This is a genomic window from Citrobacter sp. JGM124 (assembly GCF_018257795.1).
In the GTDB taxonomy this organism is placed as follows: Bacteria; Pseudomonadota; Gammaproteobacteria; order Enterobacterales; family Enterobacteriaceae; genus JGM124.
In genome coordinates this window covers 1-115,343 of sequence record NZ_JAERJD010000008.1, presented here as the reverse complement: position 1 = coordinate 115,343, position 115,343 = coordinate 1, and the positions used below count along the sequence as shown (strand labels likewise).

Here is a 115,343-nt window from a genome sequence, read left to right as displayed (position 1 = left end):
CAGTCCCACCCACTTTGCTACGTAAAGCGGCAAGTGTGGCTAAAATAGCTGTTGGATGGTGGGCAAAATCATCATATACGGCAACCTGATATGCTTCACCACGTAATTCCAGGCGACGCCGGGCATTAATAAACTGGCCGAGTACCGTTGCAGCTGCCGAAGGAGTGATCCCCACATGGCGCGCTGCAGCAATAGCCATCAGGCCATTATGCATGTTGTGCTCACCAACCAATTGCCAGTTAACTTCCCCCACCGCTTCCCCATCAAGGAAGACACGCCATGAGGATGCATCAGTAGTCAGTTTTTCAGCTCGCCAGTGGCCTTGCTCTTCCCCTACCAGCTCTTGCTCACTCCAGCAGCCCATCGCCAATGTCTGCTTAAGGTTATTGTCACTTTCAGGCCAAATAATGCGGCCTGAGCCAGGAACAATACGGACCAAATGGTGGAACTGTTTTTGTACTGCTTTTAGATCATCAAAGATATCAGCATGGTCAAACTCAAGATTATTGAGGATCAGTGTGCGTGGGCAGTAGTGAACAAATTTTGAGCGCTTATCGAAAAATGCGCAGTCATACTCATCCGCTTCGATAACAAAAAAATCACTCTCACCTAAACGTGCCGAAACGGAAAAATTGCCAGGAACACCACCAATAATGAAACCAGGCTGATAACCACAAGCCTCAAGTATCCAGGCAACCATCCCTGCCGTCGTTGTTTTACCATGCGTCCCTGCAACGGCAAGCACCCAACGGTCACGCAGGACGAAATCGTGCAACCACTGGGGGCCAGACATAAAGGGAATGTTTTGTTCTAACACGGCTTCAACACAGGGATTACCGCGCGTCATCACATTACCGATTATGACTAAATCAGGTTTAGGAGCGAGTTGAGCTGCATCGTAACCCTCTACCAGAGTGATCCCTTGTTTTTCAAGCAAGGTGCTCATCGGCGGGTAAACATTAGCATCAGAACCCGTCACCTCATGACCGAGTGAACGGGCCAGTAACGCCAGTCCCCCCATAAACGTGCCACAAATCCCTAAGATATGAATGTGCATAAAAAAACCTTTTCTCAATTTGGTGTATATTCTAACCGCATGGTTGGGTGGTAAGAAACGCATTTCTGGAGATTAGTTGTTTTGCTGACGCGATTAACCCAAGCATAATGTTTTTAAATTTTGTTAAGATTGTTTTATATGAATTAACCAACATCCCTATCCAGGAAAAAAGACATGAAAACGTTAGGTGAATTTATTGTCGAAAAGCAGAATGAGTTTCCACATGCTACCGGTGAACTTACTGCTTTACTGTCGGCAATAAAACTGGGTGCCAAAATAATCCACCGGGATATTAACAAAGCCGGTCTGGTTGATATTTTGGGTGCCAGTGGAGCTGAAAACATTCAGGGTGAAGAGCAACAAAAACTGGACTTGTTTGCTAATGAAAAACTTAAGGCCGCACTGAAAGCGCGCGGAATCGTCGCCGGCATTGCTTCCGAAGAAGAAGATGATTTTGTTGCCTTTGACGGCTGTGAAAACGCAAAATATGTGGTGTTAATGGACCCACTGGACGGTTCTTCTAACATCGATGTAAACGTTTCCGTCGGGACTATCTTCTCCATCTATCGCCGTATTTCCCCTGTCGGGGCACCAGTAACCAAAGATGACTTCCTACAGCCTGGTAACAAACAGGTTGCTGCAGGTTATGTGGTATATGGTTCCTCAACCATGCTGGTGTACACCACCGGCTGTGGGGTGCATGCCTTTACTTATGATCCTTCCCTGGGCGTTTTCTGTTTGTGTCAGGAGCGCATGCGTTTCCCTGCCCAAGGGAATACGTATTCTATCAATGAAGGTAACTATATTAAGTTTCCGGTAGGCGTGAAAAAGTACATCAAATATTGCCAGGAAGAAGATGCAGCAACTCTGCGCCCTTATACTTCCCGGTATATTGGCTCCCTGGTCGCTGACTTCCACCGTAATCTGCTGAAAGGCGGGATCTATCTTTATCCAAGTACTGCCAGTCACCCACAGGGTAAGCTGCGCTTGCTATATGAAGGCAATCCAATGGCATTTCTGGCAGAGCAAGCCGGTGGCAAGGCCAGCGATGGTAAAGAGCGTATTCTGGATATCATTCCGACTGAACTTCATCAACGCCGCTCATTTTTTGTTGGTACGCAGCAAATGGTCGAGGATGTTGAACGCTTTATTCGTACCTATCCAGACGCATAATGCTTAAAAAAGGGTGGCCCTGAATAGCCACCCTCAGCTTGCCAATCAAGAAGGAAGAATGTTTCTTTTCCTTCTTTATCGCCTTTAACAGCGAAACGAGGCTATCGCCGTTACCAGTTGCTGTGATTGTTCTTCCAAAGAGCGGGTTGCTGCCGCTGACTCTTCAACCATGGCGGCGTTTTGCTGTGCCGCTTCATCCATTTGGCTTACCGCAATACTGACCTGTTCAATACCACTACTTTGTTCATGAGAGGCCAGGGAGATTTCCCGTACCAGCTTAGTCATACGCATGATCTCTTCAGCGATGTTATCCATCGTTTCGCCTGCTTTATTGGCAAGCTGATGCCCTTCATCCACATGAGTTTGGGAGCGAGTGATCAAGGTACGAATTTCTTTCGCTGCATCGGCACTGCGACTCGCCAGCGTACGAACTTCACTGGCAACCACGGCAAATCCCCGACCTTGCTCCCCGGCCCTTGCCGCTTCAATCGAAGCATTCAGTGCCAGAATGTTAGTCTGGAAGGCGATACTGTCAATAACCCCTAAAATATCAGCAATGCTCTCGGAACTGGCAGAGATATCACGCATTTTTTCAATAACATAACATACCATTTCGCTGCCTTTATCGGCAGTATCTGATACGACATTGGCCATGCTATGCGCCTGTTCCGCATTACTCGCATTTTGTCGTACTGTGGCTGTGATTTGTTCCATGCTGGCGGCAGTCTGCTCAAGAGATGAGGCTGTCGACTCCGTACGACTTGATAAATTTTGATTACCTAATGCCAGTTCATGACTCCCAATATCAATCTGTGCGGTAGCATCACGAACCCGACGAATAGAATCCACCAGCGAATCACGCATCCGAGTAATGGCTCCCGTAAGACGACCAAATTCATTATTTCCGGCCGCTGGTAAGCATTGCGTCAAATCGCCATGTGCCACAAACTCGAGCTGACTGATCGCATTATTGAGTGGTTTAAGCAGCAAATGCCCCAGTGCCAGCCAGCCAAGAAAAATCACCAGAACCGCAATGGCAGCGGCAAAAATAATGAGCCCCAGAACAATATTCTTCTGCCACTGGATCGCTGCGACTTCATGGCTACCACGTTCTTCTCCCCAACGCAGGAAAGTTTGTACCGCATCATCAAACTTTTTACCCCGTGGCGTCAGATGGTTTTCCAGTACATCGTAATAGCCATCAACATCCCGTTTTTCCAGGGCACTGAGCATAGGTTCAATACCCTCTGCCATATAAGTATGATAATCCTGAACCAAACTGGTGAGCAGCTGCTGGCCTGTTTCATTTCCTTTTTCTGATTCGTCCTGGATAGACTCAGTCATTTCCTGACGCGCATGCATAATGCCAAGATCGATATTTTTTACTGAATTTTTTGCATCATCCAGTAAGCCGATTTCCATCTGACGTACCGCTTGCCCGGCCTCATTACGTGCACGGAGTAAAGAAATATACCCTTCGTTAAGTCTTGCCATCTGTCCATTTTGCAACTGATTCATTCGCTCGAGGGAAGCGGAACTATGTTGCAAGGCATAAATACCTAAGCAGCTAACAACCAACAGCAGCAGGGCCATCACAGCTAACAGCGAAAGCAACCCGGTGCGAATAGACAAATTCTTCAACATGCTGAGATCCTGAGCTCACAATAGCTAATATAAGACGTTGAATGATTATCGGCACCCAAAGAATAATATTTAGACAACTTGCTTTCTTTACACCGCTAACCTTTTGTTAAAAAAAGGTTAATATTAATTAAATATATCTAAGTCAGAAAGATAATCGCTGCGGTGCTCCCTTTTTCATAAAACAGCAGATAAAAGAGCAAAAGACATTTAAGTCCAGTTGGCTATAATAGCCGACACGTGAAATAGAGCTGATTAAAGGAAACAAACATGAGCTTACTCAATGTTCCTGCTGGCAAAGACCTGCCGGAAGATATCTATGTTGTTATTGAAATCCCTGCCAATGCTGATCCGATCAAATACGAAGTAGACAAAGACAGTGGCGCGCTGTTTGTTGACCGTTTTATGTCCAGTGCCATGTTCTATCCTTGCAACTATGGTTATATCAACCATACCCTGTCTCTGGATGGTGATCCGGTAGATGTCCTGGTTCCAACTCCATACCCATTAGAGCCAGGTAGTGTTATCCGCTGCCGTCCAGTTGGTGTTCTGAAAATGACTGATGAGTCAGGTGAAGATGCTAAACTGGTTGCAGTCCCTCATAGCAAACTGAGCAAAGAGTACGATCACATCAATGATGTGAACGATCTACCTGAGTTGCTGAAAGCACAGATCACTCACTTCTTCGAGCATTATAAAGATCTCGAAAAAGGCAAATGGGTTAAAGTTGATGGCTGGGATAATGCTGAAGCTGCTAAAGCTGAAATTATCGCTTCTTTCGAGCGTGCCGCTAAAAAATAATGCATACCGTATAAAAACAAACACCGCCATTGGCGGTGTTTAAGGTGGCTAACAAGGGAGGAAAACACGGTTTTCCTCCCTTGTCGTTTTATTTTTAACTGCACGCGACTATGCTGCACTCACGCCCAGCGTAACCACATCACTCCTTGTCCCTATCAAGCCAGTTACCACTCTCTATTTTGGTAAGCCCTTCAATCGGGCGCTGATAGACGTACATCCATGCACTTCCGTAAGGCGTTTGAATCAACTGGCGCTTGTATTCTCCGCCCTGAGTGCGAAGCGCATCCAGCTCCGCCAATGTTGATGCGTCAATTCGGTAGACTTCCCCTATAACGCTGCCATCACCGGGTACAGCACCAGGGTAATGCCCAAGGCTGTATAATACCAGGTTATCTTCCGTATGTGCGCCCATCCATTGAGCATTAGTCATCCAATGGCTGTTGCCTTGCTTGCGTCGTAAACTACCGTAGACAAATATTCGCATTGCTAAAACTCAAACTGATAGAGCAGATCTAGCGCCTGATCAATACCAGACACCGCTTCCAGATATAACTTAGGCATTAAGCGATAGCGCAAGGTTAACGTCGCTAAAGAATCAAAAATACCTACGCCATACTTCACCTGTAGACCCGGCAGTACATAGCCACTGACCACCACCTGAGAAGAGTCACCTACCCCTGCGGTATCCAGCGTCAGATTACTGACACCGAATGTCTCACCGATTTTACCCACAATTTGACCACTTTGTGCAACCCCCAGCCCCACTAACATCGAGGTCATCACATCTCCATCACCGCCAGAGCTATTTAAGCCCTGTCCACGTAACAGATATGAGAGGACCTCTTGTTGTGACATTACCGGGTCTGAGAAGATTTCCACTTTCGGTTCAGGGGCAAGTCCCATAACCCGTACACCGGCAATAACATTATTCTCGGTTGCATCCGGGTTACGAATCGCTTCTATATTAACATAGGGCTGTTCTGGCGGGCCGGAGAATAATAACTCACCTTTACGCACCATAAGATCCTGCCCATAGGCACTGAAACGCCCCTGAGGGATCTGTATCTGCCCATTCAGGCCGAGACCTTGTTTGTCCTGTGTAACAGCAAGCTTCCCGGTTAAGCTCGCCTTTAATCCAAAAGCATCTAACTTGACATTATTACCAATATTAATCATCAGATTACTATTGACAGGAATCGATGTCGACTTGGGTGCTATGGGTTGCTGATTTTCATTTAACATCACCAGATCACTGGAAACACCTACCGCGCTTTCTGGTAGAGAATGAACGGTAATACGCGCCCAGGGAATATCAACACTGCCATTCAGGGTAAATGCACTCGGGGTTGCAATGAACTCCACATCCGGCGAAACATCCAGTCGTGCCATGGGTGGAACAGTGATACGAACTTTATCCCCTTTCGCAGCAATGCGCGCATACCAGTTATCAATACGAGCCCAGTCAGCCTCACCATTCAGGACAATCTGCCCTTGTCGGGTACGCAATGTGCCCTGCAGCAGCGAACTCATGCCATTAAACTGAACAGCAACCTGGCTCGGTTGCATTTCAAAAGGCATAAAGTTACCCGCAATATTCAGGCTGTTTAACTGCAACTGCCCAAATAGCTGAGGTTGCTGAAGGTTCCCTCCCAGACGCAAATCTGCATTGAGTATGCCTTGTGCTTTTTCACCTCGGGTAAAAATGGCATTGATAATATCCAGTGAGATGCCCCGAATATTGACATTCCCCCCCAGGTTACGTTTGCCCTGAGGATCACTGATTTTTACTTGCCCATCAAACTGTCCATTCTTTGCCAGCCGGATTAACCAGCCAGCCTGTGCCAGGTTATTTTTCAGATCCGCATTAATGTTTAAGGTATCAAAAGCCACAGGAAGTGACTGTCCATTAACATTTTGTACAACTTTAACCCCCTGTCCAGTAAGCGTCACCGCCCCCTCAGGCAGGTGACCGCTTTCACTATCCCAGCTTGCATTGACCTTGCCAGTAAACCGACCGCTGGCCTGTGTTTCTGGTGGCATAAAGGGTTTGAGCATGGACAAGTCAAAACGGTTAAGATTGATGGCGGCATGACCTTTTTTACCCACCTCAATCGTTTCCGGTATACAAAGCTCGGCATCAGGATTAACCCAGCAATGGGGGCCAATATCCACTTGTTGTGTCTGATTACTGAAATCAAGCGCCATGGCCCGATTCAGGTTCCAGGGACCAACAGGCGTCTCAAAATGCGTGTCACTGAGCTTGCCCGTCCAGCGTTCTTGCTGCCTGTCAAAATCACCTGCCAGCGTCAGCCGGCCGGAAAAAGGATCACCTTGCACACGTAGCTGTAGCTGATGACTCTTCTCATCACCGTTGATACCCAGAGTAACCTGCGAGAATTTAATATCTGGCAACGCAATCCGTTCCATTCGCAAGTCCAGCTTGCCACCTATCACATCATGGGATGTGATATCCCCTTTCAGCCCAATGCGGGCAACGGAGAATGTCTGGAAACGAAGGTTACTGCCATTGATATCCGCCAACAATTGTGGTGCATCCACCTTGCCGCGAATGTTGATCATGCCTTTAATCATCCCACCCAGCCCGGGCAACACATTATCCAGACCGGGGGCATTGATAACCGTATCCAGGTTTAACGTTTCCTGGCCAAACTCCCCTTTGACATCAATCAGGTTACGGCCCAACTGTAAGTGCAGCCCTGGAATATTCCACTGCATATAGTTATTGCCACGAACCTGTCCCTGAACGTTAACTTTATTTTCTTTAACGTTGCCCACAATTTTCAGCTCGGGAATATCAACCTGCCAGCTTCCTCCATAAAGGCTGCCGCTAGTTTTCACATTACCGTCAAGTTTTGCTGGCCATTCAGGGAATTGTTTCCCTGTATTGATACCTGTAAGCTTCAGATCTGCACGCCAGCTAATAGCCTTAGCCCAGTCAAGGATACCCGTCAGTTCGGTATTTCCCTGTAAAGCGGCAAGACGTAACTTATCAATATTAAATTGTTCCAGGTTGCCCTGGCCATCAAGAAACAGAGTCGCAGGGGGTAACGACTCACCTTTCAGGTCACTTTTTAATGACAGCTTGTAGTTGCTTATTTTACCGTTAAAACGGAATTTGAAATCATTCGCCTGATAGGCTTTGTCTCCACTCAATGGCCAGTATAACTGCTGACTGTCAATGGCAAGATTGAGAGGTAATCCCACCTCTGCCAACTGAGTTTGTGCTTTCAGCCGCGCATCAACCGGCCCGGATAGTGCCAGATCAATATCCAGTGTTTCGCGCAGAGCCCCACTCACCTGTAGCTTAACTTGTTCCCCACTGACAGGTGCCATATTTAACGTACTTGCTAATTGCAGGCTGACCGGCCAGTTGTCTTCAAGTCTGGCACTACCCCTGGCGTCAATTTTCCCTTGTGAGGAATCGACCGCCAGGGTATCGAGCTTGATATCACCATTAATACTGCTGGCTTTGAGCAACAATGAGTGAACCGTCAGGTCCGTGTCCCCCTTTAAGTGCAGCTCACTGGCAACAAATTTCTGGATATCCAAGTTAACGGGCAAATGGACATTCGCCACTGCGGGCAAAATGGGTTCAGCAAACAGCTTGTTAAGCGTTTCACCTAAAGGGGGGGCTTCCCCTGCAGGCTGTTTTTCTTCTACGGGGTCGGGTTCTTTAGTAACGGTTTTGGGCAGTACGATCTGCAGCCCTTGCAACTGAGTAGGTAGCAGGGTCAGGTCAATATTCTGCCATTGTAACCCGGATGAAAAATCAGTCACTGCGACAGAAGTACCATCAATACTGACATGAATATTTTGCAGCCCGACATGGCTGAGAGTCAGTGGATAGGGTGTTGAAAGATTCAGTGGCCCAGTATCTTCTTTTTGCACGGGTGCTGAAGGTGGCATTTTGCTGGTATCAATAATGACGTCAACATTAGCCAGTGAAAAATTATTCACACACAGGCTACTGTGTAACAGGCAGCCTGGATCGAGAGCAAGATGCAGAGTACCTGCTTTAACATCCACTCCCGGTTGTTGGTAACTGACATCTGTTAAGGTCAGGTCACGCCATCCACCTTCAACACTGGTGATGTTTAATCCCGGGACCCAACGATTGGCGGCATTAAATAATATGTGCAAACCCGGAGTCGTCGCGACCAGGAACCCTGATATCGCCACAAAGACTAAACAGACTGTCAATACCGCGAGGCTTATCTTTTTCCAGCGACTCATAGCTCAGGCCCCAAACCAATGTAAAACTGTAAACCATGCTCATTTTTATCTGCAACTGGCACCGCAAAATCTAACTTAATTGGACCGACCGGCGATTGCCAGCGGACGCCAACGCCAGCCCCTGTCTTGAAATCATCTTTCGTGAAATCGTTCACTGCTTCACCACTGTCAACAAACACCGCCCCCCACCATTTCCCGGTGACGTTATATTGATATTCCAGTGATCCCGTGACCATTCTTGATGCACCAGTCAGCTTCCCATTACTGTCACGGGGTGAAATTGATTTGTACTTATACCCACGAATACTGCGATCGCCACCGGCAAAAAAACGCAGATCTGGTGGGACACGGTTAAAGTCACCGGTCTCTATCCAGCCGATATTGCCACGTACCACAAAGCGATTTTTCTCTTTCAGGGTACGTATCCAGACGTTCTGTGCCTGGAAAATACCGAAGTCAACATCAGAGCCCCAGGTGGTATTTGAGACATCGATAGAATAACGTTGTGAGTCCCCCCACACAGGCATCAGGCCCCCACGAGAACGGGTACGACTGAGATTAACCCCCGGATAAAGCAACATGGTGGTATTGGTAATATCAGCCTGAGTAAAGTGGTCAAGGCTCCAGCGCAGGTTAATGTTACGCTGCCAGCCACTGGATAAATCCCAGTAACGGGAAAGCACTGCGGTGGTGGAATCGGAGCGGGTATCATTCAAATCTGTTCGTTTAAAGCCGCCCTGCGCCAGGTAATACTGCTCGATTGGATTTTTCAGAAGTGGAATTTTATAGCTAAAATCCAGCGTTTGTTCCGGGGCAGATACCGTCGTGCTGACGCTCAGGCTTTGACCGTATTCATTCACCCATGGCTTTTTCCATGAGGCTTTAAGGCGTGGCCCGACGTCAGTAGCATACCCCCCGCCGAGCTCGACTGAGTTCTGCGTTCGTGGTGTGACAACCCCCTCCATCGGCAGCACTTTCGTTTCCCGGGATTTATTAAATTCCGGGGCAACCACAACCGAGTTGAACCAGCCCGTTGCAGATAAACGCCGATTCAGTTCTGCTAATGAACTCGCCTGGTAAGGGTCCCCCTCTTTGAAAGGGACCAGGCTTTGCAGGTAATCATCACGAATTTGTGAACCTTCAAAGGTCACTTTACCAAAACGGTAGCGTGGCCCACTATCAAAGTCGATATCCCAGAATGCCTGATGCTTTGCCAGTGAGACGCCAAGCTGACTTTTTAGAAACTCACTGTCGAAATAGCCATCTCTCATGGCCAGGCTACTGAGCTGACTTTTAAAGCTGTCATACTCGCCCTGATTAAGCACAGTACCAATTTTTGGCTGTTGTTTGAGTAATTCAAGGTACTGTTCGTCAGTGCGTGCGCCGCCGCGTAATACCACATCGGTGCCGCCAATGCGTATCGGTTCCCCAGGGGAAACATCAGCCAGCAAAACCTGGCGGCCTTTACCTACTGGTGGTGGCTGCAGGGTGAAGTTAATGGTGGGCTCAAAATATCCCAGCGCTTTCAGACCTTCACGAATTGCATCATCTACGCGAGCCTGAAACCGTAAATCCGGGGTCACTTCATCACTTTGAATCGTAGAAAGTTGAGCCCTTACGTTTTTTTGTAGTTCGCCACTCAGCCCTTCAACCTGTAATCGAATATTTGCTGCAGTTGCCCAGGCACTCATCATGCAGAGACTGGTAATACATAATATGCGGATTGCTGGCACATTTTCTCCTGAATATCTTTTTCCCCTGGACGGAAACATTCATGCTATTGGGTAGACTAATCACCCCATAGCATAGACGTTAAAAATAGCGTACTCGCCTCAACATTTCTTATATAGTCTTAGTATCCGGGTGTATCGTCAGCCATTATTCTCATTATGGCAACCCTACATGACGCATTCCATAACAGTGGAGACACAGATCGATGCCTTTGTTTGAAAAAACGCAATCCATTCCACAGGGGGATGCCCTTCCTGGTCGGAATATTCCCATGCCCGTTGCCCCAATTCATGCTGTAAACGGCCATTCTATGACAAATGTACCAGATAACATGGAAATTGCTCTTTTTGGGATGGGATGTTTCTGGGGAGTAGAGCGCTTATTCTGGGAGACGCCTGGAGTTTACAGCACCGCAGCGGGCTATTCTGGCGGTTATACGCCTAATCCAGGCTATCGGGAAGTCTGCACTGGGCAGACGGGTCATGCGGAAGTCGTCAGGGTAGTTTATGATCCCAACGTAGTGAGCTTTGATAAACTGCTGCAAATATTCTGGGAAAATCATGACCCAGCACAGGGTATGCGTCAGGGCGGAGATATCGGGACACAATATCGTTCCGCCATCTATCCACTCACCCCGGAGCAGGATACTCAGGCACGTACCAGCCTTGAACGTTTCCAGGCGGCGATGAACGCATCTGGTGATACCCGGCAGGTCACCACTGAAATTACGCCTGCCAGTACGTTTTACTATGCAGAAGACGATCATCAGCAGTATTTATACAAAAATCCTGACGGCTATTGTGGCCTGGGTGGTATTGGTGTTTGCCTGCCCCCCGCGCGCTAGCACTTGGTATTAGCGTTACGGCAACAGTCTATGCACGCTGTTGCCGTCGTCATGACCAGTCAGTAGTGCCCAGCCTGAATACCGCTGCCCAGCATGTGGTCATACACATCACTGCGGCGATCTTTAAGTACCTGGTTAAAATCATTCCAACAGCGATGACGACGTGCATCGGCCAGATTTAACTCTGCCAGTAGGGTTTGTGGATCGTCGGCACTGGCGGGGCCCGATACCGGCCAGCCGGTATAACTCACCACCACGCTTTGACCAATAAAAGGCTGTCCACGCTCAGTTCCCACCCGGTTTGCCGCTGCCACAAATACGGAATTGCTGTGTGCCGCCGCCATTAGCAGAATATTAGCCATCGCTTCCCGTTTTGGGTCTTGCCCCGGGATAGGCACCCAATTGGTAGGAATACAAATAATTTCAGCCCCCTGTAAAGCGGCCAGGCGGAAGCTTTCCGGGAACCAGGAGTCATAGCAGATATGGCATCCCAGCGTTCCAATAGCCGTTTTAAAAACAGGGAATCCCAAGTTACCTGGGGTGAAAAATAATCCTTCATCCCCCCATAGGTGCACTTTACGATAGCGGCCTATGAAGCCTTCTGGCCCCAAAATCACCGCGCTATTGTACAAATCGTGCCCTTCTCGCTCGGTGATCCCTGCCACCAGATAAATCCCCAGGCGCTGTGCACAAGCAAGCCAGGCTTGGGTGCTTGTCCCTTCAGGGATTTCCTCAGCCAACTCCCAGGCTTCAGCGCGATCGGCAAAGACATAACCACTATTGCAAAGCTCGGGCAAGACCATGAGTGTTGCCCCCTGTGCCGCGGCCTGTTCAATTAATTGAATACTGGTAGCAACATTCTGTTTTACTGCACTAAAAACAGGCTCCATTTGAATGCAGGCAACCACCACAGGTGCTTCGGGATGAGCTAATATCATGAAATGACCTCCTCATGAGTTGTCAAAATAAATCGCTATCGGGCCGTTAACCAATTCAGCATATTGATCAGCAACTGCTTGTATCCCGGCCAGTCAATGAAACTTTGGGGCAACCAGTGTGGGCTAATGTCCGATGTCCAGACCAGGGTTCGCCCTTTTTGATACCGTCCTGTCACCAGAAGCGGGTACCCGCCCTGCTCGGCTGGTAACCTGGCGAGTACTGTGGCCCCTTCTTTCACGATCACTTCATTTGCGCCCAGCAAATAGGGCCATGGGCCGGTGATTCCATCCAGAATGGGATGACTTGACTGCCCGGCAACAATCTGTGGATGAAAACCTTCGGGAACTTCGATGCGATCATCAAAAGGCAGGCAATGTACGGGTAAGGCTTGCTCCACCGCGGTGCGGTGCCAGCGAGCCTTACCATCAATACCCTGGAAACTAAAATAGCCACCGAACATTGCCAAAGCTCCGCCTTCAGCAGTCCAGTCACGTAGAACGTTCAGGCGGTTAGGCACTGTTTTGCTGTGTAACCAGACATCCGGGTGCAGCAATAGTGTATTAGCGCCAATATCGGACAATAATATGACGTCATACTCGTTAAGGTCCTCTTTGGTAAAGGGAAGATCTTCCGCTGCCTGATGTGCTGGCAAATGCGTCAATACAAAATCACTCCCCTCCAATGCTGCAATCATCGCCTTAGCGCCAGAATGAAAGGTTACGCTCCCAAACTGATCAAACCCTTTGTAATGAGTCGCAGAACTTACCCAAGTTTCTCCCACTAATAACACTTTCTTTTTCGTCATGATAACGCCCCCTCCTTCAATGGATCATTTTAGTGCAGTAATGCACCATTTTTTCGCATAAGCATTCGTTATAATTGAACCGGTTCATTTATGATTATTTGATAATTTTGTTTTATAAATCAATATATAATTTTTTATAAAATATAATTGACATCAAACATTGAACCGATTCAATATAAAATCATCTGCATGATTATTCAACAACCAACACCAGGGGAAATAACATGAAAAAAATCATTTTATTGAGTGGTATCGCCTTAATGGCAGCCAATATGATTGCAGGCAGTGTCCCTGCAATGGCTGCCCAGAACCCACCTTTGACCAAGGTGACATTCATACAAGAGTGGCCTGTGGCGGATGGTTTTTGGATCCCCTGGATACTGGGTAAAGAAAAGGGTTTTTATGCTCAAGAAGGGATTGATTTAGATATCGTTGCACCGCCCACGGTAGCCGATACCATGAAATTCCTGGGAACCGGCCGCGCAGATGTCGCCTTTACCACACCGATGGACATTATTTTTGCCAAAGAACAAGGTGCCCCCGTCACTGCAATCGGCCGTTACAGTAAGGGGAATAACTGGGGGATTTTCAGTAACGAAGGTAAGCCCTATACCGTGGCAGAACTCAAGGGCAAAACAATAGGTATCTACAATGATGCCTGGACCAAGGCCCAATTGGCAATGATGCTACAAAGTGAAGGCCTGACACTGAATGATGTGAATATGGTGACGGCCGCCGATGATACCGTTCCGTTATTACTGCAAAAACGCGTGGATGCCATTACCGGCATCACCACTGCTGAAGGTACAGAAATGGTCACCATGGGCAAACAGAAGCCCGAGTTTTTATCTGCGGTAGCACATGGTGTGCCTGACATTCCTATCCTGATGTTCGCCGGTAATCAATCCTGGCTGGAAAAGAACCCACAACTGGCTAAAGCGTTCCTGCGCGCCACACAAAAAAGTATCGCTTATGCCGTTGAGCATCCAGATGAAGGAATTCAAGCCTTCTCTGATGCTTACAGCAAAGCCTATGACCCGGTTTATATCACTCAGCAATGGCAAGACACTATCCCGTTGCTCTCCCCGGTTGATAATCAGTCATTAAAACTGGATATCGACAACTGGAACGCCCTGCTGAATGCGGTAAGTGCACAGAATATGGTGAAAAACACACTACCTGCCGATCAATATTTTACTAATCAGTATCAGCCTTAAGAGAGGTCAGGCCTATGTCTCACTCCATCGCACTGCGCCCGGCGTGGTCCTATCGCCCGGGGCCTGATATTGCACCACATGCCCCTGCTGGTTTGTACCAGGTACAAACATTGGCAAAAAACGCAGCCGAAGCCGGGCTGGCTGCGGCCATGACAGGGATAAGTGAAATCGCCATTGAAACCGTTGTGCACGATTATTTGCTTCAAAATGGGGCTGCAGGCCTGTGGACGATTACCACCGTTGGGCTCGGGAAAAATGCACACACCTGCTTCCCCACTCATGGGCCAGGCAAATTCATCGCGGCAGCCCAGGATGTGTTGATTATTGATGTGCACCCCATCACTCCAGAGGGCTTCTGGGGGGACTGTACACGCAGCAAGGTGCTGGGCCACTACCCTGAGGCAGATCAAGCACTCGCGGATTTACAGCAGATTCATCAACAGACACTTGCCTATTGTCGGCCAGGCATTACCGCCAGTGAACTGTTTAAGTTTTGCCATAACTTACTGGTGCAACAAGGCTTTACTTTGCTGGACCTGCTGGGAAATATCGGCCATTCCCTCACCGCTGGTGAGGCTTACACTCATGGTTTCATCGATGCCAATAATCATACCCCCATGTGGGGAGCATGGGCGATAGAGCCTTTTGCTCAGCGTGGCGGAATAGCGGTAAAAGTTGAAGATTTGGTGTGGTTCGGTCGTGAACAATGCACAGTGCTGTAGTGATCATTCACCGTTATAACCGCTGCCATTATAGAAATGAATAAGGATACGCCATGTCTGTTCCTAAGCTTGCGATTCAAAAAGTTAGCAAAAATTTTGGGGCAATGACGGCCCTTGCCGCTACTGATTTGACCGTCGCCAGAGGTGAATTCATCTGTATTGTCGGCCCTTCGGGTTGTGGCAAAAGTACCCTGTTTAATTTAATTTCCGGTGTGTTATCCCCTGACAGTGGTCAGATACTGATAGATGGACACGACGTTACCGGAAAAAGTGGTCATGTGGGGTATATGTTGCAGAAAGATCTACTCCTCCCCTGGATGACCGTTATCGACAACATCGTATTAGGCGCTCGTTTAAGGGGTAGCGTGAGCCATGCACAGCGTAAAGAAGGAGCGGTATTGGCAGAACGATATGGGCTGGGCGAATTTATCGATCACTATCCGGCCTCCTTATCCGGGGGAATGCGTCAGCGCGTCGCGCTCATGCGAACACTGGCGATGAAACCCGATGTAATGTTACTGGATGAACCTTTTGGTGCTCTGGATTCACAGACCCGTTTATCCATGCAGCAGTGGCTGTTGACGGTCTGGGCCGAGCAGCAGAGCACCGTTATTTTTGTCACTCATGATATTGATGAAGCTATTTATCTGGCTGACCGAGTCGTGGTCATGTCTCCCAGGCCTGGACGTGTCCAACAGATCTTACCTGTTGATCTCCCGCGTCCCAGGCTGTTGTCGAGCCTGACCAGCAGCAGCTTTACCCTTTTAAAACGCCAAATTCTGGATCTGATTTATAACGATCATGCTGCTCAGGAGTCACCGATAAATGGATAAAAATAGAAAACTAATGCTGTCGATTGGCGGCCCAATTCTGGCATTCTTGCTCGTACTGGCTATCTGGGATCTGGCGGTACGTATTTATCAAATCCCACCCTATGTGTTGCCCTCACCAGAAATGACCTGGCAACATATATTATCTGACTGGCCAGTACTCTGGCTGGGCTTTCAAAGCACTTTCATCACATTTTTAATGGGGTTTGTGCTTGGTGCCGGAGCAGGATTCACTTTTGCCGTGCTGATGGATTCCACTCCCCTTACACGTAGCGTGTTATACCCCATTCTGATTGCCAGCCAGGCCGTGCCCGTCATCGCTATCTCGGCAGCCTTAACGATTTGGCTTGGTTTTGGTTTGGCCCCCAAACTGGTGATTGTCGCCCTGGTGGTATTTTTCCCGGTGGTCGTCAATGTTCTGGATGGTTTGAGTGCCGTGGATCGTGACATGCTTAACCTGGTTAAATCGATGGGGGGCTCCCGCTTGAGTATCTTCCGTTATGTGAAATTGCCCGCGACCTATACACCTCTGTTTTCAGCCCTTAAACTGTCCGCCACCTTCAGTGTCACAGGGGCAGTTATTGGAGAGTGGACCGCATCCACTAGCGGGGGTTTAGGTGCTTATTTACTGCAGGCCAACTCTCGCCTTAATACCGCAGGTACCTTTTCTGCGATAGGCCTGCTGGCAGTGTTGGGAGTAGTCAGTTTTCTGTTAGTCATTTTATTTGAGTACGTTATCACGCCCTGGCGTTCATCAGCGAAAGCACGTCGATGGTCGAGATATCGCGCCTCACATTAATAAATAATAGGGATATCAAACATGGTTGATGGCGTTACCAGAAGTGCGGCAATACGCCGCCCGACCATCCGTGATGTGGCTCAACTTGCCAAAGTCTCTGTGGGAACGGTGAGTGCTGTTATCAATAACAGTGGTCGCCCGGTTGCAGAGAATACCCGTGATCACGTATTACGCTGTATTGCCGAGTTAAACTTTGAACCAAACAGTGCCGCCAGGGGATTAAAGCATCAACGTTTATCTTCCGTGGGTTTTATTGTCCCCGATTTGAGTAACGCTTTTTTTGTGGATATCGCCGAAGGTATCCATAGTGTACTTGACCAAGTGGATTGCTTACTCGTTCTCTGCCTTACCGGGTCAGATATGCAACGAGAAGAATACTATGCCAAAGTACTGCGGACCCAGCGGCTGAATGGCGTTATCTACCTTTCGGGTAGCGGCTTACCAAGTCAGTCACTGCTGGCTCTCGCGCAGAAAGGATCTGTCGTGTTTGTCGATGAGTGTTTACCTGGGGTGGATATCCCCTTTGTCAGTTCACAAAATCTAATTGGCGCTCGTTCTCTGGCACAATATATTCTTGCCCAAAATCATCGCAAGCTGGCTATTGTGAGTGGCCCCCAAGGATTGTGGACCAGTGAACAGCGTCAGGCGGGTTTCCGGGAGGCCTTTATTGGTGCCAATATTGAACCTGATGCCGTGCCATTGGTACGGGGTGATTACACCGAAGCATCCGGACGGCAAGCTGCGGATTATCTGACCTCATTACCTAAAGATGAACGTCCAACAGCAGTACTGTGTGCCAATGACTTGATGGCGATTGGTTTTATTCACCGCTGTCAGGAGCTCAACATAAACGTACCAAAGGAAATAAGCGTCAGCGGCTTTGACGATATCCCCGAAGCTCGACTGTTACAACCGCAGCTGACCACGGTACGTCAGCCGGGGAGAGAAATGGGACGCGCGGCGGCAGCCTTATTACTCCAGCATATTGGTGCCCGCAGCCAGCCCGTTGAACAGCGAGATTTTGCTACTGAACTCTGTATCCGACAATCGGTTAGCCCACTATCACTCTGACTGAGAGAGATTTGTATGCCATCACAATCCCCGTGCGTTACACTGACCCAGCAACTACTGAGCTTTAATACGATAAATCCACCAGGTAACGAAACAGCCTGCATGGACTTTCTGGCGAATTGGTTAAAGCAGCAGGGCTTTGTGGTCAGGCAAATAGAATTTAGTGAACAACGCAGTAATCTGATAGCCCATTTACCGGGGGAAAAACCGGGTCTCCCGTTAGCGTTTACCGGGCATATAGATACGGTGCCATTAGGGAATCAGCCATGGCAGTACGATCCCTTTGGTAGTCAGACGATTGATGACCGTCTTTATGGACGAGGTAGTAGCGATATGAAGGCCGCAATTGCCGCCTTTATATTGGCCTGTGTGGCTTGCAAGACGATGATCCGCACGCAAAGCAGTGGCATCGTGCTGATACTCACGGGCGGCGAGGAGACGGGATGTGATGGCGTTCGCGCCCTGCTTGGCGGTTCAGAACTCCCTCAAGTTGCTGCTTTGATTGTGGGCGAGCCAACAGCCAATTACCCAGTGATTGGCCACAAAGGGGCACTCTGGTTACGGGCCACCACCCAAGGAAAAACCGCCCATGGGGCCATGCCAGAACTGGGCATTAATGCTATCTATTTAGCCAGTGATGCCATTAATAAAATTCGTCATTTTAGCGTCGGAGAGGCGCACCCGCTGATGAAACACCCGACCTTAAATGTCGGGTGCATTCAAGGAGGGCTTAATATTAACTCCGTCCCCGATCATACCCATTTTGATGTGGATATTCGCACAGCACCTAATCTTGAGCATAAACGTATTCGCCAGCGCCTGGCTGAAGAGCTGGGCAATGATGTGAGCCTCGAAACGCTGATAGACTTGCCCGCAGTATTAACCAGTAACCAACATCCCTGGATCCAGCAGGTCATGGCCCGCTGCCAGCGATTACACCAGGAACCTCTGCAGCCCCGAATTGTCCCCTACTTTACCGATGCTTCATTACTGCTGGCAGCTATCGGCCACCCTCCTTGCATTATTCTCGGCCCAGGTGAACCAAGCCAGGCACACCAAACCGATGAATATTGCCATATCAGTAAGCTGGTCGATGCCCAACAGCTGTACCAGACGTTAATTGAAGACTGGGCGAATAATGAGGCGGCGGCAGATAATCATTAAACACGTGCCTGACATGGCGAATGCTTTCATGCAATAACGGAGATACTGAAATAATGGACTGGAGAAAAAAACATCGTCGATGACCTCTGGCGGCCTGTCAAAACTTTAGGCTATACTACCAGCGCTACAATTATCGTTTTGATATCACTCGTTGTTGTTCGATATCTTTTCACCTGTCCGTTATAAATTACCCTCCAGAGGATCTGACCACAACAGTCAGATAAATTATGTTAAACAGTATTTTGATAATACTTATTCTTATTGCTATCAGTGCCTTTTTCTCCGTTTCAGAGATTTCTCTCGCGGCATCCCGCAAAATAAAACTTAAACTCCTGGCTGATGAAGGCAATATCAATGCCATGCATGTGCTTAAAATTCAGGAAACACCAGGAACCTTTTTCACCGTAGTACAGATTGGCCTGAACGCCGTGGCGATTCTGGGCGGTATTATTGGTGACGCGGCTTTTTCACCTGCATTCCAAGTACTGCTTGAGCGTTTCTTGTCCCCTGAGCTGTCAGAACAACTCAGTTTTATTTTATCCTTCACTGTAGTGACCAGTCTTTTTATCCTGTTTGCCGACCTGACCCCAAAACGCATTGCAATGATTGCACCTGAAGCTATTGCCCTTCGTATCATCAATCCAATGCGTTTCTGTCTGTACATATTTAAACCGTTGGTTTGGGTTTTCAATGGGCTGGCAAATTCGATATTTCGTCTTTTCAAACTCCCTATGGTCAGAAAAGACGATATCACTTCGGATGATATTTACGCCGTGGTGGAAGCAGGTGCGTTGGCGGGTGTACTCCGTAAACAAGAGCATGAACTCATCGAAAATGTATTTGAACTAGAATCACGCACGGTGCCTTCATCAATGACATCACGTGAAAACGTAATCTGGTTTGATTTACATGCTGATGAGCAGAGCCTGAAAGCCACTATTTCTGAACACTCCCATTCAAAGTTTTTAGTCTGTAATGGTGATATCGACCATATCGTTGGCTATGTTGATTCTAAAGACTTACTGAACCGTGTACTGGGCAATCAAAGTATGGCGCTTAACAGCGGGGTACAGCTGCGTAATGCCCTGATTGTGCCTGACACACTGACACTCTCTGAAGCCCTTGAAAGCTTTAAAAGTGCGGGTGAGGATTTTGCCGTCATTATGAATGAGTACGCTTTAGTGGTCGGGATCATCACACTAAACGATGTTATGACCACACTGATGGGGGATTTAGTCGGCCAGGGGATGGAAGAGCAGATTGTTGCCCGTGATGAACACTCATGGCTTATTGAAGGTGGTACCCCCATCGAGGATGTGATGCGCGTACTGGATATCGATGAATTCCCGCAATCCGGTAACTATGAAACCATTGGCGGGTTCATGATGTTTATGCTGCGGAAAATACCAAAGCGTACTGATTCCGTACTACTTGCAGGCTATAAGTTTGAAGTTGTTGATATTGATAACTACCGCATTGACCAGCTACTGGTCACGCGTATTGATACTAAAATGCCCTCGATAACTCCCAAGATCCCAGACCTGCCTGCCAGTCAGGAATAATTGCTGTCAAAGATGATAAAACATCACCTTTTTATTCAGTAATCTGAAGAGAAACGGCCCGTAACGGGCCGTTGAACCAGAGGAAAATCATGCCTTCCTCTTTTCCGCAATTTGTTTATATCGCCTCAGCCTGCATTCTCGTCACCTGACGGTTAACTTCAGACATCACTGAAAAGTGCTGCTTATCCTTGATCCTTGGGGTAAGGATTTTCCCTTTATCAAATTCAAATGCTCCGACGTCCTTGATATACAACCGTCCACGAAACAGGATCTTCACGTACTTAGCCACCTGGAGGGGATTGTAGCGTTGGAAAATTTTCATTTTTCTTTCTCTCCTGCAATAGTGTCGTCTCCGCGATACCACACTTGGTCCAACGAAATGAGACGAAAAATTTGATGCGTAAGAACTATAGTTCAGAAACAAATCTGCATCGAGTATGTATAAGTTTTTTTACTTAACGATGACAAAAAGTAAAAACTCATCACAACGAAACACCGTGTAAAAAATGCGGGTTTATTACGGAATAAGCGTTGTAATACCGAACAAACGGCTCCGAGAAAAGAGCGTTGGATCATTAGAGTGCTGCAACTGCCATCAAGTTCAGTCACCCATGTAAGGAATAAAGCAGACGTAAAGGAAGGGGAATACACTGGGATAAGGGACGCAGCAGACAGCAAGCCTGCTGCGCTGGTGAATCAGTAAACTGTTACGCGAAAGCCTGGATTGAGGAAGGACTCTCGGGGGGTATAATCGAGTACCCGACCTTCCCAGTCATGCACTTGAGCACCAGCAGCCACTGCGACCGCATGGCCTGCAGCCGTATCCCAGATATTCGTAGGCCCAAAACGGGGATAAAGCTGGGCTTGCCCATCAGCAACCAGGCAAAACTTAAGTGAGGAACCAACCGCCGTGGTATGGTGCTCACCCAACTGCTGCAAGTATTCTTTCAGTTCACCGTCACTATGAGAGCGGCTCACAACCACAGCGGGTGGATAAGCATTAGCTGTCTGAATCGCGTAACGAAGCCCATCCATTTCCTTCCAGGCTTTACCTTCAGCAGCTGCATACATGATATCCAGTACCGGGGCATAAACTACACCAAGTACAGCCGCCCCCTTATCGATGAGGGCAATATTAACGGTAAACTCACCGTTACGGTTGAGGAATTCTTTTGTGCCGTCCAGAGGATCAACCAACCAATAGCGTTGCCAGTGTTGTCGGGTAGCCCAGTCCTGTGGATCTTCTTCTGACAAGACCGGAATATCTGGCGTCAGGGCTTGTAAGCCTTTCACGATGATGCCATGGGCAGCAATATCCGCTGCGGTAACAGGGGTATCATCCGATTTTTTAACGGATTCAAGGGGTAACTTCCCTTCATAGACCTGCATAATTGCAGCGCCTGCTTCCCGCGCCAGTTGGCAAATTTTATCCAGCATTTTCCACCTCAAGTCATGTCCCAGTACTACATATCGAAAAAATTGTCTTATTTATAATCTATTGTGTTGTAATCCATGCTTAATAAGCAACATCTGGATGAACAACAACACTGACGTTTTTCAGTCATTCAACCGAACTAAGTCTGCCTCACTCAACCCGGTCATGTGCATAACAGATGCACCATCAATCCCATGTTTCAACATTGCCCGGGCGACATCCAGCTTGCCTTCCAGCTTCCCTCTCTGGATGCCACTCTGTTCCCCTAACGCAATACCTTTTTTTATTCCATTTTGCTCAAGCTGTTGTGCAATTGTCATCAGTTCTTCCTTATGTTGTGGTATCCGTAGTGCCAGCTCGCGAATAAAGGCTTCGGCATCCGCGGTGTCACCGGCCAAAACAATGTAATTGATCAATGCTACCACTTGGGTTGAAGCCAGGTGCCCGGCCAGCAGTAATGTCGCCAGCCGATCTATCAGTACTGCCAGATTACGCTGGCGAATATGCTTCTGCAACAGCGTTAAAGCCGCCATACTGCGATGGAGCATAATATCGTCATCGGGAATAACAGTGATATCCACGAGAGGAAAATCACTGCTATAAAGCCTTTTCGCCAGTTCCGGATCAGAAAACTCTTGTAGCCAGTTTGTCGAATAGGGGTAAGGTGTCCGCTTACCAGTATAAAATAAAACAGGAATAACGAGCGGTAGTTGCCGATGCCCCGCATCGAGATGGCTCTGCATGGCGGCCACAGCGTAACGTACCATACGAAAAGCCATATGCTTATCAGGACTGGACTGATGCTCAATCAGCACATGGATATAACCCTCCCCCCCATTCGTCGTTTTCATACTGTAGAGCACATCGCTGAAATACTGCCGCAGGCTCTCTTCAACAAAAGAACCATTCAGTAGCGTTAAGGTCGTAAAATCACAGATGGCGCAGAGTTCCGCTGGCAGGTGAAGCTCCATAAAATCACGGGCTATCTCAGGTAGCTTCAGGAACTGCCGGAAAGTGGCATCATGTGGTGTCGGTACACGGTTTTTTGGTTTCATCTATCCCGGCTCTAAAACGAACCTTCGCAGGATATGACGGTAGCACCGACGATAGATATCAATAAACCTGACAACTTCCCGCCCTCACCATCGCCCCTTTTTTAAGGGGCGCGGCACGAAGGATCAAACTCGCCGGGTGATTTTGGCGACCAGGATGGCACAAATCATCATAACCACCGCAGCCAGGAAGGTCAGCTGCATTCCTGCAGCAATAGAGGAGCCACTGGCCTGAGCAAATTCAGACGTTCCTGCACCATAAGAAAAGAGTGCCCCCATTCCGGATGCACCAATAATCAAACCGATGTTACGTGAAAGGTTCAGTAATCCAGATACCGTACCTTGCTGGTTCTTCGGTACATCCGTTAAGGTCGTGGTATTATTGGCGGCCTGAAATAACTGGTAGCCGGGAGTCAGAACCACAATCGCCAGTATATAGCCGGTAACCCCTGCCATATTGGGAAGGAAAGCGAACAGACAGGCACCCAGGGTTAACAGAATCAGCCCGGACAGCATCACCGGCGCACTTCCCCAGGTATCAACCAACCGACCAGAAGGCACTCCACTGACAATGGAAATAACGGGCCCTATCGCCATGATCATACCCACCAGGGCGGCTGGCAGCATCAGGCCCAGACTCAGAAAGTAAGGCCCAACCAATAGCGTGGTCATCATGATGGCGAACACTAACAAATTCAGAACAAGGCTCGGTATCAGTCGTTTGTTCAGTACCGACCATAAACTGGCAGCAGCAACTCGATTTTTCCCATAACCACCTGGTAATGTTACAACAGCAAAGATAAAGGCAATACCTGCCAACAGGCACTGCAGTACAAAGAGACTTCGCCACCCCGTCAGTTCAATCAGTACGCCTCCAAGAGAAGGACCAAGTGCCATACCTAACGCAGAAACTGTGCCGAGTAACCCCATCGCTCGTCCAATACGATCAGGCCCTGCGGTTTGACGAGCCAGAGCCATCGAGAGCGTCATTAGAAATGCGGCACCAACCCCCTGAAGTGTGCGAGCACCCACTAACAACCACAGATTTGTAGCCACACCACAAAGCAGCGAAGACAGACCAAAAATAATAAGCCCAATGATCAACATCGGTTTTAACCCATGACGGTCACCTGACCGCCCTGCAACCACCACCGTAATAGTCAATGCGGCCAAATAGGCAACCACAACAGCCTGGACTTGAACAAAAGGGGCTGAAAAGACGCTACCTAATGTGGGTAACGCAATATTGGCAATACTGGTTCCAAGCGAAGCCAGTAACATGGATAACGCCAGTGTGGTTGTGATCCCCGCCTGCCCTGTTGCTGCTGATGGTAATTCAGACTGCTGCATTCTGTTTCTCTCTTGCCTGAAGTGGAGGTGGAGCGCATGATACGAGTTAAAGTCAACTTCAGGTCAAGTATGAAATTTCTCGATATTGGTGAAGTCACTGCCCAAACGGGCGTGAAACCTTCCGCTCTCCGCTATTATGAAAAGGTGGGACTGATCTCCTCAAGTTCACGCCTCGGCCTACGACGGCAGTTTCCACAAGAAGTACTGTTGCAGATTAAACTTATCATGATGGGAAAGTCAGCAGGTTTCTCACTGGAAGAAATAGCCAGTATGTTTTCTGACAGGGGAACACCAGAACTACCCCGGGTAATGTTGCATCAAAAAGCGGATCAGATAGACCAGCAAATCCACAAGCTGATAGCCCTGCGTGATACTTTACGACACGTGGCAGACTGCCCGGCATCTTCCCATATGGAGTGCCCTACTTTTATACGTCTGGTTGAAATGGCAGGAAAAAACCACCTTAAACAGCAGCGAAAAAAAGCCGAATAACCACAGGTATAAAAAACCATCAGACATTTTACTGGCTGCGGGAAGCCTCAACCCGTGGCAAGTTGATCTCTATCCAGTCTGCTAACGCTTCAACTTTTTCTGCTATCTCAACGCCTAATGGCGTTAAGGTATATTCAACGTGCGGGGGGACCACTGGATAGGCGTGACGCACAACAAAACCATCTGCTTCTAGCCACTGTAGCGTTTGGGCCAGCATTTTTTCACTGACCCCACCCATCTTGCGTCTTAACTCACTAAAACGATGAGTCCCCCGTTGTAAGGCTATCAAAATTAACACCCCCCAACGGCTAGTAACGTGTTTCAAAACATCCCGAGAGGGGCAACGAGCTGAGAATAAGTCTCCATCACGCTGTTGCTCAGACAACAGACGAACGCCGGTAGTGAGATCACGCATTCATACTTACCTTTTTGTACGTACTTACTAAAAGTTAGCTATGATGATAGTGTGACACAACATTGTTAAAACATCACGCAGGAGAATTCCTATGCTAGCCATCACAGGTGCATCCGGCCAATTAGGCCGACTGGTTATTGAACAGTTATTAACAAAAGTCCCTGCCGAAGAACTGGTTGCGGTGGTACGTAATCCAGCCAGGGTGAGTGACCTTGCACAGGCAGGCGTGCAAGTCCGCACTGCAGATTACAATGATGTGGCCGCACTCACGGCGGCATTCTCTGGCGTTGAAAAAGTCCTGCTTATCTCTTCCAGTGAAGTTGGTCAACGCGTAGCACAGCATCGCCACGTGATTGAAGCAGCTAAAAAGGCTGGTGTGAAACTGATTGCCTATACCAGTTTACTCCATGCAACCAACTCCCCACTCGGACTGGCAGCAGAACATGTGGCAACAGAGCAACTGCTCAGTGAGTCAGGCATTCCTTTTGTACTGTTGCGTAACGGCTGGTATAGCGAAAACTACCTCGCCTCTCTGCCTCCGGCACTGCAACACGGTGTCTTCATTGGCAGCGCTGGCGAGGGTAAAATTGCTGCTGCACCACGGGCGGATTATGCGGCAGCCGCCGCCAGTGTCCTGACTCTGGACAACCAGAACGGTAAAGTTTACGAACTGGCCGGTGATGATGCCTGGACCCTGACAGAGCTGGTTGCTGAAATCAGTCGACAAACCGGTACCCCACTTCATTACCAGAACCTGAGTGAGGCTGACTTCAAGGCTGCGTTACTCAGTGCCGGCTTGCCTGAAGGGCTGGCCGCAATGCTGGCAGATTCCGATATTGGTGCTTCCAAAGGTGGACTATTTGATGGGCAACGTCAGCTTAGTCAGTTAATTGGTCATCCGACTGAGGCACTCAGTATCAGCGTTAAAAAAGCTCTGGTAGCACTGAACGGTGGCTAATTTCTGGTTCTCCCCACAGACTTATCTATAATGTGGGGGATAACCGAACTGGAGAAATACAGTGCAAGGCGTTCCCGCCTCTTTTCATGATGAACGCGACAGGGCTCAATTCCGACACCTCCCGCAGTTGGATGGCGTTGAGCTCTATCACGCCCATATAACGAAATATGCTTTCGAGCCTCATACCCATGAGGCTTTTGGTATTGGGGCTATCACGCTGGGGGCGGAACGATTTCGCTACCGCGGTGAACAATTAGTCGCGCCGGTCAACTCATTAGTATTAATGAACCCTGATGAGCTGCACACCGGTGAATCTGCCAGTGAGCATGGCTGGCAGTATCGTATGATTTACCTGGAACCTGATTTTCTGGAATCACTTACCGGTGAACATAACTGGTGGTTTAATTCTGCCGTCAATCATCATGTCTCGGGGGCGCAACGCGTTGCCAGACTGATCGGTGAATTATGGCAGGCATCAGACACCCTGACACAACAGGGGTTGCTCCTTAATTTAGTCGACACCTTCCGTCCTTATGCTTGCCACTCGCCGGGCAAAGCTCCAGATGCAGCACACCGGTTTATGCGAGTACGAGAGTACCTCTATGATAACTACATGCATAACATCACGCTGGATCAACTCGCGGCACAAGTCTGCCTGAGCCCGTACCACTTTCAACGCCAGTTTAAGGCTCACTACCATGTCACCCCACACCAAATGCTGATGGCCATTCGTCTTTGGTATGCCAAACAGTTTCTGACTCGGGGCATCCCTGCAGCTGAAGTGGCTGCCCGCTGCAGACTGACAGATCAAGCCCACCTGACCAGAGCCTTTACCTTACGCTATGGCATTACACCGGTTCGTTACCAAAAACAAGTAAGAAGCAGGTAAAAGAGCAACCTGGTACAATACCGCTGTCGTTAAGCCCCCTACACTGGCGTTATATTGTGACTCTGTAGGATGAGAAAATGTTGACTGGCGTGTTATATGCCCTACTGGCCGGGATCATGTGGGGGTTGATTTTTGTTGGCCCCATGATAGTGCCGGATTACTCCGCCGCTTTGCAGGCTACCGGCCGCTATCTGGCTCTGGGGCTTATTGCTGTCCCTATTGCCTGGCTGGGACGCCGGCGTTTGCGGACACTCACCCTCAGCGACTGGCTTACCGCTCTGAAACTTTCCACCTTCGGTAACCTTGTCTATTACCTTTGTCTCGCCAGTGCGATTCAACGTACTGGCGCGCCTATTTCGACCATGATTATTGGCACGCTTCCTGTGGTAATACCTATCTTTGCGAATCTGCTGTATAGCAAACAAGATGGTAAATTGCCCTGGCGTCGCCTCACACCATCACTGGTGGTGATTGCAGCCGGTTTAATCATGGTAAATATTGCTGAATTGCGCCATGAGCCACTCAACTTTAGCTGGTGGCGCTATGTGAGTGGCATTCTTCTTGCCATGATTGCGGTGGTCTGCTGGGCATGGTATGCCCTGCGCAATGCCCGCTGGCTACGTGAAAATCAGGATAAAAACCCGATGATGTGGGCAACAGCTCAGGGACTGTCGACACTGCCTTTATCACTGATTGGTTATATTGTGGTCTGCCTCTGGACAGCTCAGGATAACAGTAACTTTGCGTTGCCTTTTGGCCCTCGACCATTCATCTTTGTGGGTCTCATGTTAGCAATAGCCATTCTCTGCTCCTGGGTCGGTAATCTGTGCTGGAATATTGCTTGCCAGCGTCTGCCTACCGTGATTGCCGGGCCGTTAATGGTATTCGAAATACTTACTGGTCTGGCTTATGCTTTTATGCTGCGTCAAAGCTGGCCGCCACTATTAACCATGACAGGCATTTTCTGCTTGATCATCGGCGTGGTACTGGCAATCAGTTCTAAACCCGAAAAACCGCACGTCACCCCAGCATCAGAAACATAAAAAAAGCAGGAGAGTTAATCTCTCCTGCTCTGTGTATGGATTGTGGCGACAGGCTGATTAGCGGCCTGTCGTTATCTTGCTTATTTTGCTGATGTTCTTTTCGACAAAAAGAACCAACCAATCCCTAGCAGTACGAACCACAACGGCGTCACCATAAGTGCTTCACGCGTATCCTGTTCCAACGTCAGCAGTACCACAACCGCAGCAAAAAACGTGATACAAACCCAGCACATCAGTTTACCCAGTGGCATCTTAAAGATGGAGTTCTGGTGCAATTGTGGGCTGCGTTTACGGTAAGCTAAATAGGAGCAGAGGATGATAGTCCAGACAAACATAAACAGAATCGCGGAAACGGTGGTTATCATTGTAAACGCAGAGATAACGTTAGGGTTTACATACAACATCACCACCCCACCTAACAGACACATACAAGAGAAAGTTAACCCCTTCGCCGGGACGGCCCGTTTAGAGAGTTTAGCAAAAGCTTTAGGGGCCACACCGTCCTGGGCGAGGCCATAGAGCATACGGCTGGTAGAGAAAATACCACTGTTCGCTGAAGATGCGGCTGAAGTCAGTACCACGAAATTGATAATACTTGCCGCCGCAGGCAAGCCCACAAGGACAAATAACTCAACAAATGGGCTTTTCTCTGGTACCACGGAGCTCCATGGTGTTACAGACATAATAATTATCAGAGAAAAAACGTAGAACATGATGATGCGTAATGGAATTGAGTTAATCGCCCGTGGTAATGATTTTTCTGGGTCCTTAGTCTCAGCCGCAGTAGTCCCAACCAGTTCAATACCCACAAAAGCAAAAATCGCTATCTGGAAGCCGGCAAAGAAGCCACTGAGCCCTTTAGGAAACCAACCGCCATCATTCCACAAATTAGTGAAAGAGGCTTCAACACCTGATGGAGAATGGAAATGCATCGCAATCATCACCAAACCGATGACGATCAAAGCAACAATGGCGACAATTTTGATCATAGCAAACCAAAATTCCATCTCACCAAACATTTTTACCGTGACCAGATTCAGGCCAAGCAGTAACAGTATTACTGCCAACGAAGCCACCCAGTCTGATAATCCAGGAAACCAAAACTGGGCATAAGAGGTGATCGCCACCACATCAGCCATTCCAGTAACAACCCAGCAAAACCAATAAGTCCAGCCTGTAAAATAACCCGCCCAAGGTCCCAGTAAGTCGGCAGCAAAATCGCTGAAAGACTTATATTCAAGGTTAGAAAGCAGTAACTCACCCATTGCTCGCATAACAAAGAACAGCATAAAACCGATTATCATATAAACAAAAATAATCGACGGCCCGGCAAGACTGATGGTTTTACCCGATCCCATAAATAATCCGGTACCAATGGCACCACCAATAGCAATAAGCTGAATATGCCGGTTGGTCAGATTACGCCGGAGTGATTGTTCAGGCTGAGTCTTCTCAGGCTCTGCATTTTTTACCTGTTCTGTCATAGATTTTTCCTGTACCTGTCTGAATTCAGGCTCTTCTGGCCTGTATTTATGGTAGTTAAGACAATGATCATTAATGATTCCAGTGCCCTGACTACTATGTTCATGACTGCCTGCACAGCCATAGCTATTGATATTCTTATGCCTTGTCCTGGTTACTCTCGCTATTATTATCTTAGCGGCTGTTATTACCTGTGTTGTGGCTATCGTTATTGATATTGCTCATATAACACTCTGACAATAATAAGAAAAAATCACAATCGTGAATACTTATACAACGCCATAATATTAATTTATTATATAAATCCAGTATGAAATGCTCATTTCACATACAAATTACTGTGCCTTTCACCAAAAAAGCATCTTACTATAAAATAAAATTTTATTTTTTGAATATCGATGAATAAACTTAGAAAGATACAGTAGAAATAATAAAAATATTGATGCCTCACAGTTGGCTGAATGTAACCCAACAGACTGCAATGAAACTTACCCTGCATGCCCGGAGAAAATATCGAAAACCAGACGGCGTCGCCCCTTTGCTTAACATGTTTAAATACCCTCTCGACTTGCTCTGAATACCCCCTCAATTCGTACAGGAAGATCACTTAATCAAAAAAAACGGCCCTCAATAGGGCCGTTTAATACTGTCAGCTGGTGATTATAAAATATCTAACAGTTCAACTTCAAAAATCAGGGTGCTGAATGGTGGAATAGAGGCACCCGCACCACGTTCACCGTAAGCAAGGTTGTAAGGAATAGCCAGTTCCCATTTGGAACCCACTGGCATTAATGTCAGCGCTTCAATCCAGCCAGCAATAACACCATTAACCGGGAATTCAGCTGGCTCGCCACGCTGCACAGAACTGTCAAACACCGTCCCATCAACCAGTTTACCCGTATAATGGACACGGACATGATCCGTACGAGCAGGAATAGCACCGTCACCCTGGGTCAGTACACGAAATTGCAGGCCTGATTCAGTGCTATTCACACCTTCTTGTTGCGCGTTAGCATCCAGGTATTTCTGACCTTCCACAGCCAGCTCTTTTTGACGTTCCTGACGAACTGCATCAGCACGTTCATGCACTTCACGCAGAGCACGGTGAACCACATCCACCGGGACTACAGGAGCATTGCCTTCTAATGCATCAGTCAGTCCAGCGAGTAACGCTTCTGGCAGTAAACCCTCTAAGCCGGATTCACTGAGTTGCTGGCCTATTTGTAAACCAATACCGTAGCTTGCTTGTGCTTCAACGCTGTCAAAAGCAGGAGTTGTCATGGATTATCCTTTCATAAGGTTTGAATATCAGGGGCAAGCATAACAGTGTTCTACCTGCCCGGTAAATGCAAATGCCCCGTAGGTGACAAATCCAAATAAAACGGGAACAATGTTATATAAAAATAACAGGCTGCATTTAGCCACTTCAAAACCGACTATTTCCCAATGCATAAGGCAGCATGCGTTATACAATGAACGTCTGTAGACATGAGGGGGTTACCGATGGGATTCGCCGTTAAGCCATGGTTGACAAAGATTTGGCACGCACCTGAACAGTTTCGTATTCTGGACCCACTTCCTCCTGCTCATCGCCGTGGAATTATTGCCTGCGCTCTGTTGATTGTGGTTTGCTTCTTATGGCCGGCCAAATCGCCCCAGCGCCTTCAGCCACAGGTGATCTCACTCGACTCACAGGCAGCACAACCACTGCAGGCCAACCTGGTTGTCCCGTCTTACAATGCCAGTGAGAATGAACGTAACAGTTCACCAGCCGCAGAGGCTTCCTCCACGTCACGGTCTGAGACACCCGTGCAAGATAATGATACCTCCCTCCCTTTGCGTACCTACCAGATTGCACCAGGGCAGACGATGGCACAGCTCTTTCGCGATAATAATTTACCCCCGACGGACGTCTATGCAATGGCTCAAGTCGAAGGAAATGATAAACCTCTGAGTAACCTGCAAGCGGGCCAAACGGTTCACATTCGCGAAAATAAAGAAGGTATGGTCACAGATCTGACGATTGAAAATGAAAAAGACAACAAGCAAGTCCATTTCATCCGCCAGCAAGATGGGAGTTTTATACTAAGCCGTTGATGTTGCACTTTATAAAGTAAAACGCCAGCACGAGGCTGGCGTTTAACAACGATATGCAGAATTAATTATTCAGCAACAACGTTGATGGTCAGTTTTGCGAATACTTCGCTGTGAACCTGGAAGTCCACTTCGTGCTCACCGGTAGTGCGCAGAACGCCGTTCGGCAGGCGAACTTCACTCTTAGCAACGTCAGCGCCAGCTGCAGTAACTGCATCAGCGATATCACGTGTACCGATAGAACCGAACAATTTACCTTCATCACCAGCTTTAGAAGTGATGACGACAGTTTCCAGTGCTGTAATTTTCGCAGCACGTGCTTCGGCAGCAGCCAGAACGTCAGCCAGTTTAGCTTCCAGTTCAGCACGACGAGTTTCGAAAAATTCAACATTTTTCTTAGTTGCCGGGACAGCTTTACCCTGTGGTACTAAGAAGTTACGAGCATAACCCGCTTTAACGTTAACCTGATCACCCAGGCTACCCAGGTTTGCTACTTTATCAAGCAGAATAACTTGCATTACCTTATCCTCTCAAAGTCGTATTAATGGACCGTGACCGATTACTGATGGCGATCAGTGTACGGCAGCAGAGACAGGTAGCGAGCGCGTTTGATTGCGCGAGCCAGCTGACGCTGATATTTAGCACGGGTACCGGTGATACGGCTTGGGACAATCTTACCGCTTTCGGTGATGTAGTTTTTCAGCGTAGCGATATCTTTATAGTCTATCTCTTGAACGCCTTCCGCGGTGAAACGGCAGAACTTGCGACGACGGAAATAACGTGCCATATGGCTAGTCTCCAGAATCTATCAATTCAATCTGCTCGGCATGCAATACCATTTTGTTCAGGCCATTTTTTGTCTGATGACAACTGATAAAGCCATGAACAACTAATTGCGCACCGACCGTTATACTGTGAGTAATGGCTTGGTTCGCTTGCCCGCTAACTATCACTGGCATTCGGCACCACGCCTGCCGATTAAGACCGGCTTCCTTTTGTACAGAACGATGCTCAAGCACGAACTGACAATGAGGAATTCCTGAGGGGCTGACCTTACGAAGTGGTGTCTTGCACACAGTGCCAGACAACATCAGTCGGTTGGTCATCATCAGAATTACTCTTCAGAATCCCCAGCATCTGCATCATCAGCGGTTTCGCTAGCGAAATCATCACGACGCTCACGGCGTTCATCTTTCGCTTTAACCATTGGAGATGCTTCGGTAACCGCGTGCTTAACGCGCATAACCATGCTGCGGATAACGGCGTCGTTGAAGCGGAAGTTAGTTTCCAGCTCATCAATCACTTCCTGCGGCGCTTCAACGTTCAGCAGAACGTAGTGAGCTTTGTGCAGTTTGTTGATTGGGTAAGCCAGCTGACGGCGGCCCCAGTCTTCCAGACGGTGGATCGTACCTTCTGCTGCAGTGATTGCACCAGTGTAACGTTCGATCATACCCGGAACCTGTTCGCTCTGGTCAGGATGGACCATAAAAACGATTTCGTAATGACGCATCGAATTGCTCCTTACGGATTATTCAGCCTCCTGTCAGGGTCAGCCGCGGCCCATGGAAGCAAGGAACGTTGTTTAAAAGGCGGCTGAAAAATTGACGCGTAATGATACTTATACCGCCGGACAAACTCAAGGCCTGAAGGGTTTAATTCTAATCAAAAGATAAAATAATATTTAATCCAATGAATTCAAAGATAAATAACCCCTGAGCAAAAGTGAACGAAGCCTCTGGTCAGGGCAAAAAATGCCCCAGCCATACTGAAAAGCCATCGCTTCTCTGCCTGTCATGGCAGGTAACTAAAAATTGTGTGTGAAAAATCGGGTTGTGGCGTTCAGCGCCTGGGGGGTAATACGATGCCTGACTCCTGGCTCTAATAAGTAGGTCAGATGAGTATCAAGCTGTTGTCGGACAAGGGCTTGTTGCAGGCGCTCAGTTTCAGTAACGGGCACAACATCATCCTCCTCGCCATGCCATAATAACAGAGGGCGGTTACCTATATGCTCAAGCTGATGTTCAACAGCGTAGGCCCCTAAGCCCGCGATCACGTGTTCTTTTGCTTCAAGTTCTGGCGGATACAGCGTCTGCGCTAATGAAGGAAAATAACCCGACCCCATCAGACAGGCGACAGCATGCACCTCTGGATGCCGTGCCATAATACCCAGCGCCGTCATTCCCCCCATTGAAGCCCCTGCCACGGCAATTCTTTTATCTGCTACCCATGCTTTTTCTGTCACTAATTGATGCAGCGGTGAGAACTCATCAATGTTGCTTTTAAGGATATTCCAGAACTGCCCAAGGCGCTGATTTTCGTTACCGTTAAAACGCGCACCATGTTGATCAGCATCAGGCATGATCACCCTGAATCCCGCTTGTGCAAGCGCGACGGCAAAATAGCTATAGACCAGTTTTGAAGAAAGAAATCCATGGTAGAAAAACACCGTGGGTAATGGAGTATCCCGCAATCCTGAAGGGGTGGCGTGTAAAAACTCGCGTCCGCCAAGCTTATCCAGATTAATCTCTATCATGTAGGGGCAATCCTTAATCTTTAGTGTCAGAAAAATCAGGGCTCACCGTCAATGACAAACAAGATGAGATCTGGCTTGCAATTTTCATTTTTCACTGGCTGAAAAACGTGTCAGGGGTAACAAATAGCAGGCATTTATGCTCCCCACAAGACCATTCAGCCTATAATAATTCCAGGATGGCATGAAATGGAAGAAATGAGCCCCCGGATAATACCTGACGGGTTAACATATTGATGTTAATAACAAGTTACAGATATCCGCACCTGTGAATAATGATAAAACACATAGTCGGATTAACCGTAGTAAGACTGCGTGCTATTTTTAATAGCATCCCTGTTGATAATACGCTTTTTTTATCGGATAAATCTGTTTTATTATCAACAATGAATAAATGTTATTTATTGATATTTAAATATTTTTTCAAAGCTCTATCTTTTAATGTGCACAATAAGTGGGTTTTTCGGGATATGTGTCTGAAGGAGCTGATAATGCAACAATCAAATGCCTTAACCACCTTGCTCGCCTCTATGGGGTTACTGCCGTCCCTCGCCCAGTCTGCTGAAGATGTTGCCGCAGACTGTGTCACCGGTTTGAATGAAATTGGCACCATTTCTGTCAATGATATGGTCGGCAGCCCTGTTGAGGTCGAAAAAGTTATCGCCCTGAAAGCCAGTGAACAGGGGGCATCCTACTATCGGATCATTCAGCTCCAGGAAGATTTGCCCACTGAACGCTGGCAAGCACAAGTGATCATTTACGCTTAAAAATCTAGCGAGTGTGTTTACGCATACTGCTGTAAGGGTATTCAGCAGCTAGTCTGGCGCTCCATCCAAAAAATAAAGGGGCTCAAATATTGCTATTGAGACCCATTAATCTATGGCATTCCATTACTCATTCAAAAACTTGGCCATCGCGTCCCCAAGAACAATACTAGCCATTTTCAGGCTCGGGATTAACCCATGTGGAGCCCGATAAAACGCCCCCATCAATAGTAATCGCCTGTCCAGTCAAATAGGTGGACGCCGCAGAGCTTAAAAAGAGAACTGCGCCAATCAAATCGTCAGGATTCCCTAAACGTCCCTGAGGAATAAAATTCTGAAACCACTTTGAGCGATACTCATCGTCCCATAATGGCCGCGTAAACTCTGTCTTAATAAAACCTGGTTCAATAGCATTTACCTGGATATTGTCATCAACCCACTCACGTGCCATAGACTTGGTTAACTGGCTAACAGCCGCTTTTGAGGCGGCGTATACTGAAATGGTATTGAATGAATGTTTCGCACTTAACGAGCTAATATTGACAATCTTTCCGCCACCTTGTTTTGCCATATAAGGCTGGACGGCTTGCCCCAAGAAATAAACACTACGCAGGTTTATATCAATAATGGCATCAAAATCATCAGCGCTGACCTCAGTGATCGGTTTTCTACGATTAACCCCGGCACTCGTCAGTAACACATCAATATGCCCCAACTTGTCATGCACTGTATCGACCAATTGGCGGCAAGCTGTAACATCACTTAAATCAGCCGCAATAGATAATGCTTTTCCCCCGTCAGCCTCTATGGAGGCTTGAATCGGCTTCAGGCGATCAATGTCGATATCATGTAATGCTACTGTCGCTCCCGCTTCCGCCAGTGCTTTACTCAACACACGGCCAATAGCTCCACCCGCGCCAGAGACCAAGACAACTTTTCCCTGTAATGAAAACAGTTTTTCAATAATATTGCTCATAAATACCCTCGGAAGAATCACCCGCCGGCACTGTCGCCAGCATGAACATGAAATGACTAACGGCTACAGTTCCACCGCCCGGGACGGGTCGGTAATCCACTCACTCCAGGAACCAACGTAATGCCTGGCATCGCCCAGCCCCGCGTAAGCCAATGCCAAGAGGTTCTGTGCTGCAGTAACACCTGAACCACAGTAAAAAATGGTGCGTTCAACAGGTACATCTCCTAGTAAAGCGGTGTAGTGCGCGCGTAACTCTTCAGGGGTACGAAATAGTCCATCGCTGTTAAGTGTATTGGCACGGTCAGCCAGCCTGGCTCCTGCAATATGTCCACGAATTGCATCATGATAAACCCCACCACCGTGGAATCCTGCCTCAGAGCGGGAGTCGAATACCGCCCACTCTGGATTAAGGCGAACGCTATCCACCAGCCCGACATCGACTTGAAGTTCAGGGCGCTCTTTTGCTATAAATAATCCAGGAATCGGGACAGGGATATCATTCGATGTCGGGTATCCTGATTTGAGCCATTCTCCCCAACCGCCATCCAGTACTGCCACGGCATCATGCCCAAGCCAACGTAACATCCACCATGTTCTGGAAGCCGCCATTAGGCCACCACTCGCGTCATAAACCACAACTTGTGTATTAGGACCTATTCCCCACAGGGAAAGTGTATTGATGAATTTATCTCTCGGTGGCAATGGACGCCTGCCTGTACGACCAGGAATAATATTACCTGATAAATCAGAGGCTAAATTGGCATAGTAGGCCCCTGGAATATGACGATTCAGATACTGACTGAGCCCCCAGTTTTCATCATCCAGTGTGAAACGTGCATCCAAAATAACCCAATCGGTATCATGTAGATGTTTCTCTAATTCATGTGCGGAAATGATTGTTTTATAAGTCATATAGCCCTCTGGCAAAAATATTGACACACATCTATAGCGGCAGGCCAGGCAATGGAATATGTTCAGCTATTAATCCCTGCGCTCTTAGTGTCTGCCAAAATTCGGCCGGTATGGGATAGTTGAAATGAGCAACGTTTTGAGTAACTTCAGTCGGTTTAGATGGCCCATACAACACACTCGTGACCGCACTGAAACCCAGTGGAAATTGCAATGCAGCAGCGGCAAGAGGAATATGAAACTGATCAGCCACAGATTGCAGTTTTCTGACTTTGCTGGTCACCGAATCCGGCAACTTTCCATAGTCATAACGGGCTGTATCATGAATACCTGTAGCCAAAACACCGGAGTTAAATACCCCGCCAATAATAATCCCGGCCCCTTGTTGTTGGGCCCTCAGCAGCTCTTCAGCATAAATGTCTTGTTCAAGTAAAGTGTAGCGGGACGCGACTAAGAAGAGATCTAACGGATATCGGTCTAAAAAACGGTTAATCATCCCAGGTTCATTAATTCCTGCCCCAAATGCAGCTATTTCACCTGATGCTTTCAGCTCTTCCAGCGCCCTGAAACCACCAGACTCCAACTCGCTTAATTTTTCTGATAACACGTTTTGATCGGGAAAATAGCCCGTATCCAGATCATGGATATAGAGAATATCCACTTTGTTAATGCCTAAACGCTGCAGGCTGTCCTCATAAGAACGTAAAATGCCGCCGTAGGTATAATCGTGAACATGATCGAAAGCCAGTCCCCCTTGCCAGGGGGCGGTCTGAAACGTCGCCCTTGAACGCGGAGCAATAAGACGTCGTCCCACCTTGGTTGACAACACATAATCAGCCCGAGCCTTTCGGTAAAGAAACTGTCCTGTTCGATGCTCCCCCAAACCCCGACCGTACCATGGAGCAGTGTCATAAAACCGAATACCATTATTCCAGGCAGTTTCCAGAGTGGCTTGTGCCACCTGATCGGTTATTTCCTCAAATAATTCACCCAACGGACATGTTCCAACGCCAACAATAGGTAGGTGTAATCCCGTGTTGCCTAATGGGCGAGTATTGTCTATCCCCATCATTATCCCCTTAAAGACTCAGTCTCTTTCTGGCACAACTTGCTGTCCTGTTGATGCTGATAGATAGGCTGCTTCAAGCAACCCATATGTCAGCAAGCTATCCCTACCCGATGTTTCTGGCTCAATGCTATGGCGCAAGCTTTCCACAAAATGACGTTGGGTATGCACCACACTATCTTGGATCTGCGTCCAGGGTTCATAGGTCCATGAGTGCGAATCGTGGGTTATTTGCTCTTCTCTGGATTGGCCATCAGAATGGACAGTCAGTACCTGATTAGGACCGATGGTTAATGTCCCCAACGTTCCTTCAATTTCCACTAACGTTTGTGGGAAGAGATCTGGATGACGCCGGGAGGCATAGCTAAAATCAAGCACTGTTGTTGCCCCATTGTCATGGGTAAGCAGAATGGTCGCGGCATCTTCCCCTGTGATCCCTTCTTTGATTTGTTGGGTACGGCAAAAAACCCCCTGAGCCTCGCCAAATAAAAAGCGGGCCAAATCCAGTAAATGGATCCCGACATCCATTATCATGAAACGCTTTACGTTGATCAGATAAGGCTGGTTTGAATAAACATCGATAGCCGTCCGCCATGAAAATCTGCCAAAGGTCAGTTTTCCTAATGTCCCACTGTCGATAATTTTTTTTGCAGCCCTAAAGACATTCTGAAAACGAAAATCTTCATGTACCATCAGTGTCACATTCCGCTCTGCCGCTGCCGCCACCATGCGGCGACATCCTTCAAAGTCAGGAGCAAAAGGTTTTTGCACAATAACCGGAATATTCTGTTCGACTGCTGCGCCCACAAGGCTTTCATGTGTTTCCATCGTGGTTGGCAAATCGACAAAATCCAGAGTTTGTGTTGCGAACAGGGCATTCACATCATCGGTATAATACGCAATGCCAAATTTCGTCGCTGCCGCTTTCGCTTTCTCAATATCCAGATCGCAGACTGCCACAATCTCAACATCTTGAATGTCCTTCCAGCCAGCCAAGTGGTTCTGGGCAAAGAAACCACAGCCCACAACAGCCCCTTTCAATTTTGAAGTCATTAACTAATTTCTCTGATAACGGATTGTGGCCACGGCGTAGGCATCCAAATCGATACCTTTCTCGATGTTTTTTACTTCACTGCTGTGACGGAAAACTTGGGGGGATAACACCGCGATCTCAATGTGTTCCACATCCAGCAATCTCACCTGTGCCCACGCCACATCAACCAGATTTACTTTCACTGGTTCGCCAGACAGGTTAGCAATCAGCACCGTATTCTGGCCCGCGTCCAGCCAGCCAATGACCGCCAGTTGTTCACTGTCTGAGGTCGTATCGAGGCGAGGTTTACTACTCCCGGATGCCAAATCAGCGACGACATGAAACAGTGGATAGACATGACCTTCCTCTTGATCATCCCACCATTCCCGGAGATAGGGCTGTCGTGTTGAAACCACACCAAACGGCCCTGTCGGTGCCCCCATAATCAGGGCATCAACACCATATTTGGCGACAATAGCGGCATAACCAACATGCCATGCGGCGGCAAACAGACCACGCTGGCGAGGGTCATTAGCGGCCAGCCCTACTCGGGCTGAATCAGGGTTAGCTACAGGGCCATTTCCATAGGGATTTAAACGTGCACCAATTCCAACAGGCCCGATACGATAAAAAACACGCTCTTCATGCTTATCAGCACCCTGAATAATCTTCCTTGCCGACTTAATGATGTGGGGCAGAGACTGCAAAGTTTCGATAACTGACACATCATCCGCTGCATGTACTGTGGGGGCGGTAGCATGAGTAATGAAATCAAATGATCCCGGGGAGGGCCGTTTGCGATTAAATTCAGTAAAGAAAGCGGGGCTACCACCACCAACAGGCGTATCAGGGAAGGCTTTTTTCGCCTCCGCGTAAATATCCGCATCTGAAGGTGATTGCGGACGCAGCTCCCCAGGCTGGAAAGAGCGCTCGTCATTTTTTGGGAAAATAGCGACAGATAATGGCGAAATTTCGGCTTTTTGCAGTAATTTCGCCACAGAACCTATCTCTTCTGCCGGATCATGGCTTGCTGTGAGTAACAATTCCAATGCAATCGGCAGATTCGTCGTCGCCGCTAGCTGGCCTGCGGCCAGTAGATGTTCTGCATTATGCGGAGTGGTAGGATCATAGCGCAGTAAAAAATGGATTGGCCCCAGGCGGGACAATTGATCGGCATAATCCAGCGCTTCCGCACTGGCATCAGCAGATAACCCAAGCCCTATAACGGGAACTGATTGACGGGTTACAGCCCCGACTTCAACACGGGCTGCACGGGTATTATCGGTGACACAATGATCATCCTGACGAGTATTATCGTCCTTGACCCGAACCGTGACCGACTGCAATAACTCTTGCCCTGCCTGTAACGAGTAAGGATGTGGGAGAGCAATAGGCCGGTTATATATTTTAAAAGAAGCATCAGACCAGTTGCGATGGTCTTCCGCTTCAAAAACATCGCCTTCAAAACGGGTCGCCACCGACAAATTTTCTACAGGATGATGGGTAATAGCATGAATGTTGAAAATCGGTTGTCCCGGGCTAATAGCATCAGAGATAACAATATTGGTATTTTCCCCATCAGCATGTTCCACCTGAACAGCAGTACCAACAACCCCCTCCAGGGGATAGAGAACAACGAATCCTGTACGGTTGGTCGTAAAGTGGGTATCAGCCACAATACGAGCACTTGCTGACAAAAAACCTTCACTATGGCCTTCAAAAGAGACATCAACAGTGAGTTGTTCCTCACCATTGACGTAATGTGCCTGATAGCGAACCTTAAAAGCATCATCGTTCTGTTGAATTGATAATTCGCTAATCTGTGGCTCTGGCGTCCCCCACCCAGGAGTTCGTACCAAGAATGCCACACCACGCAAAATTTCAATTCCCCGCCAGCGTATCCAGCGTAATGCCCCCTGATCAAATTCAGCAGATAAAGAGGCTGCAGATAACGTTTTTTTTGGTGCCTCTGTAATCGAGGTTCCCATCAAGAAGACGGCTCTACTCATCTTTTTTGCCTCTTGATCAAGATATCAAATGTCACCGCGGCCACAATAATGAAGCCAATCAACAGCTGCTGTATGTAGGGCGAAATGTTCAGAATAACCAACCCGTTTAACAAGACACCTATCAGTAAAGTGCCAATCACTGTTCCCCAAATACTGCCAGTACCGCCATACAGGCTAGTACCACCAATAACCACGGCGGCTATCACATACAGTTCATATTGGTTTCCTGCGACGGCCTCTGCAGAATTGAGGCGAGCAGTGAGCAGAAATCCCCCCAATCCTGCCAGAAGACCGGTCAGAACATACACACTGGTGATAACGCCTTTAACATTCAGCCCGCAAAGTCGGGCTGCTTCAGGGTTGGAGCCAATGGCATATATTGAGCGGCCATAACGCGTAACATGCAGGGTGATAGAAGCAATAATAGCGACGAGGGCAAACACAATCACAGGTACCGGAACAGGCCCCACCATGCCACGCCCCCACCAGCCCAGGGCATCATCGAACCCACTAACAGGGCTACCATTGCTGATAAGCAACGTCAGGCCACGGAAAACTGTCAAACCGCCTAAGGTAACGACAAATGCTGGCACCGCCAGCCGTGCGATAATCAATCCTTGTAGCGCACCAGCCAGCCCACCGGTTAAAATCGCAGCTAAAGCAGCCCACTGCCAGGCCAGGCCCTGTCCATCAGCAAACAACATAAATTGACCATCAATGCCCCCTTTAGCCACTACGGCTGCCACCATCCCTGAAAGGGCAGCAATAGCACCCACAGAGAGATCAATGCCACGAGTTAAAATAATAAAGGTCATGCCGACAGCAATAATTCCGTAGATAGAAACCTGGCGAACGACGTTAAAAAGATTGATTGAAGAGAGAAAACGTGGAGCCAGTAAAGTAAATAGCGCCATTAGCAATACAAGAAAGATCAGCGGGGCAAAACGTGCCAAAATGGCTTTCTTATTATTGCCACCTTTATTCTCACTCAGGATGGTCGAACTCATAGTCATCTCTTTGATCCAAAAGTTAATTCATATCTGGGGAATATGTCGTGTCATTAGCTGCATGACGCTCTCTTCATTTGCTTCATGTGCTAGTAACTCCCCCGTTAAGTGACCCGCCCGCATCGTAATAATCCGGTCACTCACCGCTAACACTTCCGGTAAATCAGAGGAAATCAAAATAATCGCGACCCCCTTTTTTGCCATGTCACGCAGCAATCTATGCACATCAGCTTTTGCAGCAATATCGACCCCTCGCGTAGGCTCATCGACAATCAGAATGGACGGGGTTTGTGCCATCCAACGTGCCAAAACCACTTTTTGCTGGTTGCCCCCTGACAAGGTGGCAATATCTGCCCCCAGGTTGATCGCCCGCAAATTTAACTGTTTCTTAAAATCAAGGAACGAAAGCCGCTCCCCCTGTCTGTCAATAACGAGTCGGGAACTCTGTAACGGCGAATGGATAATGGCGAAATTTTCTTCTACAGAGAGTGAAAGAAACAGTGCCTGCTGTTTACGGTCTTCCGGGACCAGACCAATACCTGCGGCAATAGCATCCCGTGGCGAAGAGGGGTGATAGGGCTTACCCTGTATGCGTAATGTGCCACTCCCTATGGGGTCTGCGCCAAATAATAACCGTGCAATTTCCGTTCTCCCGGCACCTACCAACCCGGCAAAACCGACAATCTCCCCGCCTTTTACACTGAAACTGGCATTGTTAACACGAGGGCCATCTCTTCCTTTTGCCGCACTCGACAGGTTTTCAACTTCCAATACAGGAGTCGTGCTGATATTACGTTCAGAGTGGTCATACGCCACTAAATCACGCCCAACCATAAGTCGAACCAGGTTATCGATAGAGGCATGCTTCACCTCCCCTTCCCCCACCAACTCACCATCTCTTAAGACACTGTAGGTGTCACACAGATCCTTAATTTCTTCCAACCGATGACTGATATAAATAACCGCCACACCATTTGCAGAAATAGTACGTACCACCTGTTTTAATTTATCTACTTCCGCAGGACTTAATGCGGCAGTGGGTTCATCCATGATAATCAGGCGTGGTTTTGAAGTAAGTGCACGGGCAATTTCAACGAGCTGCTGTTCCGCCACACTTAACTCAGAAACTTTGCGCAATGGGTTGATCGAGACGCCAAGTAATCCAAGCACATGCCGTGCTGCGCTCATAATAAATTGCCAGCGAATAAAACCGATTTTATTTACTGGTAAGTGGCCGGTAAAAATAGTTTCCCCAACAGTTAACTCAGGGAACAGACTAAATTCCTGATGAATAGTGGTAATACCTGCATTCCAGGCATCAAGAGGCCTATAAAATGAGAAAGGCTGTTCTTCCAGAAAAATATTGCCACTATCAGGTTGATGCACACCACTTAACAAATTAATTAATGTAGATTTTCCTGCACCATTCTCTCCCAATAGCGCCCTTATTTCCCCTGGCTGTAAAGAGAAAGATATATTATTCAATACCGTCTGACCGAAAAAAGATTTGCTCAGATTGCGGATGCTAATATATTTATAGGAATGCTGGCTTCCCTCTTGCACATCAGAATGAGAAGAGAATGAATACAGTTCAATAGACATTATTTTACAAGTCCAATACGTTCTGCATCATTAAGATTTTTATTCGTAATAGCAACAGGGCTGATTAATACATCGGATGTCGCCGGACGAACACCATTACGAATATAGTCAGTGATAATTTTTACTGCTTCGCGCCCCTGTTTCCCTGGATACTGATCAACCGTTGCCGTTAATACACCATCGCGAACCCCTTTGAGTGCATCTGTTGAACCATCATAACCAAAGATAGCTATTTTACCTTTCAGGCCACGAGCCTCTACAGCCTGAGCCGCACCTAATGCACTATCATCATTACCGGCAATAATGACAGTGGGGGGCGTCGCCAGTCCTGTTAACAAGTTTTCTGTTACTGATAACCCCTGGTCGCGGTTAAACCGCGCCGTCTGTTCCGCAACAAATTTATAAAGCTCAGGATGCTTGTCTAATGCATCATGAACACCTTTGTTACGGTCATTGGCCGTTTTGTCTCCTGGAATACCTTGTAAATTAATGATTGTTGCACCTTCAGGAAAAAGTTTTTCCACTGCTTCTCCCTGATGCTGTGCACCAATTAAATTATCGGCAGCGACATTCGCCAGAACTTCAGGCACACCATTAACCGGACGGTCAATTGTCACAACAGGAATACCTTCTTTAATAGCTGTCCGTATAACCGGAGCCAAAGCTGTTGCATCAGCAGGAGCAATAATAATCCCATCAACACCTTGAACAATTGCCGCTTCAATATCAGCAATTTGTTTTGGTGCACTTAATTGACCATCTGAACGAATAACTTTCACATTACCCAATGTCTTGGCTTCATCTTCCAGTTGCTCTTGTAAAAATACAAAATGCGGAAAGCTATAAGTTAATGCCGAAACGAGAATCGTCACTGGAGCATCTTTACCTTTCGGCTCCGCATTTGCGGAAAATGAAAAAGCACTTATAGCCATAGCCAATGTTGTTATTAAATAAGTTACTTTACGCATAAGACAACAGTTCCCCATCCACACAAAACTATTTAATAAATAGAAATGTAGAAATCATTAAGTTTGAGAGAAATTAAAACTATAGCGTCTGTATTCATTCGCGATGACAGAACTCGAATATATCACAGAGGAAATTATTTAAAACGACATTCAGATATAACATTTTTATATTTATTATCTTAAAAGATAACACTATTATTTCGATAAAATAGATAACTAAATAACATTATTATATTTACACCACGGCAACGCACTGTTGTTTCTTACGTAAATAAGGAATGAGTGTCAGTAAACCCAATAATGCCAGTACAACACCGACCCAAAGTGGTGAGCGAAGTCCAAGCCCGGCATCAATAGTGTAGCTGCCCGCCCACGAACCTAAAGCTAACCCAGCAGTAATAACCGAGGAATGCATGGTATTGACTAATGGGCCTGGAGTGGCCGCGCGCATCACACGGGCAACCATAGCCGGATTTAGCGCCACGCCAGTCAGGCCGATAAGAACCAAAGCACCGAGGCTTATCATTCGGTGTTGGGCATACACAGCAAAAATAACTAAACCCAGGCAAAGAAGGGCCAACCCCATAGCCAGCGTGATGATGGTATAACGATCAGCAAAACGCCCGACAAAAATATTGCCTATTATGTTTGCAACACCATAAATTACTAGCAACCAAGGGATTGCAGATGTGGGGAAATGAGTGACTTCAGTAAATATCGGTACAAAAAAGCTAAAGGCAGAAAAGGCAGCGCCAATAATCAAGCCACTCGTCGCATAGGCGGCCCAAAGCTTACGACTATATAAAGAACGCAGCTCAGTTTTCAGGCTCAGACTGTTGCTTTCATTCATGTCAGGAACCCGTTTGGCAATAATCACGGCACACAGTACCGCCAATACCACTATTGCCCAAAAACTGAAACGCCAGCCAAAATATTGCTCAATCAACGCCGTCGCTGGTACACCAAACACGGGTGCCAGCATTAATCCACCCAGAACAAAAGAGGCGGCTTGTCCCCGCTTCTCCGGTGCGACAAGGCTGGCACAAATGGTGAGTGCCACACCGAAACAGGCGGAACTACTGATTCCCATAATAATACGGGCCACGGCCATGACGTCATAACGACCAGCAACAGCGGCCAGTACACCACTGGCTATATAAATCAGTAATAAGCAGAATAATGCCTGCTTATTGGACGTCCCCAATACCAGTAATAGCGCTGTTAATAATGGGCCACCGATTGCCATACCCAGGGCGTAATAGGTAATCAAGTAGCCAATTTGCCCAACGCTAACATCGAAGGCGACAGCCAGCGCAGGCATCATACCAGCAACCATGAATTCAGCCGTGGTTAAAGAAAAAATCGTCAGACCAAGTAAATAAATAACAAATGGCATACCAACCTCCAATACTGTAATGATCATTACAGAATAACTTAAATAAAAAGGACATAAGACTCCCGTAGCGCCTATAAAGCTAAGGTAGTCTTATGATTTACAACGCTATAATCTGGCAAGGGTTTCTGTCATCACATCCTCAAGGAAAGATCTGTCCGGCATTGATCGTCCCAGAATTCTCAACCCGTAATAGCTACTAAGAAAAGTGCGAGCCATCGCGCGTGGTGAGCGGTCACTGGAAAATTCACCATTCGCTTGCCCTTGTGTGAATAGCTGGCAGAGTGCCTGCTCGAGCTTCGTCACATAAACACGGCTAATTTGCACCACTTTTGGATCTTTACCTGATCGCTCCAGTGCAGCAAATAATGCCATGCATCCACGATTCGTTGCAGGATCAAGATCCCCCTCGATCCCCCACTGCATTAAATTACGTAACCGGGATTTAACCGATCCTGGTCCAGTAAGAATTTTAACCTGAGCCTCAATACCCAGCTCCTGATAACGAACCAGGGCTTCATGATAAAGTTTCAGTTTGCTACCAAATGCATTGTATAAACTTCCGCGACCGAGGCCGGTTCGTTCAACCAAATCCTGGGCAGACGCCCCTTCATAGCCGTGTGACCAGAAGACATCCATAGCCGCTTCTACCACTGCTATGTCATCAAATTCCCGTGGTCTGCCACTCATCGCCGCCCCCTGAAATAGCGTATCACCCTACTCTGGTGATCACTCTATTTCAATCTGTAACGTACAGTCAAATATTAGTTTACGTACTGCGGTGGTGGTGATGCTCAAGTTTTGCAGGAGGAGTCTATCAGTAGGGAAAAATATCAGGGAATACTGGCAGGAATAAAAAGGGAGCTCATAATCATCGCCCCCTTATGTTATGCAATACTTAGCGACGCTGGCGCACAATTTCAAACAAACAAACACCCGTCGCGACCGAGACGTTGAGTGAAGAAACTGTCCCTGCCATTGGAATGCTAATCAGCTCATCACAATGTTCGCGAGTCAGTCTGCGCATGCCTTCACCTTCAGCGCCCATCACCAGGGCAATGGGGCCGTCGAATTTGCTCTCAAACAAGGTATGTGTTGCTTCACCGGCAGTACCCACTATCCAGACATTTGACTCCTGTAACAGGCGCATAGTACGAGCCAGATTAGTGACACGGATCAGCGGTACATTTTCCGCAGCACCGCAAGCCACTTTTTTCGCGGTAGCGTTAAGCTGGGCAGAACGATCTTTCGGGACGATGATCCCATGCACACCTGCGGCATCAGCACTGCGCAGACAGGCGCCAAGGTTATGGGGATCGGTAACACCATCAAGGATCAGCAAGAATGGGCGTTCATGTTCAGCCAGCAGATCCGGCAGATCATTCTCCTGATACTGACGTCCTGGTTTCACCCGGGCGATGATCCCCTGGTGGACGGCACCTTCTGCTTTTTCGTCCAGCCACTGGCGATTCGCAACTTGAATTACGACACCCTGCGCCTCCAGTGCCTTGATAAGCGGCATTAAACGTTTATCTTCACGCCCTTTCAGAATAAACACTTCCTGAAAGCGTTGTGGGGCGTTTTCAAGCAAAGCCTGAACCGCATGAATGCCGTAAATAATTTCACTCATTGATTTCACTCATCTCAGACAATGGCCTGCCTGTATTTGGGTTTGTTGCTTATCTACCCCGCCAGAGAATTCCTGGCGGGGATAACGTCAGTCAGCCTGCTTTTTGGCTGCCCGCTTGGCCTTCGTTGCCGCCGCTATTTTACGGGTTTTTTCTGAAGGCCCTTTTGCTTTTTTCTCTTTACTGCCTTTTTTTTCAGACTTCGCCTTTACACCGCTTTTCTCTTTACGGAAGGTGCTATCTGATTCAAAATTTTTACGTTTTCCTGCCTGGCGGCGTTTTGAAGCTCCGCCCGATTTTTTCTTCCCTTTGTCTTTTTCTGTTTTACCGGCTCCCCGAGGCACTCGCTGGCTGGAGATAAGCGCAAAGTCGATTTTACGCTCATCCATATGGACAGCTTCAACACGAACTTCAACTTTATCGCCAAGACGATACGTTTTGCCCCCTGACTCGCCAATCAGTCGCTGGCCAACCTGGTCGAAGCGATAATAGTCATTATCAAGTGAAGAGACATGGACCAGTCCATCAATAAACAGATCATTGAGACGAACAAAGAAGCCAAAACCGGTCACACTGGCAATGATACCGTTAAATGTCTGCCCAACCTGATCTTGCATAAAGTCACACTTCAGCCAGTCGGAGACTTCACGTGTAGCTTCGTCGGCACGGCGTTCGGCCATTGAACAGTGCTGACCCAGCTGTAGCATCTCTTCCATGCTGTAGTGCCAGCCACCTGACTCCGTACTATTCCCGGTATTACCTTGTTCTTTCGCCAGTAAATACTTAATAGCACGGTGTAACAGCAAGTCCGGGTAACGTCGGATAGGTGATGTAAAATGGGCATAAGATTTTAATGCCAGCCCAAAGTGGCCGCGGTTCTCTGGATCATAAATAGCTTGTTTCATAGAGCGCAGCAACATGGTCTGCAGCATCTCATGATCAGGGCGATCGGCAATGGAAGTCAGTAATTCTGCATAGTCCCGTGGCTCTGGTTTCTGACCACCGGGTAGTTCTAATCCTAATTCTGCCAGTACTGAACGGAAGGCCGTAATGGCATCATTGCCTGGCCGGTCATGATCACGGAACAGAGAAGGTTCATTATGTTTTTCAACAAAACGCGCTGCTGATATATTGGCGAGGATCATGCACTCCTCAATCAGCTTATGAGCATCGTTCCGAACGGTTTGTTCCACTCGTTCTATACGACGATCGGCATTAAAAATAAATTTAGCTTCTTCACTTTCAAAAGAAATACCACCACGCTGAGTACGTGCGACTTCCAGCACTTTATAGAGGTGGTGTAACTCTTCAATGTGCTTAACCAGTGGAGCATACTGCTCACGTAGCTCTTCATCACCCTGCAAAATATTCCAGACTTTGGTATAAGTCAGACGAGCATGGGAGCGCATCACCGCCTCGTAAAACTTAGAACCTGTCAGACGTCCCGTGGCAGAGATGGTCATTTCGCAGACCATGCATAATCTGTCAACTTGTGGGTTCAGGGAACACAGGCCGTTGGACAGCACTTCCGGTAACATGGGTACCACTTGTGATGGGAAATAAACAGAGGTTCCACGGTTACGGGCTTCGGTATCCAATGGTGTTGGGGGGCGAACATAGTAGCTGACATCCGCAATCGCTACCCAAAGACGCCAGCCGCCACCGCGTTTTTTTTCACAAAATACGGCGTCATCAAAGTCACGTGCATCTTCACCATCAATGGTCATCAGCGGTAACGCCCGCAAATCAACACGCCCTGCTTTCGCCTCTTCCGGTACCTCTTCCTTCAGCGCCGCAATCTGTGTTTCTACCTCTTTTGGCCATACATAGGGGATCTCATGGGTACGCAGTGCCATATCGACTGCCATACCTGTTCCCATGTTGTCGCCCAGGACTTCAACTATTTTACCAACCGCTTTAGTACGACGAGTGGGGCGTTGAGTCAGTTCAACCACGACCACAAATCCCATGCGAGCGCCCTGAATATCTTCAGGTGGGATCAGGATGTCAAAACTCAGACGGCTGTCATCGGGCACCACAAAGCCTACTCCGGCTTCGGTAAAGTATCGCCCGACAATTTGCCCGGTTCTCGGCTCCAGTACTCTCACAATGCGCGCTTCACGACGCCCCTTACGGTCAGCACCTAAAGGTTGTACCAGCACTATGTCGCCGTGCATGCACATTTTCATCTGCTCGGAAGAGAGATAAAGATCATCTTTACGCCCTTCTACACGCAGAAAGCCAAAACCATCACGGTGACCAATAACTTTACCCTTGAGCAAGTCCAGACGCTCAGGCAGGGCATAACACTGACGACGAGTGAAAACCAGCTGTCCGTCACGTTCCATCGCTCGCAGGCGACGACGTAATGCTTCTAGTTGATCTTCATCGGTAATATTCATCGCTTCCGCCAGTTCATCCCGACTGGCTGGTTTTTCTCGTTGGGAAAGGAGATCGAGAATAAATTCCCGACTTGGGATCGGGTTTTCATACTTTCCGGCTTCTCGTTCCTGAAAAGGATCTTTTGACATTGCGGTTCCTCCGTTGTCATCTGCTGCTTGGCACACAGGGCACCAGCATCAGTAAAATAGATAAAGCAATGGGGTGGGCTCTTTTGCGCCAGCTCTTTTCATCTGACAGTACTGAACCGCACGCCCCTTATACAGATCGCTCTGACGCACCAGGCTGAAAGAGTATGATCAATGTATTGCTATTGTTCGCCCTTGGGCGAAAGTTCTGGTTATTAGCCTTAACAAAATACATGGCAAGGCTGGAATCTACCCACGTGAGAGATCAGTCATCTCACCGGTGGTTTGTTCGTTCATAATGTCACCCGTTGTGATGGGTGAGTCAAAGATCATTGCCACTTTAATCTTAGCTGTACCCGTCTTACTTTGCTGTGCAACATGCTGTGTTATCAACCAAAAGCAAGTAGCACTTTATCTGTAAAACGGAGAAGTGCCATCATTCAGGTTACTCTCTGCAATGGCAGGAAGGTTGCCGTTAAGTCTGGCGACGCGACTGACGGAGTAGAGGCGATACTCAAGTAACTTGAAGTATGACAGATAGATACTGCCGTTATGGACGTATTGATGATAAACCAGCCCAGTCACTACCAGCTAATTTATTTACGGAAGAGGAGAGATACAAGGTAGGAAACACAGTGAGCAGGGTGTGCAAAGCACACCCTCCAACCTGTTATGCGTCAAAAGGATCACGCAGAATCATGGTTTCAGTCCGATCCGGGCCCGTTGAGATAATATCAACCGGGACACCTGTCAGCTCTTCAATACGCTTAATATAGTTCAAGGCAGCTTGCGGTAAACCTTCACGCTCTTTCACACCGAAAGTCGTCTCAGACCAGCCTGGCAGGGTTTCATAAATAGGTTCGATACCTTCCCAGTCATCTGCAGCCATTGGTGTGGTGGTAACTTCACGGCCATCAGGCATGCGATAAGCCACACAAATTTTCACCTCTTTCAGGCCGTCAAGAACGTCCAGCTTGGTCAGGCAGAAACCAGACAGGGAGTTCAGCTGAACGGCACGACGTACCGCAACCGCATCCAGCCAGCCAGTACGACGACGACGGCCCGTGGTTGCACCAAACTCATTACCCTGTTTGCACAGGAACTCACCAATATCATCAAACAGCTCAGTCGGGAACGGACCAGCCCCTACACGAGTAGAGTAAGCTTTGATGATACCCAGGACATAATCCACATAACGTGGGCCCAGGCCAGAACCTGTCGCGACACCACCTGCGGTAGTATTAGAAGAGGTCACATACGGATAAGTACCATGGTCGATATCCAGTAATGTACCCTGTGCGCCTTCAAACATGATGAAGTCGCCACGCTGGCGCGCCTGATCTAATAAATCAGAAACATCAACCACCATACTGGTCAGGATGTCGGCCACTGCCATAACATCATCCAGCACTTTCTGATAGTCAACGGCTTCGACTTTATAATAGTTAACTAACTGGAAATTATGATAATCCAGCACGTCTTTCAGTTTATCAGCAAAGGTTGCTTTATCGAACAGGTCACCCACACGCAGACCACGACGAGCAACTTTATCTTCGTATGCTGGACCGATACCACGACCGGTAGTACCGATAGCTTTAGCACCACGCGCCTTTTCACGTGCAACATCAAGTGCAACATGATACTCAAGAATCAGTGGGCAGGCTTCAGATAACAGAAGACGTTCGCGTACCGGAATACCACGATCTTCAAGCTGCGTCATTTCTTTCATCAGTGCAGCCGGAGACAGTACAACACCGTTACCAATGACACTGGTGACGTTATCCCGAAGAATACCTGATGGAATAAGATGGAGAACGGTTTTCTCACCGTTGATTACAAGAGTATGGCCTGCATTGTGTCCACCCTGGTAGCGCACAACATATTTAGCCCGTTCGGTCAGGAGATCGACGATCTTCCCTTTACCTTCGTCACCCCATTGGGTGCCCAGTACGACGACGTTGTTACCCATTTTTCAAAATCACCGTTTGCTTAAAAAAGGATTCTATCATCGGTTTCCAGGATGATCAGCCACTTTAGTGAACAAATTAGTATTCTGATGAATGATTTTCAGTCACCCAACGCTACGACTCAACATATAGTAGATAACTACCCCAGCAACCACAAGACCACCCCCAAAACGACGCAGCATGGATTCAGGTAGCTGCGTGAATGACAGTATCATTCGCCGCCAGAGCCTGGGATAGAGCATCGGCCCTAAGCCTTCGATCACCAAAACTAAAGCCAATGCCAGCCAAATTGTCGAGTTCATATAAAGTTATTCCTGCATCACATTAGCGGCGAGGTAACACCTGCCGCCCTCTCACAGCACGCCGTATTGGGTACCTGTATCATTTCGGCGATGATAGTAACCTCATTCGCCACAATAACGAGATTTTTATTGTTTCATTTCCTTTTTCCTGGGTAGCACGACTCAGGAAAAAGGAAATGAAACCGATGTATTTACCCTGTTGCGTACGCGCAGACAGCTTACAAACAACTTAAAAGATACCGAGTTCACCATACTCCGGACATAAAAAAAGAGCCGGTTTCCCGGCTCTTTTCTCGTTGATTAAATCAATACTTACTGACGAGTACTTTTCTCAGGTGATTTCATATAACGGAAGAAATCATCATCCGGGCTCAGTACCAGAACATCTTCGTTGGACTTGAAGCTATTCTCGTAAGCACGCAGGCTACGTACCAGCGCATAGAAGTCCGGATCCTGACTGAAGGTTTCGGCAAACAGTTTCGCCACTTCAGCATCTCCTTCACCACGCGTTATACGACCTTCACGTTCAGCTTCCGCCAGAGTACGGGTCACTTCGTAATCTGCCGTTGCGCGTAGTTTTTCTGCCTCTTCCTGGCCTTGTGAACGGTGACGGCGAGCAACAGCTTCACGTTCAGCACGCATACGGTTGTAGATAGCCTCGGATACTTCAGCAGGCAGGTTGATCTGCTTGATACGCACATCAACTACTTCAATACCCAGAGCCGCCATACTGTTTGGATTCACGACAGGTACTTTGCCGTTAGTCTCTTTAGTAATACGTGCGGCAGCAGAAGCAATCGCATCATCAGCTGCGGGTGTAGCCACTTCATCGTCAGCACCGGATGAACCAGAGTTCAGTGCGTCACGAACATCCAGTGTCAGACGGCCACGGGAGTCAGTAACGATGTCTTTCACATCCAGACGACCAATCTCAGAACGCAAACGGTCACTGAACTTACGTTTCAGCAAAACTTCGGCCTGAGAAATGTCACCACCACCGGTTGCTAAGTAGTAACGGCTAAAGTCGCTAATCCGCCATTTAATATAGGAATCAACGATCAGATCTTTTTTCTCTTTGGTAACAAAGCGATCAGCCTGGTTATCCATCGTCTGGATACGTGCATCAAGTGTTTTCACTGACTCGATAAAAGGGATCTTAAAATGCAGACCCGGGGCGTATACCAGAGGTTTGTTTTCGTCATCACGGACTACTTTACCAAACCGTAAAGTAATACCACGTTCGCCTTCATGTACCACGAATACCGAAGTAAAGAGTACAAACAGCACGACGATAATCAGTGCAATTATAGACTTACGCATCGTTATTCACTCCCTACGCGCTGTGCATTGGCGCGACGCTGATCCATAATGTCGCTGTTCCTGGTTGGCGAAGAGGTACTCACACGACTGTTACTGTTAGCTACAGGCGCTGGCGGCAGACGTAACAGATTCTCTGTAGTGCTGCTAGTGCTGTTCTCCGCAGGTGCCTTGCCTCCTCCTTTCAGCATTTGATCAAGTGGCAGAACCATCAGGCTATTGCCTTTATCGTTGACCAGTACTTTACGCGTATTACTCAGGACTTTTTCCATGGCTTCAATATACAGACGCTCACGGGTAATCGCCGGCGCAGCTTTATATTCTGGCAACAATTTAGCAAACCGAGCCACTTCACCCTGTGCTTCCAGAACGGACTGTGCTTTGTATGCACGAGCTTCTTCCAGAATACGCTGGGCTCTACCGTTAGCGCGTGGCTGCACTTCGTTAGCATAGGCTTCAGCTTCGCGAATGTACTGCTGCTCATTTTCACGGGCGGCAATCGCGTCATCAAATGCGGCTTTTACCTCTTCAGGTGGACGAGCTGTCTGGAAGTTCACATCCAGCAAGGTGATCCCCATGTTATAAGGGCGTATCGTCTCTTCCAGTTCACGCTGAGTATCATTACGAATGATCGTACGCCCCTCAGTCAGAATCTTATCCATTGAATATTTACCGATAACGCCACGTAATGCGCTATCTGTTGCCTGGCGCAGGCTATCATCAGCACTGGTCACGCTATACAGGTAATGTTCAGGATCGGTAACACGATACTGTACGTTCATCTCGACCCGTACCACGTTCTCGTCAGATGTCAGCATAACGCCAGAAGCAGCCAGCTCACGAACCGACTCAACGTTGACCGGCCTGACACTATCAATAAAGGTCGGCTTCCAGTTTAAACCGGGCTCCACCAAATGGCTGAACTTACCAAAGCGAGCCACAACACCACGTTCTGCCTCTTTGATGGTGTAAAAACCCGTTGCAGCCCACAGGATAACAACAGCGGCAACGGCGATCCCCAGTAAACGGCCACTCACCGGTTTACCCGGCCCCTGAGATGAACCATCACCGCTTTTACCGCTCTTACCCCCGCCAAGCCCATTGAGTTTGTTACTCAATTTGCGGAAGATATCATCCAAATCAGGTGGTCCTTTATCGCGACCTCCTTTGTTTCCCCCAGAGTCGCCGCCAGGCTTGCTGCTTCCCCACGGGTCGCGGTCCTGTCCGTTATTACCGGGCTGATTCCACGCCATGTTTATGCTCCATAATTGTTGTGCGGTGATATCCCCTCAAAGGGGAAATAGTCTTCAGGATAAGGGTGAGCCGACAGCCTCTACGACTTAACGATATAGTCTGCTAATGCCGGTTCTTGTTTACAGAGTCGATTCCAGTCAACAATGGGCAGGCGAACCTCCAGCCCAACGTAACCATCCTCTTCTGTCCACTCTTTTTCTATTGCCTGAAGCTGATATAAACGGCTCCGAAGTCGCCCTGCCATCGGTGGCAAACGCAGCGCATGCTGCGCAATTTCACCAGACAGACGTTCTGTCAAAGCCTGAAAAAGCAGTGGGACACCAACCCCGGTCTGGGCTGAAAGCCACACCCGAATCGGCACATTCTCATCGTTACGATCAATGCGCGGAACAAGATCATCCAATGCATCAATTTTATTCATGACCAACAACGTTGGGATCTCATTCGCTTCGATTTCTTCCAGTACGGTTTCAACCGCCGCAATGTTTTCCTGAAGCCGGAAATCGGCCGCATCGATCACGTGTAACAACAACGTTGCCTGACGTGTCTCCTGCAGGGTGGCCTTAAACGCTGCTACCAAATCATGTGGCAGATGGCGAATAAAACCGACAGTATCCGCCAGCACCGTTTCGCCAACATCTGCAACGTCAATCCGGCGCAGTGTAGGGTCAAGTGTGGCAAATAGCTGATCCGCAGCATACACATCAGCCGCGGTAATTCGGTTAAATAAGGTAGACTTACCCGCATTGGTATAGCCTACCAGAGAGACTGTTGGCACATCGGCTTTCGCGCGGGAACGTCGACCTTGTTCACGTTGTTTTTCAACCCGTTCCAGTCGCGAAAGGATAAGCATAATACGATTACGCAGCAGACGACGGTCCGTCTCAAGTTGGGTCTCACCAGGGCCTCGCAGGCCAATCCCGCCTTTTTGCCGTTCAAGGTGAGTCCAGCCTCGCACCAGACGAGTCGCCAAATGGCGTAGCTGGGCCAGCTCAACCTGCAGTTTCCCTTCATGGGTGCGCGCACGTTGGGCAAATATGTCCAGGATTAATCCTGTACGATCAATGACTCGACACTGGCATAGTGCTTCAAGGTTGCGCTCCTGAGCTGGCGACAACGCATGATCAAACAACACGACCGATGCTCCCGTGGTTTTAACTGCTTCAGCAATCTCAATTGCTTTACCTTCACCAACAAAATACTTGGGGTGTGGGGCCTTGCGAGTACCTGTGACCACCTGGAGTGCTTCAACGCCGGCAGAAGAGACCAGGGATTCAAACTCCACCAAGTCCTCCATATCTTTGTCTTGCGAAAAATAGATGTGTACTAGTACCGCCTGCTCACCAGCATCGTAACGGTCAAACAAATGCATAACCTCTCAAAAGACCAGTGGGGAACGCAGCTGAACTGAGCCCCCCGCACTGGAAACAACACGCAATATTATTCAGCTTCTTCGCTGTCTTGTTGCGCTGCAGAACCTGCACCCTGATGGTAGTTACCAGACGTTCCAGCTGCTGCATTATTACTGTGATGTGAAACCGGACGTGACGGCACCACGGTAGAAATAGCATGCTTATAAACCATCTGGCTTACTGTATTTTTCAACAGGATAACGAACTGGTCAAAAGACTCAATCTGTCCTTGCAACTTAATACCATTCACCAAATAAATAGAAACTGGAACGCGTTCCCGACGCAAAGCGTTCAAGAACGGATCTTGTAAAGATTGCCCCTTTGCCATTCTCTCTTTTCCTTATATGTTTGTTGTTTGTCACTCAAGAGCAATTTGCTCAGAAAAACAGCGTAAAATTTACACACGTCGCCCTGTCAATTGTACACTTTCATTTATGGTTCGCACTAACTACCTGTAATACGTTGCGATAAGCCTGCTCAGGGAGATCGCTATCCAGCCAATGGACACTTTCCCACCCACGTAACCAAGTTAGCTGACGTTTTGCCAATTGTCGTGTTGCACAAATGCCTTTATAGGTCATCTCATCGTGTGAAATTTCACCGTTCAAATAAGACCACATCTGTCGATAACCAACGCATCTAATCGAAGGCATATCCGGATGTAAATCTCCGCGGGCAAAAAGAGCCCGTACTTCTGCTTCAAAATCTGAAGCTAACATCTGATGAAAACGCTGCTCAATCCGTTGATGAAGCAGTTCACGTTTCGCGGGGGCGATAGCAAACTGATGCACCTGGTACGGTAAAGCCTCTCCTGACGTTTGCGTCAGTTCCGTTAAAGTTTTACCCGAAATGAAAAAAACTTCCAGTGCTCGGGAAAGTCTTTGTGGATCATTTGGATGAATCCTGGCTGCCGCAACAGGGTCAATAGACCGGAGTTGTCCATGTAACGCCTCCCATCCATGCTCTGCGGCCTGCTGTTCTATTTCTGCTCTTACCTCTGGTGAGGCTGAAGGCAAAGGCGATAATCCTTCTAATAATGCTTTAAAATAAAGCATCGTACCGCCCACCAGCAGTGGGATACGTCCCGCGGCACTAATCTCAGCCATCTCCGCCAGCGCATCCCGCCGGAAGTCTGCGGCAGAATATGCCTGTGATGGGTCCAGGATATCCAGCAGCCGATGCGGCGCTAACGCCTGCTCTTCTGCTGTCGGTTTAGCGGTTCCAATATCCATCCCTCGGTAGATGAGGGCTGAGTCAACGCTGATCAACTCTACAGGCAATGTTTGGCGCAAATTAATTGCCAATGCCGTTTTACCTGAGGCCGTCGGCCCCATCAAAAAGATAGCCTGTGGCAGGCTTTTATTCAGTTCAGTCATGTTTCAGGGCGTTCATCGCCATTTGTAAGTCAATAGGTTGCAACAAACCGCCAGGAGGCGTCTTCACCAACTGAGGGCAAATTCGCTCAACCTCGGCCAGTAAGGTAATTGCCTGCGACTGGCTCCACTGCTCATATTCACTGACTAAATGACGGGCAATATGTGTTGCAAGCAGGCCTGGTGTCACCTCTGACTGTTGTGTTAAGTATCTTGTCAGTTCGTGAATCAAGATTTGTAAATTTTGTTTACGCAAAGGTAAAGGTACACCCCGAACGGTGATCTGTTGGGCTTCTATAGCCAGTTCTATCCCCATCTCAAGCAAAAGTGCTTGATTTTCAACCAGCACATCATGCTCTTCCGGAGTCACTTTCAAACGCAGCGGAATTAATAACGGCTGCGCACGCAAACTCTCCGCTTCAGGTAAAAGCTGTGCTTGTTTCAACCAACGCTCCGCCACCACTAAGGAAAGCAGCGCAAGTTTGCCATTACGTTCCAGCAAGGCCAGATCCGGAGCGAGGACGGTAAGCACCCGACCAAAACTGTGTGTATTCCCTTCTAATGCCGTGGGCTCTTCAGCTCGTGACACAACAGGCTCGCCCGTTTTAGGGGTCGCAAGTAACTGCTGGTACAAAGCCCCCTGTTGTTTTTGATAACCCGGAGTGGCATGAGGCCAGAGTGGTGGTGCCGAACGATGACGATCTCCATCTGTGTTTGGCGCTGCACTTACTGTTTTGCGCGGCACTGAAGGGCTCGCAAATTGATTACGTCCTGCAGCAACACGATTTTCTGGTGGGCAAGGCAGGGTGCTGGCAGACGTTTCCTCCCCCGCCGGGACTATTGGGAGAGTCTCTTTTTGCTGCTGCAGTACACTCAATACCCCTTGATAAATAAAATCATGCACTAAACGTGACTGATGGAAACGTACTTCATGCTTCGCGGGGTGTACATTCACATCAACCTGATGCGGATCCACTTCCAGATAGAGGACAAAAGCGGGTTGCTGGTCGATGCCCAACTGATCTTCATAGGCCTGACGAATAGCATGATTAATCAGGCGATCTCGCATCATTCGACCATTCACATAGCAGTACTGAATCTCTGCCAGCGCGGCGGTCGATGCTTCAGGTTCCACGACCCAGCCGCTCAGGGCAAGATCACCATGCTGCCACTCAATCGCCAGAGCATGTTCCAAAAATGCATTACCACAAATGGTGCCCAGTCGACGCTCACGCGCCGCCCCTTCCTGAACCGCACGGTACTGGCGCACCATTTTGCCGTTATGGCTGAGGTTAATCGCAATATCAAAACGCGCCAGGGCAATACGTCTGACTATTTCATCAATATGATTAAATTCAGTTTTTTCCGTGCGCATAAATTTACGACGCGCGGGTGTATTATAAAAAAGATCCAATACCTCGAGGGTCGTTCCTACAGGATGCGCTGCGGGCTTAACGCTCACATCCTGATCCCGGCCTTCAGCATAGGCTTGCCATGCCTCACTTTGTTCTGCAGTACGTGATGTCAGCATTAAACGCGATACTGAACTGATACTGGCCAACGCTTCCCCACGAAATCCCAGACTGATGATGGCTTCCAGATCGTCCAGAGAGGTGATTTTACTGGTTGCATGACGAGCGAGTGCTAATGCCAGCTCTTCTTGCTTAATACCGCAACCATTGTCACGGATACGAATAAGCTTCGCACCACCGCGTTCAATGTCGATATCAATGCGCGTGGCTCCCGCATCGATACTGTTTTCGACTAACTCTTTCACTACCGATGCGGGACGTTCAACAACTTCACCTGCAGCTATCTGATTCGCCAGTTGCGGTGGCAATACCTGAATCGGCATGATCTCTCCCTAGTGAATGGTAATCACTTTATTTCAGTGCTGCAGCAGGGACACCAGGTGCCGCTTGCAACGGGAATTCGGTAAAGTAGGCTCGTAGCCCTTCATAAATTGCTTGAGCAATCTGCTGCTGATAGCGGTCACTGTTCAGCAGCTTCTCTTCGGCAGTATTACTGATAAACCCCGTCTCAATCAGCAGCGAAGGTATATCTGGTGAGCGTAGTACCCCAAGACTGGCATGTTCCGGGCGACGTTTATGCAAACTGCCAACTCGTTGTAGTTTCGAGAGTACACGCACGGCCACATCGTAGCCCACCCGCTGAGAATGCCCGAATTGTAAGTCCAGCACAGCCTGGCTGAGATAAGGGTCGGCTTGATTATTGGCCAGCACATCGCCAGCCCCACCCAGTAACTCTGACTGCTTCTCGTGCTGCTCCAGCCAGCTTGCCATTTCACTGTCAGCCCGGCGGTTAGAAAGAACCCATACCGATGCCCCACTAGCCTCACGGTTAGGTGCTGCATCCGCATGGATGGAAACCAGCAAGTTCGCATTCTGCTTACGAGCCACATCAGAACGCCCCATAACAGAGACAAAGTAGTCACCATTACGGGTCATAACCCCCCTGAACATCGGATCAGCATTCAGGAGCACTTGTAGTTTATTCGCAATCGAGAGCGTAATATTTTTCTCTCGACTCCCCCCCGGGCCTATTGCACCAGGATCCTGCCCACCATGTCCTGCATCAATAGCGACCACGACCTTGCCAGCATTTTTGTTACCTGAAACGGCAACGGGTGCAGTGGCAATCCCTTGGGTGCTGTTAATAGCAGCAGTTGCTTTCTGAGTGTTAAACGGGTTGCGCACGGGTTCACTATTACGAACAGGCATCGTGGGTACTGTGGGTGCAGGGGGGTCAGCATCAATGGTGAAGATCACCAAGTCAGTGCCCCTTTGCTTCTGTTTTACAGCTCGCGCTTTACCGGCTTTGGTCAAGTCAACGATCAACCGTATGAATTGATCATCTTTTGGTTGCCCGGCCTGGATACTTTTCACCAGATTAGCCCCGCTAAATGAGAGAGGCAGGCCCTGAATAATGCCGGTTTGTTTAATATCCAGCACTAATTTTCTGTTACTTTCCTGGATAAAATTATACTGCGGATCACCCTGAAAACTAAAAGTAATGCGAGCCTGATTATCCCCGTTAGAAACCTGGATATCAGACAACGTTGCTGCCAACCCCGGCCAGGCACATACCCACAATAGACCCGCTATCAACCCACTTTTAACACGAGAGATCATCCAGTTATCCTTGCTATTTGGCGAATCTGGCCAGCAATTTCTCACCTGATGTGGAAACTGCACTAATCAATGCCTCACGTCCTTGGGCTTGATAGGTCAGATGCAATTCTAAATCAGGTGCCGGTAGCACACCGGCACCTTGTTGTGGCCACTCAACCAGGCAGATAGCATCATGAGTAAAATAGTCACGGATCCCCATAAACTCCAGTTCTTCAGGATCCGCTAATCGATAGAGGTCAAAATGGTAAACCCATTTTGTATCAAGCTGATAGGGTTCAACCAGCGTGTAGGTTGGGCTTTTCACATTTCCCTGATGACCTAATGCTTGCAAGAAGCCCCGACTAAACGTGGTTTTCCCGGCACCTAAATCACCATAAAGATAGATAACAGTGGCCCCTTCACAGGCGTTAGCCAGGCTTGCACCCAGCGCTAATGTTGACGCTTCGTCAGGTAATTCAATAACTCGATTTATCATGGCTTCAGGTATTCAAGTCTGGATTAATAAATGGATAAAGTGCTGCGAACAGGTCAGTCGCCAGCATACCGCGGGTTCCGGTGCTCCGGGCAATCATATCTGCTGCCGCACCGTGGGCGACACAACCGGCACAAGCAGCCTCAAAAGGTGTCAATTTCTGTGCCAGTAAAGCCGCGATAATTCCGGATAAAACATCCCCCATTCCACCACTCCCCATCCCGGCATTACCCACATCGATTATCGCCAGCGCATACTCGCTGGCCACTATCGTTCCCGCTCCTTTTAAGACCACAACCCCCCCATATTGTTTGACCAGCTGGCGAGCTGATTGCAGGCGGTCACTCTCAATTTGGGCAATAGAACAGTTCAGTAATCTTGCGGCCTCACCAGGATGCGGCGTAATAATACGATTTTGACGCTTATCAGGGCTGATTGCCAGAAGGTTAAGTGCATCCGCGTCCCATAACATCGATTTATCACTCTTTTCAACACGTTTTAAAGCCTCCTGCCCCCATGTCTTTTGCCCCAGCCCCGGGCCAATGGCAATCACATCCGCCCATTCCAGCGCTTCGTCCAGAGATTCTGGTGTCAACTCATGTACCATTAATTCGGGCCGGGCTGTCAGTAGCGGAATACTATTCTCGGCGCGCGTCATCACACGTACCAACCCGGCACCGCTGCGTACGGATGCCTCTCCCGCCAGACGAATGGCACCTGCAGTTCCACTGTCACCGCCAATGATGGCCAGCCGACCATTATCCCCTTTATGGGACGTTGGCCGCCTGGGGGGTAGCCAGCTGGCGAGGTTTTGGCTATCAAAACGCATGATGGGCGCAGGGTTTATCTCCAACCAGGCATCAAGCCCCAGGCTTGTATGATGCAGTTCGCCAACCACGTCACGCGCTTTTCCTGTCAGCAAACCGGGTTTGAGGGTGATAAACGTCACACAGTGATCCGCCTGCACTACCGCCCCTGGTGCTGCTCCCGTATCCGCAAGCAGCCCGGAGGGAATATCCAGCGCAATAGTCGGTGCTGGATGGTTATTGATCTGTGTTATCAATGTCGCAACGTTGTTTCTTGGTGCAGTGTTCAAGCCCGTTCCAAGTATGCCATCAATGATTAAGTCAATGGATTCCGGCCAGGGTGCCTGTTCGTGGTGGGGAATACCACCCGCATTCAGCCATGCCTGACGTGCTTGTTGAGCCTCTTCAGGTAACGGTTTATTTCCACCTGCATCCAGTAACGTAACCTGTATCCCAGCTGCCTGGCATAATCGCGCGACAACATAGCCATCACCGCCGTTATTCCCACCACCACAGAGAATCAGCCAGTGGCGGGCTGAGGGATAATGTCCACGCGCAACCTGAAATGCCGCCTCCCCCGCCCGTAGCATTAGCTCATAGAGCGTAAGACCAAGGATATCGGCCGCCTCTTTTTCAGAGTGCCGTAACCAGTCTGCTGGCCAAACTGAGTGTGGTATACTTTTTGAGTACTTTTTCAGATAATGGTCAGTCATGTCACACCCCCTCGATTACAATCAGTTAGCACAATTAATAAAACAGTGGGGCATCGAGCTGGGTTTCCAGCAAGTGGGCATCACTGACACGGATCTTTCTGCCAGTGAACCTAAGTTACAAGCCTGGCTGGATAAACAATATCACGGCGAAATGGACTGGATGGCGCGACACGGGATGATGCGAGCACGCCCGAATGAGTTACAGCCAGGAACGCTGAGAGTGATCAGTGTGCGTATGAACTACCTCCCGGCGAATGCTGCCTTTGCTTCAACGCTTAAAAATCCCCAGCTCGGCTACGTCAGTCGTTATGCCTTGGGACGTGATTATCATAAAGTACTACGCCAGCGTCTTAAAAAACTGGGTGAAAAAATCCAGTCTCACTGTACTACCCTTAATTTTAGACCTTTTGTTGATTCAGCACCGATTTTAGAGCGCCCCCTGGCGGAAAAAGCGGGCCTGGGCTGGACAGGTAAGCACTCACTAATATTAAACCGTGAAGCAGGATCTTTCTTTTTTCTTGGGGAGTTGTTAGTCGATATTCCACTCCCCATTGACCAGCCGATACAAGAGGAGTGTGGTCGCTGCGTCGCCTGCATCAAAATTTGTCCTACCGGTGCTATTGTGGAGCCTTATACGGTTGATGCCCGTCGCTGTATATCGTATTTAACGATTGAGCTCGAAGGCGCTATCCCGGAAGTGTTTCGCCCACTCATTGGGAACCGGATTTATGGCTGTGATGACTGCCAGCTAATCTGCCCATGGAATCGATTCTCGCAGCTCACAGAAGAAGATGATTTCAGCCCACGCAAGGCATTGCATGCCCCCCCTCTGACGGAGCTGTTCAGCTGGACAGAAGCCCATTTCTTACGTATTACCGAAGGCTCTGCGATCCGTCGTATTGGCCATTTGCGATGGTTAAGAAATGTGGCGGTAGCTCTGGGAAATGCCCCCTGGGATGAGGCTAACTTAACCGCTCTTCAGCAGCGTAAAGGAGAACATCCGTTACTGGATGAGCATATAGAGTGGGCGATAAAGCAGCAATTACAACGACGTTCCGAGCAGGAAATAGAGGTTCAGCTACCGCAGAAGCAGCGTCTGGTCAGAGTAATTGAAAAAGGACTTCCGCGTGATGCCTGACATGTCCACAGCATGTGAATAAAATTCCAGACGTATCACAAATAAATGCAAAGAAAAATCTTTCAGATGCTAATGCAATAATCAAAAATTAAATTAAGTTCATTAAAATCAACGAATTAAAATAACGACGCAAATCTTACCTATTTTGTAGATAAAATGAGAGGATAGCGATGGCCTGTGGATAAACCTGTGCGCAGAAAAAAAGAAACAAAAAAATACAGCCGATTAGCATACCTTTTTAAGTAAACTAAAACTGTAAATTATCATTATGATGACAAAAACTTGGAGCGGGAAACGAGACTCGAACTCGCGACCCCGACCTTGGCAAGGTCGTGCTCTACCAACTGAGCTATTCCCGCTCTGGGTATCGTCACACATTTTACTGCGTAAAATCTGTATCGGTACGGGAGGCGCATTATACGAGAATTCGTTGCTGTAGCAAGCCCCCAATGACTTTTTTTCGAGTTTTTTGTTTGATTGCTGATTAAACCGACAAAGCGGTGATTTAATCAGCAGCCCTGTATAGCCCGATATTGCTTTACCTGCAAATACCACTCAACTCTGGATAAAATGCTCACGGTAATAAGCCAGTTCAGCAACGGATTCGCGAATATCATCCATTGCCTGATGCGTGCCCTGCTTTTTAAAACCTGGCAATATCTCTGGTTTCCAGCGGCGGGCCAGCTCTTTTAAAGTACTTACGTCCAAATAGCGATAATGGAAATAAGCTTCCAGCTCAGGCATATATTTAAACAGGAAGCGTCGATCCTGGCCGATACTATTACCACAAATAGGAGAAGTGTTAGCAGGTACCCACTTTCTAAGGAATTCAAGTGTCTCTTGCTCGGCTGCTTGCTCGTTTTTTGTACTGGCCTTAACTCGTGCCACTAAACCGCTGTGGGTATGCGTCCGCACGTTCCAGTCATCCATCAGCCCAAGTTGATCATCCGACTGATGAACAGCAATAACTGGCCCCTCTGCCAGAATATTCAGATTAGCATCGGTCACCAGGGTGGCTATCTCGATAATACGGTCATGTTCAGGGTTAAGACCGGTCATTTCCAAATCAATCCAAATCAGATTGTTTTCATTGCCACTCATGCTATTTTCCTTCTTTCAATGTGCCACCCTGCGATGACGGTGGGTTAATTCAGGTCAGATTGTGTGTATCATAGAACTTTTGCCCATCATGGGCGACCAGGAGTGAGTACGCTTGAGCAAAAATAAACTCTCCAAAGGCCAGCAACGACGTGTAAAAGCAAACCATGAGCGCCGTTTAGTCAAAACCGTGGAGAAACACGATGCCGATGATGCACAGTTCGATGAAGGACGTGAAGGGACGGTAATCAGTCGCTTCGGCCAGCACGCTGACGTGGAATCCGCAGACGGGTCAGTACATCGTTGCCATATTCGACGGACCATTCGTTCTCTGGTTACCGGGGATAAAGTCGTTTGGCGCCCGGCGAAAGAGAATGCTGAACAAGTCTCTAAAAAAGGGATTGTTGAAGCCGTCCACCCACGTACCTCTGTGCTGACACGCCCGGATTTCTATGATGGGGTAAAACCTATTGCGGCAAATATTGACCAAATCATCATCGTGTCGGCTATTTTGCCAGAGCTATCTTTAAATATTATTGATCGCTACCTGGTGGCCTGTGAAACCCTGGATGTTGAACCATTACTGGTTCTCAACAAAACCGACCTCCTTGATGATGAAGGCCGGCAATGGGTCGACGAACAGATGGATATCTATCGTAAGATAGGCTACCGCGTATTGATGGTTTCAAGCTATCGGGCGGAAGGGTTAAAAGAACTGGAAGACGCCCTGGTTGGACGCATCAGTATTTTTGCTGGTCAATCTGGGGTGGGCAAGTCCAGCCTGTTAAACAGACTCCTCGGTTTTGAAGAAAATCAAATCCTGGTCAACGATGTTTCAGACAACTCAGGATTGGGACAACATACCACAACGGCATCACGCCTCTACCATTTTCCGGGTGGTGGTGATGTTATTGACTCCCCGGGAGTGCGTGAATTCGGTTTATGGCATCTGGCGCCGGAACAAATCACCCAGGGTTTTGTCGAATTTCAAGACTATTTGGGTCACTGTAAGTATCGGGACTGCCGTCATGACAATGATCCAGGCTGTGCCTTGCGTGAAGCCGTTGAGCGGGGTGATATCGCCGAAACCCGCTTTGAAAACTACCACCGTATTTTGGAAAGCATGGCCGAAGTAAAAACGCGTAAAGGTCTTTCTGATACGGAAAACTGACAATTAAGCTGGACATCGCTAGAATCGTTGCCTTTTTATGTCCAGCTTCTCATTTGAGACATTTAGCCAGGAGGCTATTTTGTTAAACAAAATCAAACTTTCGCTCCAATATATTTTGCCAAAACTGTGGCTGACTCGCCTGGCTGGTTGGGGTGCAAGCAAACAAGCAGGATGGCTGACTAAGCTGGTCATTGACCTGTTTGTTCGATTCTATAAAGTCGATATGAAAGAAGCGCAGAAGCCAGACACAGCAAGCTATCGTACTTTTAATGATTTTTTTGTGCGTCCATTACGTGAGGATGCTCGCCCACTCAATACTGACCCGAATATCCTTGTCATGCCTGCTGACGGTGTCATCAGCCAGTTAGGGCGTATTGAAGAGGACAAGATTTTACAAGCCAAAGGGCATGATTACAGTCTGGAAGCCCTGCTGGCAGGAAACTATCAAATGGCAGACCTGTTCCGTAATGGCAGTTTTGTCACCACCTATCTATCACCACGGGATTATCACCGTGTGCATATGCCTTGTAACGGCATTCTGCGTGAGATGATCTATGTCCCAGGGGATCTTTTCTCAGTCAACCACTTAACCGCACAGAACGTGCCAAACTTATTTGCCCGTAATGAGCGCGTGATTTGCTTGTTTGATACTGAATTTGGCCCGATGGCACAGATTCTGGTCGGTGCCACCATTGTCGGCAGTATCGAAACAATCTGGTCAGGAACGGTTACCCCACCTCGTGAAGGGGTGATCAAGCGTAAAACCTGGCCTGCGGGTGAAAGCGAAGGTTCTGTTGCTTTACTCAAAGGCCATGAGATGGGCCGTTTCAAACTGGGCTCTACGGTTATTAACCTGTTTGCACCAGGCAAAGTTGATCTGCTCGCGTCTTTACAGAGCCTTTCTCCTACCTTGATTGGTCAGCCACTGGCGGTATCATCCGAAGCCACCAATGAACCGACCGTTCAGGAAGACACAACACATGACAAGTCCCCCGTGACCAGCACTCTGGCCGGGGAAAGCACCGAAGAATAATGTGACAGGCAGACTCGTGCGCCCAATTATCTTTTTCCTGATAGCTTTTTGCTTCAGTATGGGGGTGGCGCACGCTGCCACCGTCCCTGATCAAAAACAAGTTTCACAAGATCTTGAGCAGATCAAAGCCGCCGGAAACACCCCCAATCAGGCGGAAGTTATCGACGCGTTACAGTCTGCCCTTAATGCGCTTGATGAACGTACTGGCTCGCTTGAACGCGCCAGGCAATATCAACAAGCGATAGATAACTTCCCTAAGCTCTCACAAACACTGCACAAACAGATTGCAGGCATAGAGGAAGAACCGCCAAAAGCACCCACGAATCTTTCCACTGACGCCCTGAACCAAGAAGTTCTGCAAGTCAGCAGCCAACTGCTGGATAAAAGCCGTTTAGCGCAACAAGAACAAGATCGTATCAGGGATATCACAGACTCACTGGGTCAGTTACCTCAGCAGCAGACGGATCTTCGTCGTCAGTTAAATGAGGTTGAACGTAAAATAGGATTACAATCTTCTTCTGGCAGTTCAGCCCTAACTCAGGCCCAGCATACGGCACTACTGGCAGAGGCCGCGCGACTCAAAGCCCTGGTCGATGAACTAGAACTGGCACAACTGTCAGCAAACAACCGCCAGGAACTGGCACGGATGCGAGCAGAACTGGCTGCCAAGCAAAGTACATTGCTTGACGCTTATCTCCAGTCCCTGCGTAATCAGCTCAATAACCAGCGTCAGCGCGAAGCGGAACAGGCTCTGGAAAGTACTGAGCAGCTTGCAGAAGCCAGTGAGAATTTACCCCCGGCAATTACGGAACAATTTAAAACTAACCGTGAGCTTTCACAGGCACTGAATCAACAAGCCCAGCGTATGGAGCTGGTTGCTTCCCAGCAACGCCAGGCCAATACACAAACCGTTCAGGTTCGTCAGGCGTTAAATACCTTACGCGAACAGGCCCAGTGGTTAGGGGTATCCAATGTCTTAGGGGAAGCCCTGCGCGCCCAGGTAGCACGGTTGCCAGATATGCCTAAGTCTCAGCAGCTGGATACTGAACTGGCCCAGTTACGGGTTCAGCGCCTGGCTTATGAAGACCTTCTCAATAAACAAACCGAACTACGCCAGATTCACCAACTGGATGGTGATCCCTTGACGGCAGAACAGAGCCGTATTCTGGATGCACAGCTTCGTACCCAACGTGGGCTGCTGAATTCCCTCCTGAAAGGGGGGGATGCGCTCATTCTGGAACTGACGAAGCTGAAAGTTGCCAACAGCCAGCTTGAAGATGCACTCAGAGAAGTTAATGAAGCTACCCACCGCTATCTGTTCTGGACGTCAGATGTTAGCCCAATGGGGCTTAACTGGCCACTGGATGTCTTACATGCTTTACGCAACCTGGTTTCACTGGATACTTTCAGTCAGTTAGGTAAAGCATTTATCATGATGATAACAAGCAAAGAAACCATACTGCCACTGTTCGGGGCATTAATTCTGGTAGGTTTCAGCGTCAGTTCACGTCGCCATTTTACCGAATTTCTTGAACGTTCCAGCGCCAGAGTCGGCAAGGTAACCCAGGATCATTTCAGCTTAACGCTCCGTAATGTCTTTTGGTCTATTTTGGTGGCCTTGCCGCTACCCATACTGTGGGCAACGCTCGGCCATGGCTTACAAGAAGCCTGGCCTTACCCTATTGCGGTAGCGATTGGTGATGGGGTAACCGCCACCGTTCCACTGCTATGGGGCGTGATGATTTGCGCTATTTTCGCCCGCCCGAATGGACTGTTTATTGTTCATTTTGGCTGGCATCGCGAACGTGTCTCCCGGGCTATGCGCTACTACATTATGAGCATTGGCTTGATTGTGCCCCTGATCATGGCGCTTATCATGTTCAATAACCTCAATGATCGCGAATTTTCAGCAACGCTTGGAAGGCTCTGCTTCATTCTAATTTGTGGTGCATTGGCAATGGTGACCCTGAGCCTTAAGCGTGCAGGGTTACCCCTGTACCTCGACAAACAGGGAAGCGGTGAAAATCTGGTTAATACGCTATTGTGGAACCTGATGCTCAGTGCGCCTTTAGTCGCGATCCTGGCCGCAATAGTTGGCTATCTCGCGACTGCACAAGCCTTGCTGGCACGAATGGAAACCTCAGTGGCAATCTGGTTTTTACTGCTGATTATCTACTATATCATCCGCCGCTGGATGCTGATCCAACGACGCCGTCTGGCTTTTGATCGTGCCAGACAGCGACGGGCAGATATTCTCGCCCAACGAGCACGAGGGGAAGAGGATCCAAACCATGCCCATAGTGTTGAGGGCATTATTGATAACGTCGATGACACGGAAATCGATCTTGATGCTATCAGCGCCCAGTCGTTAAAACTGGTCCGGTCTCTTCTGACCTTAATTGCCCTACTTTCCGTGATTGTCTTATGGTCAGAAATCCATTCTGCCTTTGGCTTCCTGGGCAATATCACGTTGTGGGATGTCACATCAAGTGTACAGGGTGTTGAAAGTATTGAACCTATTACTCTCAGCTCATTACTAATCGCGATCCTGGTACTGATAATCACCGTACAACTGGTACGTAACCTGCCAGCACTGCTTGAGCTGGCACTTCTCCAGCACTTGGATCTGGCTCCCGGTACAGGATATGCCATTACAACCATTACCAAATACCTGTTAATGCTAATAGGCGGCCTGGCTGGATTCTCTTTGGTGGGTATTGAATGGTCAAAACTGCAATGGCTTGTTGCTGCACTGAGCGTCGGGCTCGGTTTTGGTTTACAGCAAATTTTTGCCAATTTTGTTTCTGGTTTAATAATCCTGTTTGAGAAACCTATCCGTATTGGTGACACCGTGACCATTCGGGAATTAACCGGTACAGTAACGCGTATCAATACCCGGGCAACCACTATCAGTGACTGGGATCGTAAAGAGATAATCGTGCCCAACCAGGCTTTTATTACTGAGCAATTTATTAACTGGTCGCTCTCTGATTCGGTTACCCGTGTCGTGCTGACCATTCCGGCACCTGCCGATGCCAATCCTGAAGAGGTCACCGAGATCTTGTTACAGGCAGCGAAACGTTGTTCATTAGTGCTTGATACCCCCCAACCAGAAGCCTTCCTGGTTAATCTGCAACAGGGCATTCAGATCTTTGATTTGCGCGTTTATGCAGCGGAAATGGCCCATCGTATGCCGCTACGCCATGAAATACACCAGCAGATCCTGCAAGGGTTCCATGAACATAATATCGAAATGCCATTCCCACCGATCCAGATGCGGATGGAAACGCTGCGTAATCAGACAGTGGCAGCGGCTGCCAAAGGGAGTGGAGGGATCTAATTAACTAACCCCCCCTGTGACGCACATTGATTCACAGGGGGGGATGGCAGAAAAACAGGGGGTTATTTTTTCAATATCTTAGGTATTTCACGCAGACACCAGGATTTTGCCTCCCCCATACTGTCACGACGCCAGGCCATAATAATGTCCATCTCGCGAGTGGTTTCCGGGCTCACTACCCGCAGGCGACCTTCAGCGATATCACGTTCAACTAATTCATAGGGCATAGACGCTACCCCTAACCCCGCCAGCAATGCTTGTCGCTTATTTTCCATGGAGCTGACGGTCAGACGCGGCTGCTTATCCAGCAACTGTACCGTCAGTACAGGTATTTCCCGTGCGGTATCCGCTATCGCAATACCACGGTATTTCACTCGCGTCGCCTCTGCCAGGGGTTCAGGCTCAAGGTGAATGGGATGGTCCGGTGCCGCCACTGACACATTCAAGAGCTGATACAATTTGCGACTGTTAATTTCTGATGATGTTCGAAAATGCAGATCCGGGGCAATGACAATATCGGCACGCCCCTGTTCAAGGCGTTCCCAGGCACCCGCTAATACTTCAGAGACAATGGAGAGCTGCGTGTTGGCTTTCTCGGCAAGTCTGTCGACCAAAGGAAAAAGCTTTTCAGCAGGTATCAGTGCTTCCGTAACAATTGTCAGATGAGTTTCCCAGCCGCGGGCCAATGCTTCTGCATCAGTAGTCAGTTTATCCGCGGCCTCCAGCAGAACCCGCCCTCTTTCCAGCAGCATACGGCCAACATTGGTGAATTTAGTACGATGGCCTGAGCGATCAAAAAGCACAACATCCAGCTCTTCCTCAAGCTTTTGCATGGTATAACTGAGTGCCGAAGGGACTCGTCCTAATTCATCAGCCGCCGCCGCAAAGCTACCACGCCTGTCAATGGCATCCATAACTCTCAGCGCTTCCAGCGTTAATGCTCTCTCTTTTGCCATTTGAGTCTCATTCAGTAAATTTGACGATACCGTGCAGATTAACTGGCTAACAATACAGCGTCTATAGCTCTAACATGAGTGTAGCTTAAAAAGAGGTTACCCATCATGATCACTATAAGAACAGCTAAACAGTGTGGTGAGGCTGACTACGGTTGGTTGAAAGCCCGCTACACCTTCTCCTTTGGGCACTATTTTGACCCTAAATTACTCGGTTATGCTTCGTTGCGCGTACTTAATCAGGAAGTTTTAGCCCCGGGCGCGTCATTACAACCCAGAAGTTATCCGAAAGTAGATATTCTCAACCTCGTTCTGGAAGGCGAAGCAGAATATCGAGATAACGACGGTCGCCATATTCTGGTAAAAACCGGTGAGGCCGTTCTGTTATCCGCCCAACCCCGGAGCAGTTATAGCGAGCATAATGTCAGCAAAAAAACTCCGTTGACCAGAATACAGCTTTGGCTGGATGCCTGCCCGGAAGGGGATAACCCGTTAATTCAAAAAATCAGCCTAAACCGCCAGCCCCAGCAACTGATTGCCTCTGTTGAGGGGGGGAAATCAACATTACAGTTGCGCCAGAATATCAGAGTTCATCACCTCAATCTGCAACCGGGCCAGCAACAAACTATTTCGCTGTTGGGACGCCGTGCTTATTTGCAATCCATTAACGGAACTGTGACAGCGACATCTGACAAGCACACAGAAAACTTAACCTGTGGTGATGGTGCATTTATCTGTGATGAGGGCAGTATTACTCTATTAGCCAGCACCGGGTTAAAAGCTTTACTGATTGATTTAGCAGCTTAAAAAATACTGAATCCTATTTCTGTATCCTTGTCCATTTTTTGCCATTCCATGCCCATTCTGTACATTTCTCATGGCATTTATTACCTCTATTATCCATAAAAAGGAGGTAATATGGGCATTTCAGTATGGTTTTACTTTGCTGTTGCTTGTTTCAGCCTGGCGCTAACGCCAGGTCCTAATGCAATTTTGATAATGCCCCACAGTATAAAAATTTAGTCCCCGAATAGCCTGTTACACTGAGGCATATATCTTATTGCATTAGGACTGAAGCAATGGATGCTATAAAAAATTGACATCAATACCCCGGCAAGCGATATTCGAGCTGGAGATAAGTTAGTATTATTTACCCGAGGTATTATTCCTGCCGTATCTAACCAAAAAGTATTTTTATTCTTTTCTGCTGTTTATGTGGGGTGATTTTCATAACACTGGGTATTACTGTACTGTTTACAGGAATACAGAATTTCGACCACTCTACCATTACTCTCGTTATTCAACACAAACAGACCACATCCTATTTAACAGAAAAAAATGACAAAAAAGTTAAATTTATTTTTCTACTCATACCTGAGTTTCATTATTATCCTTAGGCAGTTTCCTGGATAAACTGTATTTTCTGGAGATAATGATGATTATATCCGGAAAATTGTCTGTTCATGGCAGCTGACTTCACTCGACGGCAAGCCTGTTAGTACAAATTGTGGTGAAACAATTTATTCCAGTCCACTGCGACATGGCAGTGAATTCATTGAAATGTTTCCCTGGAAAACACCGCTCACTGATAGAAACTTGCTGGAGGAAGATAATGTTTCTTCATGTCCCGCGGCAATGGGACAATCGAACTGGCAACACAGCTGTTAGAAAAGTACTTGGGTAACAAAAGAGCCTCAAAAGGGCTTTCAGATATGCTGGCCGCCAGTTTAATCTCAGAACAGGTCTGTCCCCTGCATAATGACGGCGGAAAAACATATTACGCTGAAAAAATAGCTACAGGCACCTGTCAGCCGAGGTCCCCTTCTGATATATATAAAGACCGGGTACCTGTCTCCCATTGTTCAAGGATATATCATGCAAACTTATGTCAGTAAAAATTTTACCGCGACAAACGCCTGGGGCGCTACTGACATTGCCAATTTTGATGGCACTACTGTTCGCCTGCACTGGACAGATAAACCCTATAAATGGCATATCAATGATGGGCAGGAAGTTTTCGCCGTCATGGATGGTCGTGTGGACATGTATTACAAAGAAGCAGGAGAAACTAAAATTGTTCGGCTAAATACAGGGGATGTTTTTTATGCGGCGACGGGCACTGAGCATGTCGCTCACCCGGTTGGTGAAGCAAGAATTCTGGTTATTGAAAAAGAAGGCTCCGTTTAAGGCTGTACCTCTCCCCGGTAAGTGGTTTTTGCCTGTAATTATACGGGTGTCTAAAACCAGGAAACGATGAATGTAACCCGTGTTTGTTAAACTTTTGGCATTTCACATCATAATTTTCCGTCTCATATTGTAGCCTGATCGCACCACATTTTTTCTGACATTAAAATACGTTCAAATGGGTATCATCATGGCTAAAAAATGTATTACGATGAAGTGCCTGTGCTGGACTAACCAGGAGCAGAAAAGTATACTTTTTAAATAAGATAATAAACATGTAAAAAAGTCACAAGCGTACTGATTGGATCATCGGGAGAAGTTAATGACCAAGCTATCGGAAAGTTTTTATTTAACTTTTTGCATTATGATTAATTTTATTATTACTTATTACATCGCTGGTATTGATGCAACATTATGGAGCTCTCTCGCGACATTACACAGCTATACTATTTTCAACAAAGCCAATAGCTATAGAAATATTTCCTATTCATTATTTTGTTCAATTTTTATATTTTTTATTTCGTTTCTCGGTTACTATTTAGGTGTGGGAATCCTGTTCTTTTTATTCCTGTTTATATCCCCTTTCTTTTATTACCAAATTTACAATATCGATTCATCATTAGACATGTCAATTAAATACTCTATGATATTCTTTATTATAGGGTCGACACTAAATAAACCAGATTTTGATGGTTACATGATCGGATTATTGGTCGGTACAGTGATAACCTTACTCTTTTGTTACAGTATCAGTACACGCAGAAAGATATCACTATTTCAAATAAAAAAATATATCTTGCTGAAGAAAGATACCGTCAGCTTAAGTCTTCTTAAACAGTCTTTAGTGTACTCCATTGGCCTACTGGCATGTGTTTTAGTATCACGTGGAATAAACATCGATCACTTTTTTTGGGCCCCACTGACGTTCATTTTTGTGTTAAACCCCAAACTAAAGAATATTGTATCTCTGACCAGAGACCGTGTCATTGGTACTCTTATTGTTGTGTTAATATTGTATTTCTCTTTTAATGCCTCGACACTCATGCCATACATTGGCTTTACTTTAATTGCGCTGTTTTCGTTTCTTATCCCTATTAGTAACCAAAAGAAAAACAACGTATTTGGCACCGTATGTCTGACGGGGCTTGTACTGTCATTAATAGAAATGTCGATCTATTTTAATAATACGAACTATCACTTATTATCTGAAAGAATACTGGAAACACTGATTGGCGGGATATTTGCGATTATATCGAGTTACTGCATTAAATTAATCATAAAAGATAATCACTCAGACGTGCATGAAGCACATGAAAAAAAATAGCTACATAAACAAACGTTGAAGCACCTCAGGTAGAGGTACTTCAACGTATTGTTTTTGAATGAGTTGAAGCTGACCGTTAAGCCGGGTTCTGTCGTGGACAGTCATTCATCTAGGCCAGCAATCGCTCACTGGCTCAAGCAGCCTACCCGGGTTCAGTACGGGCCGTACCTTATGAACCCCTATTTGGCCTTGCTCCGGGTGGAGTTTACCGTGCCGCGAACTGTTACCAGACGCGCGGTGCGCTCTTACCGCACCCTTTCACCCTTACCTGATCCCACTTACGCGGGCCATCGGCGGTTTGCTCTCTGTTGCACTGGTCGTAGGCTTGCGCCTCCCAGGCGTTACCTGGCACCCTGCCCTATGGAGCCCGGACTTTCCTCCCCTCCGCCTGTCTCCCCCAAAGGAGGACGACGACGAAGCGGCGACTGCCTGGTCAGCTTCGGGGCGAAGTATAGAGGGTTTCACCGCAACTGTCACGCGGCACACCACCCGTTTATCTTTGTTGTTCAATTCCCGACCAGATAAATAAAAACTGGCCCGGGAACTTACTTCTCTGCTTGCTCAAGGGCATATTTGTACAAGGCATTCTTTTTCACGCCGTGAATTTCCGCCGTTAATGCTGCCGCTTTTTTGAGTGGCAGTTCAGTTTGTAGCAAGGCCAGAGTACGCAAAGCATCAGCAGGTAACGCATCATGACTTTGCACTTTAAAACCTTCAACAATCAGTACCATTTCCCCTTTGCGGCGGTTTTCATCCTCTTTAACCCAGGCCAGTAACTCACCCACAGGCGCGCCATGGATTGATTCCCAAGTTTTGGTCAGCTCCCTTGCCAGCACCACATAACGTGACTCTCCCAGTACGGTACAAATATCTTCCAGGCTATCAAGCAGGCGATGAGTTGACTCATAAAAAATCAACGTCCGTGGCTCCTGCTCAATTGCCTTCAGGGCATCACAGCGACCTTTAGATTTCGCGGGCAAAAAACCTTCATAACAAAACCGGTCTGAAGGCAATCCTGCGGCACTCAGAGCGGCGATAGCAGCACAGGGGCCTGGCAATGGCACGACACGAATCCCCGCCTCGCGGCAAGTACGCACCAAATGATAGCCAGGGTCATTAATCAATGGCGTCCCGGCATCCGAAACTAACGCGATACTCTGCCCTTCTTGTAGTTTCGCCAGCAAAGTTTCCGCTTTTTGTTGTTCATTATGGTCGTGCAGTGCGAATAAACGCGCATTTATCGCAAAATGCTGTAATAAAAGACCAGTATGACGCGTATCTTCTGCGGCAATCAGATCAACGCTCTGCAACACCGAGAGGGCCCGCTGTGTGATATCACCGAGATTGCCGATAGGCGTCGGGACGATATAAAGCGTTTTCGCTAAAATCGCTGCCGTTTCGTGTTGTTTCATTGTTTCATCCGTATTGCCGATTTAATATTGAGCACTGAGATTTAAAAACCACTGGATATCGAATGCGACTCTCAACCTTTACTCTTTCAAAAGTCGGACGCAGTTTACCTGTATTACTCGTAGCGCTGATTTTTGCCGGGTGTACTTCACAGACACCCGAAACATACCAGGAACAGCCACCTGCCAATGGCAGCGCCAGTTCTGTCTGGTATCTGCAGCAAATGCAGCAGAGCTCAGATGATAGCAAGACCCAATGGCAATTACTCGCCATTCGTGCACTGTTGCAGGAAGGACAAACTCAGCAAGCATCCGAACTTTACAGCCAGCTACCTGGAAATATCATTGATACACAGCAACAGGAACAGCTGTTGCTACTGGCACAGATCAAAGCCGCGCAACAGGATTACGCTGCCGCCTCCGCCATTCTGAAGAGAATTGACTTCAACAGGCTCGACGCCACTCAGCAACAGTCGTATTACAGTGCAGTGATTGCCGCCAATCAAACCCAGCCATCACTGACCCTACTGCGTGCTTACATTGCCCAGGAGCCTTTACTGGGTAATGACGCACGACAAAAAAACATTGATGACACCTGGCAAGCCCTGGCCTCAATGACACCTGAGCAAATGAACAGCCTTGTAATTAATGCTGATGAAAATACACTGCAAGGCTGGCTCGATCTTCAACAGGTCTGGAGCAGCAATCGCACGGATCTTGATAAACTAAAAGCCGGTATTCAGGACTGGAAAATACGCTATCCCAATAATCCTGGGGCCAAATCGCTGCCGACTCAGCTCTCTGATTTACGGCCTGCCAGTACCGATTCCGCATCGGTCAGTAAAATCGCTTTGTTACTCCCGCTTAACGGGCAGCCAGGGCTCTTTGGTCGCACTATTCAGCAAGGTTTTGAAGCGGCAAAATCTCAAGGTACTGAACCCGTCACTGTGCCACAACGCTCCGCCATCAGCAGTGAACAAACAACAGGTGAACAGACTGGTGATCATAACCCCGTTACTCAGGATATAACTGAATCATCACAGGTAACTGGGGTAGCTTCAGCACCAGCGAACCCGAATGCGGAAGTTAAGATTTACGATACCAGCAGCCAACCAATCGATCAGGTTATCGCACAAGCTCAACAAGATGGTGCCACACTCATCGTCGGCCCATTACTGAAAAATGATGTTGATGCCCTCGCGCAAATCAATAGTGGGCTTAATATTCTTGCTCTGAACCAACCAGAAACCGTGCAGAGTCGTCCAAATATCTGTTATTTTGCTCTGTCACCAGAAGATGAGGCCCGGGATGCGGCACATCATATCTGGCAGCAAGAGCATCGTTCCCCGCTATTAATGGTGCCATCTAATGCCTTAGGGGAACGTGTCGCTAAAGCATTCGCCCATGAATGGCAAAGCTTGGGAGGGGGGACGGTTTTACAGCAGCGTCTGGGCTCTCTGAGTGATTTAAAACGTGGTGTCAATGGCGGTTCAGGCCTTGCGCTGACGGGAACACCCGTTGTTACCGCGAATAATCCTCCCGAGTCAGTGACGATTGGTGGCCTGACTATCCCAACCGTACCAGTGGAACCTCAGGTGGTCACCGACGGCGGGAATGTTGATGCGGTGTATATCGTTGCCACTGCGGATGAAATGGCGCTGATTAAACCGATGATTACCATGCGCACAGGGAGTCGTGGTGGTGCACAGCTGTATGCCAGCTCTCGCAGTTCACAGGGGGCTACAGGTCCTGATTTTCGCTTAGAAATGGAAGGATTACAGTATAGTGATATCCCACTTCTTTCAGGGGGAAATCCACAACTGATGCAACAAGCTCTAAGCAGCGTCAATAATGATTACTCTCTGGCACGGCTTTACGCTATGGGTGTCGACGCCTGGTCTCTGGCTAACCATTTTACTGAGTTGCGTCAGACCCCTGGTTTTGCCATTAATGGTAATACCGGGCAGTTAACTGCCACCCCAGACTGTGTGGTGAACAGAAAACTCAACTGGCTGCAGTTCAATCAAGGCCAGGTGGTTCCAGTATCTTGAGTACAAGACAGCGGGGCGCTGCCTATGAAAAAAAAGCGCGCCGCTTTCTTGAATCTCAAGGATTAGAGTTCATCGCTGCCAATGTTCACACATCTGGTGGCGAAATTGATCTCATCATGCAACACCAGCAAGCCATTGTCTTTATCGAAGTCCGTTTTCGCCAAAGTGATACTTTTGGTTCTGCCGTTGCAAGTATTACAAAGACAAAACAAAAACGTCTGCTGCATACTGCAAAAGTGTGGTTGAGTGGCGTAGATGAAAGTTTTGAAACTGTAGATTGCCGTTTTGATGTGTTAGCTTTCACCGGCAATGAAATAGAGTGGCTCACCAACGCGTTTGCTGCTGACATCTAAAAACCTTGGTAAAATCAACGTGCTTGAAAGAATAAAAGCTTGCTTCACGGAAAGCATTCAAACTCAAATTGCCGCTGCAGAAGCTCTGCCTGATGCTATTTCCCGGGCAGCCATCACTCTGGTTCAGTCACTACTGAACGGTAATAAGATACTGTGCTGTGGTAATGGAACCTCCGCCGCCAATGCCCAGCATTTTGCAGCCAGTATGATCAATCGCTTTGAAACAGAGCGCCCTGGTTTACCTGCAATTGCACTTAATGCTGATACTGTAGTCTTAACAGCGATAGCTAATGATCGTCTGCACCAAGAGGTGTATGCCAAACAAGTCCGTGCTCTGGGTCAGGCCGGCGATATCCTGCTCGCCATATCTACTCGTGGTAACAGCCGTGATATCGTTAAGGCAGTAGAAGCCGCGGTAACCCGGGATATGACCATCATTGCCTTGACCGGCTACGATGGGGGGGAGCTGGCCGGGTTGTTGGGGCCACAAGATGTAGAAATCCGTATTCCTTCCCATCACAGCACGCGTATTCAAGAGATGCATATGCTGACAGTCAACTGCTTATGTGACCTTATCGACAATACGCTTTTCCCCCATCAGGATGGCTAACTGCTACTCACTGAGTCATGGGATGCTTAACATGGTAAGACAGACCAGAGACGTAATGCATCAAAGATAATGCCTCTTGATAAGAAAGAAGGAACTGATATGAAGATTATTACCCCCATTGCCGTACTGATCTCTGCGTTATTTCTTCAGGGCTGTGTTGGTGCGGTGCTGGTTGGCAGTGCTGCCGTTGGTACAAAAACCGCAACCGATCCACGGACTGTAGGTACTCAGGTGGATGACGGAACACTGGAACTGCGCGTTAATAATGCGCTCAGTAAAGATCAGGAAATCAAGAAAGATGCGCGTATTAACGTGACGGCTTATCAAGGAAAAATTCTGTTAACAGGCCAGGCCCCGAATGCGGCCCTTTCATCACGAGCCAAACAAATCGCTTTAGGGGTTGATGGAACAACAGAGGTATATAATGAAATCAGGAATGGGCAACCCATTGGTTTAGGTACTGCTTCCGGGGATACCTGGATAACCACTAAAGTCCGCTCCCAGTTATTAACAAGCGATCAGGTAAAATCGACGAATGTAAAAGTCACCACAGAGAATAGCGAAGTGTTCTTGCTGGGTTTAGTGACAGAACGGGAAGGAAAAGCAGCGGCAGATATTGCCAGTCGCGTGAGTGGTGTAAAACACGTAACAACAGCATTTACACTGATTAAATAAGCAGTGTCACCTGTGAGGATGGCTTTCCTCTATGCGGCGGGATCATGGCCAACCTGTCCGCTCAGTATAAAATGCCAGGCAACAAGCGCGAGGTTATTCAACCCCGCGCTTGTTTCAGTCACGGCTTGCTAATGGCATGGTTTACTGAGCAGCCCCTGCTTAACGATACTTTTTATGGTATTCGTTACGCGTGGCTTTAAAGCTCGCGGCTGCAGCTTTGGCTTCGTCGACTTTGCCTTCATCTGCCAGTTTCATGGCATCATCAATTTGCGTCATCAGAATATCAAAACCATGACGATAGTCTTTCATGGCTATGCTGTCTGCAGACTCGTTCTCAAGCTTAGGCGGCACACCTTTTTGAGCATCCTGAGCAGCTGCACGCATATTGGCCAAAGCTTTTTTCAGTGTGGCGGCCTCTTTGGCAGTCAGGACTGAATTGTAGTTTTCCGCCAGAATATCCATATCCTCACCCACGTCATTTGCCAGGGCTGATACGCTACTCAGAAGAAGTGCTGACATTGTTACCATTGCAATTAAATGTTTACGCAATTTGCTCACCGATTATTGTTTTATCTGACTTTCTCAAGTCACGTCCAGGCGTAAAGTGCAGAGAACCTTCACCCACGCCCAAATGTATTTACTGCCCGGCAATTTTCATTTCAGGCAGCAGCACAGAGCCACACTGTATATTACTACGGGTTTCAATATCGTCCCCCAGGGCAACAATCTCACGCCACATATCCTTAAGATTACCAGCAATAGTAATTTCGCTAACCGGGTACTGAATCTCACCATTTTCAACCCAGAAACCCGCGGCACCACGCGAATAGTCACCGGTCATGCCACTGACACCCTGTCCCATCAGTTCGGTAACCACCAGCCCCGTTCCCATCTTTTTAAGCATGTCATTAAAATCAAGGCCACACCCCGGAATACGCCAGTTATGAATACCGCCCGCATGCCCGGTACTTTTAAGCCCCAGTTTGCGGGCGGAATAATTGGTTAGTAACCACTGTTGTAAAATCCCCGCTTTAATAATGTCACGGCGCTCAGTACGCACACCTTCACTGTCGAATGGCGTCGAAGCAAGACCTTTCAGCAGGTGTGGATGCTCTTCAATGGTCAGCCAGTCCGGAAAAATTTGCTGACCGAGTGAGTCCAGCAGGAAGGTTGATTTACGGTAAACTGATCCCCCTGCAATCGCACCGACCAGGTGTCCAAAAAGTCCGGTGGCGACTTCAGAGGCAAAAATAACCGGCGCTTTCATGGTGGGCAGTTTACGCGGAGAAAGGCGTGCAAGGGTTCGCCGGGCACACTCCTCACCGACCCATTCGGGGGTTGCCAAATCCTCGATAGCCCGCCCAATGGTATAAGCGTAGTCGCGCTCCATATCACCATCAGCTTCGGCAATGACACAACTGGACAATGAGTGACGCGTGGAACAATAACTTTGCAACATACCGTGACTGTTACCGAAGACTTTGATGCCATAGTGGCTGTTAAAACTCCCACCTTCGGTATTTGTAATGCGTTTATCCACGCCAAGGGCAGCATTCTCAGCCCGCGCCGCCCATTCAATGGCCCGCTCGGCATCTATTTCTGTGGGGTGGAAAAGGTCAAGATCCGGCGCATCAAACGCCAACAGTTCTTTGTCAGCAACACCGGCACAGTCATCTTGTGAGGTATAACGCGCAATATCCAGCGCAGCCTGAACCGTACGAGCAATGGCATCATGGCTCAGATCGGTAGAAGAAGCACTGCCTTTACGTTGTTGATGGTAAACCGTAATACCTAAGGCACCATCACTATTGAATTCAACATTTTCTACTTCACCAAAACGGGTGCTAACACCGATCCCCGTAGTTTTGCTAACGGCAACCTCTGCACCATCCGAGTGCTGCTTTGCTAATTCCAGTGCCAGAGAAACCGCCTGCTCTAAAGTTTGACGTTGTTGTGCTACTTGCGTGTTTGCTTTCATCGCGATTGCCATTGTGTAAGGTGAGTTGTTCCAGTCTAACAGGATCAGAACAATTTCGCAGTCTGGCCCCTTTACTGGTAATATTCGCGTCAACTTTTTAAGGAGCCTACTATGACTAAGCAGCCCGAAAACTGGCTCGATGACGTGCCCGATAATGAAGACCAGGATGATGATGAAATTATCTGGGTCAGTAAAAGTGAAATTAAACGTGACGCCGAAGAGCTGAAACGCCTTGGTGCAGAGTTAGTTGAACTCGGTAAAAATGCGCTGGATAAGATACCACTCGATGATGATCTCCGTGCCGCAATTGAACTTGCTCAGAAGATCAAAAAAGAAGGACGTCGCCGCCAGTTACAGCTTATTGGCAAAATGATGCGTTCTCGTGATGAGGAACCTGTCCGTCAGGCATTAGACAAGCTAAAGAATCGACATAACCAGCAGGTTTTTCTTTTCCATAAGCTTGAAGCACTTCGCGACCGTCTGGTGGACGAGGGTGATGATGTGATAAGTGAAGTCCTGAAGCTTTACCCTGAAGCGGATCGCCAGCAACTGCGTGTACTTATCCGTAATGCACAAAAAGAGAAAGCGGCCAATAAGCCACCGAAATCATATCGCCAGATTTTCTCTTACTTGCGTGAATTGGCTGAAAATCAGGACTAAATACCGAAAGGCTTTCGGAGCAAGCCATGACACTGAGAGCCCATTTCAGGGAGTGGTCATGACGGTGAATACCGCCATGACCCCGGCTGTCTGTGGCGTGTGATTACGTCACATCATTACGACGATAAAGCGCAACACCTACTGCCAGTACCGCCAGCATTCCTGCGCAACTCCGATTCACACCACGCATTACGCCTGCAGAAAAACGGCGCATAGCATGACGGCCGCCATAGGCATACATCGTCATCATCAGACAATCAATTATCGCAGTCACCAGCGCTAAAATCAGATACTGACTCAGGACAGGTTCTTGTGGGCGAATAAACTGTGGCAAGAAAGCAGAGAAAAACAGTAAGCCTTTCGGGTTTGATAACCCCACCATCAAAGAGCGTAACAATGCCATTTTCCCGGTGGTAAGCGCCGCACTATGACTTACTTTCAAGGCCTGCGCTGGAGCCCGCCATAGCACACAGGCGAGATAGATAAGATAAAGTGCACCGCCCCATTTCACCAGGCTGAACAGTTGCTCTGAAGCCTGTAGCAACGCACCTAAACCACAGCCTACCGCAGCGATAAGCAGTAAATCGGCCAGCATCGCACCAATAAAGCCATAACCTGCAATACGCATTCCATGAGTGGCACCATTATTCAATGCCAGCAGCATAGAGGGGCCAGGGGTTACCATAACCGCGCTAACCGCAATAACGTAGAGCAAAAGTGTGCTGAGATCCATTGGATATCCTCAAACGAAAAATAATCTGTGACAGTCATGCCCAGGATAAATACGCAAAGCGCGCTATGGCTGAGTACTATCAATCATGACTTCATTACATAAGTCAGCAAAAAAACGTTGATATTGCGACGATTCAAGCTGATGCGGGTAACTCAGTACAATCAGTTCATGGTCGTCCATGCCGGCATGATAGGTCGGATGATGATGCACGAAAGGATTGACCTGAAAACCCAGAGATTGATAAAAATGCAGCCGTTTATGGGCGATTTCCGTCGTCAGAGGGTCAATTTCAAGAATCGTTTGCGGTGATTGCTGCAAAAACTGGCTCAACATCCGTTTACCGTAACCCTGCCCGCGTAAGAGAGGATTCACCGCAAGATGCTCTATATAGCTGTAATCCCGAAAATTCCACACACCAATTATGCCGATGAACTGCTGTTCATCAAACCAGGCCTGCAGCTGATAATGGGCATGACTAAAGGCACGAGCTTTCGCCGCTTTATCGCGTTTTTCATGTAGTGGGAAAGCACTCTCATAAAGCCTGTCCACTTCAGTAAAAAAAGCCGATTTATCATTCTCAAGTACAACTGTTTTCAGCATGAATGTCCGATCTCTTACTGCCTTGCTACCATGTAATTAAGCGCGGTCTACGGGGAAAGCAATGACCTCAGCCAGACTCTCAACCCCCAGTGCCAGCATCACCAGTCTGTCGACACCTAATGCCACACCTGAACAATCAGGTAAGCCTGCTTCCAGAGCCTCGAGCAGATAGGTATCAATCGGTTGTTGGGGCAGGTCACGGGCCACACGCTTACGGTTATCTTGCTCAAAACGTTGACGTTGCTCCCCGGCATCAGTTAGCTCATGGAAACCGTTTGCCAGTTCAATGCCTTTGAAGTACACCTCAAAGCGTTCAGCAACACGATGATCTTCACTACTGATTTGTGCCAGTGATGCCTGAGTGGCCGGGAAATGATAAATCACCGTCGGTTTTTCTTTGCCTATCTGCGGTTCAACACCAAAAGTAAATAGCATCTGCAGTAGCGTATCACGGTCCTCTTCATCATCAGCCACATTACTCAAGTCAAGCTTTGCGGCCACTTCACGCAACTGGGATTTGTCTGCCGATAATGGGTCGATATCAAGATGACGCTGAAAAGCTTGCTGATAGGAAAGGCTTTCAGCCGCTTCGCAGTCGAGAACTTGCTGCAGCAGGTCATCCACCTCGTTGATTAAGCGATACATATCGTAGCGGGGGCGGTACCACTCCAGCATAGTAAATTCAGGGTTATGATGACGCCCCATCTCTTCATTGCGAAAACTGCGACATAGCTGGAAAACGGGACCACAACCAGCAGCCAGCAGACGCTTCATGTGATATTCAGGGCTGGTCATAAGATAGAGATTGAGCCCATCTGAATGGCCAGGCCCAACGAAACGTGTTTCAAACGGCACCATATGAATATCTGTTACCGTTGCCTGACTCATGCAAGGTGTCTCTACTTCAAACACACAGCGATCGGCAAAAAAACGTCGAATTTCTGCCAGAATTGCCGCGCGTTTTAATAAGTTAGGGATGGACGCGCTCGGCTGCCAGGATGCCGTTTCGCTCATGAATAAATCTCCGTCATTAAACAAAGTCGAAAAGTCTACCCGTATCGCAGAACAGAGACAAATTCTGTGCATTATTTTTATCGGACTGCTTCGTTTGTAATAAAAAACCCTTCTTTTTTCATTTATTGGGATGAGTAAGCAGGCATTGCTCTACAGAACGATGAAAAAATCGAATACATCAAAATTCCATACTGTTTACACGTCTATACTGCATCCCAGTAAGGTCAGAATAATTTTCGCCACAGCAGCGGTATCGGCGTTGAACTATCTTTAGTCAATATCGCGTTGCGAAATAACAATAATCTGGAGGAATGTCGTGAAAACCTTTCAAGCCGATATCGCCATTATAGGCGCCGGTGGTGCAGGACTACGGACGGCCATCGCTGCAGCACAAGCGAACCCGCAAGCAAAAATTGCCCTTATCTCAAAAGTTTACCCTATGCGTAGCCATACGGTAGCGGCGGAGGGCGGCTCTGCGGCAGTTACTCAAGATAACGACAGTTTTGACTATCACTTCCACGATACCGTTGCTGGCGGGGACTGGTTGTGTGAGCAAGACGTAGTAGACTACTTCGTTCATCACTGTCCTACCGAAATGACACAGCTGGAACATTGGGGATGCCCCTGGAGCCGTCGTCCGGACGGCAGTGTCAATGTGCGGCGTTTTGGCGGAATGAAAATAGAAAGAACCTGGTTTGCTGCAGATAAAACCGGGTTCCATATGCTCCACACACTTTTCCAGACATCCTTACAGTTTCCACAAATCCAGCGTTTTGATGAATATTTTGTCCTTGACCTTCTGGTTGATGACGGTCAGGTCCGTGGTCTGGTCGCCATGAATATGATGGAAGGTGAGCTGACCCAAATTCGGGCGAATTCCGTCGTTATGGCGACAGGGGGAGCTGGCCGGGTTTATCGCTATAACACCAATGGCGGTATTGTCACAGGCGACGGAATGGGAATGGCTCTTAACCATGGCATCCCACTGCGGGATATGGAATTTGTCCAGTATCACCCTACTGGCCTGCCTGGTTCCGGGATCCTCATGACTGAGGGCTGCCGAGGTGAAGGCGGAATTTTGGTGAATAAAAACGGTTACCGTTATCTGCAGGATTACGGTATGGGGCCAGAGACACCATTAGGTGAACCCAAAAACAAATATATGGAGCTGGGTCCACGTGACCGGGTATCACAGGCTTTCTGGCATGAATGGCGTAAAGGCAACACCATTTCCACCCCCCGTGGTGATGTGGTCTACCTCGATTTACGCCACTTGGGCGAAAAAAAATTGCTGGAACGACTGCCCTTTATTTGTGAACTGGCCAAAGCCTATGTGGGTGTCGACCCAGTAAAAGAGCCGATTCCTGTACGTCCAACCGCCCACTACACCATGGGGGGGATTGAAACAGACAGCCAGTGCGAAACCCGTATTAAAGGACTCTTTGCCGTGGGCGAATGTTCTTCTGTTGGCTTGCACGGAGCCAATCGTCTTGGGTCTAACTCACTGGCAGAGCTGGTGGTCTTTGGCAAGCTGGCTGGTGAACGGGCTGCTGAACATGCCAGTCAGGCACACCACGTTAATGATTCCATCCTCAATGCTCAGGCTTCAGACGTAGAAAACAAGCTAAAGCAATTGGTGAACCAAGAGGGGAACGAGAATTGGGCAACCATTCGTGACGAAATGGGCATGTCGATGGAAGAAGGTTGTGGCATTTATCGCACACCAGAGTTGATGCAAAAGACTATCGACAAACTGGCAGAGCTTCAGGAACGTTTCAAACAGGTACGTATTACCGATAACTCCAGTGTTTTTAATACCGACTTGCTGTACACCATCGAACTGGGCCACGGGCTGAACGTTGCTGAATGTATGGCTCATTCCGCGATGGCTCGTAGAGAATCACGGGGTGCCCACCAGCGCCTGGATGAGGGTTGCACCGAACGTGATGATGTAAACTTTTTAAAACATACGCTTGCCTTCCGCCTGCCCGATGGCACGACCCATCTTGATTATGGCAGTGTAAAAATCACAACGCTGCCACCAGCAAAACGGGTTTATGGTGCAGAAGCTGACGCGGCAGAGAAGAAGGAGAAGGCTAATGGCTGAGATGCAAACCCATAAAGTTTCCATTATGCGTTATAACCCGGAAACGGATAGCGAGCCCCATAATGTCACTTATGACGTTCCCTATGATGAACAAACCTCACTGCTGGATGCATTAGGTTACATCAAAGATAATCTTGCCCCGGACCTCAGCTATCGCTGGTCTTGCCGCATGGCTATTTGCGGCTCCTGCGGCATGATGGTGAATAAGGTTCCTAAATTAGCGTGTAAAACCTTTCTGCGTGAATACCCAGAAGGGGTCGAAGTCGCGCCTTTAGCCAACTTCCCCATAGAACGAGACTTAGTGGTCGATATGACACACTTTATTGAAAGCCTCGAAGCGATTAAGCCTTATATCATTGGTAATACCCGGCCTTTAAAAGAAGGGCCTAACTCACAGACGCCGGCACAGATGGCGAAATATCATCAGTTTTCAGGCTGTATTAACTGTGGTTTGTGCTACGCGGCCTGCCCCCAGTTTGGGTTAAATCCAGAGTTTATCGGCCCGGCAGCCATTACCCTTGCCCATCGTTATAATTTAGATAATCGCGATCATGGGAAAAAGGAAAGGATGCCACAGTTAAACGGCCAGAACGGGGTCTGGAGTTGTACTTTCGTCGGTTACTGCTCCGTTGTTTGCCCCAAACATGTTGATCCCGCGGCCGCTATCCAGCAGGGCAAAGTCGAAAGTTCTAAAGACTTTTTGATTGCCACCCTGAAACCACGCTAAGGAGCGCACCATGACCACAAAACGCAAACCCTATGTTCCACCCATGCCCGCAACATGGTGGAAAAAACTCGGTTTTTACCGTTTTTACATGCTGCGTGAAGGCACCTCAATCCCTACCCTTTGGTTTAGTCTGTTACTGATCTACGGGTTATTTTCCCTTAAACATGGGGCTGAAGAATGGGCAGGATTCGTGAGTTTTTTGCAAAACCCCGTCGTCTTAATCCTCAATATCATCACGCTGGCTGCGGCATTATTGCATACTAAAACCTGGTTTGAACTCGCGCCAAAAGCCGCCAATATCATTATTAAAGGCGTCAAGATGGGGCCTGAGCCAGTTATCAAAGGACTCTGGGTGGTTACCCTATTGGTAACCTGTGTGGTGCTATTCGTTGCATTTTTCTGGTAGGGAGAAGACCATGATAACTCAAAAACCTAAACGCTCAGATGAACCTTTATTTTGGGGACTGTTTGGTGCCGGTGGTATGTGGGGGGCTATATTTGCCCCGGTTATCGTACTACTGATTGGCATTTTATTGCCATTAGGGCTGTTTCCTTCAGAGGCCCTGGACTATGCCCGGGTTCATGCCTTCGTCAATAGCTGGATTGGCCGTCTGTTTGTATTCCTGATGATTGTCTTACCGCTATGGTGTGCATTACACCGTATTCATCACGGTATGCATGATATAAAAGTTCATGTACCTTCCGGGAAATGGGTCTTTTATGGACTCGCAGCGATCCTCAGTGTCATTACCCTGGTGGGTATCCTGACCTTTTAATTACCTCTCACGTCAGAAGCCTGCTGATATTTGCAGGCTTTTTATTTTCACTCGCATCTTTCAAGTAACGCTAATCGAAATAAAATGATGCTGATGATTATTTCTTGAAATTAAAAACAGCAAGATAAAATATAATTATTGACCATTCAGACATAAATACCCCAGGCTGGAAATATCTGTCCTGGCTGGGGAGCCTGTTCATTTTCATGGATGACAATCAATGATAATAAAATATTTCTGCTATCTGATAATTTTTGCTATTTCTCAACCTGTACCCGCACACTGCGGAAAAAAAACCACCAGGAAAATTAATAGAGTTGTTCATAAAACAGTTCAGGAATTGATGCACAAACATGATATTCCGGGAATTGCTGTTGCTGTTATTTACCAGGGCCGCCCCTGGTATTTTACCTACGGTGTCATTAATACCCAGCATCAACTGCCTGTCACACAGCAAAGTTTATTTGAGATAGGCTCTGTCAGTAAAACATTCACGGGGGTATTGGGCGGAGACACTGTCGCCCGGGGAGAGATCAATCTTCACGACCCGGCGATATCCTACTGGCCCGGGTTAACTGCCAGTAAATGGCATAATATCAGTCTGTTACAACTAGCCACCTATACTGCGGGCGGCCTGCCGTCACACATTCCCGACCATGTTACAAATGAGTCGACCCTGCTCGATTTCTACAACAGCTGGCAACCCAACTGGCAGCCAGGAACCAAACGCCTGTACGGCAACTCCAGTATCGGTCTTTTTGGTACCCTTGCAGTGAAGCGATCCGGTATGAATTTTGAAGAAGCGTTAAAAACCCGTGTACTGCAGAATCTGAAGATGGATAACACGTGGATCAATGTGCCAGAGGAACAGCAGCATCATTACTCCTGGGGCTACAATAATAAAGAGCCTGTACGGCTACTGCCTGACATCATGGCGGCGAAAACGCATGGATTGGTATCAACAATTATCGATATGGCTCGCTGGGTACAAGCCAATATGGCACCCGAAGAGGTAAAAACAAAAACCCTTCGCCAAGGGATAAAACATGCTCAATCACGCTATTGGCGGATTGGCAGTATGTATCAAGGGTTGGGATGGGATATTTTTAACTGGCCCGCTGAGTCGGTCATGGTCATTTATTGCAGTAATCGCCATGTAACGCACCAGCCACAAATATCGATTCCTATCATGCCTCCCGTACCACCAGTAAAAGCATCATGGGTTCATAAAACAGGCTCAACACCGGGCTTTGGTGCCTATGTCGCGTTTATGCCAGAAAAGCAAATTGGTGTTGTGCTATTGGCAAATAAAAACTACCCCAATGATGATCGGATCAAAGCTGCCTATACTATTTTAAATGCCTTACATTAGTCATGCCTGCAACGATGATAGCTCATATATCACACTGGCTCACTTAGCCTCATGTTCGTTGAGGCTACGCCCTTCCTCCCTGATAACGGCTGGCCAAACACGGGCATCAGCAGACTTGAACCGTAACATACCATTCAGTATTCCCGATAACATGCTGGCAATATAACGCGATTTATCATTACGAATGTGAAGGTTATGCGTGTTTTCGTCGCAAAATAGTCCCACAGACCCTGCTTAAGCCTGGAATTGATAGTGAATTAGAACGCAGTTTATCGCTTTATTTATTTTTTTTATTCATATCATAGAACCTGTTTTTTACCGCCCTTTAAAGACGGTTATCACCACTCACTCGACGCCTAAACATGTATAAAATACTGGTAGTGGATAGATGTTGTTTCAGTCGCCTCGGTTTAAAAACCTGGCTTAGTCAGGCAAAGTTCCAGGAACAGAATTTTATTCTGGCTGAAGCTGATAATTTACAACTCACCCGTGAAATGATGCTGACATGGCAACCACATTTAATTATCGCTGACTTTAATAGTTTCCTGACAACATTAAATAATATACGTCAACTATCAATTATTCATGAGGTTCGTGATAAAAATACGCGTTTTATTTTATTGCAAAGAAACCATCACTCTTCTATTAGTGAGGTAAAAAAAATACGCGACAATATAAATTCCCTGGATAAATCTGTATCGCTCAGTGAACTGGAAGATACCATTTTAAGAAATGTTTGTGCATCACCCGAAGAAAAAAATCAAAAGCGTTCAGCTATGCCATTGCTGACACTACGGGAGGAACGAATATTAAAACTTTGGAAAGAAGAAGTGCATAATACTTATATTGCGAAGCTAATGGGTATCAGTATTAAAACAGTCTACACTTACAAACGAAATATCCGGATGAAATTAGGCGCGGAAAATCGTTTATCACTTTTTATGAACATATCATAAATTATGGTCAGGTCACTGTCAGTACATCGGGAATGCGATGCAAAAGCACCCCACCCCCGACCAGCCTGAATTACTTCACGCGAGAAACGTATTCACCTGAACGGGTGTCTACTTTGATCACTTCGCCGATCTGTACAAACAACGGAACCTTAACAACAGCACCGGTGCTTAAGGTTGCCGGCTTACCACCTGTACCCGCTGTATCACCTTTCAGGCCTGGATCAGTATCAGTGATTTCCAGCTCAACAAAGTTTGGTGGGGTAACAGAGATAGGCTGACCATTCCACAGGGTCACGATACATTCAGCCTGGTCCAGCAGCCACTTGGCATTTTCACCGACAGCTTTAGCATCGGCAGCCAACTGCTCGAAAGTTTCATTGTTCATAAAGTGCCAGAACTCACCATCGTTATACAGGTAAGTCAGGTTCATATCGATAACGTCCGCACCTTCTGCGGAGTCAGTCGACTTAAAGGTTTTCTCAACACGGGTTCCGGTCAACAGGCGACGCAGTTTAACGCGAGCAAAAGCCTGCCCTTTGCCAGGTTTTACGAATTCGCTGGCTTCAACGGCATAGGGTTCACCGTCCATCATGATTTTAAGACCGGCGCGGAAATCGTTGCTAGAATAAGTTGCCATAAGGCCCTCTGAATTAATTAACTGGTAGATTAGCCAAAAAATGGCACACATTGTAACCCTAAATACCCCTGACAGAGAAGATTGGTTAACGCAACTTGCCGATGTTATAACCGATCCGAATGAACTACTTCAGATTTTAGATCTGGCAGACCAATCAAATCTGCTCCAGGGAGCAGAAGCACGGCGACTTTTCGCACTACGTGTTCCCCGTGCTTTTGTCGCACTAATGAAAAAAGGGGATCCAGATGATCCATTATTGCGTCAGGTATTAACCTCAACGCAAGAATTTATCATTGCCCCCGGATACAGTACTGACCCTCTGGAAGAGCAGCACAGTGTGGTTCCGGGGCTACTACATAAATACCGTAATCGAGCCCTGCTTCTGGTAAAAGGCGGGTGTGCGGTTAACTGCCGGTACTGCTTCCGTCGCCACTTCCCCTATGCTGATAATCAGGGAAATAAACGCAATTGGCAGGCTGCTATTGCCCATATTAGCGAACATCCCGAGCTGGATGAAATTATCTTTTCTGGCGGCGACCCACTGATGGCCAAAGACCATGAGCTGGACTGGCTGATAAGCCAGCTGGAATCTATCCCGCATATCAAACGACTGCGTATTCATAGCCGATTACCTATAGTCATTCCTGCCCGCATCACCGAGGCGTTAGTTGCGAGGCTGGCCGAGTCAAGATTGCAAGTTCTGCTAGTCAATCATATCAACCATGCCCAAGAAATAAGCCATGACTTTTGTGTCGCCATGACAAAACTACGCCAGGCTGGCGTCACATTATTGAATCAGAGTGTGTTACTGCGGGGGGTCAATGACAGCGCCCATACTCTGGCTGATTTGAGTCGTGGTCTGTTTGATGCAGGGGTACTACCTTACTACTTGCATGTACTCGATAAGGTACAAGGCGCTGCACATTTTATGGTGGGGGACGAAGAGGCCAGGGTTATTATGCGTGAACTGCTAACCCTTGTTTCGGGCTATATGGTACCCAAACTGACCCGCGAAATTGGTGGCGAGCCCAGTAAAACGATACTGGATTTACGTCTGAGCCGACAAATAAATTAAATATTACCGCTTACCCCACTCAGTCATTCGTCTGCAGTGGGTAAGCGGTCAACGTACTGACTGATCAATTCGGGCAGTGGTATACCTGCCCGATCATTTTACTGTCAGTTGGGACAAAACTGGACAGTAATGTTTGGCTTGGGCTGCTTACGCCATACAATACGTTGCCCCCCATCGCAGCGGCATTATTACGCAGTGCATTAGCTGCACCGCGCATTGAGCCACCTTCGTCGCCATTCTGCCCGGATAACCAGTTGCTTTGTTCACCTGTTGCCGTCCCAAGCAGACGACATTCACTGCCAGGTTTATCCTCTACAAAGCGAACATTTTGGCCGCCCGCGGTAAGATCATTGCTCGTGCTGCTACAACCAGCCAGCAGTAAAACGACTCCAACCACACCTGTTGCAAGTTTTATGCGCATCTTGTTCCCCATCATTATTGTATTGGGCTTTCATCGCCCGTTGAAATCTTATACCAGAGTCAGCATAAAAGAAAAAACCCTCAGACATTTCTGACTGAGGGCTTTTTTATTTCACAGGGTGTGACAGCAAATTACATCATGCCGCCCATGCCACCCATACCGCCCATACCACCAGCGCCACCTAAGTCAGGGGCATCCGCTTTTGGCAGGTCAGTAACCATGCACTCGGTAGTGATCATCAGACCAGCGATAGACGCTGCATACTGCAGAGCAGAACGCGTTACCTTGGTTGGGTCCAGAATACCGAAGTCAATCATATTGCCATACTCTTCAGTGGCCGCGTTGTAACCAAAGTTACCTTCACCCGCTTTCACGTTGTTAGCAATAACAGAAGGCTCTTCACCTGCGTTAGAAACGATCTGACGCAGCGGAGCTTCCATTGCGCGCAGCGCAACTTTAATACCCACATTCTGGTCTTCGTTCTGTGCAGTCAGAGTAGCAAGTTTAGCTGCAACGCGAACTAACGCCACACCACCACCGGCAACAACACCTTCTTCTACTGCAGCACGGGTAGCGTGCAGAGCATCGTCAACACGTGCTTTTTTCTCTTTCATTTCAACTTCGGTGGCAGCACCGACTTTGATTACTGCAACACCGCCTGCCAGTTTCGCAACACGCTCTTGCAGTTTTTCACGGTCGTAGTCAGAAGTTGCTTCTTCAATTTGTTTACGAATCTGAGCAACACGGCCCTGAATCGCCGCTTCTTCACCAACACCATCAATGATAGTGGTGGTGTCTTTGTTGATCAGAACGCGTTTCGCTTGTCCAAGATCTTCCAGCGTTGCTTTTTCCAGCTCCATACCGATTTCTTCAGAAATAACGGTACCACGAGTCAGAGTCGCGATATCTTGCAGCATTGCTTTACGACGATCGCCGAAACCAGGAGCCTTAACAGCAGCGACTTTAACAATACCACGCATGGTGTTAACCACCAGAGTAGCCAATGCTTCACCTTCAACATCTTCAGCGATGATCAGCAGAGGTTTACCTGCTTTAGCAACAGCTTCCAGTACTGGCAGCATTTCACGGATATTGGAGATTTTTTTATCAGCCAGCAGGATGAACGGGCTTTCCAGCTCTACAGCACCGGTTTCAGGCTTGTTGATGAAGTAAGGGGACAGGTAACCACGGTCAAACTGCATACCTTCAACCACGTCCAGTTCATCTTCCAGACCAGTACCGTCTTCAACGGTAATAACCCCTTCTTTGCCAACTTTGTCCATCGCTTCAGCGATCAGTTTACCGACAGTCTCGTCGGAGTTAGCAGAGATGGTACCAACCTGAGCAATAGCCTTAGAATCAGAGCAAGGAACTGACAGCGCTTTCAGCTCTTCGACTGCAGCGATAACCGCTTTGTCGATACCGCGCTTCAGGTCCATTGGGTTCATACCTGCTGCAACAGCTTTCAGGCCTTCATTTACGATAGCCTGAGCCAGTACAGTTGCGGTAGTGGTACCATCACCGGCGGCATCGTTGGCTTTAGAAGCAACTTCTTTAACCATCTGCGCGCCCATGTTTTCGAACTTGTCTTCCAGCTCGATTTCACGTGCAACAGAAACACCATCTTTGGTGATGGTCGGTGCACCGAAAGATTTATCCAGAACCACGTTACGACCTTTCGGGCCGAGGGTAACTTTCACTGCATCTGCCAGTACATTCACGCCGCGAAGCATTTTAACACGAGCGTCGTTACCGAATTTTACGTCTTTAGCTGCCATTTCTTATATTCCTCAAATTCGTTCAGGTGTTAGTACGCAGGTATTATTCAACGATAGCCAGGATGTCGCTTTCAGACATGATCAGCACTTCTTCGTTGTCAATTTTCTCGGACTTCACGCCATAGCCATCGTTAAAAATAACGATATCGCCTACTTTAACGTCTAACGCTTGTACGCTGCCGTTTTCCAGGATGCGGCCTTTACCGACAGCGATAATTTCGCCACGAGTTGATTTACCTGCAGCTGAACCGGTCAGAACGATCCCACCAGCAGATTTAGACTCAACTTCTTTACGTTTGACGATAACACGATCATGTAATGGGCGAATGCTCATTGATAGCTCTCCTTCGAGAAAGTCAGTATCAGTTATTTAGGTAACGCCGCCCCAACAGGGTTTCGGCTGTTGACCAAATTAATGGGGGTTACTCATTCCCCCTTCAAGGGGGATCGGAAAAAAAAATGATAAAATTTAGCGATCATGGCGGTCCTTGTCTTCAAGACGTTCAGGCGCCTCATCTTTACGCTGATATTCACCGTCAAAAGTATTGCCCTGGTAGGTATTACCCGCACTAAAGCCCCCCCCAGGCATACTGGAAAAACGCAGATGGGGCATCAACTTGAGCGTTAAATGTTTTTGTACTGGCGGCAGTAAAAGCAGCAGCCCAAGAAAGTCCGTAAAGAATCCTGGCAGGATTAACAAGATGCCAGCAATAATGAGTGAGACACTCTTCACCATCTCTTTCGCCGGACTTTCCCCTGCAGCCATTTTTTGCTGCATCAGCATGAAGTTTTTCAGGCCCTGGTTTTTCACCAACGAAATACCAAGCACTGAAGTGAGTATCACAAGTATCAAAGTGAAAAACACACCCAGCACATGTGCAACCTGGATAAACAACGAGATCTCAATATAAACATAGAGAAAAAAAGCAACAAATGGGATCCAGCGCACCGAATGCTCCTGTTATCAGGCAAGTCCCAAGTCCAGGGGCTTACAAAAATGGGTTATCAAGGTAGTTCACTAACAGATGGTGATGCAATAACCAAAATTCAAGGGGCCGACGGTGAATCTGAGTAACTATTGACCTCTGTCACAAATCGATAATTGTTGTCGTCTATTGGCAAGAATAAGTGATCCAGGTTAATACAATTAGCTATTATCAGCATATGATCACGGTCGATGAGCGAATACTGGACATAATCATCGGCTTAATCCTTTCAGCGCCAGATATCCTGTGTGCGTAAATTGTGATAGTTAAATAAGAAGGTTTACATGCTAAACAACATTCGTATCGAAGAAGACCTACTGGGTACCAGGGAAGTGCCAGCGGAGGCCTACTACGGCATCCATACTCTGCGTGCGATTGAAAACTTTTATATTAGTCACAATAAAATTAGTGACATACCAGAATTCGTTCGCGGTATGGTCATGGTTAAAAAAGCAGCAGCCATGGCAAACAAAGAGCTGCACACTATCCCTAAAGCTATCGCCGATGCCATTATTAAAGCCTGCGATGAAGTCCTGGTACAGGGTAAGTTTATGGACCAGTTCCCGGTGGATGTATACCAGGGGGGAGCCGGGACTTCAGTAAACATGAACACCAACGAAGTTCTGGCTAATATCGGTCTGGAATTGCTGGGACATCAGAAAGGCGAGTACGACTACCTCAATCCGAATGACCATGTAAATAAATGCCAGTCGACTAACGATGCATACCCTACGGGGTTCCGAATTGCCGTTTATGCCTCCATCGTTAAACTTATCGAAGCCATCCATCACCTGAGTGAAGGCTTCCAGCGCAAAGCCGTCGAATTTGAATCCATCCTGAAGATGGGGCGTACCCAATTACAGGATGCCGTACCAATGAGTCTCGGCCAGGAGTTCCACGCGTTTAATGTGCTGCTCGCCGAAGAGCAAAAAAACCTGCTGCGGACGGCGGATTTACTGCTGGAAGTTAACCTCGGAGCGACAGCGATAGGCACTCGTCTGAATACTCCGGAAGGTTATCAGCAACTTGCTGTACAGAAATTGGCGGAAGTCAGTGGCCTCCCTTGCCTGCCAGCTGAAGACTTGATCGAGGCAACCTCTGACTGTGGCGCCTATGTAATGGTTCACAGCGCACTGAAACGCCTGGCTGTGAAAATGTCCAAAATCTGCAATGACTTGCGCCTGCTCTCTTCGGGCCCACGAGCAGGGCTGAACGAAATTAACTTACCAGAGCTTCAGGCTGGCTCCTCTATCATGCCAGCCAAAGTCAACCCTGTGATTCCTGAAGTCGTGAATCAAGTCTGCTTTAAGGTCATTGGTAATGATATGACCGTCACCATGGCAGCAGAAGCAGGTCAACTCCAGCTGAATGTCATGGAACCGGTCATCGGTCAGGCGATGTTTGAGTCTATCCATATTTTGACGAATGCCTGCTACAATCTACTGGAAAAGTGCATCAATGGTATTACAGCCAATAAAGAGGTATGCGAAAGCTACGTTTATAACTCTATTGGTATCGTTACCTATCTGAACCCATTTATTGGTCATCATAATGGTGACATCGTTGGGAAAATTTGTGCTGAAACAGGCAAGAATGTGCGTGATGTTGTGCTGGAACGAGGTCTGCTGACCGAGGCTGAACTGGACGATATCTTTTCCGTCAATAACCTGATGCATCCGGTTTATAAAGCTAAACGGTTTACTGATGAAAATGATAAATAGTTCGACTGCATAACCGCTATCAAGGCACGTCATTTATGACGTGCCTTTTTCGTGTCAGGCGCCACAAAAAAATAACAGTTCATTTTCAATTTATTAATAGTGAGGAAGTCATTATGTTTGCTGCAGAGCTCGTTATCGTCTTATTGGCGATATACCTTGGAGCCAGACTTGGCGGCATAGGTATCGGTTTTGCCGGCGGTTTGGGTGTCCTGGTACTCACATTGGTTTTCCAAATACAGCCTGGTGCGATCCCTTTTGATGTGATCGAGATAATCATGGCCGTTATCGCCGCTATTGCAGCAATGCAGGTCGCTGGCGGCATGGATTACCTGGTCGGTTTAGCGGAACGTATGTTACGTCGCCATCCAAAGCAGATTACATTTCTGGCACCATTAGTGACGTGGTTTATGACAGTTCTGGCAGGTACTGGGCACACGGCGTTTTCCACACTGCCGGTGATCACTGAAGTCGCGAAGGAACAAGGTATCCGACCTTCTCGCCCGCTCTCTATCGCAGTTATCGCTTCACAAATTGCCATCACTGCCTCACCTATTTCTGCTGCGGTTGTCTTTTTTTCCGGTATTCTGGAACCCCTGGGCGTGAGTTATCTGACGCTACTGGCTATTTGTATTCCTTCTACTCTGGGCGCTATTTTACTGACCGCCGTGGTCTGTAACTTCCTTGGCTGCGAACTGAAAGATGATCCTGTTTACCAGGAGCGTCTTGCCAAAGGTGAAGTTCAATTGCGTGGCAACCAAGTCTTCAAACTGAAACCTCATGCCAAACGTTCTGTATTATTATTTCTGATAGGTATCATTGCAGTAATGCTTTATGCCACCGCAATTAGCGATACCGTAGGGCTGATTGACAACCCCATATTGCCCCGCAACGAAGCGATTGTCGTCTTCATGTTAACTATCGCTGCATTGATCAGTTTCAGCTGTAAAATAGATACGGGTGAAGTTCTCAACGCCAGCACCTTTAAGTCAGGTATGAGTGCCTGTGTGTGTGTTCTGGGTGTTGCCTGGCTAGGGGATACCTTTGTCAAAGCTCATATAACCGATATCCAGAGCATAGCTGGAAACTTACTGGATGATTTTCCATGGTTATTAGCTGTGGTGCTCTTTTTCGCCTCCATGTTACTTTACTCCCAGGCAGCAACTGCAAAAGCACTGATGCCCGCTGCATTATTACTGGGTGTTAGCCCATTGACCGCTATTGCTTCTTTTGCTGCTGTCTCAGCACTGTTTGTCCTGCCAACCTATCCGACATTGTTGGCTGCGGTGGAAATGGATGACACCGGATCGACCCGTATTGGTAAATATGTCTTTAACCATCCCTTTATGATCCCCGGGATCATCGCTATCAGCCTGTGTGTCGTGTTCGGTTTCATCCTGGGTAGTATTATTCTGTAAATATCGTTAAACACCGATGTCTGCACCACCCATCCTCTTTACCGCATGATATAGTTCGTCGCTGTCACTTGAAGCGTAAAAGTGACAGTGATGAACGGCTTTCTCCCCTATCCTGGCACAACTGGCATTGTCAGTGGCTGACAAAATGATGAAGATCCTTTATGACGTTGCGCATTATTACTTTTATCCTGTTACTGTGCAGTTCACAGGCTTTTGCTGGATTATTTGATGGTGCAAACCGATCTCAGTTTGTCCCTGCTGACCAGGCATTTGCTTTTGATTTCCAGCAGAAGGACCACCAGCTAACCCTAAGCTGGCACATAAAGCCGGGCTACTATCTCTATCGTCAGCAAATAAAAGTCGTGCCAGAGAAGGCGCAGCTGGCACCGCTGGAGCTCCCGCCAGGCATCTGGCATGAAGATGAGTTTTTTGGCAAAACAGAGATTTTTACTGAAGCACTGAGTCTGCCGCTCACCATCATGAGTGCTGAGAAAGGAGCCACTCTGAGCATCACCTATCAAGGGTGTGCCGAGTCAGGTTTTTGCTATCCCCCGGAAACCCGTGATGTTCCCCTCAGTCAGGTTATTGCCGTATCAAATTCATTACCGTCCCTCACCTCTGAGCCAGTGGCAGAACCCCCACCCACCAGCACTGAAAGCACACTGCCATTTTCCGCACTGTGGGCATTTTTAATTGGTGTGGGTATCGCCTTTACTCCTTGCGTATTACCGATGTACCCGCTCATTTCAGGAATTGTACTGGGGGGGAAGGCTCGTCTTTCTACCACCAGAGCCCTGATGCTGGCCTTTATCTACATCCAGGGAATGGCACTCACCTATACAGCATTAGGGCTGGTTGTCGCCGCTGTGGGTTTGCCCTTCCAGGCCGCATTGCAGCACCCTTATGTACTGATCACACTCTCTGCCATGTTTGTTCTACTGGCAGCATCGATGTTTGGCCTGTTTACCCTGCAACTCCCCTCTGCTTTACAGACAAGACTGACATTGATCAGTCAGCGTCAGCAAGGTGGCTCCGTATATGGGGTTTTCGCGATGGGTGCGTTAGCCGGGCTTATTTGCTCACCTTGTACCACTGCTCCACTCAGCGCTATTTTGCTCTATATTGCCCAAAGTGGAGATCTCTGGCTCGGTGGAGGAACGCTTTATCTCTATGCTTTAGGGATGGGATTACCTTTAGTACTCGTCACTGTGTTTGGTAATAAGCTACTGCCGAAAAGTGGCCCATGGATGGAAAGCGTCAAAATTGCTTTTGGGTTTGTGATCCTTGCACTCCCTGTTTTTTTACTGGAACGTGTGGTTGGCGATATCTGGGGACTACGTCTGTGGGGCATGCTCGGCGCGGCCTTCTTCTTATGGGCGTTTATTACCAGTTTAAGTGTCAGTAAACCCTGGGCCAGAGTACTGCAGATTATTTTCCTGGTGGCGGCCATGATTAGCGTTCGTCCTTTACAAGACTGGGTATTTTCCCCGCCTTCAACTCAGAACGAACAAGCGCATCTGAACTTCATCCACATTGAAAATGTGGCCGGGCTCAGTTCAGCACTGGAAAAAGCACAACAAGCAGGTAAACCCGTCATGCTCGATTTGTATGCAGACTGGTGTACCGCATGTAAGGCTTTTGAAAAATACACCTTTAGCGATCCAAAGATACAGCAGGCATTATCTGGTATGGTGTTGTTACAAGCTAATGTCACCGCAAATAATGAAGCGGACCAAGCCTTGCTACGACACCTGAATGTGCTGGGATTACCGACTATTCTGTTCTTTGACCCGCAGGGCCACGAAGTCGCTGACTTAAGCGTTACCGGCTTTATGGATTCAGAAGAGTTTAGTCACCATTTGAATCGTCTGACGCAATAGGTCACATTGCCTTTTTGCGTTAACCGAAGGAGACAACCGTGCAGCGTGAAGATGTTTTAGAACAGACCTTGCATATCCTTGAGCGTGAGGGTATTGCTCGTATTACTCTGGACATTGTGGCTAAGGAAACCCATCATCCCGTCGCAGAGATTCGCCAATTCTGGCCTGATAAAGAAGCCATGTTGTATGACGCATTGCGCTATCTCAGTGGTAAAGTTGAAGTCTGGCAGCGCCAGCTAATGCTGAATGAAGATCTTTCAGTACAACAGAAGCTCCTCCTGCGCTATCACGCTCTCACCGAGTGTCTGAATAAACAGCGCTACCCAGGCTGCTTATTTATTGCCGCCTGTACTTTTTACACTGACCCCACCGACCCCATTCACCAGTTAGCCGACCAGCAAAAACAAGCGGCCAGGCGCTACACCCATTCATTATTGACACAGCTTGAAGTGGACGATCCCGAAATGGTGGCAGACCAAATGGAACTGGTACTGGAAGGCTGTTTATGCAAACTTTTAGTCAAACATAATCAGGCAGATATTGATACGGCCCATCGTCTGGCTGAAGATATTTTACGTTTTGCCTTGTGTCGTCAGGGCGGGGCACTAACCTGATCTTGCAATCTACTCGCAGTGGTATCCTCACCTTATCGTGAGCTGAACATCACGATAAGGTGATTTAACAACGTCCCATGTCAGCTATGCTATAGCTGGCTGACTTGCATAATTATGGCTAATAAAGTTAGTCAACAGGGTCGCAAAAGCGTGGTGTACCTCCTGAGTAGGGTGAACCCCATCATTGTAAAGATACGCAGGTGCAATATTTAACTCAGGATCTGACCCTACAGGGTTATGAATATAACCATGCTTAGTATAGGAATGCCGGGTGTCATAACCTATATCATCAGCTACTTTAATAATTTTTTTAAGGGCGGATGTCGTATCAAAGAAAAATATTTTTTTATCGGGATATTTTTCTTTTAATTCCTCAACATTTTGCTGCAACAACGCATTATGAGCAATAGTAATATCCTTGTACTTTCTTTTATCCTCTGAATACTTTGAGTCAGGTGTCAACGAAATATCTGGCATCCCCATCACCAGTGCATGGTTGACGCCCCCGCCCAGTAATTTTGTAATATCATCGATCTGTTTTTCCACAACGTGAATAATATTATCTTTATGGAGAGTGATATAATCATTCGCCCCTGCAAAAAACAGGGTCATATCCCTTTCGGAAGGTTGATAAGATTTGATTTGCGTTTCAATATTTGACAGGAAATCGCCCAACAGATTAAAACGCGAATAACTGGCAGAAGTACTCCCCCCTTCAGCAAAGTTGACCAGTTCTTTATTCAAAAAAGCCGGGGATGACAAATACTCCCCCCAGACAAAGCCATTGGTAAACCGCCCGTCGTAATATTGATTATAGGATGGAAATATGTGATGTGTTTTTTCAAACATCCGGCCTTCAGAGTCGGAAAGGCTATCACCAAATATAACAAACCTGTCAAAACCATCCAGACCTGATGACACAGGGCGTGGATAGAGACTATCGATTGCCGCTGCCAGCCTGAAGGTTGATGTGAGAACTGGCGTGTCGGGTGTATTATGACTCGCTTTTACACTTTCAGGACTCAATGGCATCTCATTAATAACTCGCTTCAGTGAAGCTATTAATACGGATGCCGCTGTCGGCTGATTCACTGATTTGTTTATCGTTGGACTGGCATCCAACGGTTGATTTTCCCCACAGAGAAAATCAACCTGGGAATGGTTAATCGATCCTATTTTTACTAAAGCAGGTAATAAGTGGATGCCGGGATTTTTTAATTCTGAATGCAGTGTTTTTTGTAGTACAGGTAAGATACTGGAACTATTAATCGCAACCATGCTTGATCATCCTTTTTTAGATTTTATTATTCAACATCTGATAGCCGCATGTATTTCAAAAAATGACTCAATATCCTTCTGGCAGGCTATCTCATTTCGCTTTTTTTCATAATAGGGTATTTAGTGTGTCGTTATTACGCTTTAGTCCTCCACGCTTTATGGTGAAACCAGGACACATAAAAAAAATCCGTAACCTCTGAGAGATTACGGATTTTTGTTCCACAAAAAGCTTACTTCACATTAGAAGTTATATTTAACCCCAAAGGTTACACTGGTCTCACTGTAACCTTTACCACCGACCTGCTGGGTCACATTACCCCACATATTCAGACGGTTGGTTACGTCACCTTCAAGACCCAGTTTCACCTCTGCCACATTTTTCGCCCCACCTTGTTTAATGGTCTGGCTGCCTGTGGTTTCATGACTCATTTCAACACCAAAGTCTTTACTGTTATGCACCCAGCTCAATTCAGCATAAGGTTTAAACAATTGAGACTGAGTTTCTTTCTCTTGTGCTGATTTAGTCACAAAGGCTTTCAGTCCTATACGAGTCTGAACATTACCATTACCCGTTCCTGATATTTGAGTGTTAGACGCTTCTTTATGTCCATCCGCTTTCACACCCATCCAGATAGCCTGAGCTTTTGGCTGCACGTAGAAATCATAGTTTTCACTGGCCCCTGTCTGGAAGGTATAGCCCCCCTCAAGTGACCCAGTAAAGCCTTTGGAATCATACTTCTCTGTAGCCAGGTCCTGACCATTCACCTCATTTTTAAACCAGCTGTACTGCAACCAGGTATCGACATACGCTCCGGTATTCGTTTCTGTATCAGCAAACCATGTGCCATAAGTCCCAATACTGTAACCTTTGACGGAACCTTTAGATTCACTACCTGACTGAGAAGTGTGGGTATTGTTGTTACTCTGACCATAACCCGCCATCACCCCAAGCCGCCACAGGTCATTGGCATCACGGTTAAAGCGCAGAATATCCCCACCCAGCTGTGTCACAAAACGATTATCCTGGGTTTTGAAGTTACTGTTGTCATCACGAGAACGATTATGGCTGCCAGAAGTACGCAACCACATAGAGGTCGCTTTCTTCTCACCCGTCATCGCATCGGTATACCACGTCTCACCAGAACGATCTTCGAGGTTAGTATTAAACAAGGTATTGGCCGCGGCCAAGTTAGCGATGTAGCTACCGGCTTCTGGACGGTCCGGGTTTTCGGTACGCAAATACCAGTTACCGTCACCTGTCCCACCTGTGCTGCCCGTACCACCCTGGTAGAGTTTATACTCGTAAGCCCCCGCAACCACGCGCCCACCTAACTCAAAGTTGGCACCTGATTTACCAGAAATATCAATAATTTTGATACCGTTATTGGTGTAAGCACCTTGTCCACTGATGTTATTCACATACACGGTACCGACACCGCTTGAGTCACCTTTTATGACCAGACGGTCCGTTGCTGAATCATCCCCGGCTAACACAGTATCAAAGATAATGCTGCTACCAGCCTGCCCCGTGTAGTTACCATTAATGGTGAAATCAGCGAAACGATCCCCAGTAAGAGCATGCGACATCACCAGACGTCCGGCGTTATCCACATTCCCTGTCACATTACCAAAACCACCCAGAGCACCCTGTTGTTGAATCGTCACATTACTGTTCAGATTGAACGGCGTTTGGGTACTGGTGTCAGCCGCCGCCTTCACGGTTTGCTGCCCAATAGTGACTTCATCAAGAGATTTAGTCGTTCCTTCTCCTAACTGGACTAAGCCGTTTTCAATAACAGTATTACTTGCAGTGACGGAGTCCCCTGTGAATTTCAGTGTTCCGGCACCTTGCTTAACAAGCTCACCACTGCCATTCAACACATTGTTAAAGCTCCAGTCATCCGTCACATTAAAGATAAATGTGCCGTTATTGTTCACGCTACTGGTGCCCACTTGGTCCGCTTTACTGGCTGTGATTGAAGTTCCTTCGTCAGTAATAAAGGCACCGCTGTACTGACTATTGTTACCTGTCAGAGTTATCGCCGCTTTATTCTGTAGCTGAAGCTTACCGTTCTCTGTCAGGTTATTCGCAAAGTTCCCTTCAGCACCGTCGAGAGTCAACGTACCTTTATTGGCAATACTTCCTGAACCCAAGCCTGCCACATTATTCAGCGTCGCACTGGCTGCGCTATCAATGGACGTATTACCCGTAAATCCGGTATTAGCCTGACTGATAGCCAACTGGCCACCTTGCAAATTAAACTGCCCCGCACCGAGGAGAGTGCCAGCAATCTGACCGCCGTCTTTCACTGTCAGGGTGCCACCATTCAAGTTAAGCACGGTATTGATGGCTGAATTTAGCTTGCCTGCAGTCTGCGTCGTATTGTTAATATCAACGGAGGTGCCCTCAGCCATCGCCAGCTCTGAGGTGTCACCCAGCGCGCCATCGGCGCTCAGTTTTAACCCACCGCGATTCACCAAAGTGGCACCGGTATAGTCATTCTTGCCATTGGTCAACGTCAGGATGGCATCATCACTGAGTCCTTCAATAGCCAGATCCCCTGTGCCAGATATCAGCGATGACAGAGAGTTTACCTTGTCAGCCAGAGCCTGAACTTTCAAGGCATCAGCCCCACTGGCAAGCAGTTCAATCGCTTTCAGGCCATAATTAATATAGAGGCCATCAAGCTTATCGCCGGTACTTAAGCCATAGTCAAATGTCCCTTTGGCTGCAGCGCTGGTAGCACCTTGATTGGTAAGATCTGCAGTAATACCTGCGGTAATTTTCTCACCGTTTTCATCCTGAAGTACCAGTTCGCTACCAGAACCATTGGCATTACCCTGTGCCAACTGAAGGATAATATTGCCGGCATCCAGTTCAAGCAAGCTTTTCCCTTCACCATCAAGCCCTGGGGTCACATTTGTCGGCAAGGCAACCTGAACATTCCCCCCGCCAGTCACATCGATAGTGCCAGCTGTCACCGTACCCTGAGAGGTAAACTGCCCATTATTGTCAACAATATTGTCGAACTTCAGCGTGCCGCCATTCATGGACAACCCGGCCACTTTCTGTTCACCGTTGCTTACCGTGACCAGGCTCTCTTTAGATAAGGTCAGGTATGCATTCTGCAGCAAGTCATTGTCAGCCGTTAAAGTAAACCCAGTGTTATTGAGGTTTACATTGCCAGTGAATGCTTTGCCCGTATTATTGCCAAAGTGGAAATCATTACCGCCATTATTGATATTCAGTACACCGCTGCCATCGAGCTGATGATTAAATACATCCAGGCCATCAAGAGTCAGTGAGCTGTTAGTATCGATATTCATGCCTATGGTGTTATCAACGTTATAATCACTGTTGAAGATAACATCAGCCGCATCCGTGAAGTTCAGCTCACCATTGCCGGTCACACTATGGGTAAAGTCACCCTGATAACCTGATAACACCAGCTTATCACCAGCGTTCGTCAGCTCGACACCACTTGCATTCCCCAAATTATTGGCTGCCGTTACTATCAAGGCACTATTACCGTTGACGGTATAACGACCCAGGAAACCACTGTTATCGCCGTTCAACTGTGCCTTAGCACCATTGGTCAGTGCGACGATGCTGTCAGCCACCCCATACAACGCATTATTCACTGCACCACTTAACGCCTTGAGGACCAGTGATGAGGTTGCGTTATCCAGATGGACTGTCGCGTCTTTGGCACCAATATTACTGCCATCACTGACCGTCAGGCTGGCATTTTCACCAACATGATGTTCGCCGGTGAAGTCACTGTTACCACTCAGGATCGTCGCGGCATTGATATTAACCTTACCGGCACCGCTAAGGGTGTTCCCTAAATTAAGGTCAGCGACATTGAGATTCAACGCGCCATTGCTACTGATATCAATATTGCTGCTACCCAACGTTCCTGCATCAGTTAAGGTGACTGATGCCGTATCCTGAATCACTGTTTTACCTGACAAACTGGCATTCGTGCCGGATACCGCAAAATCACCGCCATTGATGGTCAGCGTACCATTTCCTTTCAAACCGTCAGTTTCGGTAGAGTATCCCCCCTGATTCAGGGCCAGTTCCCCACCAGCCAAATCGAGTTTGCCGCCGTTATTTAGCTGGCCCACCGTCTGCTTAAAGCCATTTAAGGACGTTGATGCCTCTTTAGCAATATTGAGCGCGGAGGTTTGTCCCAGGGCACCATTGGCTCCCAGCAACAAGTTACCCGCATTTACTGTGGTTTCGCCGGTATAGCTGTTGTTGCCATTCGCCAGGGTGAGATCGCCCTTAGAAGCATCAATATTTAAGCCGCCTGTACCGGATAAGAGAGCATTTAACGTCTGATTAGTGCTGCCCCCCGCAGTAGCCAGTACCAAAGCATCGGCCCCGTCTGTCAGCAATTTCAGCGCGGTTAAGCCATATTTCACATATAACCCGCCCTGGCCATTGTTGGCATCAGTCAGTCCGTAGTTATAGGTGGCTTGTGCGGCGTCCACTCCCCCTTGAGTGATAGTGGATAATATCGCCTGCTCTGCCTCAGTCACTTTAGTGCCGTTAATGCTTAACGTGAGGTCATTCACATTGCCACTGACATTTTTCGCATCAATCAATGTCATCAGTACATTGCCCGCATCCTGCTCAAGGATAGAGACACCAGGAGCCACAACTGGGGTGGTATTTTCCCAGTTAGAGTTCCCCGTGACCGAGATGACACCACCTGCCAGGTTCAGATCGTTAACTGTGACAGTACCATTAGCTTTAGACTGAGGCGCATCAGCTTCAAAGGCCAGGGTACCATCTTTTATATCCAGCTTATTCAGTACGTTATCTGTATTTCCAACATTAACCTGACTGCCACTATCCAGTGTCAGTTTGGCACTGTTCAATGCCGCGACATTGTTCGTGTTCAGGTTGAAAATGGTATTATTCAGCGTGACATTACCGCCAAATGAATCACCAGTATTAGCCCCAAAATTAAATGCCTGGTTATCTGAATTAATATTCAGATCCCCTGAACCACTCAAGCTGTGGTTAAAGGCTGTCAGGTTTGCCAGTGTCAGATCATTGTCCGCACTGATATCTACCCCAACGGTTTCCGCAACATTCGTATTATTGAGTGTCACGCTGGCACCATTGTTCAGCATCAGCTGCCCCTCACCGCTGACCGTGTTGGCAAAGACGCCATCAAAGCCAGACAATGACAGAATAGCGTTGCCCCCTTCCAGGGAGACTGAAGCCTTGTCACCCAGCGCACTGGTTTTGCTCACTTGCACGCTGCTGCCACCACTGACCGCGTACTGACCAAGGAAGCCAGAGTTATCCCCACCCAGTATTGTTGCACTTTCATCAGTCACACTGACCAGAGTGCCAGCACCGCCGTTCAAGGCCTGATTTACTGCTTCTTTCACACCACTGAGAACCAGTTCAGCCCCCGATGCGCTCAGGTCAACTGTTGCTTTATCAGCACCGAGATTCACCGCCTGGGAGACCGTCAATTGTCCATTGGCTGCAACACTATGAGTACCGCTGAAGTCAGCATTATTACCGCTCAGGGTGATGTCGGCCGCCGTATTAACTTGCCCGATACCGCTGAGGACATTGCCCAGAGTCTGTTTCGCATTCAGATTCAGACTGCCGTCGACAGTGACTGCCGCATTGCCCAGAGTCCCGTCGTCCACCAGAGTGATTGCTGCACCTTGATTAATCAGGGTACTGGCAGACAAACCAGCATTCGCACTGGAGAGGGTGAGCGTACCAGCGTTGACATTCAGCGTACCGCTACCGGTCAGACCATCCTGGATGTCTGAACGACCACCATTGGTTAAGGTCAGTGTACCGTCACCAATATCTACCGTACCGGTATTTGTCAGAATGCCACTGGTCAGGTTACCACCAGCGATATTGACACTACCGGCGTTATTCAACGCACCACTGATAGTCTGCGTGTAGCCATTGAGGTTAAACCCGGTCGTCGCCAGTGTGTTAAGACTGGATGTTTTACCCAACGCATTATTACTGCCTGCCACCACAGTACCGGTATTGATGGTAGTGCTACCGGTGTAGTCGTTATTTTCGTTTGCCAGGGTCAAATTATTGCTGGCCGCATCAAGCTGAAGGTTCCCTTTACCCGTTATCTGCGCAGTAAAGGTGAGGGCATCCTCTTGCGTATTGGCGGTATCAAGTTGCAGTTTTTGTCCTTCTGCCAGTGCCAGTGTAATTAATCTGGCAACGACACTTAAACCGTTATCTCCTGACAGTCCGTAGTTATAGAAGCCTTGCCCGACAACCTGTCCACCCTGGACAACATCTTGCTCTACAGCGCCGTTAAGGTCCTCGTTCTGGAGGTTCTGCAGCCGCAGCATACTCAGTTTGTCCGCTGAAAGTGACTGACTCGCGACCAATGTCCGGGTTTCACCGTAGCTTTGTTCCAGCAAGTTCGTCCCCAGAGACAAGTCATTTTCAACCTGAATAACACTGTCTTTACTCACATCCAGTGAGGTGGCAGCAATATCACCGCCAGTAAATTGTGTTATCCCACCGTTGAAGACCAGTCCCCCTATTTTCTGGGTGCCTGTTGTCACACTAACCGTCGCATCGTCACCCACCGACAGCGTCGCTTTCGTCAAGGCTGTAGTGTTATTACCTGAAAGATCAAACTGACTATTACTCAGCGCGACGTCACCAAGGAACGCATTGCCTGTAGTGTCACCAAAGCTAAAGGCTTGATCATTGGCATTGACGTTTAATGTCCCCTCCCCTTTCAGAGCCTGATTAAACTGACTCAATCCAGACAGGTTCAGAGCACTGTCATCACTAATATTGATACCAATATTAGCGCCCAGCTGCTGGCTGGCATCCAGCGTTGCACTGGAACCCTGAGTCAAGGACAGCGTACCGGTTCCTTGCACACTGTTGCTAAAGGTTTCACCGAAATCATTCAGATTAAGTGTGTCACCGGTATCTGCCAGTAACACGCTGGCATCCGCACCAAGCTGATCCGTAGTCCCTACACTTAAGGTACTGTTACCACTAACGTTATAAGTCCCTTCAAAGTGGGAGTTATCACCGCCCAGTGTGGCTTGTGCTGCGCTCACCAGGCTGACTGTACTTCCAGCAACACCCGTGATCGCATTATTGACCGTCCCGTTCAGTGCACTGAGAATCAATGCAGTCCCTTTATTCAGGGAAACTTTAGCACTGTCATCACCCAGATTATTGGTCGCGCCAATAGTCAGGGTTCCTGAACCAAGCAGGTTATGGGTTCCTGTGAAGGTGTTCTTACCAGTGAGCTCTACATCACCATCGGTGTTAATTTCACCGTCACCACTGAGGATATTTGCCAGTGCCTGACTCACACTCAGTTTAAGTTCACCACCAACATCTATCGCAGCGCTTCCAAGGTTACCCAGACCCGTCAGCGCCACCGCGGCACCTTTCTCAATCAGGGTATTCCCCAACAAGCCTGCATTGCTGTTGGATACGGTCAATGTGCCGCCATTCACTTGCAGAGTACCATCACCAGTTAACCCATTTTCTGAGCTTGATGTTCCTCCGGTAGTCACGTTCAGCGTCCCGCCCGTAATATCCAGCGAGCCACTATTCTGCAACGAGCCGATTGTCTGGCTATGGCCATTTAATTGCGTACTGGCACCAGCACTGATGTCCAGCAATGATGTTTTACCCAGGACACCATCATCCCCAAGGATCAGGTCGCCCTGTTTCACAAGGGTGTCGCCCGTATAGCTGTTATCACTATTTTCGATCGTTAATGCCCCATTAGAAGCATCGATCACGAGCCCACCCACACCACTCAGCAGCGAACGCATTATCCGTAAATCTGATGAACCGGCTGAGGTTTGCAGCAATAACCCGTCTTCTGAGTCAGTGAGCAGGTTAAGGGCCACAAGGCTATATTTGGCATACAGGCCAGGGGTACCACTCGCACCTTTATCCGCCAGACCAAAGTTGTAAGTTGCGTCCGCGACAACCTGTCCACCTTGCGTGATGCTCTCGAATACCGCTTGCTTATTGGTTTCTACGTACTCACCGTTAATATTCAACTTAAGGTTCTTATTAACTTTCCCGGTGAGTTCTTGTGTATCAACCAGCATCATCAGGATGTTGCCGTAATCCTGCTCAAGGACTGACAAGCTATACAAACTCGGATCTGAGTAGTTTTCCCACTCAGAGCTGCCATTTATTCCGACGGTGCCTGAATCTAATGTTAAGTTCTGCGTTTTGATAACGCCATCAGCCGTAGTCTGTGGTCTGTCTACTGAGAAGTTCACACGTCCTTTACTGATATTTAATCCATTAATAGCACTATCACTTGTCCCTACATTGACAATACTGCCGGAGCTAACGGTTAAACCCGCATTGGTCAGCGCGCTGCTATTTGTCGGCAGATCAAAGAGTGTGTTATTCAGTGTCACTTGACCGAAAAAGGCACTTCCCGTGGTAGAACCAAAAGTGAAGTCCTTATTATTTGCATCGATATTCAATGCACCATAACCCGTCAGGGCATGATCAAACGTTTCCAACCCAGAAAGATTCAGGTCACTGCCATCCTCAATCTTGACACCAATTCCTGTGCCCAAGTTTTGAGACTGATCCAGTGTCACACCTGAAGCCTGACTCAGAGATACCGTCCCTTGTCCGGTGACCTGATTGGCGAAGGTGCCGTTATACCCTTCCAGACTCAATGTATCCTGACTACCCAGGGAGACACTCGCCGCCGTGCCAAGCTTATCTGAATCACTTGCAATCAGAGTGCTTTTGCCGCTCAGAGCGTAAGTCCCGTTAAAGCCACTGTTACTTCCCCCCAGTTTGACACTGGCAGCATTCTCAAGGCTGATGGTGCTGTCAGTCACACCGCTTAAGTTATTGTTAAGCGCTTCCGTCAAGCCATTCAGTACCAGTTCCGCGCCACTGTCACTTAAATCAACGGTGGCACTGTCTGCCCCAAGATTAGCGGCTTTGCTAATGGTTAACTGAGCATTTTTCCCAATCGAGTGGGTACCGCTGAATGTATTCGTCCCACCCAGCGTGACAGTGCCTGCGGTGTTAATCGTACCGGCGCCGCTGAGTATATTCCCGATGACCTGGCCATTATTCAGATTAAGGTTAAGGTTGCCGCCAACATCAACGCTCGCACTACCCAAGGTTCCGGTATTACTCAAGGTAATGGTGGCATCTTTACCAATGAGGGTTTCACCTGCCAGGCCCGCATTCGCTTTTGACAGCTCAAGATCCCCACCATTAATCTGTAGCGTACCGTTACCTGTCAGGCCCCCTTCCTGGGTAGAAGAACCACCATTGTTCAGAGTGAATGTACCGCCATCAATATTGACGGTATCACTGTTCACCAGCGTGTCACTCGTCAGGTTACCTCCCTGCCCGAGCGTCACGGTGCCCGCATTAGTGAGTGCCCCACTAATGTTCTGGGTTTTACCATTCAAGTTAAACTGACTACCTGCTTTCGTGCTAAGGCTGGCTGTTTGACCCAAAGCATTATCACTGCCCGCGGCCACAATACCGCTGTTGATAGTGGTCGTGCCGGAGTAGCTGTTCTGCGCGTTAGTGAGAGTCAGTGTGTCACTATTACCATTAAGGGCAAGATTACCATCACCGACAATCTGAGCAGTGAACGTTTTTGTCGTGCTGCCGGCTGTATCCAGTGTCAGTGTTTTTCCTGCAATAAGCGCCACTTTCACTAGCTGCGAAACGGTGCTCAATCCACCACCAAGACCAGACAGAAGATAGTTGTAGGTTCCCTGGGCGACGTCTGCATTATTCTGGTGAATAGCCAGTTCGACCCCTTCGTTCAGGACATCACCCTGTGCATTCTGTAGCGTCAATTGTTGCAGTTGTTGCTCAGTCAGCTGGGTTGTACTGTTGACCAGCTGCTCGCGTGACTGAACGTTTTGATCCAGAAGATTACCGGTACGAGCCTGATCTGGCTCTATCTGAATAATGCTGTCACTCGTTACATTCAGATTATTCGTTGTAATACTGCCGTTATTAAAGGCAGTCGTCCCACCATTAAAGGTCAAGCCACCAATAGCCTGCCCCTCAGCGGTGACACTGACATCAGCCCCTTTATTTACAGATAGCATTGCATTTTTCAGAGCAACGGTATTGGTGGTGTTACTGCCGGATAAGGCAAACTGACTGTTATTAAGATTGACTTTACCGTCAAAGGCACTGCCCGTATTCGCCCCAAAAGCAAAGGTTTGGTTACCGGCATCGATGTTCAGCACACCGTCACCCGTCAGTGCCTGGTTGAAGGCCGTCAGACTCGACAATGTCAGATTGCTGTTAGTGTCAATGTCCACACCCACACTATTGGCTAACTTCTGACTGCTATTGAGGATGACACTGGAATTGTTCAGCTCCAGCTGCCCTGCGCCGCTCACCTGGTTGGCAAAAATGCCGCTGTAGCCCGCCAGTTTCAGAATATCTGTCGCTGCCGCCAGACTCACCGAAGCACTGGTTCCCAAGTTACTGGCATTACTGACCTGCAGGCTGCTGCTGCCGCTTACCGCATAGTTACCAGCAAAGCCGGTATTATTCGCCCCCAGAACGGTGGCACCAGCCCCTTTCACACTCACTGTCGAGCCGACGATACCCGTCAGCACCTGATTCAGCGTCTCGTTAACGGCATTCAGAACCAGCTCGGCACCTGACGCAGTGAGATTCACTGCATTGCCCGCCCCGAGGTTTGCCCCGCTGGAGACCGTCAGCTGCCCGTTGGCACCAATATTCTGACTCCCGGTGAAAGCGGTGTTACTGCCACTGAGAGTAACCGCACTACCCGTATTTACTGCCCCATCACCACTGAGTACGTTGGCCAGGGTCTGAGTAGCATTCAGGTTCAGGTCACCGCCCACGCTCACTGCACCGGAGCCCAGAGAGCCCGTGTCAGTGAGTGTGACAGCCGCGCCTTCGCTAATAGCGGTGCTGGCTGTCAGGCCACTATTGACCTTGGAGAGCGTCAGCTCGCCGCCTGTCACCCGCAGGCTACCATTCCCGGCAAGACCGCCAACGGAGGTTGACACCCCACCATTGTTTAAGGTCAGTGTGCCGCTACCCAGATTTATGATGCCGCTGTTATTCAGCTCACCACTCGTCAGGCTGCCCCCCACCAGATTGACATTCCCGATATTGGCCAGGGCACCGTTATTGATCAGGCTTCCCTGATTCAGTAGCACTGCACCGTTATTGGTCAAAGAATTACTGGTCAATGTCCCATTCAGACCGACGGTCACCGTGCCAGCATTGGTCAGTGCCCCGTTGATGGTCTGGTTTTTTCCGTTGAGGTTAAACCTGCTGTTTGCCAGGGTGCTCAGGCTGGATGTTGCCCCAAGGGCATTATCACTGCCCGCCACCACAGTACCGCTGTTGATGATGGTGCCACCGGTGTAATCATTGTCCGCGTTGTCCAGCGTCAAAGTTTCAGTGTTGGCATTCAATTCCAGATTACCGCGACCAGTGATCTGTGCGGTGAACAGTTTTGAAGTACTGCCCGCGGTGTCCAGAGCCAGTGCCTGCCCTGCCGTCAGGGCAACTTTGACTAACTTGGCCACGGTGCTCAGGCCACCGCCAATACCGGACAAACCATAGTTATAAGTCCCGGTGGCCACATCGATACCGTCCTGATTAATAGCCAGTTCAGTATTTCCTGCCAGGGTCTGTCCCTTGCTGTCTTGCAATGTCAGCTGCCCGAGATCTTTGTCTGTCAGCTGGACCGTACTGTTAACCAATTGATGGCGTGATCCAACGTTTTGATCCAGTAAATTATCGTCGGCTTGTGTCTGTCCCGGCTCCACCTGGATAATGCTGGTAGCATCATCGGCCACACTGAGTTTAGCCGTGGTTATTGTGCCATCATCAAAAGTAGTGGTGCCCCCATTCAGAGTCAGCCCCCCGAGGGACTGATCCCCGCCAGTGACATCCACCGTTGCGCCTTTATCCACAGAAAGGATCGCACTGGTCAGGGCGGTACTGTTATTGCTGGTGCTGCCAGACAGCGCCAGCTGCCCGTTACCAAAGTTCACCAACCCACCAAAGCCGCTGCCAGTGTTCGCCCCGAAGGTAAAGGCCTGGTTATCAGCATCAATGCTGAGTGTCCCGCCACCAGTCAGGGCATGGTTGAAGGCTGCCAGGCTCGACAGAGACAGAGAACTATCCGTGCCGATATTCACACCGACGGTGTCCGCCACATTGGCACTGTTCAGGGCCACGGTAGCGCCATTGTTCAGCACCAGCTGCC

96 protein-coding genes, 1 tRNA gene and 1 other RNA gene (1 of these 98 running past the window's edge) are annotated in these 115,343 nt (G+C 48.1%); 38 read left to right on the top strand and 60 right to left on the bottom strand.

All coding sequences use genetic code 11. From position 1 onward, the window contains the following. Window positions 1–1,057, bottom strand: partial view of a UDP-N-acetylmuramate:L-alanyl-gamma-D-glutamyl-meso-diaminopimelate ligase gene (gene mpl / locus JK154_RS12550; RefSeq protein ID WP_211992886.1) — the 5' portion only. The gene continues 332 nt to the left of window position 1, outside the view; the window shows 1,057 of its 1,389 coding nt (coding positions 1–1,057); the start codon lies at window positions 1,055–1,057; the stop codon falls past the left edge of the window. A gap of 174 nt (window positions 1,058–1,231) precedes the next feature. On the opposite strand from mpl, the gene fbp reads away from it, so the two are divergent. Then, complete coding sequence (gene fbp, locus JK154_RS12545) at window positions 1,232–2,230, top strand: class 1 fructose-bisphosphatase (RefSeq protein ID WP_211992885.1); 999 nt, start codon at window positions 1,232–1,234, stop codon at window positions 2,228–2,230. Window positions 2,231–2,314: 84 nt separating this feature from the next. On the opposite strand, the gene JK154_RS12540 is transcribed toward fbp, so the two are convergent. Continuing rightward, window positions 2,315–3,874: a methyl-accepting chemotaxis protein gene (locus tag JK154_RS12540; RefSeq protein WP_211992884.1), complete on the bottom strand. Its 1,560-nt coding sequence runs from the start codon at window positions 3,872–3,874 to the stop codon at window positions 2,315–2,317. 267 nt (window positions 3,875–4,141) lie between these two features. Here JK154_RS12540 and ppa point away from each other — a divergent pair, with 267 nt between their 5' ends. Beyond that, window positions 4,142–4,672, top strand: a complete 531-nt coding sequence (gene ppa, locus JK154_RS12535; RefSeq protein ID WP_211992883.1) for an inorganic diphosphatase — start codon at window positions 4,142–4,144, stop codon at window positions 4,670–4,672. Between the two features lie 139 nt (window positions 4,673–4,811). On the opposite strand, the gene JK154_RS12530 is transcribed toward ppa, so the two are convergent. Genes JK154_RS12530 through JK154_RS12520 form a run of 3 tightly spaced genes read right to left on the bottom strand, consistent with a single transcriptional unit; the run spans window position 4,812 to window position 10,620 of the window. Further along, entirely contained in the window at window positions 4,812–5,156 is a 345-nt protein-coding gene (locus JK154_RS12530; protein ID WP_211992882.1) for a gamma-glutamylcyclotransferase, read from the bottom strand. Window positions 5,157–5,158: 2 nt separating this feature from the next. Further along, window positions 5,159–8,926 (bottom strand): translocation/assembly module TamB domain-containing protein, encoded by a 3,768-nt coding sequence (locus tag JK154_RS12525; RefSeq protein WP_211992881.1) that lies wholly within the window; start codon window positions 8,924–8,926, stop codon window positions 5,159–5,161. Next, the gene (locus JK154_RS12520; protein ID WP_211993041.1) at window positions 8,923–10,620 is read right to left on the bottom strand and encodes an autotransporter assembly complex family protein; all 1,698 of its coding nucleotides are present in this window, start codon (window positions 10,618–10,620) and stop codon (window positions 8,923–8,925) included. Before JK154_RS12520 ends, JK154_RS12525 begins: the two co-directional genes overlap by 4 nt. 242 nt (window positions 10,621–10,862) lie before the next feature. Between JK154_RS12520 and msrA the strand changes: the two genes are divergently transcribed. Continuing rightward, entirely contained in the window at window positions 10,863–11,501 is a 639-nt protein-coding gene (msrA, locus tag JK154_RS12515) for a peptide-methionine (S)-S-oxide reductase MsrA (protein ID WP_211992880.1), read from the top strand. Between the two features lie 59 nt (window positions 11,502–11,560). Here msrA and JK154_RS12510 read toward each other — a convergent pair whose 3' ends face one another. Then, the gene (locus tag JK154_RS12510; RefSeq protein ID WP_211992879.1) at window positions 11,561–12,439 is read right to left on the bottom strand and encodes a nitrilase family protein; all 879 of its coding nucleotides are present in this window, start codon (window positions 12,437–12,439) and stop codon (window positions 11,561–11,563) included. Window positions 12,440–12,474: 35 nt separating this feature from the next. Beyond that, window positions 12,475–13,245, bottom strand: coding sequence for a glutamine amidotransferase (locus JK154_RS12505; protein WP_211992878.1), 771 nt, complete (start codon window positions 13,243–13,245; stop codon window positions 12,475–12,477). Window positions 13,246–13,469: 224 nt separating this feature from the next. Between JK154_RS12505 and JK154_RS12500 the strand changes: the two genes are divergently transcribed. From JK154_RS12500 to JK154_RS12470, 7 genes are all read left to right on the top strand, one after another. After that, window positions 13,470–14,462, top strand: coding sequence for an ABC transporter substrate-binding protein (locus JK154_RS12500; RefSeq protein ID WP_211992877.1), 993 nt, complete (start codon window positions 13,470–13,472; stop codon window positions 14,460–14,462). 14 nt (window positions 14,463–14,476) lie between these two features. Continuing rightward, the gene (locus JK154_RS12495; RefSeq protein ID WP_211992876.1) at window positions 14,477–15,184 is read left to right on the top strand and encodes a M24 family metallopeptidase; all 708 of its coding nucleotides are present in this window, start codon (window positions 14,477–14,479) and stop codon (window positions 15,182–15,184) included. Between the two features lie 53 nt (window positions 15,185–15,237). Further along, window positions 15,238–16,017 (top strand): ABC transporter ATP-binding protein, encoded by a 780-nt coding sequence (locus JK154_RS12490; RefSeq protein ID WP_211992875.1) that lies wholly within the window; start codon window positions 15,238–15,240, stop codon window positions 16,015–16,017. Beyond that, entirely contained in the window at window positions 16,010–16,813 is an 804-nt protein-coding gene (locus JK154_RS12485) for an ABC transporter permease (protein ID WP_211992874.1), read from the top strand. Before JK154_RS12490 ends, JK154_RS12485 begins: the two co-directional genes overlap by 8 nt. Before the next feature lie 21 nt (window positions 16,814–16,834). Next, on the top strand, window positions 16,835–17,884 hold the full coding sequence (locus JK154_RS12480) for a LacI family DNA-binding transcriptional regulator (RefSeq protein ID WP_211992873.1): 1,050 nt from the start codon (window positions 16,835–16,837) through the stop codon (window positions 17,882–17,884). A 15-nt stretch (window positions 17,885–17,899) separates the two neighbouring features. Continuing rightward, complete coding sequence (locus tag JK154_RS12475) at window positions 17,900–19,048, top strand: M20 family metallopeptidase (protein ID WP_211992872.1); 1,149 nt, start codon at window positions 17,900–17,902, stop codon at window positions 19,046–19,048. Window positions 19,049–19,275: 227 nt separating this feature from the next. Next, on the top strand, window positions 19,276–20,610 hold the full coding sequence (locus tag JK154_RS12470) for a hemolysin family protein (RefSeq protein ID WP_211992871.1): 1,335 nt from the start codon (window positions 19,276–19,278) through the stop codon (window positions 20,608–20,610). Between the two features lie 115 nt (window positions 20,611–20,725). On the opposite strand, the gene JK154_RS12465 is transcribed toward JK154_RS12470, so the two are convergent. From JK154_RS12465 to JK154_RS12450, 4 genes are all read right to left on the bottom strand, one after another. Beyond that, on the bottom strand, window positions 20,726–20,932 hold the full coding sequence (locus tag JK154_RS12465) for a DUF1107 domain-containing protein (RefSeq protein WP_211992870.1): 207 nt from the start codon (window positions 20,930–20,932) through the stop codon (window positions 20,726–20,728). A 374-nt stretch (window positions 20,933–21,306) separates the two neighbouring features. Further along, entirely contained in the window at window positions 21,307–22,047 is a 741-nt protein-coding gene (gene cysQ / locus JK154_RS12460; protein WP_211992869.1) for a 3'(2'),5'-bisphosphate nucleotidase CysQ, read from the bottom strand. A gap of 120 nt (window positions 22,048–22,167) precedes the next feature. Then, window positions 22,168–23,100 carry an Rpn family recombination-promoting nuclease/putative transposase gene (locus JK154_RS12455; protein WP_211992868.1) on the bottom strand — a complete coding sequence of 311 codons (933 nt, stop codon included), beginning with the start codon at window positions 23,098–23,100 and terminating at the stop codon, window positions 22,168–22,170. Window positions 23,101–23,223: 123 nt separating this feature from the next. Continuing rightward, window positions 23,224–24,447 (bottom strand): MFS transporter, encoded by a 1,224-nt coding sequence (locus JK154_RS12450; protein ID WP_211992867.1) that lies wholly within the window; start codon window positions 24,445–24,447, stop codon window positions 23,224–23,226. 69 nt (window positions 24,448–24,516) lie between these two features. Here JK154_RS12450 and JK154_RS12445 point away from each other — a divergent pair, with 69 nt between their 5' ends. Beyond that, window positions 24,517–24,939 (top strand): helix-turn-helix domain-containing protein, encoded by a 423-nt coding sequence (locus JK154_RS12445; RefSeq protein WP_211992866.1) that lies wholly within the window; start codon window positions 24,517–24,519, stop codon window positions 24,937–24,939. Between the two features lie 28 nt (window positions 24,940–24,967). Here the strand turns inward: JK154_RS12445 and JK154_RS12440 are convergent, their stop codons facing one another. After that, window positions 24,968–25,354 (bottom strand): helix-turn-helix domain-containing protein, encoded by a 387-nt coding sequence (locus tag JK154_RS12440; protein ID WP_211992865.1) that lies wholly within the window; start codon window positions 25,352–25,354, stop codon window positions 24,968–24,970. A gap of 91 nt (window positions 25,355–25,445) precedes the next feature. On the opposite strand from JK154_RS12440, the gene JK154_RS12435 reads away from it, so the two are divergent. From JK154_RS12435 to JK154_RS12425, 3 genes are all read left to right on the top strand, one after another. Beyond that, entirely contained in the window at window positions 25,446–26,312 is an 867-nt protein-coding gene (locus JK154_RS12435) for an SDR family oxidoreductase (protein WP_211992864.1), read from the top strand. A 61-nt stretch (window positions 26,313–26,373) separates the two neighbouring features. Continuing rightward, window positions 26,374–27,201, top strand: coding sequence for an AraC family transcriptional regulator (locus tag JK154_RS12430; RefSeq protein WP_211992863.1), 828 nt, complete (start codon window positions 26,374–26,376; stop codon window positions 27,199–27,201). A 77-nt stretch (window positions 27,202–27,278) separates the two neighbouring features. Beyond that, the gene (locus JK154_RS12425) at window positions 27,279–28,244 is read left to right on the top strand and encodes a DMT family transporter (protein ID WP_211992862.1); all 966 of its coding nucleotides are present in this window, start codon (window positions 27,279–27,281) and stop codon (window positions 28,242–28,244) included. Between the two features lie 80 nt (window positions 28,245–28,324). On the opposite strand, the gene cycA is transcribed toward JK154_RS12425, so the two are convergent. Beyond that, a complete protein-coding gene (gene cycA / locus JK154_RS12420; RefSeq protein WP_211992861.1) occupies window positions 28,325–29,728 on the bottom strand; it encodes a D-serine/D-alanine/glycine transporter in 1,404 nt (467 codons plus the stop codon). A 658-nt stretch (window positions 29,729–30,386) separates the two neighbouring features. Next, window positions 30,387–31,007, bottom strand: coding sequence for an FKBP-type peptidyl-prolyl cis-trans isomerase (fklB, locus tag JK154_RS12415; protein ID WP_211992860.1), 621 nt, complete (start codon window positions 31,005–31,007; stop codon window positions 30,387–30,389). Between the two features lie 222 nt (window positions 31,008–31,229). Between fklB and JK154_RS12410 the strand changes: the two genes are divergently transcribed. Next, window positions 31,230–31,823 (top strand): LysM-like peptidoglycan-binding domain-containing protein, encoded by a 594-nt coding sequence (locus JK154_RS12410; protein WP_211992859.1) that lies wholly within the window; start codon window positions 31,230–31,232, stop codon window positions 31,821–31,823. A 65-nt stretch (window positions 31,824–31,888) separates the two neighbouring features. On the opposite strand, the gene rplI is transcribed toward JK154_RS12410, so the two are convergent. From rplI to yjfP, 5 genes are all read right to left on the bottom strand, one after another. After that, complete coding sequence (gene rplI, locus JK154_RS12405; protein WP_211992858.1) at window positions 31,889–32,338, bottom strand: 50S ribosomal protein L9; 450 nt, start codon at window positions 32,336–32,338, stop codon at window positions 31,889–31,891. A gap of 41 nt (window positions 32,339–32,379) precedes the next feature. After that, window positions 32,380–32,607, bottom strand: a complete 228-nt coding sequence (rpsR, locus tag JK154_RS12400; protein ID WP_000135199.1) for a 30S ribosomal protein S18 — start codon at window positions 32,605–32,607, stop codon at window positions 32,380–32,382. A 4-nt stretch (window positions 32,608–32,611) separates the two neighbouring features. Further along, window positions 32,612–32,926 (bottom strand): primosomal replication protein N, encoded by a 315-nt coding sequence (gene priB / locus JK154_RS12395; protein ID WP_211993040.1) that lies wholly within the window; start codon window positions 32,924–32,926, stop codon window positions 32,612–32,614. 8 nt (window positions 32,927–32,934) lie between these two features. Further along, window positions 32,935–33,330: a 30S ribosomal protein S6 gene (gene rpsF, locus JK154_RS12390; RefSeq protein WP_121266840.1), complete on the bottom strand. Its 396-nt coding sequence runs from the start codon at window positions 33,328–33,330 to the stop codon at window positions 32,935–32,937. A gap of 294 nt (window positions 33,331–33,624) precedes the next feature. Further along, complete coding sequence (yjfP, locus tag JK154_RS12385) at window positions 33,625–34,353, bottom strand: esterase (protein WP_211992857.1); 729 nt, start codon at window positions 34,351–34,353, stop codon at window positions 33,625–33,627. A gap of 488 nt (window positions 34,354–34,841) precedes the next feature. Here yjfP and JK154_RS12380 point away from each other — a divergent pair, with 488 nt between their 5' ends. Next, window positions 34,842–35,117: a YdgH/BhsA/McbA-like domain containing protein gene (locus tag JK154_RS12380; RefSeq protein ID WP_211992856.1), complete on the top strand. Its 276-nt coding sequence runs from the start codon at window positions 34,842–34,844 to the stop codon at window positions 35,115–35,117. A 166-nt stretch (window positions 35,118–35,283) separates the two neighbouring features. On the opposite strand, the gene JK154_RS12375 is transcribed toward JK154_RS12380, so the two are convergent. The 23 genes from JK154_RS12375 to nnr form a co-directional block, all read right to left on the bottom strand. Continuing rightward, complete coding sequence (locus JK154_RS12375) at window positions 35,284–36,090, bottom strand: glucose 1-dehydrogenase (protein ID WP_211992855.1); 807 nt, start codon at window positions 36,088–36,090, stop codon at window positions 35,284–35,286. Between the two features lie 63 nt (window positions 36,091–36,153). After that, window positions 36,154–37,002: a sulfurtransferase gene (locus tag JK154_RS12370; protein ID WP_211992854.1), complete on the bottom strand. Its 849-nt coding sequence runs from the start codon at window positions 37,000–37,002 to the stop codon at window positions 36,154–36,156. A 31-nt stretch (window positions 37,003–37,033) separates the two neighbouring features. After that, window positions 37,034–38,071 carry an aldo/keto reductase gene (locus JK154_RS12365; protein WP_211992853.1) on the bottom strand — a complete coding sequence of 346 codons (1,038 nt, stop codon included), beginning with the start codon at window positions 38,069–38,071 and terminating at the stop codon, window positions 37,034–37,036. A 15-nt stretch (window positions 38,072–38,086) separates the two neighbouring features. Continuing rightward, window positions 38,087–39,118: a Gfo/Idh/MocA family oxidoreductase gene (locus JK154_RS12360; protein ID WP_211992852.1), complete on the bottom strand. Its 1,032-nt coding sequence runs from the start codon at window positions 39,116–39,118 to the stop codon at window positions 38,087–38,089. A 3-nt stretch (window positions 39,119–39,121) separates the two neighbouring features. Then, window positions 39,122–41,107, bottom strand: coding sequence for a hypothetical protein (locus tag JK154_RS12355; protein WP_211992851.1), 1,986 nt, complete (start codon window positions 41,105–41,107; stop codon window positions 39,122–39,124). Next, window positions 41,104–42,114: an ABC transporter permease gene (locus JK154_RS12350; RefSeq protein ID WP_249215904.1), complete on the bottom strand. Its 1,011-nt coding sequence runs from the start codon at window positions 42,112–42,114 to the stop codon at window positions 41,104–41,106. The genes JK154_RS12355 and JK154_RS12350 overlap by 4 nt, the downstream gene beginning before the upstream one ends. Before the next feature lie 27 nt (window positions 42,115–42,141). After that, window positions 42,142–43,716 carry a sugar ABC transporter ATP-binding protein gene (locus tag JK154_RS12345; protein ID WP_211992849.1) on the bottom strand — a complete coding sequence of 525 codons (1,575 nt, stop codon included), beginning with the start codon at window positions 43,714–43,716 and terminating at the stop codon, window positions 42,142–42,144. Beyond that, window positions 43,716–44,684, bottom strand: coding sequence for a substrate-binding domain-containing protein (locus JK154_RS12340; RefSeq protein WP_211992848.1), 969 nt, complete (start codon window positions 44,682–44,684; stop codon window positions 43,716–43,718). The genes JK154_RS12345 and JK154_RS12340 overlap by 1 nt, the downstream gene beginning before the upstream one ends. Before the next feature lie 235 nt (window positions 44,685–44,919). Continuing rightward, on the bottom strand, window positions 44,920–46,080 hold the full coding sequence (locus JK154_RS12335) for an MFS transporter (RefSeq protein WP_211992847.1): 1,161 nt from the start codon (window positions 46,078–46,080) through the stop codon (window positions 44,920–44,922). Between the two features lie 105 nt (window positions 46,081–46,185). Beyond that, window positions 46,186–46,767, bottom strand: coding sequence for a TetR/AcrR family transcriptional regulator (locus JK154_RS12330; RefSeq protein ID WP_249215903.1), 582 nt, complete (start codon window positions 46,765–46,767; stop codon window positions 46,186–46,188). Between the two features lie 208 nt (window positions 46,768–46,975). After that, window positions 46,976–47,707, bottom strand: a complete 732-nt coding sequence (gene rlmB, locus JK154_RS12325) for a 23S rRNA (guanosine(2251)-2'-O)-methyltransferase RlmB (protein WP_211992846.1) — start codon at window positions 47,705–47,707, stop codon at window positions 46,976–46,978. An 87-nt stretch (window positions 47,708–47,794) separates the two neighbouring features. After that, window positions 47,795–50,236 carry a ribonuclease R gene (gene rnr / locus JK154_RS12320; RefSeq protein ID WP_211992845.1) on the bottom strand — a complete coding sequence of 814 codons (2,442 nt, stop codon included), beginning with the start codon at window positions 50,234–50,236 and terminating at the stop codon, window positions 47,795–47,797. 667 nt (window positions 50,237–50,903) lie between these two features. Then, a complete protein-coding gene (locus JK154_RS12315) occupies window positions 50,904–52,202 on the bottom strand; it encodes an adenylosuccinate synthase (RefSeq protein ID WP_211992844.1) in 1,299 nt (432 codons plus the stop codon). 102 nt (window positions 52,203–52,304) lie between these two features. Further along, window positions 52,305–52,502 carry a DUF2065 domain-containing protein gene (locus JK154_RS12310; protein ID WP_211992843.1) on the bottom strand — a complete coding sequence of 66 codons (198 nt, stop codon included), beginning with the start codon at window positions 52,500–52,502 and terminating at the stop codon, window positions 52,305–52,307. Between the two features lie 312 nt (window positions 52,503–52,814). Continuing rightward, window positions 52,815–53,822, bottom strand: a complete 1,008-nt coding sequence (gene hflC / locus JK154_RS12305) for a protease modulator HflC (protein WP_211992842.1) — start codon at window positions 53,820–53,822, stop codon at window positions 52,815–52,817. Window positions 53,823–53,824: 2 nt separating this feature from the next. Continuing rightward, the gene (hflK, locus tag JK154_RS12300) at window positions 53,825–55,072 is read right to left on the bottom strand and encodes an FtsH protease activity modulator HflK (RefSeq protein ID WP_211992841.1); all 1,248 of its coding nucleotides are present in this window, start codon (window positions 55,070–55,072) and stop codon (window positions 53,825–53,827) included. Between the two features lie 80 nt (window positions 55,073–55,152). Then, the gene (gene hflX, locus JK154_RS12295) at window positions 55,153–56,439 is read right to left on the bottom strand and encodes a ribosome rescue GTPase HflX (protein WP_211993038.1); all 1,287 of its coding nucleotides are present in this window, start codon (window positions 56,437–56,439) and stop codon (window positions 55,153–55,155) included. A gap of 74 nt (window positions 56,440–56,513) precedes the next feature. Beyond that, the gene (gene hfq / locus JK154_RS12290; RefSeq protein WP_211992840.1) at window positions 56,514–56,813 is read right to left on the bottom strand and encodes an RNA chaperone Hfq; all 300 of its coding nucleotides are present in this window, start codon (window positions 56,811–56,813) and stop codon (window positions 56,514–56,516) included. Window positions 56,814–56,913: 100 nt separating this feature from the next. Next, window positions 56,914–57,861, bottom strand: a complete 948-nt coding sequence (miaA, locus tag JK154_RS12285; RefSeq protein WP_211992839.1) for a tRNA (adenosine(37)-N6)-dimethylallyltransferase MiaA — start codon at window positions 57,859–57,861, stop codon at window positions 56,914–56,916. Further along, window positions 57,854–59,713, bottom strand: coding sequence for a DNA mismatch repair endonuclease MutL (mutL, locus tag JK154_RS12280; protein WP_211992838.1), 1,860 nt, complete (start codon window positions 59,711–59,713; stop codon window positions 57,854–57,856). Before mutL ends, miaA begins: the two co-directional genes overlap by 8 nt. A 28-nt stretch (window positions 59,714–59,741) precedes the next feature. Next, window positions 59,742–61,010, bottom strand: coding sequence for an N-acetylmuramoyl-L-alanine amidase AmiB (gene amiB / locus JK154_RS12275; protein WP_211992837.1), 1,269 nt, complete (start codon window positions 61,008–61,010; stop codon window positions 59,742–59,744). A 13-nt stretch (window positions 61,011–61,023) separates the two neighbouring features. Next, entirely contained in the window at window positions 61,024–61,485 is a 462-nt protein-coding gene (gene tsaE, locus JK154_RS12270; protein ID WP_211992836.1) for a tRNA (adenosine(37)-N6)-threonylcarbamoyltransferase complex ATPase subunit type 1 TsaE, read from the bottom strand. A 4-nt stretch (window positions 61,486–61,489) separates the two neighbouring features. Continuing rightward, entirely contained in the window at window positions 61,490–63,001 is a 1,512-nt protein-coding gene (nnr, locus tag JK154_RS12265; RefSeq protein ID WP_211992835.1) for a bifunctional ADP-dependent NAD(P)H-hydrate dehydratase/NAD(P)H-hydrate epimerase, read from the bottom strand. On the opposite strand from nnr, the gene queG reads away from it, so the two are divergent. Next, complete coding sequence (queG, locus tag JK154_RS12260; RefSeq protein WP_211992834.1) at window positions 63,000–64,139, top strand: tRNA epoxyqueuosine(34) reductase QueG; 1,140 nt, start codon at window positions 63,000–63,002, stop codon at window positions 64,137–64,139. The genes nnr and queG overlap by 2 nt on opposite strands. A 283-nt stretch (window positions 64,140–64,422) precedes the next feature. Here the strand turns inward: queG and JK154_RS12255 are convergent. Together JK154_RS12255 and orn are read right to left on the bottom strand one after the other, a co-directional pair. After that, window positions 64,423–64,498: transfer RNA gene (locus JK154_RS12255), tRNA-Gly, on the bottom strand. Window positions 64,499–64,694: 196 nt separating this feature from the next. Then, on the bottom strand, window positions 64,695–65,240 hold the full coding sequence (gene orn / locus JK154_RS12250; protein WP_211992833.1) for an oligoribonuclease: 546 nt from the start codon (window positions 65,238–65,240) through the stop codon (window positions 64,695–64,697). 112 nt (window positions 65,241–65,352) lie between these two features. Here orn and rsgA point away from each other — a divergent pair, with 112 nt between their 5' ends. The 3 genes from rsgA (at window position 65,353) to mscM (ending at window position 70,781) form a co-directional block, all read left to right on the top strand. After that, the gene (gene rsgA / locus JK154_RS12245; RefSeq protein ID WP_211992832.1) at window positions 65,353–66,408 is read left to right on the top strand and encodes a small ribosomal subunit biogenesis GTPase RsgA; all 1,056 of its coding nucleotides are present in this window, start codon (window positions 65,353–65,355) and stop codon (window positions 66,406–66,408) included. Window positions 66,409–66,487: 79 nt separating this feature from the next. Then, window positions 66,488–67,441, top strand: coding sequence for an archaetidylserine decarboxylase (gene asd / locus JK154_RS12240; protein ID WP_211992831.1), 954 nt, complete (start codon window positions 66,488–66,490; stop codon window positions 67,439–67,441). A gap of 16 nt (window positions 67,442–67,457) precedes the next feature. Further along, window positions 67,458–70,781, top strand: coding sequence for a miniconductance mechanosensitive channel MscM (gene mscM / locus JK154_RS12235; protein WP_211993037.1), 3,324 nt, complete (start codon window positions 67,458–67,460; stop codon window positions 70,779–70,781). A gap of 62 nt (window positions 70,782–70,843) precedes the next feature. Here the strand turns inward: mscM and JK154_RS12230 are convergent, their stop codons facing one another. Continuing rightward, window positions 70,844–71,737 (bottom strand): LysR family transcriptional regulator, encoded by an 894-nt coding sequence (locus tag JK154_RS12230; protein ID WP_211992830.1) that lies wholly within the window; start codon window positions 71,735–71,737, stop codon window positions 70,844–70,846. A 105-nt stretch (window positions 71,738–71,842) separates the two neighbouring features. Between JK154_RS12230 and JK154_RS12225 the strand changes: the two genes are divergently transcribed. Both JK154_RS12225 and JK154_RS12220 read left to right on the top strand, forming a co-directional pair. Next, window positions 71,843–72,541, top strand: coding sequence for a pirin family protein (locus JK154_RS12225; RefSeq protein ID WP_211992829.1), 699 nt, complete (start codon window positions 71,843–71,845; stop codon window positions 72,539–72,541). Window positions 72,542–73,609: 1,068 nt separating this feature from the next. Further along, window positions 73,610–73,921, top strand: coding sequence for a cupin (locus tag JK154_RS12220; RefSeq protein WP_211992828.1), 312 nt, complete (start codon window positions 73,610–73,612; stop codon window positions 73,919–73,921). A 1,382-nt stretch (window positions 73,922–75,303) separates the two neighbouring features. Here the strand turns inward: JK154_RS12220 and rnpB are convergent. Beyond that, window positions 75,304–75,683, bottom strand: an RNA gene (rnpB, locus tag JK154_RS12210) — RNase P RNA component class A. A gap of 104 nt (window positions 75,684–75,787) precedes the next feature. Then, window positions 75,788–76,654: a 16S rRNA (cytidine(1402)-2'-O)-methyltransferase gene (gene rsmI / locus JK154_RS12205; protein ID WP_211992826.1), complete on the bottom strand. Its 867-nt coding sequence runs from the start codon at window positions 76,652–76,654 to the stop codon at window positions 75,788–75,790. 62 nt (window positions 76,655–76,716) lie between these two features. Here rsmI and JK154_RS12200 point away from each other — a divergent pair, with 62 nt between their 5' ends. The 4 genes from JK154_RS12200 to dolP all read left to right on the top strand — a co-directional run bounded on the left by JK154_RS12200 (window position 76,717) and on the right by dolP (window position 80,340). After that, complete coding sequence (locus JK154_RS12200; RefSeq protein WP_211992825.1) at window positions 76,717–78,702, top strand: penicillin-binding protein activator; 1,986 nt, start codon at window positions 76,717–76,719, stop codon at window positions 78,700–78,702. Then, complete coding sequence (locus tag JK154_RS12195; RefSeq protein ID WP_211993036.1) at window positions 78,660–79,055, top strand: YraN family protein; 396 nt, start codon at window positions 78,660–78,662, stop codon at window positions 79,053–79,055. Before JK154_RS12200 ends, JK154_RS12195 begins: the two co-directional genes overlap by 43 nt. Before the next feature lie 19 nt (window positions 79,056–79,074). Further along, window positions 79,075–79,665, top strand: a complete 591-nt coding sequence (gene diaA, locus JK154_RS12190; protein WP_211992824.1) for a DnaA initiator-associating protein DiaA — start codon at window positions 79,075–79,077, stop codon at window positions 79,663–79,665. Window positions 79,666–79,764: 99 nt separating this feature from the next. Beyond that, window positions 79,765–80,340: a division/outer membrane stress-associated lipid-binding lipoprotein gene (dolP, locus tag JK154_RS12185; protein ID WP_211992823.1), complete on the top strand. Its 576-nt coding sequence runs from the start codon at window positions 79,765–79,767 to the stop codon at window positions 80,338–80,340. A 159-nt stretch (window positions 80,341–80,499) separates the two neighbouring features. Here the strand turns inward: dolP and cybC are convergent, their stop codons facing one another. Together cybC and pmbA are read right to left on the bottom strand one after the other, a co-directional pair. Next, entirely contained in the window at window positions 80,500–80,889 is a 390-nt protein-coding gene (gene cybC / locus JK154_RS12180) for a cytochrome b562 (protein ID WP_211992822.1), read from the bottom strand. A gap of 88 nt (window positions 80,890–80,977) precedes the next feature. Continuing rightward, window positions 80,978–82,330: a metalloprotease PmbA gene (gene pmbA / locus JK154_RS12175; RefSeq protein WP_211993035.1), complete on the bottom strand. Its 1,353-nt coding sequence runs from the start codon at window positions 82,328–82,330 to the stop codon at window positions 80,978–80,980. A 99-nt stretch (window positions 82,331–82,429) separates the two neighbouring features. On the opposite strand from pmbA, the gene yjgA reads away from it, so the two are divergent. Continuing rightward, window positions 82,430–82,978, top strand: a complete 549-nt coding sequence (yjgA, locus tag JK154_RS12170; protein WP_211992821.1) for a ribosome biogenesis factor YjgA — start codon at window positions 82,430–82,432, stop codon at window positions 82,976–82,978. A 103-nt stretch (window positions 82,979–83,081) separates the two neighbouring features. Here the strand turns inward: yjgA and JK154_RS12165 are convergent, their stop codons facing one another. From JK154_RS12165 to epmA, 3 genes are all read right to left on the bottom strand, one after another. Next, window positions 83,082–83,711 carry a LysE family translocator gene (locus tag JK154_RS12165; RefSeq protein WP_211992820.1) on the bottom strand — a complete coding sequence of 210 codons (630 nt, stop codon included), beginning with the start codon at window positions 83,709–83,711 and terminating at the stop codon, window positions 83,082–83,084. A 63-nt stretch (window positions 83,712–83,774) separates the two neighbouring features. Next, window positions 83,775–84,311, bottom strand: coding sequence for a GNAT family N-acetyltransferase (locus JK154_RS12160; RefSeq protein WP_211992819.1), 537 nt, complete (start codon window positions 84,309–84,311; stop codon window positions 83,775–83,777). 36 nt (window positions 84,312–84,347) lie between these two features. Beyond that, window positions 84,348–85,325 (bottom strand): elongation factor P--(R)-beta-lysine ligase, encoded by a 978-nt coding sequence (gene epmA, locus JK154_RS12155; protein WP_211992818.1) that lies wholly within the window; start codon window positions 85,323–85,325, stop codon window positions 84,348–84,350. Between the two features lie 316 nt (window positions 85,326–85,641). Between epmA and frdA the strand changes: the two genes are divergently transcribed. The 5 genes from frdA (at window position 85,642) to ampC (ending at window position 90,307) form a co-directional block, all read left to right on the top strand. After that, window positions 85,642–87,432 carry a fumarate reductase (quinol) flavoprotein subunit gene (frdA, locus tag JK154_RS12150; protein ID WP_211992817.1) on the top strand — a complete coding sequence of 597 codons (1,791 nt, stop codon included), beginning with the start codon at window positions 85,642–85,644 and terminating at the stop codon, window positions 87,430–87,432. Continuing rightward, entirely contained in the window at window positions 87,425–88,159 is a 735-nt protein-coding gene (locus tag JK154_RS12145) for a succinate dehydrogenase/fumarate reductase iron-sulfur subunit (protein ID WP_211992816.1), read from the top strand. Before frdA ends, JK154_RS12145 begins: the two co-directional genes overlap by 8 nt. A gap of 10 nt (window positions 88,160–88,169) precedes the next feature. Further along, a complete protein-coding gene (frdC, locus tag JK154_RS12140; RefSeq protein ID WP_211992815.1) occupies window positions 88,170–88,565 on the top strand; it encodes a fumarate reductase subunit FrdC in 396 nt (131 codons plus the stop codon). A 10-nt stretch (window positions 88,566–88,575) separates the two neighbouring features. Then, window positions 88,576–88,935 carry a fumarate reductase subunit FrdD gene (gene frdD, locus JK154_RS12135; RefSeq protein WP_211992814.1) on the top strand — a complete coding sequence of 120 codons (360 nt, stop codon included), beginning with the start codon at window positions 88,576–88,578 and terminating at the stop codon, window positions 88,933–88,935. 220 nt (window positions 88,936–89,155) lie between these two features. Then, complete coding sequence (ampC, locus tag JK154_RS12130; protein ID WP_211992813.1) at window positions 89,156–90,307, top strand: class C beta-lactamase; 1,152 nt, start codon at window positions 89,156–89,158, stop codon at window positions 90,305–90,307. A 39-nt stretch (window positions 90,308–90,346) separates the two neighbouring features. Here the strand turns inward: ampC and JK154_RS12125 are convergent, their stop codons facing one another. Further along, window positions 90,347–90,532 (bottom strand): hypothetical protein, encoded by a 186-nt coding sequence (locus JK154_RS12125; RefSeq protein WP_211992812.1) that lies wholly within the window; start codon window positions 90,530–90,532, stop codon window positions 90,347–90,349. Window positions 90,533–90,669: 137 nt separating this feature from the next. Between JK154_RS12125 and JK154_RS12120 the strand changes: the two genes are divergently transcribed. Further along, window positions 90,670–91,263, top strand: coding sequence for a LuxR C-terminal-related transcriptional regulator (locus JK154_RS12120; protein ID WP_211992811.1), 594 nt, complete (start codon window positions 90,670–90,672; stop codon window positions 91,261–91,263). Between the two features lie 70 nt (window positions 91,264–91,333). Here JK154_RS12120 and efp read toward each other — a convergent pair whose 3' ends face one another. Further along, complete coding sequence (gene efp / locus JK154_RS12115) at window positions 91,334–91,900, bottom strand: elongation factor P (RefSeq protein ID WP_211992810.1); 567 nt, start codon at window positions 91,898–91,900, stop codon at window positions 91,334–91,336. Between the two features lie 40 nt (window positions 91,901–91,940). Here efp and epmB point away from each other — a divergent pair, with 40 nt between their 5' ends. Then, complete coding sequence (gene epmB, locus JK154_RS12110) at window positions 91,941–92,975, top strand: EF-P beta-lysylation protein EpmB (protein ID WP_211992809.1); 1,035 nt, start codon at window positions 91,941–91,943, stop codon at window positions 92,973–92,975. Between the two features lie 64 nt (window positions 92,976–93,039). Here epmB and JK154_RS12105 read toward each other — a convergent pair whose 3' ends face one another. The 4 genes from JK154_RS12105 to JK154_RS12090 all read right to left on the bottom strand — a co-directional run bounded on the left by JK154_RS12105 (window position 93,040) and on the right by JK154_RS12090 (window position 96,123). After that, window positions 93,040–93,396 (bottom strand): DUF4156 domain-containing protein, encoded by a 357-nt coding sequence (locus tag JK154_RS12105; RefSeq protein WP_211992808.1) that lies wholly within the window; start codon window positions 93,394–93,396, stop codon window positions 93,040–93,042. A gap of 131 nt (window positions 93,397–93,527) precedes the next feature. Then, window positions 93,528–95,174 carry a chaperonin GroEL gene (gene groL / locus JK154_RS12100; protein WP_211992807.1) on the bottom strand — a complete coding sequence of 549 codons (1,647 nt, stop codon included), beginning with the start codon at window positions 95,172–95,174 and terminating at the stop codon, window positions 93,528–93,530. A gap of 43 nt (window positions 95,175–95,217) precedes the next feature. Continuing rightward, window positions 95,218–95,508, bottom strand: a complete 291-nt coding sequence (locus tag JK154_RS12095) for a co-chaperone GroES (RefSeq protein WP_211992806.1) — start codon at window positions 95,506–95,508, stop codon at window positions 95,218–95,220. A gap of 135 nt (window positions 95,509–95,643) precedes the next feature. Next, window positions 95,644–96,123, bottom strand: coding sequence for an FxsA family protein (locus JK154_RS12090; RefSeq protein WP_211992805.1), 480 nt, complete (start codon window positions 96,121–96,123; stop codon window positions 95,644–95,646). Window positions 96,124–96,444: 321 nt separating this feature from the next. On the opposite strand from JK154_RS12090, the gene aspA reads away from it, so the two are divergent. From aspA to JK154_RS12070, 4 genes are all read left to right on the top strand, one after another. Further along, the gene (gene aspA, locus JK154_RS12085) at window positions 96,445–97,881 is read left to right on the top strand and encodes an aspartate ammonia-lyase (protein WP_211992804.1); all 1,437 of its coding nucleotides are present in this window, start codon (window positions 96,445–96,447) and stop codon (window positions 97,879–97,881) included. 113 nt (window positions 97,882–97,994) lie between these two features. Further along, complete coding sequence (locus tag JK154_RS12080; RefSeq protein WP_211992803.1) at window positions 97,995–99,296, top strand: anaerobic C4-dicarboxylate transporter; 1,302 nt, start codon at window positions 97,995–97,997, stop codon at window positions 99,294–99,296. A gap of 161 nt (window positions 99,297–99,457) precedes the next feature. Next, on the top strand, window positions 99,458–101,176 hold the full coding sequence (locus JK154_RS12075) for a protein-disulfide reductase DsbD (RefSeq protein ID WP_211992802.1): 1,719 nt from the start codon (window positions 99,458–99,460) through the stop codon (window positions 101,174–101,176). Window positions 101,177–101,214: 38 nt separating this feature from the next. Then, entirely contained in the window at window positions 101,215–101,790 is a 576-nt protein-coding gene (locus JK154_RS12070; protein WP_211992801.1) for a transcriptional regulator, read from the top strand. Window positions 101,791–101,874: 84 nt separating this feature from the next. Here the strand turns inward: JK154_RS12070 and JK154_RS12065 are convergent, their stop codons facing one another. Then, entirely contained in the window at window positions 101,875–103,068 is a 1,194-nt protein-coding gene (locus JK154_RS12065; RefSeq protein WP_211992800.1) for an SGNH/GDSL hydrolase family protein, read from the bottom strand. Window positions 103,069–103,308: 240 nt separating this feature from the next. Further along, entirely contained in the window at window positions 103,309–115,314 is a 12,006-nt protein-coding gene (locus tag JK154_RS12060; protein ID WP_211992799.1) for an autotransporter outer membrane beta-barrel domain-containing protein, read from the bottom strand. Between the last annotated feature and the right edge of the window lie 29 nt (window positions 115,315–115,343).

Excerpts from the sequence above, each read along its gene's own strand:
- fbp (WP_211992885.1), top strand. The coding sequence starts at position 1,232 with ATGAAAACGTTAGGTGAATTTATTGTCGAAAAGCAGAATGAGTTTCCA.
- JK154_RS12540 (WP_211992884.1), bottom strand. The coding sequence starts at position 3,874 with ATGTTGAAGAATTTGTCTATTCGCACCGGGTTGCTTTCGCTGTTAGCT.
- ppa (WP_211992883.1), top strand. The coding sequence starts at position 4,142 with ATGAGCTTACTCAATGTTCCTGCTGGCAAAGACCTGCCGGAAGATATC.
- JK154_RS12530 (WP_211992882.1), bottom strand. The coding sequence starts at position 5,156 with ATGCGAATATTTGTCTACGGTAGTTTACGACGCAAGCAAGGCAACAGC.
- JK154_RS12525 (WP_211992881.1), bottom strand. The coding sequence starts at position 8,926 with ATGAGTCGCTGGAAAAAGATAAGCCTCGCGGTATTGACAGTCTGTTTA.
- JK154_RS12520 (WP_211993041.1), bottom strand. The coding sequence starts at position 10,620 with ATGATGAGTGCCTGGGCAACTGCAGCAAATATTCGATTACAGGTTGAA.
- msrA (WP_211992880.1), top strand. The coding sequence starts at position 10,863 with ATGCCTTTGTTTGAAAAAACGCAATCCATTCCACAGGGGGATGCCCTT.
- JK154_RS12510 (WP_211992879.1), bottom strand. The coding sequence starts at position 12,439 with ATGATATTAGCTCATCCCGAAGCACCTGTGGTGGTTGCCTGCATTCAA.
- JK154_RS12505 (WP_211992878.1), bottom strand. The coding sequence starts at position 13,245 with ATGACGAAAAAGAAAGTGTTATTAGTGGGAGAAACTTGGGTAAGTTCT.
- JK154_RS12500 (WP_211992877.1), top strand. The coding sequence starts at position 13,470 with ATGAAAAAAATCATTTTATTGAGTGGTATCGCCTTAATGGCAGCCAAT.
- JK154_RS12495 (WP_211992876.1), top strand. The coding sequence starts at position 14,477 with ATGTCTCACTCCATCGCACTGCGCCCGGCGTGGTCCTATCGCCCGGGG.
- JK154_RS12490 (WP_211992875.1), top strand. The coding sequence starts at position 15,238 with ATGTCTGTTCCTAAGCTTGCGATTCAAAAAGTTAGCAAAAATTTTGGG.
- JK154_RS12485 (WP_211992874.1), top strand. The coding sequence starts at position 16,010 with ATGGATAAAAATAGAAAACTAATGCTGTCGATTGGCGGCCCAATTCTG.
- JK154_RS12480 (WP_211992873.1), top strand. The coding sequence starts at position 16,835 with ATGGTTGATGGCGTTACCAGAAGTGCGGCAATACGCCGCCCGACCATC.
- JK154_RS12475 (WP_211992872.1), top strand. The coding sequence starts at position 17,900 with ATGCCATCACAATCCCCGTGCGTTACACTGACCCAGCAACTACTGAGC.
- JK154_RS12470 (WP_211992871.1), top strand. The coding sequence starts at position 19,276 with ATGTTAAACAGTATTTTGATAATACTTATTCTTATTGCTATCAGTGCC.
- JK154_RS12465 (WP_211992870.1), bottom strand. The coding sequence starts at position 20,932 with ATGAAAATTTTCCAACGCTACAATCCCCTCCAGGTGGCTAAGTACGTG.
- cysQ (WP_211992869.1), bottom strand. The coding sequence starts at position 22,047 with ATGCTGGATAAAATTTGCCAACTGGCGCGGGAAGCAGGCGCTGCAATT.
- JK154_RS12455 (WP_211992868.1), bottom strand. The coding sequence starts at position 23,100 with ATGAAACCAAAAAACCGTGTACCGACACCACATGATGCCACTTTCCGG.
- JK154_RS12450 (WP_211992867.1), bottom strand. The coding sequence starts at position 24,447 with ATGCAGCAGTCTGAATTACCATCAGCAGCAACAGGGCAGGCGGGGATC.
- JK154_RS12445 (WP_211992866.1), top strand. The coding sequence starts at position 24,517 with ATGAAATTTCTCGATATTGGTGAAGTCACTGCCCAAACGGGCGTGAAA.
- JK154_RS12440 (WP_211992865.1), bottom strand. The coding sequence starts at position 25,354 with ATGCGTGATCTCACTACCGGCGTTCGTCTGTTGTCTGAGCAACAGCGT.
- JK154_RS12435 (WP_211992864.1), top strand. The coding sequence starts at position 25,446 with ATGCTAGCCATCACAGGTGCATCCGGCCAATTAGGCCGACTGGTTATT.
- JK154_RS12425 (WP_211992862.1), top strand. The coding sequence starts at position 27,279 with ATGTTGACTGGCGTGTTATATGCCCTACTGGCCGGGATCATGTGGGGG.
- cycA (WP_211992861.1), bottom strand. The coding sequence starts at position 29,728 with ATGACAGAACAGGTAAAAAATGCAGAGCCTGAGAAGACTCAGCCTGAA.
- fklB (WP_211992860.1), bottom strand. The coding sequence starts at position 31,007 with ATGACAACTCCTGCTTTTGACAGCGTTGAAGCACAAGCAAGCTACGGT.
- JK154_RS12410 (WP_211992859.1), top strand. The coding sequence starts at position 31,230 with ATGGGATTCGCCGTTAAGCCATGGTTGACAAAGATTTGGCACGCACCT.
- rplI (WP_211992858.1), bottom strand. The coding sequence starts at position 32,338 with ATGCAAGTTATTCTGCTTGATAAAGTAGCAAACCTGGGTAGCCTGGGT.
- rpsR (WP_000135199.1), bottom strand. The coding sequence starts at position 32,607 with ATGGCACGTTATTTCCGTCGTCGCAAGTTCTGCCGTTTCACCGCGGAA.
- priB (WP_211993040.1), bottom strand. The coding sequence starts at position 32,926 with ATGACCAACCGACTGATGTTGTCTGGCACTGTGTGCAAGACACCACTT.
- rpsF (WP_121266840.1), bottom strand. The coding sequence starts at position 33,330 with ATGCGTCATTACGAAATCGTTTTTATGGTCCATCCTGACCAGAGCGAA.
- yjfP (WP_211992857.1), bottom strand. The coding sequence starts at position 34,353 with ATGATAGAGATTAATCTGGATAAGCTTGGCGGACGCGAGTTTTTACAC.
- JK154_RS12380 (WP_211992856.1), top strand. The coding sequence starts at position 34,842 with ATGCAACAATCAAATGCCTTAACCACCTTGCTCGCCTCTATGGGGTTA.
- JK154_RS12375 (WP_211992855.1), bottom strand. The coding sequence starts at position 36,090 with ATGAGCAATATTATTGAAAAACTGTTTTCATTACAGGGAAAAGTTGTC.
- JK154_RS12370 (WP_211992854.1), bottom strand. The coding sequence starts at position 37,002 with ATGACTTATAAAACAATCATTTCCGCACATGAATTAGAGAAACATCTA.
- JK154_RS12365 (WP_211992853.1), bottom strand. The coding sequence starts at position 38,071 with ATGATGGGGATAGACAATACTCGCCCATTAGGCAACACGGGATTACAC.
- JK154_RS12360 (WP_211992852.1), bottom strand. The coding sequence starts at position 39,118 with ATGACTTCAAAATTGAAAGGGGCTGTTGTGGGCTGTGGTTTCTTTGCC.
- JK154_RS12355 (WP_211992851.1), bottom strand. The coding sequence starts at position 41,107 with ATGAGTAGAGCCGTCTTCTTGATGGGAACCTCGATTACAGAGGCACCA.
- JK154_RS12350 (WP_249215904.1), bottom strand. The coding sequence starts at position 42,114 with ATGAGTTCGACCATCCTGAGTGAGAATAAAGGTGGCAATAATAAGAAA.
- JK154_RS12345 (WP_211992849.1), bottom strand. The coding sequence starts at position 43,716 with ATGTCTATTGAACTGTATTCATTCTCTTCTCATTCTGATGTGCAAGAG.
- JK154_RS12340 (WP_211992848.1), bottom strand. The coding sequence starts at position 44,684 with ATGCGTAAAGTAACTTATTTAATAACAACATTGGCTATGGCTATAAGT.
- JK154_RS12335 (WP_211992847.1), bottom strand. The coding sequence starts at position 46,080 with ATGCCATTTGTTATTTATTTACTTGGTCTGACGATTTTTTCTTTAACC.
- JK154_RS12330 (WP_249215903.1), bottom strand. The coding sequence starts at position 46,767 with ATGAGTGGCAGACCACGGGAATTTGATGACATAGCAGTGGTAGAAGCG.
- rlmB (WP_211992846.1), bottom strand. The coding sequence starts at position 47,707 with ATGAGTGAAATTATTTACGGCATTCATGCGGTTCAGGCTTTGCTTGAA.
- rnr (WP_211992845.1), bottom strand. The coding sequence starts at position 50,236 with ATGTCAAAAGATCCTTTTCAGGAACGAGAAGCCGGAAAGTATGAAAAC.
- JK154_RS12315 (WP_211992844.1), bottom strand. The coding sequence starts at position 52,202 with ATGGGTAACAACGTCGTCGTACTGGGCACCCAATGGGGTGACGAAGGT.
- JK154_RS12310 (WP_211992843.1), bottom strand. The coding sequence starts at position 52,502 with ATGAACTCGACAATTTGGCTGGCATTGGCTTTAGTTTTGGTGATCGAA.
- hflC (WP_211992842.1), bottom strand. The coding sequence starts at position 53,822 with ATGCGTAAGTCTATAATTGCACTGATTATCGTCGTGCTGTTTGTACTC.
- hflK (WP_211992841.1), bottom strand. The coding sequence starts at position 55,072 with ATGGCGTGGAATCAGCCCGGTAATAACGGACAGGACCGCGACCCGTGG.
- hfq (WP_211992840.1), bottom strand. The coding sequence starts at position 56,813 with ATGGCAAAGGGGCAATCTTTACAAGATCCGTTCTTGAACGCTTTGCGT.
- miaA (WP_211992839.1), bottom strand. The coding sequence starts at position 57,861 with ATGACTGAACTGAATAAAAGCCTGCCACAGGCTATCTTTTTGATGGGG.
- mutL (WP_211992838.1), bottom strand. The coding sequence starts at position 59,713 with ATGCCGATTCAGGTATTGCCACCGCAACTGGCGAATCAGATAGCTGCA.
- amiB (WP_211992837.1), bottom strand. The coding sequence starts at position 61,010 with ATGATCTCTCGTGTTAAAAGTGGGTTGATAGCGGGTCTATTGTGGGTA.
- tsaE (WP_211992836.1), bottom strand. The coding sequence starts at position 61,485 with ATGATAAATCGAGTTATTGAATTACCTGACGAAGCGTCAACATTAGCG.
- queG (WP_211992834.1), top strand. The coding sequence starts at position 63,000 with ATGTCACACCCCCTCGATTACAATCAGTTAGCACAATTAATAAAACAG.
- nnr (WP_211992835.1), bottom strand. The coding sequence starts at position 63,001 with ATGACTGACCATTATCTGAAAAAGTACTCAAAAAGTATACCACACTCA.
- orn (WP_211992833.1), bottom strand. The coding sequence starts at position 65,240 with ATGAGTGGCAATGAAAACAATCTGATTTGGATTGATTTGGAAATGACC.
- JK154_RS12230 (WP_211992830.1), bottom strand. The coding sequence starts at position 71,737 with ATGGCAAAAGAGAGAGCATTAACGCTGGAAGCGCTGAGAGTTATGGAT.
- JK154_RS12225 (WP_211992829.1), top strand. The coding sequence starts at position 71,843 with ATGATCACTATAAGAACAGCTAAACAGTGTGGTGAGGCTGACTACGGT.
- JK154_RS12220 (WP_211992828.1), top strand. The coding sequence starts at position 73,610 with ATGCAAACTTATGTCAGTAAAAATTTTACCGCGACAAACGCCTGGGGC.
- rsmI (WP_211992826.1), bottom strand. The coding sequence starts at position 76,654 with ATGAAACAACACGAAACGGCAGCGATTTTAGCGAAAACGCTTTATATC.
- JK154_RS12200 (WP_211992825.1), top strand. The coding sequence starts at position 76,717 with ATGCGACTCTCAACCTTTACTCTTTCAAAAGTCGGACGCAGTTTACCT.
- dolP (WP_211992823.1), top strand. The coding sequence starts at position 79,765 with ATGAAGATTATTACCCCCATTGCCGTACTGATCTCTGCGTTATTTCTT.
- pmbA (WP_211993035.1), bottom strand. The coding sequence starts at position 82,330 with ATGGCAATCGCGATGAAAGCAAACACGCAAGTAGCACAACAACGTCAA.
- yjgA (WP_211992821.1), top strand. The coding sequence starts at position 82,430 with ATGACTAAGCAGCCCGAAAACTGGCTCGATGACGTGCCCGATAATGAA.
- JK154_RS12165 (WP_211992820.1), bottom strand. The coding sequence starts at position 83,711 with ATGGATCTCAGCACACTTTTGCTCTACGTTATTGCGGTTAGCGCGGTT.
- JK154_RS12160 (WP_211992819.1), bottom strand. The coding sequence starts at position 84,311 with ATGCTGAAAACAGTTGTACTTGAGAATGATAAATCGGCTTTTTTTACT.
- epmA (WP_211992818.1), bottom strand. The coding sequence starts at position 85,325 with ATGAGCGAAACGGCATCCTGGCAGCCGAGCGCGTCCATCCCTAACTTA.
- JK154_RS12145 (WP_211992816.1), top strand. The coding sequence starts at position 87,425 with ATGGCTGAGATGCAAACCCATAAAGTTTCCATTATGCGTTATAACCCG.
- frdC (WP_211992815.1), top strand. The coding sequence starts at position 88,170 with ATGACCACAAAACGCAAACCCTATGTTCCACCCATGCCCGCAACATGG.
- frdD (WP_211992814.1), top strand. The coding sequence starts at position 88,576 with ATGATAACTCAAAAACCTAAACGCTCAGATGAACCTTTATTTTGGGGA.
- ampC (WP_211992813.1), top strand. The coding sequence starts at position 89,156 with ATGATAATAAAATATTTCTGCTATCTGATAATTTTTGCTATTTCTCAA.
- JK154_RS12120 (WP_211992811.1), top strand. The coding sequence starts at position 90,670 with ATGTATAAAATACTGGTAGTGGATAGATGTTGTTTCAGTCGCCTCGGT.
- efp (WP_211992810.1), bottom strand. The coding sequence starts at position 91,900 with ATGGCAACTTATTCTAGCAACGATTTCCGCGCCGGTCTTAAAATCATG.
- epmB (WP_211992809.1), top strand. The coding sequence starts at position 91,941 with ATGGCACACATTGTAACCCTAAATACCCCTGACAGAGAAGATTGGTTA.
- JK154_RS12105 (WP_211992808.1), bottom strand. The coding sequence starts at position 93,396 with ATGCGCATAAAACTTGCAACAGGTGTGGTTGGAGTCGTTTTACTGCTG.
- groL (WP_211992807.1), bottom strand. The coding sequence starts at position 95,174 with ATGGCAGCTAAAGACGTAAAATTCGGTAACGACGCTCGTGTTAAAATG.
- JK154_RS12095 (WP_211992806.1), bottom strand. The coding sequence starts at position 95,508 with ATGAGCATTCGCCCATTACATGATCGTGTTATCGTCAAACGTAAAGAA.
- aspA (WP_211992804.1), top strand. The coding sequence starts at position 96,445 with ATGCTAAACAACATTCGTATCGAAGAAGACCTACTGGGTACCAGGGAA.
- JK154_RS12080 (WP_211992803.1), top strand. The coding sequence starts at position 97,995 with ATGTTTGCTGCAGAGCTCGTTATCGTCTTATTGGCGATATACCTTGGA.
- JK154_RS12075 (WP_211992802.1), top strand. The coding sequence starts at position 99,458 with ATGACGTTGCGCATTATTACTTTTATCCTGTTACTGTGCAGTTCACAG.
- JK154_RS12065 (WP_211992800.1), bottom strand. The coding sequence starts at position 103,068 with ATGGTTGCGATTAATAGTTCCAGTATCTTACCTGTACTACAAAAAACA.